This window comes from Actinomadura kijaniata NBRC 14229 (assembly GCF_001552175.1).
GTDB lineage: Bacteria > Actinomycetota > Actinomycetes > Streptosporangiales > Streptosporangiaceae > Spirillospora > Spirillospora kijaniata.
Map to the genome: position 1 here is coordinate 1 of NZ_BCQR01000010.1, position 105408 is coordinate 105408.

Sequence of the window (105408 nt, forward strand, 5' to 3'; positions counted from 1 at the left end):
CGCGGCGGCCGCGCGGGCCGCGCGGGCCGCGCGGACGGCGCGAACGCCAGGTCGGCGGGGGGCGAGTAGACGAGGGTCGCGCCGCGTTCCAGCGGATCGCCGTCCTGCGGGTCGCCAGGGTCCTGCGCGCCGACGGCGCCCAGCAGCCGGGTCAGCACATCCGCGCTGGAGGGGCGGCGGGCCGGGTCCTTGGCCAGGCACACGCCGACGATCTCGGCCAGCGGGCCGGGCAGCGGGCGCACGTCGGCCTCGGCGTTCAGCACCGCGTTCAGGACGGCGGGGATGGAGTCGCCGCCGAACGGCAGCCGCCCGGTCGCCGCGAACAGCATCGTCCCGCCCCAGGCGAACACGTCGGCGGCCGGGCCGACCCGCGCGCCCGCGATCTGCTCGGGGGCCATGTAGGCGGGCGTCCCGACGACCTGGCTGGTGACGGTGACGGCCTCGGAGTCCAGCGCCCGCGCGATCCCGAAGTCGATCACGCGCGGGCCGCCGGGGCCGACCAGCACGTTCGGCGGCTTGAAGTCGCGGTGCACGATCCCGGCGCGGTGGATGGCGGCCAGCGCGGTCGCGGTGCCGATCGCGAGCCGGGTCAGCGCCGCCGCGTCCAGCGGGCCGTCCCGCCGCACCAGGTCGGCCAGCGAGGGGCCGTCCACGAACTCGCTGACGATGTAGGGCCGGTCGCCGTCGATGTCGGCGTCCAGGACCCGCGCGGTGCAGAACCCGGAGACCCGTTCGGCGACCTCCAGCTCCCGCACGAACCGGGCCCGCGCCGCCGGGTCCCGGCCGAGCCGGGCGTGCAGCAGCTTGACGGCCACGGTCCGCCCGGCGGCGTCCCGGCCCAGGTAGACCGAGCCCTGTCCGCCGTCGCCGAGCCGTCCGGTCAGCTCGTACCCGCCGACGCGGGTGGGATCGTCAGGTGACAGCGGATCGGGCATCGGTCCTCCGGGGGGAGAGGGGGGACGGGACGATCTTCCCTGTTCCCCCTGTGGGACGCCACCGGAGGGCCGGTCGGTTCTCAGGTTCCGATCAGCCCTCGCCGGTAGGCCCGCGCGTACTTCCGCGGGACGCGGACCTCCACGCCGTTCACCACGATGGTCACCAGGTCGGGCGCGGCGGCCTTCCACCGCGCCCGGCGGTGCCGGGTGTTGCTGCGGGACTTCTTGCGTTTGGGCACGGCCATGGTCTCTCCTACCAGCTCGACTACCAGCTCGACTTGGTGACGCCGGGCAGCTCGCCCCGGTGGGCCAGTTCGCGGAACCGGACCCGCGACAGCCCGAACTTCCGCAGGTGGCCGCGGGGGCGCCCGTCCACGGCGTCGCGGTTGCGGACGCGGGTGGGGCTGGCGTCGCGGGGCTGCCGGGCCAGCTCCCGGACGGCGGCGGCCCGGATCCCGGGGTCGGTGCGCGGGGAGCGGATGACGCGCTTGAGCTCGGCCCGGCGCGCGGCGTGGCGGTCCACGACGGCGCGGCGGCGCTCGTTGGCCGCGATCTTGCTCTTCTTGGCCATCAGACCTTCTCCCCCCGCGCCCGGATCCGCGCCACGGCGGCCTCGATCCCGATCCTGTCCACGGTCCGGATCGCCCGGACCGACAGCCGCAGCCGCACGTACCGGCCCTCGGAGGGCAGCCAGTACCGCTTGGTCTGGAGGTTGGGGTCGAACCTGCGGGAGGTGCGCCGGTGCGAGTGCGAGACCCGCTTGCCGAACGCCGGTCCGGCCCCGGTGAGCTGGCAGCGCCGCGCCATCAGCGCTCCTCCCGGTACAGGACGTGCCTGCGCGCGACCGGGTCGTACTTGCGCAGGGTCAGGCGGTCGGGGTCGTTGCGGCGGTTCTTGCGGGTCACGTAGGTGTGCCCGGTGCCCGCGGTGGACCGCAGCTTGATCACCGGACGCAGCTCGTTGCGAGCCATGGGTTTCTCCTTTCGGCCGGGACGACACTATAGTGAAAACGGTTTTCATTTCCAACAAGGGAGGGTCCATGTCCGTTCCCGTGGCGCTGGTGGCCGGGCTGCACGCGTCCGCCCGGACCGCCGTCGTCGACCGGCTGCTGGCCGCCCACCCCGGCGCGGTGGCGGTCCACCACGACCTGCGGGCCATCGCGGACGGCCGCGTGGTCCGCACCGTGCGGGACGCCTGGGGCCTGCGCGACCGCACCGTGATCCGCCTCGAACACCCCTGCGTGACCTGCACCGTCCGCGAGGACCTGCTGCCGGAGCTGACCCGCCTCGCCGACACCTCCCGGCTGCTGGTCGCGGACCTGTGGGACTCGGTGGAGCCCCGCGCGGTCGCGGAGTTCCTGGAGCACGCCGAGACGCTGCGCCTGACCGCGGTGGTCACCGCCGTGGACGCGCGGCTGACCCCGGTGGACGTGTGCCGGGGCGAGACCCTGACCGAGTCGGGCCGGATCGGCACGGCCGGCGACGAGCGCTGCGTGGCCGAGGTCCTGGCCCGCCAGATCGAGTACGCCACCGCCCTGGCCGTCCCCGACCCCGACGACGACCTCGACCTGTGCCGCGAGCTGCTGTCCCACCTGGCCCCGACGACCCCGCAGCACCTCCCGGACGACCCGCCGCCGCCGGTCACCGGACCCGCCCTGCACCCGCGCGAGCTGGCCGCCCGCGTGGACCCCGCCACCGCCCGCCTCCCCCAGGAGGCGGCGACCGGCGAGGTGACCACCGTCGTGTGGCGGCGCACCGCGCCCCTGCATCCGGCGCGCTTCTTCGACGCGATGGACGCCCTGGCCTCCGAGTCGGTCCGCAGCCGGGGCCGCTTCTGGCTGGCCAACCGCCCCGACCGGATGCTGGCCTGGGACGCGACGGCCGGGGTGGTCACGGTGGAGGACGTGGGCCCGTGGCTGGCGTCCCTCCCGGAGGCGGCCTGGGAGATGGTCCCGCCGATCCGCCGGGCGGCCGCCGCCCTGGACTGGACCGCCGACCACGGCGACCGCGTCCAGCACCTGACGTTCACCGCCCCCGACCTGGACCGCGACCGGGTCCACGCCCTCCTGGACGGCTGCCTGCTGACCCCGGACGAGTCGCCGGAGAACGTGGAGGACCCGTTCGCCCCGTTCCTGCCGGGTCCCGCCTAGAGCGCCCCGGCGGACACCATGCCGAGCCAGGCCGCGCCCAGGCCCGCCGTCACCGAGACCGCCGCGTTCGCCACCGCCTGGGCGCGGGCCCGCTCCTCGAACAGGCGCAGCGTCTCGTAGCCGAACGTCGAGTACGTCGTCAGCGCGCCGCAGAAGCCCGTCCCGAGCAGCGCCATCGCGCCGGGGCCCGCCGGGAGGGCCGTCAGGAAGCCGAGGATCGCCGAGCCGGTGACGTTCACGGCGAGGGTGCCCCAGGGGAACGGCGTGGCGTGGCGGGCCTGGACCGTCCGGTCGGCCAGGTAGCGGAGCGGCGCGCCGACCGCCGCGCCCGCCGCGACCAGCAGGGCCGTGGGGACGCTCACCGGCGCGCCGCCCACCGGGTCGCGCGGACGCCCGCCAGCACCGCCGCCAGCGCGCAGGCCAGCGTCGCCGCCAGGTAGGCCAGGGCGACGTGCGGGGCCCCGTGCCGGACCGCCTGGTGGGCGTCGACCGTGTAGGTCGAGAACGTCGTGAACCCTCCCAGCACGCCCGTCCCCAGGAACGGCCGGACCAGGTGGTGCGGACGGCGCACCTCCGTGACCAGCACCATCAGCACGCCGATCAGCAGGCAGCCGACGGTGTTGATCGCCAACGTGGCCCAGGCGAACGCGCCGGGGGCGTGCGGGAACGCCGCGCCGACGCCGTACCGGGCCAGCGCCCCCAGCGCGCCGCCCGCCGACACCGCCGCCACGGTCGTCCGGGGATGGCGGCGCAGTTCCGCGCGCTGCTCCGGAACGCGCAGGTCCACGTCGGGATCGACGGGCCGGTCCGTGCTGTCGGGCATACCGACGTTCCTACCAGGCCGGCGCCGGATCTCCGGCCCCTTGGTCGGTCCGGGGGCGCTCCGCTGGTGCCCATTCTTTGGTCTTGACGGCGCCAATCGCCCGTGAGAACGTTCTCTCACTCGCAGCGAGAGAACGTTCTCACACGGTCCGACCAGCGGCTTCGATCCCCCATCCGCACTGACCGGTGCGCCGTGGACGCCTGCCGTCCAGCGCTTGCGCACACATTGGAGAAAGAGATGCGAAAGGTCCCCACGAGGCGTACGGCGCTCCTGGTGATCGCCCTGGCGGCGGCGTCGGCGGCCGGGTGCGGCTCGGGCGCCGAGGCGGGCGGCGGCCAGGCCACGGGCGTGGCCAGGGCGGGCGTGCTCAAGGTGGGCACGACCAACAACGTCCGCCCCTACGCCTACGCCGAGAACGGCAAGCTCACCGGGTTCGAGATCGAGCTGATGGACGCGGCCGCCCAGAGGATCGGGCTGCGCACCTCCTATGTGGCCCTCGACTTCTCGGCGCTGCTCCCGGCGGTCAACAACCGCCAGTTCGACGTGGTCAGCGCCGCCGTCGGGATCACCCCGCAGCGCCGGAAGGTGGTGGACTTCTCCGACGGCTACCTCGCCGGCTACCTCGGCGTGCTGGCCGCCCCGGGCAGCGGGATCACCTCCGACGCCGCCTCCGTGCGCGGCAAGCGCATCGCGGTGCTCCAGGGCTCGATCCAGGACGCCAACGCCGGGAAGTTCGTCCCCGGCGCCGAGATCGTGCGGTTCCCCGACAGCAACTCGGCCGACCTGGCGCTCAAGAACCGGCGGGTCGACGGCTTCTTCAACGACTTCGAGCCCAACCTGGCGATCGCCAGGAAGTACCCCGACCTGCGCCTGTCGCAGCCGTTCACCGTCCCCTCCACCGACCACCCGGCGGGCTGGGGCGTGCGCAAGGGCAACTCGGTGCTGGTCGGCAAGCTCAACGGGGCGCTCAAGCAGGTCGTCGCCGACGGCACCTGGCTGCGGCTGTACAAGAAGTACTTCCCCGAGAGCCCGGTGCCCGGCGCGGACCAGCTCCCGCCCTACACCGCCAAGGCGTGACCGTGAACGACCTGCTTCACAACTTCTTCGACTGGGAGCTGATCCGGCAGGTGCTGCCGGACCTGCTGACCTACGGGCTGGCCAACACCCTGATGCTGGCGGTGGCCTCGGCGCTGCTGGGCAGCGTGATCGGCATGGTGTTGGCGATCATGGGGCTGTCGCGGCGCCGGTGGGCGCGGCTGCCCGCCCGCGTCTACACCGACCTGTTCCGGGGGCTGCCCGCCGCGCTGACGATCCTGATGGTCGGCGAGGGCGTGTTCTCGGCGCAGGTGGGCTGGCTGGCCTCGCCGTACCCGGTGGCCGTCCTGGCGCTCAGCCTGATGTCGGGCGCCTACATCGGCGAGATCTTCCGGTCCGGCATCCAGAGCGTCGACAGGGGGCAGGGCGAGGCGTGCCGCGCGCTGGGCCTCACCCACGCCCAGTCGCTGCGCCTGGTCGTGGTGCCGCAGGGCGTCCGGCGGGTGCTGCCCGCGCTGGTCAACCAGTTCATCGCCATCATCAAGGACTCCAGCCTGGTGTACTTCCTCGGCCTGGTGACCAGCCAGCGCGAGCTGTTCCGCATCGGCCAGGACGAGGCGGTGGCGTCGGGCAACCTGTCGCCGCTGCTGGCCACGGGCCTGTGCTACCTGATCCTCACCGTCCCGCTGACCCACCTGGTGAACCACATCGACCGGCGGATGCGCGAGGGCTCCCGCCCCGCCCCGGCCGCCGACGACAGGCCGGTCGCCACGGCCACGGAAGGAGCGCCCGCATGACGACCGCGAGGGCGGCCGGGCAGCGCTATCGGGGCGCGTCGCTGCGGGCCCGCGACATCCGCATGCGGTTCGGGCCGGTGGAGGTGCTGCGCGGCGCCGACCTGGACGCGGCCGCCGGCGAGGTGGTGTGCGTGATCGGCCCGTCCGGGTCGGGCAAGTCGACGCTGCTGCGCTGCCTGAACGGCATGGAGACCCGCACCTCCGGCACGGTGCTGCTGGACGGGCGCGACACCGCCGACCTCGACGTCAACGTCCTGCGGCAGCGCGTAGGCATGGTGTTCCAGCACTTCAACCTGTTCCCCAACAAGACCGCGCTGCAGAACGTCGCGCTCGCGCTCACCCACGTCAAGAAGATGCCCAGGGAGCGGGCCGCCGAGATCGCGCTGCGCCGCCTGGGCGACGTCGGGCTGGCCGACCGCGCCGGGCACCGGCCCGCGCAGCTCTCGGGCGGCCAGCAGCAGCGCGTCGCGATCGCGCGGGCGCTGGCGATGGAGCCGGAGGTGATGCTGTTCGACGAGGTCACCAGCGCCCTCGACCCCGAGCTCGTCAAGGGCGTGCTGGAGTTGATGGCCGAACTGGCCCGCGGAGGCATGACAATGATCGTTGTGACGCACGAGATGGGCTTCGCGCGGCGGGTCGCCGACACGGTGGTGTTCATGGACGCCGGGGTGGTCGTCGAGGCGGGCCCGCCCGAGCAGATCTTCGAGGCCCCCGCGTCGCCGCGGCTGGCGAAGTTCCTGTCGCAGGTGCTGTGATGGGCGCCGGCACCGGTCCCCGGGGGAGCCGTCCCACCGTGGCCGACGTCGCCCGCGAGGCGGGGGTGTCGGTGGCCACGGCCGGGCGCGCGCTCGGCGGGTACGGCCGCGTCCGCGAGGACCTGCGCGCCCGCATCCGCGAGGCCGCCGACCGGCTGGGCTACTCGCCGAACGCCATCGCGCGCAGCATGCGCTCGGGCGGGACGCGCAGCATCGGCTTCATCGGCGCCGACATCGCCAACCCCTACTTCGCCGCCGCGATGCGCGGCGTGTGCGACGTGGCGCGGGCGGAGGGGTACGAGGCGATCCTGTTCAACGTCGACGACCGGCTCGACGTCGAGCGCAACGCCGTCCAGGTGCTGCTGGACAAGCAGATCGACGGGATCGTGGTGTCGCCCACCTCGGTCACCGACGTGGAGCACCTGCGGCGCGCGCAGGAACGCGGCGTCCCGGTCGTGCTGCTCGACCGCACCAGCCCGCTCGTGGACGCCGACAGCGTCGTGATAGACAACGTGGCCGCGGCGCGCGGCGCGACCGCGCACCTGCTGGACCGCGGGCACCGCCGGATCGGGCTGCTGGCGTCGATCGACCCCGCCGAGGGGCCGGAGCTGGTGGCCGCGCCGGGCGGCGCGGGGCTCGGCGTGCGGGGCGCGGCGCGTCCCTCGGTCGACCGTATCCGCGGGTTCCTGGCCGCGCTGGACGAACGCGCGGTGACCGCGGACCGGGAGCTGGTGCGCTTCGGCCCGTTCCTGGACGTCGCGACGGCCGAGCGGGAGGCGGTGGCGCTGCTGTCGCTGCCCGATCCGCCGACCGCGGTGTTCGCCGCCGAGAACGTCACCACCCAGGGCCTGTACACCGCGGCCCGCCGGTGCGGGCTGGCCGTGCCGCGGGAGCTGTCGCTGGTCGGCTTCGACGACCTGGACTGGACCGCGCTGGTCGACCCGCCGGTCACGGTGGTGGCCCAGTCGCCGATCGACATGGGCCGCGCCGCCGCCGAGCGGCTGTTCCGCCGGATCAAGGGCGACGACGCGCCCCGCGAGCGGATCGTCCTGCCGACGCGGCTGGTCGTCCGCTCCAGCACCGCCGAACTCTGACGCGCCCGAGCGTCCCTCTCCTCGACCTTCCTACGAAAGGCGATCTCTCCATGTCCGTTTCCCCTTCCCGCCCCCGCGTCGTCGTGGTGGGCGGCGGCGTCATCGGCGTGTCCACCGCCCGGGAGCTGGCCCGGCGCGGCGCCGACGTCGTGCTGGTCACCGAGGGCTCCCTCGCCGACCAGGCGACGGGCCGTTCGCTGGCGTGGCTGAACTCCTTCGGCGGCGCGCGCTCGCGGGAGTACCACCACCTGCGGCTGCTGGGCATCGACCGCTACCGCACGTTCGCCGCCCGGGTGCCCGGCTCGGCCGCCTACCTGCGTTTCGACGGCGGCCTCACCTGGGCGGCGCCCGGGGAGGCCGCCGGGCACCGCGAGGCGCTGGCCCACATGCGGCGCAACGGCTACGACGCGCACTGGCTGAGCCGCGAGGAGGTCGCCGGGTGGACGCCCGGCGTGGACCCCGGCGCGATCCCCGACGAGGGCGCGATCTTCAACCCGGGTGAGGGCTGGGTGGAGCTCGCGCCGCTGGTGCGGTGGCTCGCCGACGACCTGGCCGCCGCCGGCGGCCGGATCATCGAGGGCGCCGGGCCCGCCGAGCCGGTCGTGGAGAACGGCCGCGCCGTCGCCGTGCGCACCGGCGCGGGCGAGCGGATCGGGGCCGACGCGGTCCTGCTGGCCACGGGCGCCACCGTCCCGCGCATGGCCGCGCGGTTCGGCGCGCGGATCGCCGACGCGACCCCGCTGGCGCTGCTGGTGCGCGCCCGGCCCGCCGGGACCGCGCTGCGGGCCGTGCTCAACACCCCGCGCGTGGCGCTGCGTCCCGCGCCGGACGGCGCGCTGGTCATGGACTCCGACGCCGCCGCCGAGGAGGTGGTCGTCCACGGCGGGGGCGGCTACGAGGTCAAGGCCGACACGGTCGAGGGGCTGCTGCGCGAGGCGTCGGCGGTGCTCGCGGGCCACCCCGATCTCGTGCTGGACTCCTACGGTGTCGGCCCCAAGCCGATCCCCGGCGACGGCGAGCCGGTCCTCGGCGAGCTCGACGAGGTGCGCGGGCTGTTCGTGGCGTTCACCCACAGCGGCGCCACGCTCGGGTTGATCGCCGGTGAGCTGCTGGCCGAGGAGATCGTCACCGGCGGGCGCGGGCCGCTGCTGTCGGCGTTCCGGCCCGGCCGCTTCGCGCACGGGGAGGCCCGGTGACCGCGCCGGTGCGCATCGGCCTGGTCGGCTACGGCTTCGGCGGCCGCCACTTCCACGCGCCGCTGCTCGCCTCGGCGCCCGAGTGCGAGTTCATGGGCGTGGTGACCACCTTCCCCGAACGCCGCCGCCAGGTCGCCGACCGGTGGGACCTGCCGGCGTTCGACTCGCTGGAGGACCTGGCCGCCGCCGGGGCCGAGGCCGTCGCGATCTCCACGCCCGCCGACACGCACCTGCCGCTGACCCGGCGGGCGCTGCGGCTCGGTCTCGCGGTGGCGTGCGACAAGCCGTTCACGCTCGACGCGGACGGCGCGCGCGAGGCCGTCGAGCTGGCCGAACGCCTCGGGGTGCCGCTGACCGTCTACCAGAACCGGCGCTGGGACTCCGACTTCCTGACGGCGCGGCGCCTGGTCGGCTCCGGCGCGCTGGGCGGGCTGACGCTGCTGGAGTCGCGGTTCGAGCGGTTCGCGCCCGAGCCCGGCCCGCCCGCGGCCGGGGGCGGCACGCTGCTGGACTTCGGCAGCCACCTGGTCGACCAGGCCCTGGTGCTGTGCGGGCCGGTCGAGCGGGTGTACGCCGAGGCGCACCACCGCGACGGCCCGGACGGCGGTCCGGACGGCGGCCTGGACGACGACGTGTTCGTCGCGCTCACCCATCGCGGCGGCGTCCGGTCGCGCCTGTGGGGAAGCTGGCGGCAGGGCGCGCCGGGGCCGCGGTTCCGCGTCGGCGGCACCGCCGGGGCCTACGTGGTCGACGGCGTGGACGGGCAGGAGGCGCTGCTGGTCGGCGGCGCGTCCCCGGCGTCGGAGGGCGACGCCTGGGGCGTCGAGCCGCCCGAGCGGTGGGGACGGCTGATGCGCGGCGACGAGGGCGAGACCGTCCCGTCGGAGCGGGGCGCGTGGGACGCCTTCTATCCGGCGTTCGCGGCGGCGGTCCGCGGCGCCGGTCCGGTCCCGGTCGACCCGCGCGACGCGGTCGCGACCGCCGCCGTCCTGGACGCCGCCCGGCGCAGCGCGGCCACCGGCGAGGTGGTACGCCCGGCGGATCTCAGGGAGATCTAACGAAAAAGCGGGCTTCGCAACGGAATACCCCTCCCGCGCGTCATCTTCATACAGAAGATGATCAGCACTGTCGGGGGAACGGAACCGTGAACTACATGTGGGGGCTGTCGCGGGCCCTGTGGCGGGCGCTGCGCGACGGGAAGAAGGAGCCGCCGCCCCCGGGCGAGGGGAACGGCGGCTCCGGGCGGCGGCCCCCCGTCAGGCGGTGAGCTCGGCCCAGCGGGCGAACAGGGCCTCCTCACCGGCCGGGGTGAGGTCGCCGAGCAGGCGGAGGCGGGCCAGGCCGCCGTCGGGGTGGATGTCCACGCGCACGTGGGTGACCTCCGGCAGCCCCTCCAGCCGGAAGCGGTGGCGGCCGTCCGGCTGGACGCGGGTGCGCGGCATCAGCTCCACCCACGCCTCCTTGTCCTCGGGGTCCGCCGTGCGCTCGTCGATCCCCCACAGCGACACGGCGGCGGGCGCGTTGAACTTCAGGTTGACGGTGTCGAACTCGGCGAGCCTGATCACACCCGGCGCGGCCAGCCTGACCACCGCCCAGTCGTGGCCCGCGTCGCGGCGGCGCGCGGTCTCCCAGCCCTCGGCCTGGTTGCGGGCGGCGCCGGGGGCGAGCATGTTGTCCGGCGAGGAGTAGAACATGTTCGAGCACGCGGTGACGCGCGCCCCGTTCTCCAGCGCCGCCAGGTCCACGGTGAGGCCGGTGAGCAGGCGCGGGTCCGGGACGACGTCGCCGTGGACGCGCAGCCGGGCGATGCCGCCGTCGGGGAACATGTTCAGCCGGACGTGCGTGAACCGCCGCCGGACCGCCACCTCGAAGTGGTGCGCCCGGTCCCCCTCCAGCGGACTCCTCGGAACGATCTCCACCCACTCTGCGGCGGCCAGCTCGGCGGGCGAGGGGTGGCCCTCGACGGCGCACGCCTCGACCGAGGCGTGCGGCGGGAAGTTCCCCTTGAACCACGCCGTGTCGATCACCACGCCGTGGACCACCCCCGGCAGCCCCAGCCGCACGATCGCCCAGTCGTGGCCCAGCTCGCCGTCGGCGTCCGGGCGGCGGCGCGCGGTCTCCCAGCCGTCGTACTCCTGTCCCTTCGGGCCGAACGTCTCGGGGTGGAACGCCGGGGCCCACGGGTTGATCAGGTTCTCCTTCTCCTCGAACGACTCGTCGCTGGCGGCGATCACGGAGCCGCCGAGGGTGCGGACGGCCAGGTCCGGAAGGGAGAGGAAGTCGCTCACGAAATGCTCCTGTTCGGGTCGGGCTGGGGGGCGGGTCAGCGGTTGAGCAGCGCGCCCCGGGGGGTGTCGTCGACGATCTCGCCGCGCAGCCAGGTCGCCTGGACCACGCCGCGCAGCGAGCGGCCCGCGTAGGGGGTGACCGGGTTGCGGTGGTGGAGCGCGGCGGCGTCCACGACATGGGACGCGTCGGCGGCGAACGCCACCAGGTCGGCGTCGTACCCGAGCGCGATGCGGCCCTTGCGGCGCGCGCCGTCGCCGTTCAGCCCGACCAGCGCCGCCGGTCCCTCGGCCATCCAGCGGACCACCGACGACAGGCCGTGGCCCCGGGCGCGGGCGGCGGTCCAGACCGCCGACAGGCCGAGCTGGAGGGAGGAGACGCCGCCCCAGGCGGTCGCGAAGTCGCCCCGCTTGAGGTCGGGGGTGCACGGGGAGTGGTCGGTGACCACGCACGAGATCACGCCGTCGGCCAGCCCGTTCCACAGCTCCTCGCGGTTGCCGGCGTCGCGGATCGGCGGGCAGCACTTGAACGCGGTCGCGTCGGGCCCGGGAACGTCCTCGGCCGTCAGCGTCAGGTAGTGCGGGCACGTCTCGGCGGTCACCCGCAGGCCCCGCGACCGGGCCTTGGCGAGCGGTTCGAGGGCGTCGGCCGCCGCCAGGTGCACGATGTGCGCCCGCACGCCGGTCTGCTCGGCGACGCGGATGACCTGCTCCACGGCGCTCCGCTCGGCCGACGGCGGCCGCGACTCCAGGAACGAGGCGTAGTCCCCGGCGGCGGGCTCGCGCAGCGCCGCCGGGTCCTCGGCGTGCACGATGACCAGCCCGTCGAACGACGCGATCTCCCTGAACGCCTCGTACTGCCGCTCGGGCGACAGCGGCGGGAACTCCGGCACGCCCGAGTCGGAGATGAAGCACTTGAACCCGAACACCCCGGCCTCGTGCAGCGGCCGCAGGTCGGCGACGTTGCCGGGGATCGCCCCGCCCCAGAACCCGACGTCCACGTGCACGGCGCCGCGCGCCGCCGCCTGCTTCACGGCGAGGGACTCGACGTTCACCGTCGGGGGCAGCGAGTTCAGCGGCATGTCCACCACCGTCGTCACGCCCCCGGCGGCGGCCGCGCGGGTCGCGGTGGCGAAGCCCTCCCACTCGGTCCGGCCCGGCTCGTTGATGTGGACGTGGGTGTCCACCAGGCCCGGCAGCAGCGCGATGTCCCCGAGATCGACCTCGGCGGCGGCCGTCAGCGGCGCGTCCGCCTCCTCGATCGCGGCGATCCGGCCGTTCCGCACGGCGACCGCCGCGGGCCTCTCCCCGTAGGGCAGCACCGCCCGCCGGGACCGGATGACCAGGTCGTAGGTCTCTGTCACGCGACTCCTCCCATGGATGGGGACTCGACCAGCCACTCGCGGCCGATCTGTTCCGCCAGTCGTTCGAGCAGCGGGCCCGCTTCGGCCATGCACCGCTCCGGATCGGGTTCGAGGTCGGTGAGGGCGTAGGCGCTCTGCAGGCGGGCCTTGCGGAGCTGCTCGCCGGTGAGGGCGCGGCGCCCGGCGACGGCGATCGCGGGCACGCCCTCGCGGGCGGCGGCGCGGGCGACGCCGACCGGGGCCTTGCCGCGCAGCGACTGCCGGTCCAGGGAGCCCTCGCCGGTCACCACGAGCCGCGCCCCGGCCGCCTGCTCGGCGAAGCCCAGCAGGTCCAGCAGGTAGCCGATGCCGGGCCGGACGGTGGCGCCCAGGAACGTCATCGCGCCGAACCCCACTCCCCCGGCCGCGCCCGCGCCGGGCTGTTTGGCGTGCAGCGCCCCCAGGTCGCGGCGCGCGACCGCCTCCAGCCGGGCCAGGCCGTTCTCCAGGGTCCGCACCTGCGCCGGGGAGGCGCCCTTCTGCGGCGCGAAGACCGCGGCGGCCCCCTCCGGGCCGAGCAGCGGGTTGTCCACGTCGCTGGCGACGACGACCTGCACGCCCTCCAGGCGTTCGGCGAGCCGCCCGGTCTCGATCCGCGCCAGCGAGCGCAGCGCCGCCCCGCCCGGCGGGAGCTCCTCGCCCCGGTCGTCCAGGAGGCGGACGCCGAGCGCGGCGGCCATGCCCGCGCCGCCGTCGGTGCAGGCGCTGCCGCCGAGCCCGAGCACGATGCGGTTCACGCCCCCGCGCAGTGCCGCGTCGATGAGCTCGCCGGTGCCGCGGCTGGTGGCGGTGAGCGGCCGCGGCCCGCCGCCCGGCAGCAGCCGCAGGCCGGACGCCTCGGCCAGCTCGACGACGGCGGTGCGCCCGCGCACCGCGTAGGAGGCGACGACCTCCTCGCCGGCCGGGCCGGTGACGGTGGTCCGCAGCCGGGCGAACCCGGCGGCGACGGCGGCGTCGACCGTCCCGTCGCCGCCGTCGGCGACCGGCAGCAGCACCAGACGGGCGTCGGGGCGGGCGCGGCGCAGCCCGGCCGCGACGTGCTCGGCGACCTGGTTCGCGGTCAGCGAGCCCTTGAACTTGTCGGGCGCGATCACGACGTGCCCCGATCGCGGCTCTCTCATGACGGTCACCCTTCTACGACGTTCATCCCCAACTATCCCCGTCTGCGCACTTCAGCGGGGTGGCGGCGGGCCGTCCTGCACGTGTTCTCACCACGGGCGGCCCGCCGCCCCCTCGCCGCTACGGAACCGGCTCGTACTCCTTCACCTGGTCGATGCGGACGCCGTTGGCCGTGTCGGCCTCGCGCTCGATCATGATCTCGACCAGGACCGGGCGGGAGGTGCGGTCGGCCTCCTTGCGCGCCCACTCCAGCGCCGGGCGGATCTCCTCGGGCTCCACCACGCGGGTGCCCGAGCAGCCGTACGCCTCCATGATCTTGACGTTGTCGGAGCCGTACTGGTCGTAGTGGATGTCGACCTCGTACTTCATGTCGTAGCCGCCGTGGTCCTCGGCCATCCGGATCAGCCCGAGGTACTCGTTGTTGATCATGATGAGCACGAACGGCACGTTGTACTGCGCCGCGACCGCCAGCTCCTCCACCAGGAACTGGAAGCCGTAGTCGCCGACGATCCCGACGACCTCGGCGTCCGGCTCGGTGGCGGCCAGCGCCGTCTTGACGCCGATCGCGGCCGGGATCTCCCAGCCGAGCGGCCCGGCCTGGCCGCACACCTGGTAGTGGCGCGGCTTGGGGGCCTTCTGGTGCTGGCCGCCCCAGATCTGGTAGAGCCCGATGGCCGTGACGAAGTAGGTGTCGGGCCCGTAGAACTCGTTGATCTCCTTGTAGATGCGCGGCGCCTTGATCGGGACGTCGTCGAAGTCCTCGCGCCGCGTCAGGGTGGCCTTGAGCTCCCGGACCCGCTCCACCCACGCGCCGGGCGCGCCGGTCAGGCCGCGCTCCCGGGCCAGCCCGAGGATCGCCTGGAGGAACAGCTTCGTGTCGGACACGATGCCGAGGTCCGGGCCGAACACCTTGCCGATCTGGGTCGGCTCGATGTCCACGTGGATGAACTTCCGGTCGCCCCGGTACACGTCGAGCTGCCCGGTGTGCCGGTCGCCGAACCGCGCGCCCAGCGCCAGGACCAGGTCCGACTCCAGGAACGAGGCGTTGCCGTACCGCTGCGACGTCTGGATGCCGGTCATGCCCGCGTACAGCGGGTGGTTCTCGTCGATGCAGCCCTTGCCCATCAGCGTCGCCTGCACCGGCACCTGGAGCAGCTCGGCCAGCTCGACCAGCTCCTCGTGGGCGTCGGCGAGGATGACGCCGCCGCCCGCCAGGATCAGCGGGCGCTCGGCGGCCAGCAGCATGTCCAGCGCGCGTTCCACGCGCGGCCGGTGCGGCTCGATCCGGGCGATCGGCAGCGGCGCGTCGATCGAGGCGTCCCACTCGATCTCCTGCTTCTGCACGTCGATCGGCAGGTCGATCAGGACCGGGCCGGGCCGCCCCGACCTGGCGGTCCGGAACGCCTCGCGGAAGATCCACGGGGCCTGGGCGGCCTCCTTGACCTGCACGGCCCACTTGGTGACCGGCTTGGCGATCTCGACGATGTCGACCGCCTGGAACGCCTCCTGGTGCAGCTTGCTGGAGGCCGCCTGGCCGGTGATCACCAGGATCGGGATCGAGTCGGCGTGCGCGGTGTAGAGCCCGGTGATCATGTTGGTGCCGGCCGGGCCGGAGGTGCCGATCGCCACGCCGACCTTGCCGGTCGTGCGCGACCAGCCGTCGGCCATGTGGGTGGCGCCCTCCTCGTGCCGGACGATCAGGTGCGCGATGCCGCCGTCCTGCTCCATCGCCTTGTACAGCGGCAGGATCGCGGCGCCCGGGCACCCGTACGCGATGTCGACGCCCTCGGACTTGAGGACTTCGACCACCGCCTGCATGACGGGGATCTTCGCCATGATGAAATATCCCTTCTGGGGCGGACGGCCGGTCTCCTGTCTGGAGTTGGCGCTCGGTCGGGGACCGGCCGTCCGTTCTGTTGGGGGGAAGCTTGGGGAGGCCGCGTCAGGAGGAGCGGCCGGACAGGTCCTCGACGACCTTCAGCAGCGCGGAGTGGTCCAGCGAGCCGTAGCCCTTGGCGCGGGCGGCGGCGATGAGCTGCGCGACCTGGGCGGTCATCGGCAGCGAGACGTCGGCGGAGCGGGCCGCCGCGGTGGCGATGCCCATGTCCTTGTGGTGCAGGTCGATGCGGAAGCCCGGCTGGAACTCCCGCCTCAGCATGGTGTCGCGCTTGATGTCGAGGATCCGGGAGGCGGCCAGGCCGCCGGCGATCACGTCGAGGCCGGCCTTGGCGTCCACCCCGGCGGCCTCCATCAGCACGATCGCCTCGGCGGCCAGCGCGTAGGTGCCGCCGACGATGAGCTGGTTGGCGGCCTTGACGTACTGGCCCGCGCCGGAGCCGCCGACCCGCTCGAACGTCTTGCCGACCACCTCGAAGACCGGCCTGGCGGCCTCGAAGTCCTCCTCGGCGCCACCGACCATGATCGAAAGCACGGCGTCGACCGCGCCCTTCTCGCCGCCGGACACCGGGGCGTCCAGCACGCGCAGGCCGCGTTCCCGCCCGGCCTCGGCGACCCTGATCGACGTCTCCGGCTTGACGGTGGAGAAGTCGATGCAGAGGGTGCCGGGCTTGGCGTTGGCGAGCACGCCGCCGTCGCCGAAGTACACCGACTCCACGTGCTCGTCCTGCGGCAGCATCGTGACGACGATCTCCGCGCCCGACACCGCCTCGGCGGTGCCGGCCGCCGCCGTCCCGCCCGCCGCGACCAGCGCGTCCAGGCCCTTGGGGGCGACGTCGTAGCCGGTGACCTCGTGCCCGGCGCGGACCAGGTGGCCCGCCATGGGCGCGCCCATGATCCCGAGTCCGATGAAGGCGATCCTGCTCATGAGTGCTCCTTGATCCAGTCGAATTCGTCGGCCGTCGGGCCCTGCGGCTTGTACTCCAGCGAGGTCCAGCCGTCGTAGCCGATGGCGTCGAGCACCCCGAACAGCGCGCCGAAGTCGATCCCGCCGGTCCCGGGACGGCCGCGGCCGGGAACGTCGGCGATCTGCACGTGGCCGATGTCGGCGGCGTGCTCGCGCGCGACCTTCTCCAGGTCCTCGCCGTTGCTGACCAGGTGGAAGCTGTCGTAGAGGAACTTCACGTCGGCGGCGCCCTCGGCGCGGACCCGCTCCACGACGGCGACCGCGTCGGCGGCGGTCTCCAGGGGGTAGGCCCCGTTCAGGCCGCGGGCCAGCGGCTCGATGAGGATGGTCCCGCCGAACGCGCCCACCTGGCGGGCCGCGTACGCGAGGTTCTGGGTGGCGACCCGGTCCTGCTCGCCGTCGGCCACGCCGTCGAGGCGCTGCCCGTAGAGGGCGTTGAACGCCCGGACGCCGGTCCGCTCGGCGATCGCGACGGTGACCGCGACGCTGTCGCGGAACTCGGTGGCGCGGGCCGGGTCCGACAGCACCCCGCGCTCCCCGGCGGGCATGTCGCCCGCGTAGAGGTTGAGCCCGATGAGCCGGACGCCCGCCTCCTCGATCGCCTGGCAGAACGCGTCGACCTCGGCGCCCGAGGGCACCGCCCGGTCCGGCCAGGGCCACCAGAACTCCACGGCGGAGAAACCGGCGTCCCGGGCCGCCGCCGGGCGGTCCAGCAGCGGGAGCTCGGTGAACAGGATCGAGCAGTTGACGGCGTAACGGCGCGTCACGCTGCCTCCTTCCTGGATTGTCGGTAGGCGTCCCAACTACCGTGTTCGGTGATGTCGATCAGCCTGGTGTACGAGGTGTAGGGGCGCCGCAGCAGCATCGCCAGCGACGAGGACCCGTCAGCCAGCTCGATCACGCCGAGCTCCAGCTCCGGGGGCTCGGCGGGCAGCAGCTTGTCGCGCAGCACGTCCATCGGCACGTCGTAGACCTCGCCGTGGACCGGCGAGCCGCCGTGGGCGACCGGCGTCAGGGCCGGGCACTGGTCCCCGACGGAGTAGAAGCGGTACCGGGGCGCGGTCGTGGTCTCGGCGACCAGGGGCGAGCCGTCGAGCAGGTGATGCAGCGGTCCCCCGCGCATCGCCCCGCCGTTCAGAAAGATGAGCGGCATCGGACTGTCCTTTCCTCCAAGGTCAGGCCACCTCGGCCGAGGAGGCCTGGCTGTCATGGTGGATGGGCCCGTCGATCTGCCCCAGGGGCAGCGCGGTACCTCCGCGACGCGCGGCGACGAACTCCGCCGCGATGGCCACGGCCGTCTCCTCGGGCGTGCGTGCCCCGAGGTCCAACCCGATGGGAGAGCGCAGGCGCGCCAGCTCCGCATCGGACATCCCGGCGCGACGAAGCCGGGAGAGTCTGTCGTGGTGCGTGCGCCGCGAGCCCATCGCGCCGACGTAGGCGACGGGCAGCCGCAGCGCGACCTCCAGCAGGGGGACGTCGAACTTGGCGTCGTGGGTCAGCACGCAGACGACCGTGCGGCCGTCCACGGACCCGCGCTCGTGCTCGGCGGCCAGGTAGCGGTGCGGCCAGTCCACGACCACCTCGTCGGCCTCGGGGAACCGGGCCGGGGTCGCGAACACCGGCCGCGCGTCGCACACCGTCACCCGGTATCCCAGGAACCTGCCGACGCGCGCGACGGCCGCCGCGTAGTCGATCGCCCCGAACACCAGGAGGCGGGGCGCGGGCGCGTACGAGTGGACGAAGACGTCCAGGTGGTCCCGGCAGCGGACGGAGATCCGGCCGGTCTTCCCGGTGTCCAGCATGGCCCGGGCCTCGCCGACGACGACCGCGTCGGCGTCGGCCAGGCCGGTGGTGCCGTGGTGGCGGTCCGGCCACACGACCAGCAGCCCGGTGCCGGTAACGGGGCCGGGCGGCAGGACGTGGACGAACGCCACCTGCCCGTCGCGTGAGACCGCCTCCAGCGCCGCGTCCGGCACCGGCCCCGCCCGCACCAGGACCTCGATGGTCCCGCCGCAGGTCAGGCCGACCGCGAACGCGTCGTCGTCGCTGTAGCCGAAGCTCTGCCGCACCGGTTCCCCGGTCCGGATCACCTCCTGGCACAGCTCGTACACCGCGCCCTCGACGCAGCCGCCGGACACGCTGCCGACGGCCTCGCCGTCCGCGGCGACCGCCATGGCCGCGCCGGGCCGCCGGGGGGCGGAGCCCCCGACGGACACGACGGTGGCGACGGCGTACCGGGCGCCGGAGTCGTTCCAGGCGCGGAGCCGGTCGGCGATCTCACGCAACGTGGGCCTCCTACTTGATTCCGAGGGCGGACTCGATGGGATGCAGCGCGAAGTAGACGACGAAGATCAGCGACAGCGGGTAGAGCAGCCAGTGGATCTCGCGGACCTTGCCGCGGGCCAGCTTGATGACGGTGTAGGAGAGCACGCCGGCCGCGACGCCGACCGTGATCGAGTAGGTGAACGGCATCAGCACGACCGTCAGGAACGCCGGGACGGCGATCTCCAGGTCATCCCAGTCGATCTTGCGGACATGGGTCATCATCAACGCGCCGACCAGCACCAGCGCGGGCGCGGCGGCCCCCAGCGGCACGACCCCGGCCAGCGGCGTCAGGAAGATCAGCGCGGTGAGCATGCCGCCGGTGACCACGCTCGCCAGGCCGGTGCGCGCGCCCTCGGCGACCCCGGCCGCCGACTCCACGACGGCGGTGTTGGCCGAGCCGTTGACGCCGCCGCCGATGATGGCGCCGAAGCCGTCCACGGTGAGGATCTTCGACAGGCCGGGCAGCTTGCCGTTCTCGTCCAGCATCCGGGCCTCCTCGCAGACGCCCAGGATCGTGCCCATGGCGTCGAAGAAGCCCGACAGCACCAGCGTGAACAGCACCACCGACGCGGTGACGATCCCGGCCCGCCCGAAGCCGCCGATCAGGTCGAAGTCGAACAGCAGCCCGAAGTCGGGCGACGCGACGACCGAGCCGGGCAGCTTCGGCTCGACCGGGCCCCACGCCTTGGGGTCCACCTTCACCAGCGAGTTCACCACGACGGCGAAGACGGTGGCGGCGACGATGCCGATCAGCATCGCGCCGGGCACCCGCCGCACGAACAGCACCAGCATCAGGATCAGGCCGAAGCAGAACACCAGCACCGGCCAGCCCGCCAGCTTGCCGAACATCCCGAGGGTGACCGGGGTCGCGGAGCTCTCGTGGTGGCCGACGAACCCGGCGTCCACCAGGCCGATCAGCGCGATGAACGCGCCGATCCCGACCCCGATGGCCTGTTTGAGGGCCAGCGGGATGGCGTCCATGATCAGTTGCCGGATGCCGGTGAGCGCGAACAGGACGATGATCACGCCTTCCAGCACGACCAGGCCCATCGCCTGCGGCCAGGTCATGTGCGGCGCGGCCTGGAACACCACGATCGGGGTGACGCCGAGCCCGGCGGCCATCGCCAGCGGCGCGTTGCCGACCAGGCCCATCAGGATCGTGGTGAGGCCCGCCGACAGGGCGACCATGGTGGTGAGCTGCGCGGGGTTCAGGGTCGCGCCGGTGACATCCTTGGCGTCACCGATGATCAACGGGATGAGGATGACCAGGTAGGCCATCGCGAAGAAGGTGGTGACGCCGCCGCGCACCTCGCGGGCGACGGTCGTGCCCCTTCCGGACAGGTCGAAGAAGCGGTCCAGCGCGGACCTGGAGCCCGGCCCGGGGTCGGGGCGGGGTGACTTCGGGGGTGGGGCTTGGGTCTCGGTCACGGTTCGTGCCCTCCTTAGGGCGTGATCGACCCGCGGGCGGCCCGCGTGTGGGCCGTCCGGCCGTTTCGATCAGTGCGGTTGTGGGGTCCGCCCCGCCGTCCCCCAAGCACACGGCGGGTTGCCCCTGTTGATCAACTGCTGGGACCGGAGTCCGGACCGGCCGGGCGGTGCTCCTCGGTCACCGCCCCACCGGTCACGGTGCGTCACCTCGGGTCAGGAAACGATGTGCTCCGGGCGAACCGGCACTCGGGTGAGTGCTTTTCCGGTGGCGTCGCGGATGGCCGCGACGACCGCCGGGGTCGAGGAGAGCGTGGGTGGCTCTCCCGCTCCCCGCAGCCCGTATGGGGCCTTGGGGTCGGGGTTCTCGAGGATGTCGAGACGCATGGGGGGCATGTCGAGGATGGTCGGGATCAGGTAGTCGGTGAACGACGGGTTCCGCACCAGGCCGTTGGTGACGACGATCTCCTCCATCACGGCCAGGCCGAGGCCCTGGGCGGTGCCGCCGTGGATCTGGCCCTCCAGCGACAGCAGGTTCATGATCTTGCCGACGTCCTGCACGGCGGCCAGCTCGACCACCTTCACCAGGCCGAGCTCCACGTCCACGTCCACCACGGCGCGGTGCACGCACAGCCCGAGCTGGGTGTGGCTGTTGCCCTGCCCGGTGACCGGGTGCATCCTCTGCGTGGGGTGGTGGTGGAACTCGCGGGTCTCCTCGATGACCTTGTCGCCGAGGATCTCCTCGATGGAGGCGAGCACCCCCTCCGAGCGCGACACGACCTTGCCGCCGACCAGGCTCAGGTCGTCGAACTCGCGGCCGAGCCGCCAGCCCGCCAGCCGGAACAGCTCCGCGCGGACCGCCTCGCAGGCGGCCTTCACCGCGCCGCCGGTCATGTACGACTGGCGGGAGGCGCTGGAGGAGCCGGCGGAGCCGACCTGGTTGTCGGCGGGCGCGATCGTCACCTTCTGGACGCCCAGCTCGGTGCGGGCGATCTGCGCCTTGAGGGTGACCAGCCCCTGGCCGACCTCGGCGGCGGCGGTGTGCACCAGCGCGGTGGGCTCCCCGCCGATCACCTCCAGCCGGACCCGGGCGGTGGAGTAGTCGTCGAAGCCCTCGGAGAAGCAGATGTTCTTGAGGCCGACGCCGTAGCCGACGCCCCGGACGACGCCCTCGCCGTGGGTGGTCTGGGACGCGCCGCCGGGCAGGTTGCGGATGTCGCTCTGGTCGGCGGGCGGCGGCAGCGGCATGGCCTCGGCCCGCGCCAGCATCTCGGCCAGCGGGGCGGGGGCGTCCACGATCTGGCCGGTGGCGAGCTTGTCGCCCTGGCTGATGGCGTTGCGCTGCCGGACCTGGACGGGGGTGATCCCGCACGCCTCGGCGAGCTTGTCCATCATCGACTCGTAGGCGAAGCACGCCTGCACCGCGCCGAACCCGCGCATCGCGCCGCAGGGCGGGTTGTTGGTGTAGACGCCGTACGCGTCGATCCTGATGTTGGGGATCACGTAGGGGCCCACGCCCAGCGACGCGGCGTTGCCGGTCACGTTCAGCGTGGAGGAGGTGTACGCCCCGCCGTCGAGGATGATCTCCACGTCGGCGTAGACGATCCGGCCGTCCCGGGTCGCGCCGTACTCGTAGCGCATCTGCGCCGGGTGCCGGTGCACGTGCCCGAAGAACGACTCGTACCGGTTGTAGGACATCTTGACCGGCTTGCCGGTGTGCAGCGCGAGCATGCCCGCGTGGATCTGCATCGACAGGTCCTCGCGGCCGCCGAACGCGCCGCCGACCCCGGCCATCGTCATATGGATCCTGTCCTCGGGCAGGCCGAGGCACGGGGCGATCTGCTTGAGGTCCCAGTGCATCCACTGGGTGGACACGTACATGTCCAGCCCGCCGTCCTCCGACGGCGCCGCCAGCCCCGCCTCGGGCCCCAGGAACGCCTGGTCCTGGATGCCGACCTCGTACTCGCCGGAGACGACGACCTCGGCCCGCTCCCGCGCCGCGTCCACGTCGCCGACGCGGACGGGCTGGTGGCGGGTGATGCCGCCGAGCCGCTGGACCTTGTACTTCTCCGGGTCGGCGATCACCTTCCGCGGGTCGGTGACCGGCTCCAGCACCTCCCACTCGATGGCGATCTTCTCCATCGCGCGGCGGGCGGTCTCGGGGTGGTCGGCGGCGACCAGCGCGATCGGCTCGCCCTGGTGGCGGACCTCGCCGATGGCCAGCACCGGCTGGTCCTCGGTGAGGTCCAGGCCGTAGTGCTTCTTGCCCGGCACGTCCTCGTGGGTGAGGACGGCGTGCACGCCGGGGTGGGCGAGGGCCGCGCTGATGTCGATCGAGAGGATCCTGGCGCGGGCGTGCGGGGAGCGCAGGGTCGCGCCCCACAGCATCCCGTCCATCCACAGGTCGGAGGCGTAGGCGAACTCGCCGGCGACCTTCAGCGTTCCGTCGGGACGCAGCGGGCTGTCGCCCACGCCGCCCTTGCCTGGGGCCGCGACGTGCCCGGGGGCCTTCACTGGGGTGGCCATTACAGAACCTCCTCGGCGAGCTTCATGAGGCGGCGGTGGGCCTCGGCGCCGCGCCGGCCGACCTCGTCCTGCGGGACGGTGACCAGTTCGTCGTCCTCGACCACGGTCCGGCCGCCGACCAGGAGCCGGGCCAGCGGCGGGGTCTGGCCGTAGGCGAACGCGACCACCGGGTCGTCGACCGCCGCGTAGAACCCGTCGACCCGCCACAGGGCGATGTCGGCGAGCTTGCCGGGCTCCAGCGACCCGATCTCGTCCTGGCGGCCCAGCACCTTCGCGCCGCCCAGGGTGCCCAGTTCCAGGGCCTGGCGGGCGGTGAGGGCGGTGGGGCCGTAGCGGGCCCGCTGCATGTACATGGCCTGCTTGACCTCACCGGCCAGCGAGACCATCTCCGCCGACGCCGCCCCGTCCACGCCCAGGCCGACCGGGACCCCGGCGGCCATCATGTCCGCGACGCGGGCGATGCCCGCGCCCAGCCGGGCGTTGGAGCTGGGGCAGTGCGCCGCGCCGGTGCCGGTGTCGGCCATCTTCTTGATGTCGGCGTCCTGGAGGTGCACCGCGTGGGCGTACCAGACGTCGTCGCCGAGCCAGCCCAGGGTCTCCATGTAGTCGACCGGGGACATCCCGAACTGCTCCAGGCAGTGCTCTTCCTCGTCGAGCGTCTCGCACAGGTGGGTGTGCAGGCGCACACCCTTGGCGCGGGCCAGCTCGGCGCTCCTGACCAGCAGGTCCCGGCTGACCGAGAACGGCGAGCACGGCGCGACCGCGATCCGCAGCATCGAGGAGAACGAGTCGTCGTGGTACCGGTCGATCGCGGCCTCGGTCTCGGCCAGGATCGTGTCCAGGTCCTCCACGACCTCGTCCGGCGGCAGCCCGCCCTGGGACTGTCCGCGGTCCATGGAGCCCCGGCAGGGGTGGAACCGGACGCCCAGCTCCGCCGCCGCCTGGATCTCGGCGTCGAACAGGTCGCCGCGCCCCTTGGGGAACACGTAGTGCAGGTCGGAGGCGGTGGTGCAGCCGGTCTTGGCCAGCCAGCCCAGCCCGGCGCTCGCCGCCCCCGCGACGACCTCGGCGTCCATCTTCGACCAGGGCCGGTACAGGGTGACCAGCCACTCGAACAGGGTGTTGTCCTTGGCGAGCCCCTGGCTGGCCCACTGGTACAGGTGGTGGTGGGTGTTGACCAGGCCGGGGGTGGCCAGGCAGCCGGTGCCGTCGATGCGCTCGGCGCCGTCGGTCTCCGGTGCGGGACCGCTCCCGACCGACGTGATCCTGTCGCCCTCGATGACGATGTGGCCGCCGGGGTACTCCTCGCCGGTGACCGTCACCACGTGGGCGTTCTCGATGATCCGGGTGATCACTTGGCCGCCGCCGCCTTCCGGCTGGCCGCCAGCCGCACCGCGTCCAGGATCTTCTCGTAGCCGGTGCAGCGGCACAGGTTGCCGGCCAGCGCCTCGCGGATCTCGGCGTCGGAGGGGTCCGGCACCCGGTTGATCAGGTCGTGCGACTGGACGATCAGGCCGGGGGTGCAGAAGCCGCACTGGACGGCCCCGGCCTCCACGAACGCCTCCTGGACCGGGTCGAGCTCCTGGTCGGAGCCGGTGGAACCGGTGGCCAGGCCCTCCACGGTGCGGACCTCGCGGCCCTCGACCTGCCCGGCGGCGACCAGGCAGGAACACGCCGGAACGCCGTCCAGGTACACCGTGCAGGAGCCGCACTCGCCCTGCTCGCAGGCGTTCTTGGAGCCCGGGAGGCCCATCCGCTCGCGCAGCATGTACAGGAGGCTCTCGCCCTCCCAGACGTCGTCCACGGTCTCCTTCGAGCCGTTGACGGTGAAGTTCACGCGCATGTCAGGAGGCCTCCTTTCCTTCTCCGGTTCCCGGAACCGCGCCGCGGTAGTCGTTCCATGCCCAGGTGAGGGTGCGGCGGGCCATCACCGACAGGGCGTGCTTGCGGTAGTCGGCGGTGCCGCGCACGTCGTCGATCGGCGAGGCGGCCTCCTTGACCAGTTCGGCGAACCGCTGCGCCGCCGAGACCGACAGCGGGCCCCGGTTCTCCCAGTCCAGCTCGGCGCTGAGGAAGTCCTCGGCGGCCGTGGCGCGGCGCGGGGTGGGGGCGGCCGACCCGACGCCCGTCCCGACCCGCCGGGTCTCGGGGTTCAGCGCGATGGCGAACGAGCACACCGCGATGACCATGGCGTTCCGGGTCCCGATCTTGGAGAAGTACTGCGGGCCGGGCGCTGGATCGGTCCAGAAGGCGCGGATCAGCTCGTCCGGCTCCAGGGCGTTGCGCTTGACGCCGGTGTAGAACTCGGTCGCCGGGATCATGCGGGTGCCGCGCGCGGCGGACTCGACCTCGATCACCGCGTCCCCGGCGACCAGCGGCGGGTGGCTGTCCCCGGCGGGCGAGGCCGCGCCGAGGTTGCCGCCGACGGTGCCCCGGTTGCGGATCTGCGGGGAGCCCACGGTGCGGGACGCCTGGGCCAGGCCCGGCAGCCGGTCCCCCAGCTCCTCGATCAGCCGGACGTAGGGCACGCCCGCGCCGATCCGGAGGCGGCCGTCGACGCCGTCCCACTCGGTCAGCTCCCGGACGGGGTTCAGGTCCAGCAGCGCCGGCGGGCGGTGCACGTCGAAGTTCATCTCGACCATGACGTCGGTGCCGCCCTGAATCGGCACGGCGTCGGGATGCTCCGCCTTGGCGGCCAGAGCGTCCTCCCAGGTCAGCGGGCGCAGGAAGTCCATGTCTACAGAATCCCTCAGATCCAGGCGTTCGGAACTTGCGGGGCGTCGTCGTTGAGGACGGCGCCCTCGATGAGGCCGTAGGGGCGGTCGGCCGCGAAGAAGACCTCGTTGTCGTTGTCCATTCCGAACGGCGACAGGTCCACCACGAAGTGATGCTTGTTCGGCATGGCCATGCGGACCTCGACGATCTCGCGGCGCTCGTTCAGGACGCGGCGTCCCATCTGGTAGAGGGTCTGCTGGAGCGACAGCGAGTGGGTCTCGGCGAACGCCTCCAGCAGGCACCGGCGCGCGTCCCGGTAGGAGCGGCCCCAGCCGGAGTCGGTGCCCCGGTGCCGCCACCGCGCGGTGACCTCGGTGGCGAGGATGCGGTCGTGGGTGGGGGCGAGGGTGGTGTACTCGTCCTCGATGTAGCCGTAGAACTCACTGCCCGTGGAATTGAGCACGACGAGGTTCTTCAGGCCCGACACCACCGACTCGTCGCCGTCGCTGCCGTCGCTGTGGACCAGCGCCGTCCGCACCTCGGTGCCGCCCCGCACGAACGAGTGCTGCTTGTCGCGCAGCCCCAGGTGAGGGGCGTCCTCGACCGGGATGCGCTCCCAGGAGTACTCCTCGACCTCCACCCGGGCGTGGTGGATGGTCGGCTGGGAGTCCACGAAGTGCCGCGCCAGCAGCAGCGCGAACTCCTCGATCTCGCCGATGCCGTACTTCTTCGCGAACGCGAACACCGTGTTCTTCTGGGTGTCGGTCGGCAGCACCGCCGCGTTGTCTCCGGTCAGATGGACCTCGTCCATGTCGCCGGACAGCGAGACGCTGACGTTGCAGTCCTTGATGCGGTGCACCCCGCCGTCCTTGGTGACGCGCACGACGCGCGTCTCCGCCTTCCCGTAGCGGTTGGGGCCGAGAACGATGGCCATCTGGTCTTAGCTCCCTCGGTAGGTCGAGTAGGCGAACGGGCTGAGCAGCAGCGGCACGTGGTAGTGCTGCGCCGGGTCGGTGATGGTGAACGCGACGGCGACCTCGGGGTAGAAGTCCGAGAGCCCCCCGGTGTCGAAGGTCAGCCGGTAGGTCCCCGCGCCGGCCTCGGCCCCGCCCCACTCCCTGATCCGCCCGTCGGCGTCGGTCCTGGCCTCGGCCAGCGGTGTCCAGGCCGTGCCGTCGCGGCGTTCCAGCCGGACCGGCAGGCCCTCGGCGGGCCGGCCGCGCGCGGCGTCCAGCACATGGGTGGACAGGGACATCAGGCGTTCTCCTCGCTGAGAAGCTTGCTCAGCCGGATCTCGACGATCTTGGCGAGCTCGGTGCGGACGACGGCGCGTTCGGTGTCGGGGTCGTGGGTGAGGCGTTCGCGCAGGGAGGCGAGCATCCGGTCGGCGGACAGGCCGGTCGCGCAGATCAGGAACACGTGGCCGAAGCGCTCCTCGTAGGCGACATTGCCCTCGTACAGGGCCTGGCGGGTGGCGTCGGCGGCGGCGTCCATGCCGGACTGCTCGCCGCGCGACCACCGCGCCTCGCGGTCACCGCCCCCCACGCGGTCGCCGATCCGGGGGTGGGCCGCCAGGGCCTTGTCGATCTCGGTCCAGTCCAGCGCCGCCAGGTGCCGCGCCGCGGCGGCCCGCAGACCGGCCAGGTCGTCGTAGGGCCGGTCCGCGGCGACCGCGGCCGCCCAGACGCCGGAGGCGCAGCAGGTGAGCAGCTCGGCCTCCGCCTCGGACGCGGGGAGCGCGTTGAGCCGTTCGAGGGTCACCGCCACCTTCGCCTCCTGGTCTCTCGGTGAGTGGGGTGCTTGCAGTACACACACCGTTCCCCGGACCGGTCGAGAGACAGGAAGTCCGAACTGTGGACTGCTCGGCGCGCCCGATTTCGTGCGTTGCTCCAAGTACCCCTGGTGTTAACCTCCCCGGTCATGAGGCTGAGTGCGCTGCTGACCATGCCGGAGCTGCGGCTGGAGGCCGTCACCGGCCACGACGAGCTCGACCGGGTGATCCGCTGGGTGGTCACCACCGACCTGCTGGATCCGAGCCGCTATCTGTCCGGCGGGGAGCTGGTGCTGACCGGGCTCGTCTGGCGCCGGGACCCCTCCGACTCGGAGGTGTTCGTGCGGGCGCTCGCCAAGGCCGGGGTGGCGGGGCTGGCGGCGTGGGACCTGCACGCCGGCAACATCCCCGACGACCTGGTGGAGGCGTGCCGGCGGCACCGGATGCCGCTGCTGCGGGTGCCGGAGGAGGTGGCGTTCGCGACGGTCACCGAGACGGTGGTCCGCCACCTGTCCACGGCCCGCGCCGGCGACCTGGCGGCGGTGCTGGACCGGCACCGCCAGCTGGTCGAGGGGCTGACCGAGGGCGCGGGCCTGGATCCGGTCCTGGAGCTGGTCGGCCGCGACCTGGGCATGCGCTGCTGGGTGATCACCTCGACGGGCCGGGTGGTGGCGGGCTCCCACGACCTGCCCGCCGGCGTGGATCCGGCGTCCCTGGCCCGGGTCTTCCTGACCACGCCCCGGCTGCCGCACCGCCTGGCGGGCCCCGACGTCTCGCTGTTCCCGGTGGCGCCCGACACCACCTCCCGGGTGGCCGACTGGATGATCGCCTGTGAGGGCGACTGGGAGGAGTGGTCCGCCGAACGCCGCGCGCTGACGGCCGAGCTGGCGGCGATCGTGGCGCTGGAGCGGGCCCGGCTGGACGACCGGCTGAGCGTCGAGGGCCGGCTGGCGCAGGAGCTGATCCGTCTGATCGTCCAGGCCGCGGGGACCGACGAGATCCTGCCACGCCTGGAGCTGACGGGGCTGGACGTGCGGGCGACGTTCGTGGCGGTCGCCGCGGCGGCCCGGGGCGGCACCCTGCGCCCCGGCGAGCTGCGCACGCTGCTGCGCGAGATCCTGCCGGTCCGCCCCGTGGTCGGGCTGCTGGACGACGAGGCGATCGCCCTGCTGCCGGTGGACCGCGACCACGACATGGCGGGCGGCATCCACCAGACCCTCCAGTCCCTGAGCCCGGGCCTGTCCGACAGCGGCCTGGCGGTGGGCGTCAGCGACATCGTGGAGGCGGGCGAGCTGCGCGGCGCGGTCGAGGAGGCCCGCTACGCCCGCCGCCTGGCCGAGGGCCGGACCGACCCGGTCTGCGTGGTGGGCCACGACGAGCTGGCGACGCACGTCCTGCTGCTGGCCAGCGTCCCCGACGACGTCCGGCACATGTTCCGGGTGCGCCTGCTGGACCCGCTGCGCACCTACGACGAGGTCCACAAGGCGGACCTGATCAGGACGCTGGAGACGTTCCTCCAGAACAGCGGCTCCTGGACCCGCTGCGCCGAGCAGCTGCACCTGCACGTGAACTCGGTCCGCTACCGCATCCAGCGCATCGAGGAACTGACCGGCCGCAACCTGTCCCGCCTGGAGGACCGGGTGGACTTCTTCCTGGCCCTGCGCCTCGGGTGACGCCTGGTCAGCGTTCCCGCGCGAACCGGGCGACGGCGTCGCCCGGCAGCCGCCCGCCCCGGTTCTCCACCTTGGGTGACCCGTCACCGCGAAAAGATCGACAACCGGGACATGGAACGTTCCGATCACTACAGTGACCCGCACTGTCGATCTTCCCCCTAGGAGAGCCATGCGTGCTCTTGTACTGCTCGCCGCGACCGTGGGCGCGACCGCGCTGACGGGCGTTCCGGCCGCCCAGGCCGCGAGCTGGACCAACCAGAGCGGTGCCGCCTACCAGACCTGCACGGCCGGGCGGACCCACAACGGGGTCACCTACACCACCTGCATCCAGCACAACGCCGGCTTCGCCAAGGTGCGGGTCGTGGTGAAGGTGGCGACCACCGCCAGGCGGGGCGTGAAGGCCAGCCCCTACCTGCGGGTGCCCGGACGGTCCAACAACATCAGCGCCCCCAGCTGCTCGGCCACGCTGGCCGGCGGTGCGAAGAAGCAGTGCTCCACCGCGTGGCTGAACGCCAACCGCATCGTCCAGAACGGCAACGCCGCCGTGTGGATCTCCGGCAGCCGCCGCCCCGACATGGTCGTCCGGGGCATGAACCTGGACGCCAAAAAGCAGGAGAACTCCGTCAAGTACTGCGGGCCCGCGACCGTCCAGGCGGCGCTGCTGACCATGAAGGGCTCGGCCCCGTCCCAGGACACCCTGGCCAACAGCGACAACCTGCAGACCAACCGGTACGGCTTCACCTGGCCGTACCGGCTGGACGACGCCCTGAACCGGTACAAGCCGTCCTCGGTGGGCCGGTACGCGCTGTACGACATCGCCCCGGTCGGGCAGTCGTCGGAGATCGCCTTCCGCCTCATCCACCAGTCGATCAGCGCCGGCCAGCCGGTGGTCTACCTGGTGGACCCGTCCAAGCTGCCGTGGTCGAGCAACCCGACCGGCACCAGCGTGCGGCACTACATCCTGCTGCACGGCTACGCCGCGCAGAAGACCACCACCGACACCAACCTCAACGGCGGCCAGATCGTGCACCGGTTCTCGGCCTGGGACCCGGCCCGCGGCACCTCGCACACCATCACCGTGCCGCAGCTGATCCGCGCCTCCACCACCTCCCAGTACATCGACGACAACCTGGTGTTCGCCGCGCGGAAGTGACCGCGCGGAAACGACCCTCGGGGCGGGCCGGAAGGCCCCGCCCGCCCCGAACGGCCTGGCACTGTCACAGGCGGCTGGCATCATGCCCCGCCATGGACTGGAACACCGCCCTCAAGCAGACCCTCGCGCGGCACGGGACCCGTTCGGACGATCCTCCGGAAGGGGACTTCCGGCAGATCGGCACCCTGCACGTGCGCGGGGGCCGGGTCACGTTAGGGGCTCTCGGCGAGGACGATCACCCCGCCTTCCCGCTGCCCGACGGTCCGGCGCGGGTGTTCGCCGTCTACGAGGACGGCGGACGGGACGCACCGTGCCACCGGATCGTCACGGCGGTGGCGGTGGTCCCGGAGCACCTCGCCCCCGGCGAGATCGTCGCCGCCCCGGCGAGCGAGGCCGACGCCGCCGGTCCGGCGCCGGGCGTCGCGGTCCTGTTCACGCGGCGACCGCGAGCGGAGGCCGACGTCGTCGGGGCGATGGCGGCGGCGCTGAACTCCACCGTGGACCGCCACCGCGACGCCGCGCTGGCCGCCCTGGCGGCCCAGGAGGGCGACCCGGTGCTGGTGCTGGCCCCGTACGGGGAGGCGAACGTCTTCCTCCTGCCGACCAGCGCCGCGAACGCGACCGGCGTCCTGGTCGGCGACGGCGCCTACCTGATCTGGTCGGGCCTCGCCCCCGCCCGGCCACCGGCCTGACGGGGCCTCATTCCGCACCCTCGGATCGCCAGGGGCGCGCCGAAGCCGGGCGGCGACCGCGCGGGGCGTCGCGGTGAAGCGCCCTTTCTTCAGTGTCACGCTGCAGAACGTCACCGGGGGCGCGGTCCATCTGCGCGGCACGCGGGTGACCGGGCTGAGGTGCGGCCCGCCCCTGCGGGGGACCCGCGTCCAGAGCGGCGGAGGGGTCGACCCGCTGATGCCGCGCGCCGCTCGTCTTCCCCCGGATCCCGGAGCGCCGACTCTCCCGCGAGGGCAACGACGGGATCGACGAGAAGTCCGCCCGGCCCTTCAGCCATTCCCTTCCCCGGGAGGGGGGAGACCGATGGTGGCCGCACGGCGCGATCCGCCCAGGGCTGCGCGCCGCGCCCGTCACCAGGGCACCGGTCCGGCGTCCTCGAAGAAGCTTCCGGTCGGGCCGTCGTCGGGCAGGGTGGCGAGCCGGATCCCGATCGCCGCGCCCTGCTCGGGGGTGCGGACGCCGCGGAAGCCGTTGAGATCGGTCGCGCAGAAGCCGGGGCAGCCGGCGTTGATCAGGATTCCGGTGCCGTGCAGCTCCTTGGCGTACTGGACGGTGACGGCGTTGAGGAACGTCTTCGACGTCGTGTAGGCGGCGGAGATCGGGCCGGTCTCGGCCCCGGGGGTGGTCTGCCGGGTGAGCGAGCCGACACTGCTGGACATGTTGACGATCCGCGGCGACGCCGAGCGGCGCAGCAGCGGCAGCAGGGCGTTGGTGACGCGGATGACGCCGATCACGTTGGTCTCCACGACGGCCCGCACGGTGCCGGGGTCGACCCGGGTGGGCTCCTGCGGGACGCCGCCGGTGATGGCGGCGTTGTTGACGAGCACGTCGAGCCGGCCCGCGCGCTCCTCGATCAGCCTGGCCGCGGCGGCCACGCTCGCGTCGTCGGTCACGTCGAGCGGCACGCCGAACACGTCCGCCCCGGCCGCGCGCAGCTTCGCCACCGCGGTCTCCCGGCGCCGCTCGTCCCGGGCGCCGAGGCCGACGCTCCAGCCGAGCCCGCCCAGCCCGGCGGCGATCTCGTATCCGATTCCCTTGTTCGCGCCGGTGACCAGCGCGATCCTCTGTTCGCTCATGCCCACGATCCTGTCCGCCCGCCCGGCGCGACCTCCAACACCGTCTGGGTGGGCCGTGATACCCGCCGGGTATCGTGAGCCCGTGGAGACCCGGGAGCTGCGCTACTTCGTCGCCGTCGCCGAGGAGCTGCATTTCGGACGCGCGGCGCAGCGGCTCGGGATGGCCCAGCCGCCGCTGTCGCGGGCGATCCAGCGGCTCGAAAGGCGGCTCGGGGTGACGCTGTTCGACCGCACCAACCGCACCATCGCGCTGACCGAGGCCGGAACGGTGCTGCTGCGCGAGGGGCGGGCGGCCCTCGACGCCGTCGCCGCCGCCGAGCGCCGCACCCGCCGCGCCGTGTCGGGCCGCCCGGGCCTGGTCCTGGTCACCAAGGCCGGAGCCACCGGCGAACTGCTGTCGAAGCTGCTCGACGCCTACGCCGCCGAACCCGGCGCGGCGACCGTCGACGTGCTGCTGTGCCAGCCCGGTGAGCAGGAACGGCTGCTGCGCGACGGACGGGCCGACGTGGCGCTGCTGCACCGGCCGTTCGACTCCACGAGCGGGCTCGACGCCGAGGAGCTGTACACGGAAGGACAGGTGGCGGTGCTGCCGGCGGCGCACCCCCTCACGAACCGGCCGCACCTGCGCACGGCCGACGTCGCCGCGTTGCCCGGCCTTCCGCTGCCGCGCTGGCCGGGCCCCGGCGGCACGTACCCGCCCGGTCCCGGCCCCGAGGTCCGGGACCACGCGCAGTTGCTGCAGCTCATCGCGCTCGGCCGGGCCTCGGCGATCCTGCCGGACTCGTGCCTGCCCCACCTGGACCCGAGGCTGGCCGCCGTGCCGGTGCTGGACGCGGCACCCGTGACGACGGTCATCGCCTGGCCTCCCCACAGCCGCTCCCTGCCCCTGGCCGCCCTGATCCGGATCGCCCTCCGCCTGGGGTCCGAGCACGGGTCGGCCGCCCTCGTCCAGGGTGGCTGAGATCGTTCGAGGCGTTCAACGACGGCGATGACCGACCGAGAACGGCGGCGGTCCCGCCGTCGGCGGTGCAACGGCCCCGACGTCCTGATCGGCGCGGTGCTCACCATCGGCAACCCGGTCGGCGCCGCTTCGAGGGGTCAGTCCCCGTAGCCGAGCCCGGCCAGACGTTCCGCCATGGTCCGGGCATCCTGCTCCAACCGGTCGAGGGAGACGAGTTCCCGGCCGTTGTTGCGCATCGAGGCGAACACCGCGAGGGCCGCTCCCTGGCGCACCATCACCCCTTGCTGCCGCTGGGTGTTCGGATCTCCGGGCTCGCGGGTCCGCATGGCTCCGCGGAACGCCTCGCTGCCGAAGTCCAGCCGGGTGAACTCGTCCAGCCCGTCGTCCCCGCAGCCGGTGGCGGCGCTGCGCAGCGTCCGCATGGCGGCCTTGGCCTGGCCGGTGTCCGCGAACACGATCACGGTCTCGGACCGCGACGTGCTGGTCATCTCGTTGCCCTGTTCGCTGTTCCCGTCATAGGAGAGCACGATGGCCGAACGGATTTCCGGCCGGCTGTCGTCGAAGATCCCGTCCAGCCCGACGGTGGGGTTGCAGGAGGGGAAGTCCGAATCGTTCGCCACCGACCGGACCCAGCGGTTCGGGGAGCCGGTGTTGTCGATGGGCCGCACCTGACGCCCGTGGATCAGGTCGGTCAGCACCGGCAGCCGGGGCGACGGCGGCCGGGCCGACGGAGTGGTGAGCACCGGCGGCGGCCCGGCCCTGTCGTCGTTGCCGTTGACGGCGAACGCGGTGCCGCCGAGCACGATGGCCAACGTGGCGGCCGACGCGGCGATCCGGGTGCGGGTGCGGCGACGAGCCCGGCCGAGGATCGCGGCCGCGTCCGGGGCGACCAGGTCGTCGGTGACGGCGCGGCGGAGCTCGCCGAAGGCGGTGTCGAGGTCACGCATGCCAGGTCTCCTCCTTGTCATCCACGGTGGCGTCCAGCAGGGCGGCCAGGCGCTGCCGGCCGCGGGACAGGCGCGCCTTGATCGTTCCTTCGGCGACGCCCTCGACGTCGGCGATCTCGGCGATCGGCCAGCCCCCCATGTGGTGCATGACCAGCGCGCGGCGTTGGGCCTCGGGCAGCCGGGACAGTCCTGCCACCAGCGCCACCGAAGCCTCACCCGGCGGTGCGGCGGGTGCGGCGGCGGGCGGCGGGCCGTGCCTGCTCAGGCTCGCCACCAGACTGCGCGCCTTACGCCAGCGGCTCACCGCGAGCCGGTAGGCGACCCGCGCCACCCAGGCCCGCGGATGGTCGTAGCCTCCGACGCGCCGCCAGCGCGGCCACGCGCGGGTGAACGCCTCCTGGACGATCTCCTGCGCCTCGGCCATGCTGCCGGTGTAGGCGTACATCTCCGCCACGAGTCCCGGGTACATCACCCGGTAGAACTCGGCGAAGGCCGCTTCGTCCGCCACCTGGTCCCCCTTCTCTTCACGCGATACACGCGCGAGGACGGTCAGCGGTTGCAGAAGAAATCGGGGATCCACAAGCGGGCCCTTCGGGGCCGGCCCGCAGCGTCCTCAAGCTCGGCCGGGTTCTCCGGGGACCGGCGCCCGCCGCTTGGGCGCGATTCTTCCCGGGTGACCCCGCTGAGCTGGATGAACGAGTCGCGGGGCCGCGGACTCGGCAGGCGAGATCTACGGCGTGGTCACCTTGGTGAGCACCAGGGACGGCGGCCCGTCCGGATCACCGTGGAACTCCACCGACGCCCGACCGCGCGGGTAGAGCTGAACGCCGCCGATCCTGCCGAGTCCCCCGTCCTCGATCGCCAGGTAGACGAAGTCCCTGGACGAGGAACTGTCGACGAACTCCCACCGGCCGCGGAAGTCAGCGCGGCCGGAGACGATGCCCGTCGACACGCCGGTGGCGGAGAACGTCCCATCGGACCCGAGCCTGACCTCACCGCCGGTCGCCTCGCTGCGGTACACGCCGGGCAGCTCGTCGGCATCGACCGAGCCGACGCACCCCGAGGTGAGTACCGCGCAAGCGGCCAGGACGGCGACGAGCCGCCCTCCGCCCGTCCCCTTGCTCGTCACGGCGCCAGCGTAACGTTCGACCCGACGACCTGGATTTCGGGTGACCTCCCCGGGCCCGCCGACCACGATCTGCGCTACGACGGCCGGCAGGTCAGCCTGATCGGCACCGAGGTCGCGTCGACCGGTCAGGTGTCGGCTGCGCGGGCGAGTGCGGCCGCATGGGCGGTCCGCATTCGCGCTGTGATGGTGGGTCCGTCGGGGGCCGGGTGACGGCGGGCCTGGGGTCCCAGATGGGTTTCGCGGAGTTCGTCCATGAAGGCGTCCCAGGCCGGTGGGCCGCCGGCGGCCAGCACCTCCCCACGGGCGGCGTACTCCTCGGTCACCGCGAGGTGCCGGGTTCCCCAGGCGCCGAGCTGGACGAAGACGGGCACCAGCTGGATCGCCTGCTCGGTCAGGCTGTAGATGACCTTCTGCCTGTGGGTGGGATCGGCGGCCTTGGTGAGCAGCCCGTGCTCGACCAGCAGGGCGAGCCGGTCGGCGAGGATGTTGGAGGAGATCCGCTCGGGACCGGCGAGCAGCTCGCGGAAGTGCCGGGCGCCGCTGAAGATCACATCGCGCAGGACCAGCAGGGTCCAGCGGTCGCCGAAGATTTCCAGCGACAGGTTGATCGGGCATCCGGACCGCACGTCCTTCCGCACCGCACTCACCTCCGAACCGGTTGCGTTCTCGCATCATTGTCTGCGACGGTAGGACCAGTTGCAAAACGAGAGCAGTCTGGGAGGCGCAGATGTCGCTGGGGAACCCGCCCGAGGTGGTGTCACGCGAGGAGTGGCTCGCCGCCCGCAAGGAGCTGCTGGAGAAGGAGAAGGAACTCACCCGGGCGCGTGACCGGGTGAACGCCGAACGCCGCCGGCTGCCGATGGTCCGGATCGACAGGCCGTACACCTTCGAGGGCCCGGAAGGGAAGGTCGGCCTTCTCGACCTGTTCGAAGGTCGGCCGCAACTGGTGATGCACCACCTGATGTGGATCAACGACCTCGACGCCGGGGGAAACGAGCTCCCCCGCGACACCGGCTGCTCCAGTTGCTCCTCTGCCGCCGACGGCATCGGCAACCTGCGGCAGCTGCACGCCCGCAACACCACGCTGGTCGCGGTGACCCGCGCGCCGTACGAGAAGATCGCCGCGTTCCGCGAGCGGATGGGGTGGACCTTCCCCTGGTACTCCTCGTACGGCAGCGACTTCAACCACGACTTCCACGCCACCGTCGACGACCGGGTCGCGCCGGTGCGGATCTGGTACCGCTCCGAGGCCGAACTGGCCGAGGCCGGAATGCCCTGGACGCCGAGCATGCGCGGCGACTGGCCGGGCATCAGCGCCTTCCTCCAGGTGGACGGCGAGGTGTACCACACCTACTCCACCTTTGGCCGCGGCATCGAGGAGTTCCACAACGGCTACCCCTACCTCGACCTCACCGTGCTCGGCCGGCAGGAGCCGTGGGAGGAGCCGAAGGGCCGCGCGGCCCCTCTAGGCCTGCATGTCGGTGGCCCCGCCATGCGTCTGCCCGACGAATACGGCAAGGCTTAGATCATCTGCTCAGTGTCCGTTCATACGGCAGGACGCGAACGGCTGGATCCCGCCCGAAGCCACGCCATCCCCGCCAGAACGGCGATGATCACCCCGCCGACCAGGGCCGTGCGTCCTGGGCCCGTGGTGAAGGCCGCCACCGTCCACGCAGCGAAGGCGGTGATACGGGCGAGCATGGCGGGCAGGTCGCCCGACCACGCGCTCACCGGAGAAAGCATGGCCAGCAGCACGCCCAGGATGGCGGCAAGGACTGTGGTGACCGAGCCGGACCAGTCGTGGCCGGCGGTGACCAGGACGCCGTGCACAAGGAAGAGCGGAACGAACGAGAGCCGCCTCCACCAGGAGCCGAGCGGTGTCCCCTGCCCGGCCCGTCCGGCCAGCCGCCGAATGACCGGTTCGGCGGCGACAAAGGTGATCACGGTCAGCGGGATCGCCCAGGCGAGCGGCAGGACCGGGACCTTCGGCCTGTCGTCGGCGATGGCCGCGAGGACCGAGGACGGCCCGAACGCGATGCCGGCCAGCAGGATCCCCAGCCCCGTGCAGCCCACACATCCATCGGCGGAGCCGGGCTTCCTGCTCGCCGCTTCGCCACGGTCGGTCATCGCCATGCCGACGTCCCTTCAGCCGCCCCCGCACGATCGGTCAGGTCCGGGGGCGCGGCCCTTTCCTCGCGGGCGGCCAGTCTCGCACCACCACGGGCTGCCGGAAGCTGGAATCACCCGCGGGGTTGAAGGGCCTCCCCGATCGCCCGCGCCTCACCGCCCCCCTCCCCGCCCAGCCGGAACGCCGCCGCTTCCCACCTAGGCGGCCGCCGGTCAGCGGACGGAGAACATCTCCCCGGCCGGGCCCGGCGGACGGTCGGTGCTCTCAGGACGCGTCCGGGTCCCAGGCGGCGACCAGGTTCAGCAGGCCGGGGAAGCGGGACTCCAGGTCCTCGGTGCGCACGTGGCTGCGGCGTTCCAGGCCGTACTGGCGCTGCCTGATGATCCCGGCCTCGCGCAGCGCCCGGAAGTGGTGCGTGAGCGAGGACTTGGGACGGTCGAGGCCGAACCAGCCGCAGGGATGGTCGAACTCCTCGCGCTCCAGCAGCAGCGTGCGGACGATGCGCAGGCGCAGCGGGTCGCTCAGCGCGCCGAGCACCTTCTCCAGCCGCAGGTCCTCCGCCGCCGGTTCGGGCAGCGGTGCGGGCAGCCCGGCGGGCGCGGGCAGGTCCCGGAAGGCGGGCACGGTCGTCGGCACGGTGGCTCCTCGTCGCTCGATCCCCTTGTACGAGTTCGATCGTACTTGATGCTATGTTCGTCTGCACTCGTACAGGTTCGACAAAACTCGTACTGGAAGGACGGTCATGTCCCGCTCCCTCTCCCTCCCCCAGGCCCCGCCCCGCGCCGCCGCGCCGACCCGGTGGATCTGGTTCGCCGCCTGGCCGGTCACCGCCGTGTTCGTGCTGTCCAACGCCGCCACCCCGCTGTACGTGCTGTGGCAGCGCGAGCTCGGCTTCTCCCGGGGCACGCTCACCGTGATCTTCGCCTGCTACATCGCCGGGCTGCTCGGCTCGCTGCTGGTGTCCGGCGTGGCCGCCGACCGGCTCGGCCGCCGCCGGGTGCTGCTGCCCGCGCTCGGCCTGGCCCTGGCCGCCTGCGCCGTGTTCGCGACCGCCCCCTCGGTGCCCGCGCTGGTCGTGGCCCGGCTGTTCACCGGCGTGGCCGTCGGCGCGGTCGTGTCGGCCGGGATGGCGGCGGTCAGCGACGTGGCCGGGGCCCACCGCGCCCGGCTCGCCGCGCTGCTGGCCTCGTCGGCGATGGTCTTCGGCGCGGGGCTGGGGCCGCTGCTGGCGGGCGTGCTGTCGGAGACCCTGCCGGGCCCGACCGTGACCGTCTTCGCCGTCGAGGCCGTGCTGCTGGCCACCGCCGTCCTCGCCGTCCTGCGCATGCCCCTGCCCCGCCCGGCCGCGCCGCGCGCGGGGGCCTGGGTGCGCGTGCCCCGCGTCCCCCGCGACAGCCGGACGCGGCTCGCGCTGGGCCTGGCCGTCTTCGCGCCGGGCATCACCGCGACCTCGTTCGTGCTGTCGCTGGGCCCGTCGCTGCTGTCGGGCCTACTGGGGACCACCAGCCGGACCGTGGCGGGCGCGCTGGCGTTCGCGATGTTCCTCACCGCCACGGCCGTCCAGTTCGCGGTGCAGCGGCTGGCCCGCCCCACCATCCTGGCCTGGGGCGCGGCGGGCACCGTCGCGAGCATGGCCGCCCTGGTCACCGCCGTGCACGCCGCGTCCGTCCCGGCCCTGGTCGCCGCCGCGCTGCTGGCGGGCGCGGGCCAGGGCATGGGCCAGCTCGGCGGCCTGTCCCTGCTCAACGCCCATGTCCCGCCCGCGCGCCTCGCCGAGGCCAACGCGGCCTTCAACGTCGGCGGCTACCTGCCCGCCGGAATCCTCCCCGTCACCGCCGGTTACCTCAGTGACGCCACCGGCCTCGCCACCGGGGCCACGGTCTTCGGCGCGGTGCTGGCGTCCGTCGCGGCCGCTGGCGGCGTCGCGGTCCTCGCCGCCCGCCGCCGCACGGCCTGATCAGTTCACGCTCAGGGAGTCGAGCACGGTGTTGACGTCCGGCCAGAGATGCTTGTGCGTGTTGGGGATGTCGATCCACAGGAACGAGGGCCGGGGGCGGCCGGTGTCGACCACGGCGACCACCGACAGGTCCATCGTGGCGCGCATGTTCTTCTTCGGCTTGAACCGGACCTCCCGGACGATCACCCAGCCCCTGCGGCCGCCGACCGTGATCGGCTGGGAGGCGACGTCCCGGCCACGGGCGGACTCGTTGAAGCCCATGCTCTGGCGGTAGTCCTGCACGGCCCAGGCCAGGGTGCGCAGCCGGTTCCGCCCCTTGGCCTCCAGCACGAGCTCCTCCTTGACGAACCCCGAGGCGATGACCGCCTCCCACCCGACCTCGCTCTCGAACCCCTGACGGCGGTGGTAGCCGCTGATCTGCGGATCGACCTCGCGGCTGCGGCCCCACTCGCCTCCCAGCGCCAGGTACGACAGGCGGGGGTCGCCGTCGCTCACCCGTCCCACGACCGGGGAGCCCTTCCCCTTGTACCGCCTGACCGGGACCTTCCTGGTCAGGCGGACCTCGCCCGGCAGCATCCCGTTGCCCTGTGGGGGGACCGTCGCCCCGGCGATCGGCTTGCTGTCGGGCCTGGCGAGGCAGTGGGTGGTCGCCCTGTCGCCGAACTGCGAGTCCTGCTCCACCACCCGGTCGCCGATCAGCACGGTGCAGGTGATCTTTCCGGGGCCGGAGTACCAGGACGTCCGGGCGTTCACCGACAGATGGCCGCCCTCCGGGACCCGGACCGTCCGGCGCAGCGGGAGCCTGATGTTCTTGTCCGACTGATCCACGCTGCCGTCGGAGGTGTTGAAGTCGACCTCGGCGGTGCGGCGGTCCCCGGTGACCACGAGGGTCATCATGACGGGCCCCTCCCTCCGCGGCGACTCGACCACGCTCCGGGGGCGCGCTTTCGAACCGCCCCCACCGTCCAGCAGGCCGAACAGGAAGGCGAACACGATCGGCACGACCAGCAGGAAGCCGAAGACGACCTGGAGGACCAGCAGGATGCCGCCCGCCGCCTGCAGCACGGGCGGGAACCTGTCCAGCAGTCGCTGCATACCGGACGACGCGGTGTCGTTATGGGTGCTCACAGCCTGGTTCCTCACACCTGCTCAACGGCGGGTTCGGCGAGCGTCCGCCCGGCTTCCCGCGCCTTCTGGAGGCTGTCGCGCAGCGGCGCCAGCCCGGGCCGGTCGGCGGCGTCGTCGATCTCGGCGGCCGCCAGCTCGTCCCGTACGGCGCGGGCCAGCGACTCCCGCGTCCCCGCGTTGAGCTCCTCCAGCTCCCGCACCGTGCGCCACTCGCGGTACGCCTTGTCGGCGGCGCGGACCCGGGCGGCGTACTCCTCCAGCGCCCGCACCCGCCCGAGCACCTCCGCCGTCGCCTCCCGCGACGCCTTCCGCTGGGGTTCGGACTCCTTCCGGCCCCGCCGACCGGGCGGCACGGCGGCGTCCAGCTCCCGCGCGTTGCGGGTCAGCTCGGCCAGCGACCGCGCGATCTCCCACTCCCGCTGCGGCAGGACGACCGCGTTGGCGGTGTCGTCGAGCAGCCCGGCGGCCTCCACGTCCGACTCCAGGACGGTGGTGACGGCGCTCTGCGCCCGCCACATGAGCCCTCCCGGAACCGCGCCGAACCACGGGCGCAGGTCCCCCTGGTCGAAGTCGGCCTCCAGGTAGTACCGGCCGTGGTGGAGGCGGCCCAGCTCGGCGCGCTCGTCCTTCCCGCCGTGGAGCACCATCAGCACCACCCAGGCGGCGATCTGGAGGACCGTTCCAGCAAGCACGAACTGCTTGAACCCGCCGCTCCACAGGACCACCGCGAGCGCGGACTGAAGGACCGCCCCGACGGCCAGTCCCGGAAGTCCCCGCAGGTAGAACCCGGCCACGGCGGGCAGGAAACCGCACAGCGTCGCCACCGTGACGGCCCCCGGCATGTCGCCGCGCACCCGGTCGCCCCAGGACGACCCGGTCGGCGCCGGTGCGCTCGCGGGCGCCAGGCCCGTCGCGGACTTCAGCAGGAGCGCGCGCTCCTGCTGCGGCAGCGCCGGATCGACCACCGGCCGCAGCGCGTTTCCCATACCCCCGCCCCCCATCAAGATCCCCGGATTCTGGCAGAAAGCACCTCATTCCGGCCAGTACTCCCCAAGGCGCGGGGCGCGGGTCGGCGGTTTTGGAGGATCGTGCCGTCTTCCGAACGGCGTCACCACCCGCTTGCGGAGCTTCCTCCAGAGTTGCCCCGCTCGCCTTGACCACCCCCTGAGCACGGGACGTACCGTCGCCTCACCTTGGAGTCGGCATCCTCCCCGTTCGGCGAACGGGGATTTCAGCTCACGCGAAGGAACGGAGGTGCGCGAGATGAGGTTCGCGGTGCGTCGGCCCGGCATCCCAGAGCCCTTCCCGCGCGGACACGGCATGCCTTGCCGCGTTTCCCACGTTGAGCGCCGCGTTGACATCGGCGTTGCCGACGAACCCGCAGGGCCTGCAACGGAAGACGGCTTGGCTCTCGCGCGCCTTCCGGTCCAGATTCCCGCACGCCGAACAACGCGCGTGGAGCCTCGCGAGGGCGGCCTTGGTCCCGGCCCGTCGCTTCGACCCGGGTCTCGCCCTCGCCAACCGGCGCCGCAGCAGTCGCGGCCGACGGGCCTCGGTCTCGCGGAGGCCCGGGACGTGCAGCAGTTCGCCGGTCGAGAGCGCGGCCGACACCACGACGCCGCGGTCCACGCCGACGACCGAGCCCGTTCCCGGTCCCGCGAGCGGGGGTGGGGCCACGGCGAACGCCATGTGCCGCCGCCCGGCCCCGTCGCGCGTCACACGGTAGGACTTCGCCCTGGGAACCGCACGCGACCATCGGAAGCGGACCCAACCCACTTTGGGGATCCTCGACTGACCGACGTTCCGGGAAGTCCTCCGAACGTTTCCCGGCTTCATGGCCACGATGTGGAAACCCTCGTCCTTCCCGGCTTTACGCCATGTCGGACGCCGGTGCGTTCCCGCGAAGAAGTTCGCCATCGCCAGGGCGAAATCCTTGAGCGCCTGCTGCCGGGCGATGACCGATCCCGTCGCCAGCCACGGTTCGGCCGCGCGTGCCGCGGTCAGCTGACGGCACCGCTCTCCGAAACCAGGCGGGCGTTTCCTGCCCCGCCGCCATCCGGCCCACTGCTCAACAGCCAGATTCCACACGAACCTGGCATGTCGGCAATGCTCCAGCAATGCGGCCTCCTGGATGGGGGTCGGCTGGAGCCGATAACGGGACACGTTCCCACGTTGACCATTTCATCCATCGCTTTCCGCGGAACGTGGAATTCGGCCGATCCCGCCGACAGCGTCACCACCACCCGCCCCGCCGGGCGCGTCGCAGAGAAAAGGTGATCTCTTGACCAGCCGACCGATCTTGACGACCGAGTCCGGTGCACCCGTCGCCGACAACCAGAACAGCGCGTCCGCCGGGCCCGGGGGGCCGCTTCTCATCCAGGACCAGCAGCTGATCGAGAAGCTGGCCCGGTTCAACCGCGAGCGCATCCCCGAACGCGTGGTGCACGCGCGCGGCGCCGGGGCCTACGGGTACCTGGAGGTGACCGACGACGTCACCTCCTACACCCACGCGGCGTTCCTGTCGGAAGTGGGCAAACGGACCGAGGTCTTCCTGCGGTTCTCGACCGTCGCCGACAGCCTGGGCGGGGCCGACGCCGTGCGCGACCCGCGCGGCTTCGCGGTGAAGTTCTACACCGAGGAGGGCAACTACGACCTCGTCGGGAACAACACCCCGGTCTTCTTCATCAAGGACCCGCTGAAGTTCCCCGACTTCATCCACTCCCAGAAGCGGGACCCGTTCACCGGGGTCCAGGAGCCGGAGAACGTCTGGGACTTCTGGTCGCACTCGCCGGAGGCGACGCACCAGGTCACGTGGCTGATGGGCGACCGGGGCATCCCCGCGTCCTACCGGCACATGGACGGGTTCGGGTCGCACACCTACCTGTGGGTGAACGCCGAGGGCCGCGCGCACTGGGTGAAGTACCACTTCAAGACCGACCAGGGCATCCGCTGCCTCACCAGCGAGGAGGCGCAGGAACTGGCCGGCCGGGACGCCAACTCCCACCAGCAGGACCTGCACCGGGCCATCGAGCGCGGCATGTTCCCGTCGTGGACGATGTACGTGCAGCTCATGCCGGTAGAGGACGCGGCCGCCTACCGGTTCAACCCGTTCGACCTGACGAAGGTGTGGCCGCACGCCGACTACCCGCGCGTGCGGGTCGGGCGGCTCGTCCTGAACCGCAACCCGGAGAACATCTTCGCCGAGGTCGAGCAGGCGGCGTTCTCGCCGAACAACTTCGTCCCCGGCATCGGCCCCTCGCCGGACAAGATGCTCCAGGGCCGCCTGTTCGCGTACGGCGACGCGCACCGGTACCGGCTGGGCGTCAACCACACCCAGCTCCCGGTGAACGCCCCGCACGCCGCCGCGGACAACTACGGCCGGGACGGCGCGATGCGGTTCGACGGCAACCGGGGCCGCGCCAAGAACTACGAGCCCAACAGCTTCGGCGGCCCCGCCCAGACCGGCCGGCCCCTCGCCACCGGCTACGAGGTCGCCGGCCCGGTCGGCAACCACGAGCCGGTGGCGCACCGCGAGGACGACGACTTCGTCCAGGCGGGCAACCTGTACCGGCTGATGGACCCGGCCGCGCAGGCCCGGCTGGTCGCCAACATCGCGGGCGGCCTGGCGAAGGTCTCCGACGACGCGATCGTGGAACGCGCGATCGGTCACTTCCACGCCGCCGACCCGGCCTACGGCCACCAGGTCGAGACCGCGGTGAAGGAGCTGCGCGGCTAGCGAGGACCCGGGGCGGCCCGAACCCTGTCCTCGGTCCGGTCGCCCCGCTCCGCTCCGCGCGCCGTACGTACCACGACAGCCACGACGGGACGCGCGGAACCCGGCCGGTGTCGTCCCCTTCACCGGCCCGGCGGCGGCCCCACCCCCTTCCACCCGGGGTGGGGCCGCCGCCGCGTTCCCCGATCCGTTTTCCCCGGCCGGGAGGCTGATGACGTGCAGTTCCGCAGGGTCGTCGCGTTGACGGGGCCGTTCCTGCCGCTGGTGTCGTTCCTGGCCCGGCTGCCCGCGGCGATGGGCCCGATCGGGTCGCTGCTGCTGGTGAACGCGCACAGCGGCATCGCCACGGCCGGGCTGGTGTCGGGCGCGCTGGCGCTGGGCCAGGCGGGCGGCGGCCCGGTGATCGGACGGCTGGCCGACCGGCGGGGACAGCGGCGCGTGGTGCTCGCGGCGTCGGCCGTCAACGGGACGGCCCTCACCGCGCTGGTCCTGGCGGTCCAGGGCGGCTGGCCGCCGCTCGCGCAGGCGGCGCCGGCGCTGGCGGCGGGCCTGTCGGTGCCGCAGATCGGGCCGTTGACGCGCAGCCGCCTGGTACCGCTGGCCGAGGGCGACCCGAAGCTGACGGGGGCGGCGCTGTCGTTCGACGGCACGGTGGACGAGACGAGCTTCGTGACGGGCCCGGCGCTGGTGGGGCTGCTGGCGGTGCTCGACCCGGCGGCGGCGCTGCTGGTGGCGGCGGCGCTGGTCGTGGTGTTCGGGACGGCGTTCGCCCTGCATCCCACGGCCCCGCGCCCGGTCCGCGCCGCCGCGCCGGGGCCGAGGCCGCGTCTGGTCTCGGTCGCGCTGGCGCTGCTGTTCGCGGGGATGGCGTTGCAGGGGCTGGTCTTCGGCGCGATCCAGACGGGTGTGACCGAGCTGACCGAGAAGCTGGGCGCGCCGGAGGCGGCGGGACTGGTCTACGGGCTGATGGGCGTCCCGTCGGCGCTGGTCGGGCTGCTGATGACCGCGCTGCCGCCCCGCCTGGACACCCGCGCGCAGCTCCGCCTGGCCACGGCCGTGCAGTTCGCGCTGGCGCTGGCGCTGCTCGCGGTGGCGGGCCTGACGTCCCTGGCGGTGACGGTCGCGGCCCTGGGCCTGACCATCGCCCCCACCATCATCGCCATGTTCGCGCTGGTGGAGCGCACCGCGCCGGCGGCCCGGCTGGGCGAGGCGATGACGGTGCTGGGCAGCGCGATCATCCTGGGGACCTCCGGCGGGGCGATGCTGGCGGGCCGGCTGGCCGGGACGGCGGGCCACCGCGCGGCGTTCGCCACGGCGGTCGTCTGCGCCGGGGCCGCGGCGGCGCTGGCGCTGCTCACCGCGACCCGCGGCCGGTACCGCGCGCCCGCCCCGGCCCCCGGTGAGAAGATCATCGTGTGACCGACTTCTCCGGGGGCTGGGACAGCGCGGCCGTGCTCGTGGACGGCTGGGTCGAGCGCACCGCGCGCCGTCCCGACGTCGAGCCCCGCCTGCGGGCCGAGGCGCGGCTGCTGCCCTGGCTCGCTCCCCGGCTGCCGCTGCCCGTCCCGGTGCCCGCGATCGCCGGCGGGCCGCCGCTGGTCGTGCGGCACCGGCTGGTCCCCGGCGAGCCGCTGGAGCACCCGGACGCCGGGCACGGCCGCGCCCTCGGCCGTTTCCTGCGGGCCCTGCACGGCACCGACGTCGCGGCGGCGCGGGCGCACGGGCTGCGCGACGTCCGGGAGGAGTTCGCGCAGGATCTGGCGTTGTTCCGGGAACGCGTCGTCCCGCTGCTGCCCGCGTCCGCCCGCACGGCCGGGCTGGCGCTGCTGGAGGCCGCCGACACCGGCGTCACCGACACCGTCGTCCACGGCGACCTCGGCCCCGAACACGTCCTGGTCGAGGACGGGCGGCTGTCCGGCGTGATCGACTTCGGTGACGCGCACGCGGGCGACCCCGCGATCGACCTGGCCTGGACCCTGCACGGCACGCCGGGGGCGTTCGCCGACGCGCTGGCCGAGACCTACGGGGTGACGCCCGAGCTGCGCGAACGCGGCCTGGTGCGGCACCGGCTCGGCCCGTGGTATGAGGTCACGCGCGGGCTGGCCACCGGTGACGGCGCGATGCGCGACGCGGGGCTGGCGGGCGTCCTGGAGCGGCTCACCGCCGCACCCGGATGAGCTGGACCGCCAGCGTCAGCACCGCGAACACCAGGATCGCCACGACCCCGGCGCGCAGCTCCGCCAGCCGCGTCCCGGGCACGATCACCGCCGTCACCACCGCCAGCCCGAACGCCCCGCCGACCTGCAACGAGCTGGTCAGCAGCCCGGACGCCAGCCCCTGCTCCTCGTCCGCGATCCCGCTGGTCCCGGCCACCATCAGCGCCGAGATGCTGAGCGCGAAGCCCACCCCCCACAGCAGCGACGCGGGCACCAGCACCGTCCACAGGTCCGGCTCGGGCCCGACCCGCAGCATCAGCAGGTAGCTCGGGACGAACGCCACCAGCCCCGCCATCAGCACCCGCGTGACGCCGAACCGGTCCATCAGCGTCCCCATCACCGGCCCGACCACGACCACCATCAGCCCGGCGGGCAGCAGCACCAGCGCCATCTGCAACGGCGTCCACCCGTGGAGGTTCTGCAGGTACAGCGCCAGCAGGAACTGGAAGCCCATCGCGCCCCCGTACAGCAGCGCGGCGCTGAGGTTGGCGGTGACCAGGCCGCGGTCGCGCAGGACGCCCAGCCGGACCAGCGGCTGCCGCACGGTGCGTTCGATCATCGTGAACGCCGCGAGCAGCACCGCCGTCGCCGCGAACCCGCCGATCGTCCGCGCCGAGGCCCATCCGGCGTCGGCCGCCGAGCTCACCGTGAAGACCAGCAGCAGCATCCCGGCGACGAGGGTGACCGCGCCGCCGACGTCGAGCCGCACGCGCCCGGCGCGCGGCGGATCCGGCGGCAGCACCAGCAGCGCGCCGACCACCACCAGCACGGCGACCGGGATCGGCATCACGAACGTGGCCCGCCAGTCCAGCGCCGCCAGCAGCCCGCCGACCAGCAGCCCGCCCGAGTAGCCGGACGCCTCGAACACGTTGAAGATCCCGAACGCCCGGTTGCGCTGCGGGCCCTCGGGGAAGGTCGTGGTCAGCAGCGCCATGGCGGCCGGGGCGGTGAACGCCGCCGCCATGCCCTTGACGAACCGCGAGGCGATCAGCAGCCCGGGGTCGTCGACGACCACCCCCAGCAGCGACAGCGCCGCGAACACGCTCATCGCGGTCACCAGCACCCGCCGCCGCCCGAACAGGTCGGCGAACCGCCCGCCCAGCAGCAGGAAGCCGCCGAACGCCAGGATGTAGGCGCCCATCAGCCACTGCGCGGTGGCCGCGCCGATCCGCAGGTCGCGCTGGATCTCCGGGAGCGACACGGCGATCATCGAGTTCTCCAGGCCGTCCAGCATGATCACGCCGCTGGACACCAGCAGCGCGATCCACAGCCGGGCGGGCCAGCGCACGCGCTCCCGCCGCTCCGGGACGGCGTCGACAGCAGTACTCATCGGGGAACCTCCGTCGCGAGCGGCCCCCTCCGGGGCCGTGGTCGAGGCTTCCGCGCCGCCGCGGGGGCTGCCAGACCTCCGTTCCGCGGTCGAACGGCGTTCCTAGTACCAGCAGGGTCAGGATGATCCGCACCGGTTCCGGGTCCGGTCGCCGACAATGGCGTCATGGGTGAGCAACGGGTTGCGGACACGGCGGCGGAGACGGCGGAGGCCGTCGGCCGGGCGATCGATCCGCGCGCCGAGCTGGGCGAGTTCCTGCGCAGCCGCCGGGCGCGGCTGCGGCCGGCGGACGTCGGGCTGCCCGACTCGGGGCGGTACCGGCGGGTGCCGGGGCTGCGCCGGGAGGAGCTGGCGCAGCTCGCCGGGGTGTCGGTGGCGTACCTGACGCGGCTGGAGCAGGGCCGCAGCCCGAACGTGTCGGACGAGGTCCTCGACGCCATCGCCCGCGCCCTGCGGCTGACCGGCGCCGAGCGCGCGCACCTGGAGCACCTGGCCCGCCGCCAGCACCGTCCCCGTCCCGCGCCGCCGCCCCGGCAGCAGGTGCGGCCCGCGCTGCGCGAGCTGCTGGCGTCGCTGGACGGGGTGGTGCCCGCCTACGTGGCGGGGCGGCGTTCGGACATCCTGGCCTGGAACCCCCTGGTCTCGGCGGTGTTCGGCGACTGGGACCGGATGCCCCCCGAGGAGCGCAACTGCGCCCGGCTGATCTTCCTGAACCCCGACTACCGGGCGCTGTTCGTGGACTGGGAGGCGCAGGCGGCCGAGATCGTGGCGGCGTTGCGGCTGGACGCGGGCCGCCATCCCGACGACCCCCGGCTGGTGCGGCTGGTGGGCGAGCTGTCGGTGAAGAGCGCGGACTTCCGCCGGCTGTGGGCCCGGCACGACGTCAAGGAGAACGCCCACGGCCTCAAGCACCTGCGCCACCCGCTGGTCGGTGAGCTGAAGCTGTCGCTGGAGACGCTGCGGCTGCCCGCCGACCCCGACCAGGCGTTGATCCTCTACCACGCCGCGCCGGGCTCGCCCACCGCCGAGAACCTGCGGCTGCTGGCGAGCTGGGGCCCGGACGCGACGTCCGCCCCGCGCGCCTAGCCGAGCATCCCGCGCAGGAACTCGGTGACCGCCAGCCGCAGCTCCTCCGGCGCCGGGTCGTCCCCGGCCCCCGCCAGCGCGTCGAACATCACCCCCTCGGCGAAGGCGACCAGCATCCGCCCGTGCCGCACCGGGTCGGGCGATCCGGCCCCGGCGACCAGCATCACGGCCGCCCGCCGGAACGCCGCCCCGCTCGCGTCGTAGACGGCGCGCAGCTCGGGCCGCCGGTTGGCCTCCAGCGCCAGCTCGTACCGGGCGAGCGTGCGCCGCCGGTCCTCGGTGAGCTGGACGTGCAGCAGCCCCGCCACCACCTCGACGACCGTCTCCCGGTCCCCGCCCTCGGGCAGGTCCGCGGCGGCGAACAGGCGCAGCTCCAGCTCGGTGAGGCGGGCCATGACCAGTTCCAGCAGGGCGGCGCGGGTGCGGGCGAGGTTGGAGGTGGACCCGGCGGGCAGCCCGGCGGCCTCGTCGACCGCGCGGTGGGTGAGGCCGCGCAGCCCCCGTTCGACGATCAGCGTGATGGCGGTCTCGGCGACCAGTTCGGAGCGCGATGGGGAAGTCACCCTTGCAGACTACACCTGTAGTGGAGTAGGACTACAGGTGTAGTCTTCGAAAGGACGGAATGATGCCTCACGCGATCGTGGTCGGCGGCGGGGTGGGCGGGCTCACCGTGACGGCGGCCCTGCACCGCAAGGGCTGGACGGTCACCCTGTACGAACGCGCCGCCTCCCTCGAACCGGTCGGCTCCGGCCTGGCGCTCGGCCCGAACGCCCTGCGCGCCCTCGACACGATCGACGCGGGCGACGCCATGCGGAAACTGGCGGCGTTCCAGGGCGAGGGCGGGTTGCGTTCGTGGAGGGGCGGCTGGCTGAACCGCACGACGGCGGAGACGGCGGCGGCACGGTACGGAGATCCGACGGTGGTGTCGCTGCGCAGCGCGCTGGTCGACGTCCTGCTCGACCGCGTCCCGCCGGACTCCCTGCGCCTGGGCGCCGAGGTGGAGTCGGTGGACCCGGAGACCGGCGAGGTGGTGACGGCCGGCGGCACCGAACGCGCCGACCTGGTCGTCGCCGCCGACGGCATCAACTCCCGCGTCCGCGCCGCCCTGTTCCCCGGCCATCCGGCCCCGCGTTCGGTGGGCCTGACCGCCTGGCGCTTCCTGACCCCCACCATCCCCGACCCGCGCCCCACCGAGACCTGGGGCAGGGGCCGCGTCTTCGGCGTGATGCCGATCGCGGACGGGGAGATCTACTGCTACGCGACGGCCCCGGCCGCCCCCGGCACGACGGTCCCCGACGAGAAGGCCGAGCTGAACCGCCTGTTCGGCGACTGGCACGACCCGATCCCGACCCTCGTGGCGAACGCCGACCCGGCCCGCGTCCTGCGCAACGACATCCACGACATGGCCGAACCGCTCCCTTCCTACCACCACGGCCGCGTCGCGGTGCTGGGCGACGCGGCGCACCCGATGACGCCGAACCTGGGGCAGGGGGCGTGCCAGGCGATCGAGGACGCGGTCGTCCTGGCCCACGAGGTGACCGACGGCGGCGGCCTGCCCGCCTACACCGCGGCCCGCCTGCCGCGCACCACCGGGATCGTGCGCCGTTCCCACAACCTGGCCAGGCTGAGCGGCCTGTCGGCACCGCCGCTGGCCGCACTGCGCGACACGGCCGTCCGCGCCGCGAACCTCCTGGGCCCCGGCGCGCTGCTGAAGCAGGCGGACTCCCTCTTCATGTGGCAGCCTCCGCGGGCATGAGGCGCCACGTCTTCCTGGACGCGGACGGGACGATCGGAGAGGACGGCTGGTTCGGGGCGGTGATCGAGGCCCCGACCGGCGTCGTCTACGTCCAGCAGTACGGCGGAACGGCCTGCCTCCAAGGCCGGGCGGAGGGCTACTACGTTCCGCTGGGAGCCTGGGACCCGGCGACCGACCGCAACACCCTGCGCGAGCTACGCGAGATCTTCGAACGCGACCTGAAAGGCACCGGCCTCCCCGGAGCACCCACCGGGGACCTGCTGACCCGCATCGAATCCGCCGTGGAGGCCACGGTCTTCTGGCCGTCCACCCCGACCGCGAACGTCGACAACACCCGCACCCACCTGCGCCTGGACGAGTCCCGTCTCATCGACCTGGACGAGGCGTGGATCCCGATCGTCACCCCGGACGGCCCGGGCGTACTGCTCTGGTGCAACTCGGACTGAAAACCCGTTGCCGCCGCCACAGACGATCTTGAACAGTGCCCGCATGACCTATCCCGACCCGACCCTGGCGAAGCACATCCTGATCGAGCGCTCCACCACCCCGGCCCCCGTTCCTCCGGACGCCCTGGCCTACACCCATCTGGTGGGCGAACGGGACGGCACCGTCCTCCACTACTCGCAGTGGCCGGACGAGGGGTCCGCCGCCGCGTTCGCCAGGGCCCGTCCGGAGGCGAGGGCGTTCACCCTCTACCGGAGCTCGCAGATCTCCGCCACCACGACCCCGACCGGCTGCGCCGTCCTGGCCCGCGCGGTCTTCGACTCCCCCGACCCCGACCGCCAGCGAGCCTGGATGGACGCCCTGCTGTCCCTGGAGACCGACGACCCCATGCCCGGCCTGCTGGCGGCCCACTTCCACCTGAGCGAGGACGGCACGGAGATCATCAACTACGCCGCCTGGACCTCCCGCGAAGCCCACCGGGCGGTGATGGAGGCCCCCTCCACCGACGACGACCCCCTGGCCGCCGAATGGGAACGCCTCTACACCTGGCCAGGCCTGATCCAGGCCGAGGCCCAGCGCTTTCACCCGTTGTGAGGCGTGCCGGTGGTCAGCCAGCGGCGGACGTCGGTCATGGCCGTGCCGCCGCTGTCGGTGTCGATGGCGGCCGCCAGGTCGGCGATCGAGATCTCGGCCAGTGCCCGGGCCCAGGCGTCCTGGGCGGCCGCCATGGCCCGGGCGATCGCGCAGGGGCGGGTGCACTCCTCGGCGGGAACGCCCAGCGGTCCCTGCTGCCGGATCTCCGTGCACCGGTAGGCGGGCTCGGTGCCGTCGATGGCCCGCACCACCTCCAGTGCGGTGATCGCGGACGCGGGCCGGGTGAGGGTGTAGCCGCCGACCTGGCCCGGTGTGGAACGCACGATGCCCGCGCGGGAGAGCGCCTGCAACTGCTTGGCCATGTACGCGGGCGGCGTGCCGTGCAGTTCGGCGAGACGCGCCGCGGGCACCGGGGAGTCGCTCTGGCTGAGCGTGACACAGCCGTGCAGCGCCCACTCCACCCCGTTCGACAGCTTCATGGCCCCAGCCTACCGAACTCGGATAGCGAGTGTCCGCGTTGTGATATATCTCGGATAGTTTCTGTCCGAGATCATTGGGAGGGGTCATGGCGCACGGTGTGCGGGAGGTGCCGAAGGCGGCGTTCGGGGCGGCCGCGGTCGCGCTGTTCGTCGCGGCGGCCAACCTGCGGCCCGCGATCGCCGCGGTGTCGCCGCTGGTGGAGCGGGTCCAACGGGACCTGGAGCTGTCCGCGACGGCGGTGTCGCTGCTCACCACGGTCCCGACGCTGGCGATGGGGGTCTGCGCCCCGTTGGCCGCCGTCGCCGCGCGGCGGCTCGGGCTGCAGCGCGGGGTGCTGCTCGGCCTGGCGATCATCACGGTGGCCACCGCGGCCCGCGCGTTCGGCGGCGCGGCCTGGATCCAGCTGAGCTGCGCCGCCGTGGTCGGCGCCGGGATCGCCATCGCGCAGACGCTGCTGCCCGCCGTGGTCAAGGCGCGCTTCGCCGACCGCGCGGGCGTGGTCACCGGGCTCTACACCGCGGGCCTCGGGCTGGGCGGCGCGGTCGCGGCAGGGGTCAGCGCCCCGCTCGCCGACGCGCTCGGGTCCTGGCCGGGGGCGCTGGCCTCCTGGGCGGTGCTCGCGGCCGCGGGCATGGTGGTCTGGTCGGCCGCGCGCCGCTCGCTCGCGCTGGACGACGTCGCCGCCCCCGCCGGGCCCGCGACCGCCGGGCTGCCCTGGCGCAGCGCGGCCGCCTGGCGGATCACCGCGCTGGCGGCGGGCAACTCGGCGCTGTACTACTGCGAGCTGGCCTGGGTGGCGCCGCTGCTCCAGGACGACGGCGGACGCGGCGCGACCGCCGCCGGGGCGCTGCTGACCGTGATGATCGCGATCCAGGTCGCCGCCATGCTGGCCGTGCCCGCGCTGCTGGGCGAACGCGCCGACCCTCGGGCCGGCCTCGCCCTCACGACCGCGCTGACCGCCGTGGGCTTCGCCGGGCTGGCCGCCGTCCCCGCCGTCCCCTGGCCGTGGGTGCTCGCGCTGGGCGTCGGCCACGGCGGCCTGTTCACCCTCGTGCTGACCCTGCCGGTGGTGGTCGGCCGGGACCCGCGGGAGGCGGGCCGGATCAGCGCGATGGCGTTCTTCGTCGGGTACGCCGCCGCCGCGCTGGCGCCGGTCCTGGTCGGCGTCCTGCGCGACGCGACGGGAGGCTTCCGGCCCGCCTTCGGCGCCCTGGCCGCGCTGACCGCCCTGATGCTCGTCCCGATCACCCGCCTGCGCTGACCCTCCGGAAGCGAGAAGCTCCGGGCGCTCGAGATGGCCAGGAGAGAAACCACCATGTCACGCCCTCCCGTATCGCGGGCGCGGCGGCCTCGGTCCCGGCGGCGGGTCTGCTCGTGGAAGCCCCGGGCGTCGGCCACGGTGAAGGTCTCGCCCACGCAGGGCACCGTGACCACCGCCGCGAAGGCCAAATACCGAGCCGAGGTCACGTGCAAGGCCAAGTGACGCTGGGGCAAGGGCTACGTCAAGACCGACGGCAAGCCCGGCCCGAACGGCAAGACCCGCGTCCTGGGATGGGGCTACGCCGTCCAGCGAACCAGGAGCAATCACAAGAACACCCGCGTGGAGGCGTGGCGCATCTCCGGAGCGCCACCGGCGAGCATTGGTCAGGTGGTCCCTGCCACGTGACCAACGGCATCGAGGACAACAAGTGGCACCAGGGCAAGCTGTACTCCAACAGCACCCACATCGATAAGGGCACGCTCGGCCAGATGTACATCGCCTTCGTCTTCGAGTTCGACAAGGGCACCGGCGGCGGCTGCACCAAGCGCCTGTGCGTCAAGGACCTAAAGAAGATCCATTGAACGGAGCCCGGCTCCAGCCGCTGGGGCGAGCCCAGCACGCCCTGGCCGCTGGCTCCTCGCATGCAACCGCCCTCCCCGCTCCCGCATCTCATAGAGGACACCAACGCGGGAGCGACCATGCCCCACATGGACCTGACCCCAGCCGAACGAGCCCTCTGGAACGCGTTCCCTGAAGCCAGTCCAGTCGAATGCCCCAGCGCTCCAATCCGCGCCGAGGTAATCGTCCGTCTCCTCTTGGGAGCCCACACCCCTTCCCCTGGCAAGAACCCTGTCATCCGCCTCACGGGCGCGCACATCACCGGCCAACTCGACCTGTCCTACACCGAAACCAAGTACGCCCTGATCCTGAATTCCTGCTCTTTCGACGAGCCTCCACTATTGACCGGGGCACGCACAGGAATGATCCGCATGATCGCCTGTGACCTCCCTGGGCTGGAAGCCCAGGACGTACAGATCGAGGGCGTTCTCGGCTTGACGGCCAGTCGCTTCACTGCTCCCGTTCTCCTCAACGGTGCACACATCACTGCAAGTCTTTGCCTAAACGAGACCACCCTCCAAGGAGATCCAGCACTCCACTGCGCCAACGTAAGGATCGAGCAGGACCTGACCGTTCAGAACGCCGTGATCAACGGCGAAGTCACCCTGTGGAACACACAGGTCGGAGGGGTGCTGGTCCTCGCTCACACTCAAATAACCAACCCTGGAGGAGCAACCTTCAACGGCCCTGGCGTCGTCGTTGAGAACGGCCTCTTCGCCTCCTGCCTCAGGTCTGAAGGCGGAGTGCAACTCCAGGACGCCCGCATTGGCCGCCGTTGCACGTTCCGTAGCGCCCATCTCACCAACCCGAGTGGTATCGCACTTCGCGCCGAACGCCTCACCGTCGAAGGCATCCTCGCCCTGAACGGTGGTTTCACCGCTGAAGGAGAAGTCCTACTCCAAGCCGCCACGGTCCATGGACCGCTCTACCTGAACAACGCCAGACTGATCAACCCTGATGGCCTCGCATTCAACGCCAATACCGCCACGTTCGACGGCGGCATCCACGCGTTCCGGAGCTTCACTGCAAACGGCATGTTCTCACTCGTCGCTGCCCAGGTCAGAGACGCCCTCAACTTGACTGACGCCCGATTGAGCAACCCCGGCGGTATCTCGCTTGCCGCGCACCGCATGGAACTCAACGGCGCGCTCCTCTGCCGAAATCTTCATTCCAGAGGTAAGATCGCGCTGGACAACGCCAAGGTCAGCTCCAACATCGACCTTTCAAGTGCACGCCTCGTCAACCCAGGCGACACGCATTTCAGTGGTGACGGACTACAGGCAGAAGGCGGCTTTCTCGCACGTGAGCTCACAGCTGAAGGCGAGATGCGTCTGCAAGATGCTCGTGTCGGCCGCCGCTGCACGCTGAGTGGTGCCCGCCTCTCCAACCCGAATGGCGCCGCGCTGAACGCCGAACGCCTCACAGTCGAAGGCATCCTCGCGCTGAATGAGACGTTCACGGCCGAAGGCGAGGTCATGCTGCGGACTGCCGCCATCAACGGATCGCTCTTCCTCAGTGAGGCGAGACTCCAGAATCCGGGTGGCACCGCGCTCAACGCCGGGCTCGCCACCATCGAGAACGGAATCCGCGCGTCGCGCGGGCTCACGGCGTTCGGCATGGTTTCTCTCGTGGGCGCCGTCATCCGGGGGTCGGTGTCGCTCGACAACGCTCGTCTCACCAACCCCCAGGGCACCACGCTCTGGGCCTCTCGCGCCGATATAGGCGGAACCCTCTTCTGCCGCCAGGGGTTCCATTCCGAAGGTACGATCATGCTCGATGACACCCGAATCGGTGCCGGCCTGGAGTTTCCGAACGCACAGCTCGTCAATCCTCACGGTCCGGCTCTCGTCGCCTGGCGGTTGAATGTGGGTGGCACCCTGAACCTGTGCTCCGGTTTCAACGCAAAGGGACGTGTGTCCTTCGCCGCGGCCCAGGTCGGCGACCTGTTCTGTATCCAGGCGGCGACCTTCTACGACGAGCTCGACCTGCGCAAACTCCGAGCTATGTCGATGCGCACGGATGATCGCACAGTATTCCGCAGTACCGTGGACCTCCGCCACGCGGTCATCACCATGTTGAGTGACGAACCGTCGCGTTGGCCGTCCGGTACCCGGCTGGACGGCCTCGTCTACGAGATCCTGGAAACTTCCCCTCTGATCCGCGACCGGCTCGCATGGCTGGCCAGGAGCGCGGAAGCCCATCACCCCCAGCCGTACGAGCACCTCGCCGCGCTCTACCGTCGCCAGGGACACGAGACCGAGGCACGAGACGTCCTCCTCGCCGCGCAACGTCGTCAGCGGGCGGGCTTGTCGCCGCTTCTCCGTGTCTGGGGGTTGGTACAGGACTGGACGGTCGGTTACGGATATCGGCCGTTCCGGGCGGCGATCTGGTTCTTGACATTGCTGGCCATCGCCACCACCGCATTCGCGCTTCGGCACCCACCGCCTGCCAAACCCGCTGAGGCTCCTCCCTTCAACGCTTTCCTCTACTCGCTCGACCTGCTCATTCCTGTGGTCGGATTCGGGCAGGAAGGGGCGTTCCACCCTCGTGGATGGCAGCAGTGGCTGGCGGCCACGATGATCGTCGCAGGATGGGTGCTCGCGACCACAATCGTCACCGGGATCACGCGCACCCTCGCTCGGCAGTGAGAGACGCCAGCCGATCATGATCGCGTTATGTGGGCGACGCCGCCCGCCTGCGCTGATCCGGGTCCGGCGGTCGTCGGCGGGTTGAATGGGCGGATGCTTCGGACTCGTCCTGACTCCCGGCCGGTCGTGGTCGTCCTGTCGCTGGTGTTCGGTGGCGCGGTCGCCACCGGCGCCATGGCCGTGACGACGGTGGCGCGGATGTACACGTCGGACTTCCTGCGCGAGTTCCGCGACTCGCTGGGGTTCGTCGTCCTGCAGTGCCTTCTCGTGGGGCTGCTCGTCGGCGTGGCCCTGCTGGTGGTGCGGTCGCGGAGCTTGGTGCTTCCAGCTGTGGCCGCCGTCGTGGCGCTGGTCGCGCTCTACGTGGGCGCCTCTTTCGGGTTCCTGCTCGCGCCGCTGGTCACGGGCCACGGCCCGAGCCTGAGGTTCGCGGCCCCCTGGCGGCCCGCCTTCTCCCTCACCCTGCTCGTCGCCCCCGGCGTGGCGGCGCTGCTGTCCGGGCTGCGCGTCCTGATCACGCGGAGCCCGGCGTCGCGGGCGGGCGGAGCCGGTGATGCCCGTCCTTGACGGGATGCGCCGCCCGCCGCCGGGCCCGACAATGCCCCGGTGAGCGAACTCGACTTCTTCGCCGATCTGCTGGCCACCGGGACGGTGCTGGGGCTCGACCACACCAGTTCCCTGGACGAGGTCGAGGCGGTCCTCGGGAGGGTGGAGGATCCCTGGACCCCGCCCGGCGGCATGCTCCTTGATTTCGGGCTGGTCGAGTTCGGCTGGCATCGGGACGATCGCGGTTCTCCCTGGTCGGTGACCTACTTCGGGGCGCAGGCCCATCGGCTGGCGTGGCTCGTGGAGGACGGCGGGGTCGAGCCGCGGCTCGTCGAGCGCTACGGGCCGTTCCGCTCGCGGCCCGATGCCGGGGAGCTTCTGGGGGCCCTGCGGGAACGCGGCTTCCCGCTGGAGGAACGCCCCTCCCTCAACGACGGCTGCGCCGAGTACTGGGAGCCGACCTCCCGCATGGGCCTCATCGCCGAATCCTCTGGGGACGTGGTGAAGGTGCTCGGGCCACAGCCTTCTCCGGCCTGGCTGCGGTTCCGAGGGCGGAAGCAGACGTTCGAGTCCTACGCCGGGCACCTGGTCCCGCTTTCCGAGCCGGAGCTCTCGGCCTGGCTGGACGAGCGGGAGCCCGCCGGGCCCGAACGCGCCGACTGGTGGCACTGCCTGCGCGGCGCCGCCGGTGGCCCCGCCCGGTGGCGGCTGGCCAAGGCGTTGGACCGCCAGGCCGCCGAACGGGGCGTCGATCCGCCGGACGAGGCCGCCGTCACCCTCGTCCGGAATCTGGTCAGGGACGGCGCCGATCCGAGCGAGGCGGTCGAACGCTGGCTCGCCGCCGTTCCGCCCCTCGCCGAGGCCGAGCGCCTGGCCGCTGTGCGCTCGCTCGCCCCGGACGAGATCCGCCTGTCCCGCCGCCTCCGCGACCAGATCCACGACCTCCGGACCGTCCTGCCGTCCACGCACTCCCCCGAGCTGCGCGCCTGGTTCGCCCTCCGGTCCGCCCTGCTCGGCGGCGGAACGCGGGAGAGCTGATGGACAGCGTCAGCGTCGTCCATGTCGAGACGTGCCGTTCCTGCGGCGGGCGGACGCGTTGCCACGGTGGGCAGAGCCTGGTCGGCGACGTCCTGCACTGGGGCATCGAGCGGTCCTGCCCCGCGTGCGGCGGCGCCGAAGCCGTGTGGGCAAGGGCGACCTCCCCGACGACCTGCGGCGGCGTCTCCTCGCCGCGTGCCCTCCCGCCCGGCTCCGTCTGACGATCCCGGACCCCGACCGCGTGCGGGGCATGAAGGTCCTGCGTTCTGTGCTGGGTCTTGACCTCGCTTCGGCCGGGGCCGTGTTCGAGCAGGTCAGGGCGGGCGGCTACACCGGAACGCCGCCGGAGATCGCGCTGCTGGCGCGGGTCCTGGCGCGTTCCGGTGTCCCCGCCGAGGTCCGCTAGGGAACGGCGAGCCGCGCCATCTCCTCGGCGGAGAGCTCCAGTGTTCCGGCCGCGATGTTCTCCTCCAGGTGGGAGGGGTCGCCGGTGCCCGGGATGGCCAGGACGTGCGGTCCCTGCCTCAGCGTCCACGCCAGGCGGACCTGCGCGGGGGTCGCGTCGTGGGCACGGGCGATCTCCTCCAGCGCCGCGTGGCCGAGGTCCACGGATCCGGCGTCCCTCCCGGACCCCGCGATCGCGTAGAACGGCACGTACGCCACCCCCTGCTCCCCGCAGGAGCGCAGCAACGCCTGCTCCTCCGGCGGCGCGCCGATCCCGTAGGGGTTCTGCACGCACACGACCGGCGCGATCGCCTGCGCCTCGGCGAGCTGGGCGGCGGTCACGTTGGAGACGCCGAGGTGGCGGACCAGACCGGCGTCGCGCAGCGCGGCCAGCGCGCCGAAGTGCTCGGCCAGCGACCCGTTCCGGCGGCTGCGGGGGAGCCGCAGGTTGGCCAGGTCGAGGTGGTCGCGGCCGAGCTGGCGCAGGTTCTCCTCCACCTGGCCGCGCAACCGGGCGGGCTCGGCCCACCACCAGTCCCCCGACGGGTCGCGGGCGGGCCAGACCTTGGTGGCGATGACGAGGCCGTCGGGGTAGGGGGCGAGGGCCCGGTTGATCAGTTCGTTCGCCGAGCGCAGCGGCGAGAAGTAGAACGCGGCGGTGTCGATGTGGTCGACGCCCAGGTCGACCGCGCGCCGCAGCAGGGCGACGGCGCGGTCCCGGTCGGTCGCGGTGAGCCGCATCGCCCCGAACCCGATGCGGTTGACCGTCAGGTCGCCCAGCGTCCAGGTCCCGGCAGCGGCGGCGGAAAGGGTGTTCTCGCTCATGAACGCAGAATGCGCCCCGTCGGAGGAGGCGCCGGGAACACGTTACCGGGTCCGGAGCGCGATCAGCGCAGCAGGGAACGCCCGGTCGGCGACAGGCGCAGCGCCCCCGGCACGTCCTCGCGCGTGAACGTCACCCGCACCCGGTCCGTGCGGACCGGCAGCCGGGGGAAGTCGTTCTCCGCGTCCAGCGTCTCCAGGACCGCCAGCGCCCCCGGGCGTCGCGGGGCCGACGGCGGCTCCACCACCGCCGTCAGCGTCGTGCCCGGCGGCTCGGCCCCATGACCCGGACGCGACCCGGGCACCGTGAAGTCCCGCACCGGGCTCAGCAGGCGCGCGTCGGACACGTCGAGCATGGTCGCGTTCGCCCGCTCGCGGTGCGCCGCCCACACCGGGCCCCCGTAGAACGCCGTCAACGCCTTCAGCCGCGTCTCCAGGTCCGCGAACGACCGCACCCACACGAACCGGTCCGGGTCGTCCAGGTCGCGGAACGTCCCCACGATCCGCATCCCGCACTCTTCCTGGGCCTCGACGAACTCCCTCTCGAACAGGTCGATGAGCTCGTCGCGGCGGCCCGGCCGCAACGTGTACTGGCGCAGCTCGATCACGGTCATCCGGTCACCTTCGCGTGGAACGGTCCGGGGCCGCAAGGGGCGGGGGCGCCATGCGGCCCACGGATCGCGCCATGGAGGGGTCAGCCGCCCGAGGCCGCGGCGCTCGCCGCGACCGTCACCGCGATCAGCACCGCGCCCTGGATCTCCTGGATCGCCCTGCGGACCGCCTCGCCGCCCCAGTCCCGTTCGCCGATCTCCTTGCCGCGCCGCTTGAGCGCCCTGCGGTCGGCCTCGGGGAACAGCTTCGGCAGCAGGCCCACCGTGTGCACGAGCGCGACCAGCGCGGCCGTGCGCGGGTCCGGGTCGGCCCCGGCCACGACGGTGGCGCGGACGCGTTCCAGGACCTCGGCCTCGACGCCCGGGTCGGCGGGCTTCCACGCCTTGCTGGGGAACAGTCCGAGGACCTTCCCCTGCTCCTCGCGCAGCGCGCCCGCCTCGGCGAGGTCCGCCAGCAGCGCGTCGCGCAGGTCGCGGCCCCGGTCGCCGCGCCAGCCGTTGAACCCGGCGGCCCGGGACACCGCGTCCTTGGGCTTGCGGCCGGCGACCAGTTCGACGAGCCCGGCGAAGCGTTCGTGGGCGACGGGCCCGCCGGTCGCCGCCAGGCGGCCCGGCTCGCGGCCCGGCTCGTCCGGCCCGGTCAGGCGGAGCGCGCCGTCGAGGGCGAGCTCGACGATCGCCGCTCCGGCCAGCGCCGCCTTGAGCCTCGTGCCGTCCACCATGGGCTTGCCGGTGTCGTCGCGCAGCGCCAGCAGCAGGAACTCTTCAGCCAGGGTCAGTGCCATGCCCCTATGACTACCGGTGGTGCCGCAACGGTTCCACGGCGGGGTCACCAGTCGGCGGCGCCCGCGAACGACGTCTCCTCCGGCTCGTAGCCGAGGACCTCCCGGGCGGCCGTGATGTCCAAGGTGCGTTCCACCGCCAGATGGCTGATGGCGTACCGCGTCAGGCGCGGCGGCGAGGCGCTCCCGGCCAGCAGGAACGCCCCCTCCACCGCCGCCGCCAGCGGGCGCGCGGCGCGGTGGGGCAGGTAGACCGGCCGGGCCCGGATGCCGCGTTCGGCCAGGATCGCGCGGAACGCGTCGTCCAGCACGACCGGTTCGGCGTCGGTGACGTTGAAGACGCCGGAGGCGACCGGGCCGGTGGCGGCGAGCAGGCACGCCGCCACCAGGTTGGTGACCGAGGTGAGGCTGACCGGCTGGCGGCCGGTGCCGACGGCGACCAGCAGCGGGCCGCGCACCGCCGCCAGCACGCGCGGCAGCAGCGTCGTGTCGCCCGGCCCGTACACCGCGTGCGGGCGCAGGACGACCGTGTCGCGGCGGGCGGCGAGGACCGCGCGTTCGGCGGCGGCCTTGGACGCGCCGTAGGCGTTCAGGTACCGCGCGACCGGGGCCTCGTCCTCGGCCGCCCGCACCGTCGGCCGGAACGGGTCGTACACGCTGGCGGTGCTGACGTGCACGAACCGCGCGCCGGGGAACGACGCCAGCGCGTTGCGTGTCCCGGTCACGTTGGTCGTGAACAGGTCGGCCGCCGGTCCCCAGTCGGTGACCGAGCCCGCGCAGTGGATCACGGCGTCCACCGGCGGCACGTCGGCGAGCGGCCCGCGGGTGAGGTCCCAGGAGCGGTAGGGCGCGCCCGCCAGGTGCCCCGGCGCGACCGTCGCGCGCCGCCCGAACGCCAGCGTCTCGATCCCCCGCCCCACCAGCGCCCGGCACACCGCCCCGCCGACGAAGCCGGAGGCCCCCGTCACCGCGATCCTCATCGCTCCCCCCGCCGCACGAGTTCCCTCAGCCGTTCCCGGTCGAGCTTGCGGCCGCGTCCCGAACGCGGCAGCTCGGGCACGGGCACGATGCGGTCCGGCAGCGCGTCGTGGTCGATGACGTCGCGCAGGCGGCGGTCCAGCCCGGCGGTCGCGCCGACGACGGCCAGCACGACCTCCTCGTCGCCGGTCCCGGGGTCGGGCAGCCCCACGTAGGCGGCCTCGACGACGCCGGGCAGCGCGGCGACGGCGGGTTCGTACAGGCCGGGGTACAGGTTGAACTTGCCCCGGATGAGCATGTCCTTCTTGCGGCCGGTGAGGACCAGGCGGCCGTCGTCGATCCGCGCCAGGTCACCGGTCGGGAGCCGGTCCAGCGGCGGTTCGCCCAGGTAGCCGCGGCACAGGTTCGGGCCGGACAGCAGCAGCTCGCCGTCGTCCGCGACGACCGCGTCCACCAGCGGCTCGCCCAGCAGGTCGCCGTCGGCCCCCGACGCGGTGTGGGCGATCTTGTCCTCGGCGGACGCGAGGGCGACCGGCAGGATCTCCGTCATCGCGTACACCGACAGCACCTTCGCCGAGGGGGCCGCCGCGACGGCCCGCCGCAGGACGCCCGCCGGGGCCGGGGCCGCGCCCAGCAGCACGTACCGCAGGTGGCCGGGCAGCCGGGGCGCGGCGTCCAGGACCTCGGCGAGGTGGACCGGCACGCAGAACGTGTGCGTCGCGCCGCGCTCGGCCAGCAGCCTCGCGAAGTCGGCCGGGGGGCAGGACAGCGGCGGCATCGACCACCGCGCCCCCGAGATCAGGGTCGGCAGCCCCAGCATCAGCTGGTCGGTGTGCACGACGTCGCCCGGGCCGAGCGGCAGCCGCTCCCGGAACAGGTCGAGCGCCGCCGCCAGCGAGCCCTGCGTGTGCACGACCGCGCGCGGGTTCGCCGTGGTGCCGGACGTGAAGATCACGGCGGCGGGCGCGTCCGGATCGCCGGTGAACGGCTCCTCCGGCGCGTCCCCGGCGGCCAGCGACGCGAAGGACAGCGCCCCGCGCGGCACCCCCGGCAGCCGCCGCCCGGTGAAGACGTGGCGCATCGGCCGTTCGTCACCGGGGATCCGCAGGTCGGCGAGGTTGGGCAGCAGCAGCCCCCGGCGCCGCGCGTACGCCCGCACCGGGCGCAGGCGGCTGCCCGCGTACAGCAGCGACTCGGCCGCCGACCAGCGCGGGCGCGCCAGCCCCAGCCGCGCCGTGAACATCTCCGGTCCGGCGCCGGGGTCGGCGAACACCACGACCCCGCCCGCCGCGACGACGCCCAGCGCCAGCACCAGCGACTCCGGCGACGGCCGCACGGAGAACAGCACGCCGTCGCCGGGTTCCATCCCGGCGGCCAGCAGCCCGTGCCGCACGGCCAGCACGCGGCGGCGCAGGTCGCCGTAGGTGAGCTCCGCGCCGTCCCCCGCGACGAGCGCGACCTCCGCGGGGGTGCGCGCCGCCTGCTCCAGCAGCCTCGCGACCAGCGTCACGCCCTCGCCTCCTTCCGGATCACCAACCGCTTGTAGGTGGGCAGCAGCACCCCGCGCGCCGCCGCCCGGCGCGTGATCCTGACGGGGGCGGCGGCCAGGACGGTCCGCGCGACCGCCCGCGTCTCGGCCATCGCCAGCGGGTACCCGATGCAGAACCGGGGCCCGGCCCCGAACCACAGCCGCCGCAGCTCCGGCGGGTGCGGCCGGTCCAGGTCGAACGGCCCGTGGGCGGCGCAGCAGTTGTGCGTGGCGATCAGCACCCGGTCGCCGGGCCGCACCGCGACCCCGCCGATCTCCGCCCGCGCGTGCACGCCGCGCAGCATCACCGGCGTCGGCGTCACCACCCGCATCGCCTCGTCGATCGCCCGGTCCAGCAGCCCGTCCGGGTCGGCGGCGACGCGGTCCAGCGTCCCGGTGTCGCACAGCAGCGCGATCATCCGGGGCACCAGCGTCGCGACCGTCTCGGTCCCGGTGAGGAAGAACGCCCCGGCCGCGCCGCGCGCCTCCTCCTCCGACAGCCCGAGCGAGCGCATCCGGCCCATGACCGTGCGGTCGTCCCCGGCCGCGTACGCTTTCGCGGCGATGTCGCCGAGCGGGTCCAGGACCTCGCGGGCCACGGCGATCTGCTCGTCCGACAGCCGCCGGGTGCGCAGCGACACCATCGCGGTGATCCGCTCGCCGCCCTCGAACAGCGCCCGGTAGTCCCCCTCCTCCGCCTCCAGCCCGATGACCCGCCCGATCACCGTTCCGGCCATGGTGCGCATGGTGTCCACCAGGTCCACGACCGCGCCGCGTTCCAGCCGGTCGGCGAGCCGGGCCAGCGGACCGGCCAGCACCTCCGCGCACAGGGCCTCGGTATAGGCGGGCGTGAACAGCTCGGTCAGCCGCGCCCGCATCGCCCGGTGCTCCTCGCCCTCCATGTTGAGCAGCACCGACGGCCCCAGCACCGGCGTCCACAGGTCGCCGGGCGAGCCCGGCCCGTCCTTGCGGAACGTCTCCCGGTCCATCAGCACCTCGCGGGCCGTCGCGGCGTCGTTCACCACCACGCCGACCCCCGGCACCCGCACGACCGGCCCGCGCCGCGCCAGCCCCCGCAGCAGCGGGTAGGCCAGCGGATGCGCCGCCAGGTACAGCCGCCTCTCCCAGCCGGTCATGGCGCCGCCTGGTCTGGACTGAGGAGTATCGAGATCGGGAGCTTGCGAGCGATCGTGTGAGCGACGAGGGAAGACCTGGCGTCAAAGCGCCAGGACCCGTCGTGCCGGAGGCGCGACAATGAGCCCGTCACCGGATGTCCACCACTTCCGGGCGGTACCGGTGGTCGGCGTACCAGCCCAACGTCCTGACCAGCCCGAACGCCCGCAGCCGCCGCACCGAGCCGTACACGACCACATCGTCGCGCAGCCCGTAGTCGGCGGTGAGGCGGCGGACCCGGTTCACCAGCGCGCGGTCCTCGTGCACGTCCTCGATGCGGGTGCGCGGGAAGCCTCCGGCGCGTTCGTACAGGTCGGCGGTGATGGCGACGTTGCAGCCCGGCATCATCACGTACGGCCCCAGGTACAGCGGATCCTGGTTGCCGGGCCGGAACCGCCCGAACAGCGCCGCCGTCCGCACGACCGCCGGCAGCAGCCGCCGCTCCCACCACTTCAGCGGGAACTCGTCGGTGCGGGGCAGCAGCGGCCCGCTCACCATCAGCAGCCCGTCGTCGAACGCCCGCTTCACCGCCGCCACCCACTCCGGGTGCGGCAGGCAGTCGGCGTCGGTGCGCGCGACGTGCGTGGCGCCGCCCGCGACGGCGTGCCGGACGCCGGTGTCGGCGGCGGCCCCGGTGCCCTTCTCGGCCTCGTGGACGATCCGCACGTCCAGCTTCGGGTTCTCCTCGGCGAACGCCCGCACGATCTCGGCGGTCCGGTCGGTGCTGGCGTTGTCCACCACGACCAGGGTGAAGTCGGTGTCGGTCTGCTCGCCCAGCCGCCGCAGCGTCGCGCCGATCGACCTCTCCTCGTCGTAGGCGGGGATGACGATCCACAGCTCCATGGGCGCCCCTCCTCTCACAGCTCGGCGAAGGTGACGCCGAGGCTGACGCCGCCCGCCAGCCCCACCATCGCGACCCTGTCGCCGGGGCGGCAGCGGCCCTCCCGGATCGCCGTGGCCAGCTGCACCGGCAGCGACGCCGACGCCATGTTGCCGTGCTCGGGCAGCGTCACCACCAGCTTCTCCGCCGGGATCCCCAGGATCGACCGCAGGATCTCCAGATACGGCAGCGTCACCTGGTGGACGGCGATCACCGCGAAGTCGTCCCAGGTCAGGCCGGTCTTCGTCAGCGCGTTCACGAAGATCTCCGGGCCGTGGCCGACGAACGCGTCCTTGAGCCGGCGCCCGTCCCCGCTGAAGTAGGTGTACTCGGGGTCGCGCGGGTGCATCGACCCGCCGCCCGGCAGCGTCCCCACCCGCCAGGCCGCCGACACCGCCGCGAAGTCCCGGTAGAAGATCCCGCCGTCGGAGGCGGCCTCCACGACCACCGCCGCGCCCGCGTCCGACAGGGTGTAGCCCGCGAACGCGTCCACGAACTGCGCCCGGTCGCGCACCGACCAGCGGATCGCCCGCGACGGGGCCTCGCCGGTGCACACCAGGACCCGTTCGGCCTGGCCGGTGCGGATCAGCGCGTCGGCGGTCTGGAGGCCGTTGAGGAAGCTGTTGCAGGCGTTCTTGACGTCGAAGACCGGGCAGGTCGCGCCGAGCTTGGCGGCGACGATGTGCGCGGTGGCCGGCTCGACCAGGTCCTGCGAGGCGGACCCGAACACCAGCAGGTCGAGCCGGTCGGCGGGCAGCCCCCGGTCGGCCAGCGCGGTCCGGGCGGCGGCCACCGCCAGGTCCGACGCCTGCTGGTCGTCGTCCATCACGTGCCGGGACCGGATGCCGGTCATCCGCTCCACGATGGTCGGGTGGGGCCGGAACGCCGGGCTCGCCGCGTCGACGCGCGCCTCGACCTCGGCGCTGGTCAGCGTGCGTTCGGGCAGATGGGCCGCGACGGCGGCGATGCGTGCTCGCATGGCTGGTGACTCCCCCGGATGTCCAGTTCGGTGCGTGGTAGGGGCGTCAGGGAGGGCGCCCGGAACCAGACTCGCCGGGTCTCGGCGGCGCGGACAGAGAGACCTTACGGAAATGTACGTGAGTACCACTACTCATCCGAATTGAGCCCTCCCCCCGTTTCCGCACGTGGAGGGCGATCGGGAGACTGTGTCCCGTGACCGAGAGCGACGTGACCCCCACCGTGACCCGGGCGCCGCGCGGCGCCGCCGAACGCGCGGAGCGGCGGCTGCTGTGGCACGGCAACCCCGGCCTGTTCGCGCTGCTGGAGGCCGCCCGGGGGCTCGGCCCGATCACCCGCGTGCCGCGCCTCGGCTGGGTGGTGACCGATCCGGTGCTGGCCCGCCGCGTGCTCAACGACCACGCCGCGTTCGGCATGAACGGCGAGGGCGGCGTCGGCCACCTGTGGACACAGTTGTTCGGGGAGGAGATGGGGAGGTTCTTCGATGGGGCGCGGCACACCGAGGTCCGCACCCGCGCCCGGGACCTGTTCACCGAGGATGCCGCCCGCGCACTGGTGGAGCGTTCCCAGGGCCCCTTCCACGAGATCATCGCCGGTCGGCTGGCGGCCGGGGAGACCGTGGACGTGGCCGACGCCACCCGCGTGCTGGCCGGGCGGATGGTCGCCGACCTGCTCGGCCTCCCGGCCGGCGGGCCCGACGACGGGTACCGCCGGATCTTCGCCGCCGGGGAGCGCCTGGCCGCCCTGGCGATGGGCACCATGGGCTCCACCGAGCTGGCCCCGGGGGTGGTGGCCCGCGCCCGCGCGATCGTCGAGGAGATCACCGTGGGGGTCGAGGACGGCTACCGCACCGGCGGTCCCGGAACGCTGCTGGGCCGCTGCCGGGAGATGGACCTCGGCCTGCCGCTGACGCGCGGGCTGGCGACGCTGCTGGTCATCGCGGGCACCGAGACCGGCGCGTCCGGCACCGCCCGCACCGTCGCGCTCCTGCACGACACCGGCCAGCAGGACCTGCTGCTGGCGGCCCGGCGGCGGGACCCGGCCGGTGAGCCCCACCGGCGGCTGCTGGCCAACGCCGTCCGGGAGGGGCTGCGGGTCGCGACGCCCGCGCCGGTGATCGGGCGGCACGTCGCGCGCGACGCGACCGTGGCGGGGCGTCGGCTGCGGGCGGGCGAGCGCGTCCTGCTGCTCACCTACCGGGCCAACAACGACGTGGGGGCGTTCGACGTCACCCGCGACTACGTGCCCGAGAACCGCCAGCTGTGGTTCGGCGGCGGGCGGCACCTGTGCCTGGGCGCGGCGGTCGCGCGCACCCAGGTCGCCCGGATGCTGGAGACGCTGCACGCGGCGGGCCGCCCCTACGAGGTGGTGTCACGCCGCGCCGCCCGCCGCGTCCTGGTCCCGAACTACGCGACCCTGAACGTCAGGCCGGCCTGACCCGCCGCCCGCGTGGGCACCGGCTCCGGGGCCTCGTCCGACGGCTGGCCCGGCGGCTGACCCGGCGGCTGGCCCGGGGGCGGCTGCTGCTGCTCGTTCTTCGGGACCTGCGGGACGACGGGCACGACCGGCGCGGGCTCGGGCCGGTTGACCCACCACAGCCCGGTGGAGATCGCCAGCAGCGCCAGCACGACCAGGACCAGCTTGAGGACGTCCGCGCGGCTCGCGCCGCCGGGCCGTTCGGCGGCGCGCCGCTCCCGGGCCGACGCCCGCTTGCGCCGCCGCCACTCGCGCCGCATCCGCCAGCGCTCGACGCGGCCGGGCGTGCGGACGCGTTCGTGCGCGGCCGGCTCCCTGATCGTCGCGCCCCGGACGAAGTCCTCGTCGAACACCGGTCCCGGCTCGTCGTGATCGGTGGTCATCGCCACCCCTTCCTCGGCGGGGAACGCCTGCTGCGCACGCTACCCGAGCCGGGCGCCGATCCCCACGCCCCGTTCCCGCCGTCCGCCGGAACACTGAATGGAACTCGTTCTAGATAAACCGTCCCTTGCGGGTGACGATCCTCACTTCCCCCACCCTTGCCTCTGACATGCTCTCTGCAATCACACCCGAGGGGGTCGCATTTCGCCAGGCGGAACGCATGTACATGCACACTTACTTTGCCGGACGGTCGACGAGACTCGTGACGAGACTCATGTCTCATTCGCTCTTGTCCCGGCTCAGGAACGGGTTCTACGGTGGGCGTGATCCCACCCCCGCGTGAGCGTGAGGAGCCCGGATGACCACCACCCCCGTGCCCGTCGCCCCCGTCCCCGGAGTCCCCGAGGGGTTCGACTTCAGCAGTCCCGACCTGATGGCCGAGCGGGTGCCGCTGCGGGAGTTCGCGGCGCTGCGCCGTACGGCCCGGCCCTGGTGGAACCCGCAGCCGCGCGGCGCGACCGGGTTCGACGACGAGGGCTTCTGGGTGGTCAGCAGGCACGCGCACATCAAGGAGATCTCCCGCGACCACGAGCGGTTCTCGGCCGCCGCCAACGGCGCGGTGATCCGCTTCAACGAGTCGTTCGGCGCCGACGAGCTGACCGTGCAGCGCGAGAACCTGCTGCTGCACATGGACCCGCCGCAGCACGCCGCGCTCCGCCGGATCGTGTCGCGCGGGTTCACGCCGCGCGTCGTCGACGGCCTGCACGACGCCCTCCAGGAGCGCGCCGGGCGCATCGTCGCGGAGGCGCGCCGGCGGGGCGGCGAGGGCGACTTCGTCAGCGAGATCGCCGCCGAGCTGCCGTTGCAGGCGATCGCCGAGCTGATGGGGGTCCCGCAGCGGGACCGCCGCCGCCTGTTCGAGTGGTCCAACCAGATGCTCGGCTACGACGACCCCGAGTACGACGCGGACCCGGCGTGCGCCGCCGCCGAGATCATCGGGTACTCGATGGACCTGGCCGAGCGGCGGCGCGGCTGCCCCGCCCACGACATCGTCACCCGGCTGGTCCAGGCCGACGTGGACGGGCGCGGGCTGAGCGACGACGAGTTCGGCTACTTCATGATCCTGCTGGCGGTCGCCGGGAACGAGACCACCCGCAACGCCATCACGCACGGGATGATGGCGTTCCTCGACCACCCCGAGCAGTGGGAGCTGTACAAGGCCGAACGTCCCGCGACCGCCGCCGACGAGGTGGTGCGGTGGGCGACGCCGGTCACCGCGTTCCAGCGCACCGCCACCCGGGACACCGAGGTGGGCGGCGTGGAGATCCGCGCGGGCGAGCGGCTGGCCATGTACTACAGCTCGGCCAACTTCGACGAGGACGTGTTCGACCGCCCCGAGCGGTTCGACGTCACCCGCGACCCCAACCCGCACCTGGGCTTCGGCGGCACCGGGGCGCACTACTGCATCGGCGCGAACCTGGCCCGGCTGGAGATCCGGCTGATCTTCCAGGCGATCGCCGACCAGATGCCGGGCATCCGCCGCGCCGGGGAGCCGCGGCGGCTCCGGTCGGCCTGGCTGAACGGGATCAAGGAGTTCCGGGTCCGGTACGCGTGACCCTTCCACCCAAAACTAGAACACGTTACAGTCAACGGGCAGGAGGCGAACTCCGTTCTAGTCGTGTTCCGTAAGGAGGCCGGATGGGCACCCCGGTGATCGTCGAGGCGGTACGCACGCCGCTCGGCAAGCGCAACGGTTGGCTGGCGGGCCTGAAGGCGCAGGCCGTGCTGGCCCACGCGCTGACGGCCGTGCTCGACCGCGCCACCCTCGATCCCGCCCAGGTGGAACAGGTTTTCGCCGGGTGCGTGACGCAGGCGGGCGAGCAGGGCGGGCACGTGGGCCGCTACGCGTGGCTGTACGCCGGTCTCCCCTGGCAGACCGGCGTGACCACGATCGACGCGCAGTGCGGGTCGGCGCAGCAGGCCGTCCACCTGGCGGCCGCGCAGGTCGCCGCCGGGGTCGTGGACGTGGCGATCGGCTGCGGCGTGGAGGTGATGAGCCGCGCCCCGCTCGGCAGCAACGTCCTGCCCGCCAGGCCGCGCCCCGACGACTGGTCGATCGACATGCCCAACCAGTTCGAGGCGGCCGAGCGCATCGCGAAGCGGCGCGGGCTGACCCGGGAGGACCTGGACGCGTTCGGGGCGCGCTCCCAGCAGCGGGCCGCCAAGGCGTGGGCCGACGGCCGCTTCGACCGGGAGATCGCCCCGATCGACGCCCCGCAGGTCGACAAGGAGAGCGCCCCGACCGGCGAGACCCTGCGCGTCACCCGCGACCAGGGGCTGCGCGAGACCACCGTCGAGGGGCTCGCCGGGCTGAAGCCCGTCCTCGGCGAGGGCGCGCTGCACACCGCCGGGACGTCCTCGCAGATCTCCGACGGCGCGGCGGCCGTGCTCGTCATGTCCGAGGACAGGGCCCGGGAGCTCGGGCTGCGTCCGCGCGCCCGCATCCGGGCGCAGGCGCTGGTCGGCTCCGAGCCGTACTACCACCTGGACGGCCCGGTCCAGTCGACCGAGAGGGTCCTGGCCCGCGCCGGGATGACGATGCGCGACATCGACATCACCGAGATCAACGAGGCGTTCGCGTCGGTGGTGCTGTCGTGGGCGAGCGTCCACCGGCCCGACCTGGACCGGGTCAACGTCAACGGCGGCGCGATCGCCCTCGGCCACCCGGTCGGCGCGACCGGCGCCCGCCTGGTCACCACGGCCCTGCACGAGCTGGAGCGCCGCGACGCCGCCACCGCGCTGGTCACCATGTGCTGCGGCGGGGCCCTGTCCACCGCGACGGTCCTGGAACGGATCCGGTGAGGCCGGAGGACCTGGGCGGTGGGGTGTGGAGCGTGCCGGTGCCGATCCCCGGCAACCCGCTCGCCCACACCCTCGTCTACGCGCTGGAGTCGCCGCGCGGGCCCGTGCTGGTCGACGCGGGCTGGGAGCACCCCGACTCCTGGGGCGCGCTGAGGGACGGGCTGGCGGCGTTCGGGATGGACGTCGCCGACGTCCACGGGGTCGTCGTCACGCACTACCACCCCGACCACGCGGGGCTCGCCGGGCGCGTGCGGGAGGCGTCGGGGGCCTGGATCGCCATGCACCGGGACGACTCGGCGGTCGTCCGGCTGTTCCGGGAGGCGGTCGCGGCCGACGACGAGCGGACCTGGGAGCTGGCGTCGCTGCGCCGCGCGGGGGCCGACGACGGCGAGATCCTCGGGACCGCCGGGCGGCGGCGCGAGCGGATCGACCCGCCCGCGCAGCCCGACCGCGAGCTGGAGGACCGGGAACTGGTGGACCTGCCGGGGCGGCGGCTGCGGGCGGTGTGGACGCCGGGGCACTCCCCCGGCCACCTCTGCCTGCACCTGGAGGACGGCGACCGCATGTTCACCGGCGACCACGTCCTGCCGAAGATCACGCCGCACATCGGGCTGTACCCCTACGACCTGCCGGACGTCGATCCGCTCGGGGACTTCCTGCGGTCGCTGGACCGGGTCGCCGCCATCCCCGTCGGCGAGGTGCTGCCCGCCCACCAGCACCGCTTCCACGACCTCGCCGGGCGCGCCGGGGAGATCGCCCGGCACCACGAGGAGCGCCTGGCCGAGCTGACCGGGCTGCTGTCGCGCGAGCCGGTGACGCTGTGGCAGGTCGCGGCGGGGCTGCGGTGGCGCGAGCCGTGGGCGGACATGTCGTCCCGGTCCCGGCGCATGGCGGCGGGCGAGGCGGCGGCGCACCTGCGCGTCCTGGAACGCCGGGGGATCGCCCGCCGGGAGGGCGACAGCGACCCGCTGCGGTTCGTCCTGCGCTGATCGTCCCGTCCCCTGGCGGCGGGGTGTCAGACACGTCACCCTCCCGACGAGACTCTTGATGAGACTGGAGTCTCATGCTAGAACTCGTTCTAGATCCAAAAACCGAGCAAGCGCTCGATCACATCGGGTCCCGTGTGGCGCGACGCGGTACCGCCCCTTTCTCCAGCGGTTCACCACCGAAGGGACGGCAGTGACGCACAAGACACGGCAGGACGTGGGCCTGGCCGGGCGGGTGGCGGTCGTCACCGGCGCCGGGCGCGGGCTCGGCCGGGCCGAGGCCCTCGCGCTCGCGGGCGCCGGGGCGCACCTGGTCCTCAACGACCTCCCCGGCGACGACGTCCACGAGACCGCCGAGCGCGTCCGCGCCGGCGGCGGCCGGGCGGCCGTGGTGCCCGGCGACGTCGCCGACGCCGCCACCGCCGACGCCCTGGTCAAGACGGCGCTGGCCGAGTTCGGCGCGCTGGACGCGGTGGTCAACAACGCCGGGTTCACCCGCGACCGCATGCTGTTCAACATGGCCGACGACGAGTGGGACGCGGTCGTCCGCGTCCACCTGCGCGGCCACTTCGTCGTCTCCCGCGCCGCCGCCGCGCACTGGCGCTCCCGGTCCAAGGAGACCGGCGGCCCCGTCTACGGCCGGATCGTCAACACCGCCTCCGAGGCGTTCCTGCTGGGCGCGCCCGGCCAGCCCAACTACGCCGCCGCCAAGGGCGGCGTCGCGGCCCTGACCCTGTCCACGGCGCAGGCGTGCGGCCGTTACGGGGTGCGCGCCAACGCCATCTGCCCGCGCGCCCGCACCGCCATGACGGCGGACGTGTTCGGCCCCGCGCCCGAGGGCGGGCCCGACCCGCTGGGCGCCGAGCACGTCGCGCCGCTGGTCGCCTACCTCGTCTCGCCCGCCGCCGACCGGGTCACCGGGCAGGTGTTCGTCGTCTACGGCGGCCGGGTCGCGGTGATGGCCCCGCCGACCGTCGCCCACCTGGTCCGCACCGACGGCGTGTGGACCGCCGACGCCCTGGCCGACGCGCTCGGCCCCCATGTCGCCACCGGGAGCGCGGGCTTCAGCGCCGCCGCCTCCCTCGCGTTCGACTGACCCGCCAGCGGTCACCCGGACCGGGCGCCGCCCGGCCCGTCCCCGGCACGCCCCACCCCGGCGGAAGGATTCCCCGTGCCCACCGAGCTCGAAGTCACCGACGTGATCGACCCCGGCGTCTACGAGGAGATCGGCGTCCCGCACGAGCGGTTCGCCTGGCTGCGCGAGCACGACCCCGTCCACTGGCACCCCGATCCCAACGACGGCGTCCCCGGCTTCTGGGCGGTGACGCGGCACGAGGACGTCGTGCACGTCTCCCGGCACCCCGAGCTGTTCTCCTCCCACACCCGCACCGCGATGTTCGAGGAGTTCAGCCCGGACGACCTGGCCCTGTACGGGGTGATGATGCTGTTCCAGGACCCGCCGGACCACACCCGGCTGCGGTCCATGGTGAACAAGGGCTTCACGCCCCGGATGATCGGACGGCTGGAGCAGCACGTCCGGGAGATCTGCGCCGGGCTGATCGACGAGGCCGCGCCGCTCGGCGAGTGCGACTTCGTGGAGCGGTTCGCCGCCCCGCTGCCGCTCTACACGATCTGCGAGCTGCTGGGCGCGCCGCTGGAGGACCGGGAGAAGATCTTCTACTGGTCGAACAAGCTGGTGGCGTTCAACGACCCCGACTACATCGGCGACCGCAGCGAGTCCACGGCGGTGGCGGCCGAGTTCATGGAGTGGGCCTCCGCCCTGGCCAAGGACCGGCGCGACACCCCGCGCGACGACATCGTCACCAAGCTGCTGTCGGCGGACGCCGACGGCACGCGGCTCAGCGAGGAGGAGTTCCAGCTCTTCGTGCTGATGCTGTCGATCGCCGGGAACGAGACCACCCGCACCGCCACGGCCGGGGGGATGCGGACGTTCTTCGAACGGCCCGACCAGTGGGAACGGCTGCGCGCCGACCGCTCGCTGCTGCCGACGGCCGTCGAGGAGATCGTGCGGTGGGTCAGCCCGATCAACCAGTTCCGGCGCACCGCCACGGCCGACACCGAGCTCGGCGGCAAGCGGATCCGGGCCGGGGACAAGGTGGTGCTGTTCTACGCGTCGGCCAACCGGGACGAGCGGGTGTTCGAGGACCCGTTCGCGTTCGACGTCGGGCGCGACCCCAACCCCCACCTGGGGTTCGGCGGCGGCGGGCCGCACTACTGCCTGGGCACCCACCTCGCCCGCCTCAACCTGAAGATCATCTTCGACACGATCCTGGACCGGATGCCCGACATCGCGCCCGCCGGGCCGGCGCGGCGGCTGCGCTCCAACTTCGTCAACGGCCTCAAGGAACTCCCCGTCCGCTTCACGCCACCCCGGCGGTGACCGAACCCGGGCGGCGGGCCTGCCGGGAGGGCCGTTCGCCCAGCGCAGACCCGCTGCCCGGCCGGGACCGATGTGCTCTTCGAAACACTTTTGGACGTCATGCCCAATATTGAACTGTCGGGTAACGTGCGCAAGCTAAGGTCTCTCTCAACAAGGGCATCAAGGTGAGGCGGCGCCGTGCACGCCCGCCCCACCGTGACGGACAGGAGTGGCGCGTGGGCTGGGGCAGGCGTGGCTGAGGCGGTGGAGCCGGACGCGTTGGAGCCGGGCGACGGGCCCCTGCGCGTGGCCCTGCTCTCGTACCGGAGCAAGCCGCACTGTGGCGGGCAGGGCGTCTACCTGCGGCACCTGAGCCGCGAACTGGTCGACCTCGGGCACTCGGTGGAGGTGTTCTCCGGGCAGCCGTACCCGGAGCTGGACCGCGACGAGATCGTGCTGACCAAGGTCCCGAGCCTGGACCTGTACCGGGACGAGGACCCGTTCCGCACGCCGGGGCGCGAGGAGTTCCGGGACTGGATCGACGTGCTGGAGTTCGCGCACATGCGGACCGGCGGCTTCCCCGAGCCCCTGACGTTCAGCCTGCGGGCGCTGCGCGAGCTGAGGCGCCGCCGCCGCGACTTCGACGTCGTGCACGACAACCAGGTGCTCGGCCTGGGCAATCTCGGCATCACGCGGCTGGGCCTGCCGCTGGTCACCAGCATCCACCACCCGATCAGCGTGGACCGCCGCATCGAGATCGAGGCCGCGCCCGACCTCAAGGCCAAGCTCGGCAAGCGCCGCTGGTACGGGTTCGTGACGATGCAGTCGCAGGTCGCGCGGCGCATCGGCCCGGTGCTGACGGTGTCGGGCTCCTCCAAGGTCGACATCGTCAAGGACTTCAAGGTCGACCCGCACGACATCCACATCCTTCCGCTGGGCGTGGACACCCGGATCTTCCACCCGCGCGGCGAGCGCGTCCCCGGCCGGATCGTCGCGATGGCCAGCGCCGACGCGCCGATCAAGGGCGTGGACGTGCTGCTGCGCGCCGTCGCCAAGGTCGCCACCGAACGCGACGTGCACGTGGTCGTCGTCAGCCGCCCCAAGGAGGACGGCCCCACCGAACGCCTCGTGCGGGAGCTCGCGCTGGGGGACCGCGTGCGGTTCGTCAGCGGGATCTCCGACGAGGAGCTGGGCGAGCTGCTGGCCTCCGCCGAGGTCGCCGTCGTGCCGTCCCGGTACGAGGGGTTCTCGCTGCCCGCCGTCGAGCACATGGCGTCGGGCACCCCGCTGGTCGCCAGCCGCGCCGGGGCGCTGCCGGAGGTCGTCGGCGACGCCGCGATCCTGGTCGAGCCCGGCGACGTCGAGGAACTGGCCGGTGTGCTGCGCCGCCTGCACGACTCCCCCGAGGAGCGCGGCAAGGTCGGCGCGGCGGGCCTGGCCCGGGTGCAGGAGCGGTACGCGTGGCGGGCCGTGGCGCAGGCCACCGTCGGCCACTACCGCGACGCCATCACCCAGCGCCGGTATCTGCGGATGGCCGCGGGCCGGTAGGCACCACGCCGAACAACCGGGGCCTCCTCCCCCGAGGCTCCCGTACGGAAGGAGCACGACCCTGCTGACCGTGGATTTCCAGCGGTTCCGCGTCACCCCCGGAGAGCGCGTTCTCGACATGGGATGCGGCGCCGGACGGCATGCCTTCGAGCTGTACCGCCGGGGTGCGCACGTCGTGGCCTTCGACCTGGACGCCGAGGAACTGGCCGGGGTCGAGAAGATGTTCGGCGCGATGCGCCTGGAGGGCGAGGTCCCCGAGCAGGCGCACGCCGAGACGGTGCGGGGCGACGCGCTCGACCTGCCGTTCCCCGACGACCACTTCGACAAGATCGTCGCCTCGGAGGTGCTGGAGCACATCCCCGACGACATGCGCGCGATGCGCGAGCTGCTGCGCGTGCTGAAGCCGGGCGGGCAGCTCGCGGTGACCGTCCCGGCCTGGCTGCCCGAACGGGTCTGCTGGGCGCTGTCGGAGGACTACCACACCGCGCCCGGCGGCCACGTGCGGATCTACACCCGCGCCGAGCTGGAGGCCAAGCTCAAGGCCACCGGGTTCCGCGTGGACGGGCACCACCACGCGCACGGCCTGCACACGCCCTACTGGTGGATCAAGTGCGCGGTCGGCGTGAACAACGACGGCAACCCGCTCGCCAAGGCCTACCACCAGGTCCTGGTGTGGGACATCATGAAGCGGCCCCTGGCCACCCGCCTGGCGGAGAAGGCGCTGAACCCGGTCCTCGGCAAGAGCGTGGTCGTGTACTTCACCAAGCCCGCGCGGCGCGACGCTCCCTCCACCAAGGAGAAAGTGGATGCGGTCTGAGGTCGCGCCCCCCGCCGTCGAAGGCATCCTGACCTCCGCCGACATCGTCGCCACCGCGCAGAGCATCGTCCGCCAGCAGGAGGGGTCCGGGGCGATCCCCTGGTTCTCCCCCATCGACGACGTCCCCGGCCACGTCGACGCCTGGAACCACGTCGAGGCCGCGATGGCGCTCACCGTCGCGGGCCTCGGCGACCACGCCCGCCGCGCCTACGAGTGGCTGGCGGGCGTCCAGCGCCCCGACGGGTCCTGGCCCGCCAAGTGGGTGCTCGGCGAGGTCACCGAGCCGGGCGGCGAGTCCAACCACGCCGCCTACGTCGCCGTCGGCGTCTGGCACGAACTGCTGATGACCGGCGACGAGGACTTCGCGCGCCGCATGTGGCCGGTGGTCCACAAGGCCGTCGAGTTCACCCTCGGCCTCCAGACCCGGCGCGGCGAGATCCTGTGGATCCGGCACGAGAACGGCGAGGCCGCCGACCACGCCCTGCTGACCGGCTGCTCCTCGATCTACCAGTCGCTGCGCTGCGCGGTGGCCCTCGCCGACCGGCTGGGCCACCCCCAGCCGGACTGGGAGCTGGCGGCCGACCAGCTCGGCCACGTGGTGGCCGAGCACCCGGAGGCGTTCGCCGACAAGAGCCGCTGGTCGATGGACTGGTACTACCCGATCCTCGCGGGCCCGGTCCGCGGCGGGGCGGCCGAGCGGCGGTTCGCCGCGCAGTGGGACACCTTCGTGGTGGACGGCCTGGGCTGCCGCTGCGTCTCGGACCAGCCTTGGGTCACCGCCGCCGAGAGCTGCGAGCTCGTCATGGCCCTGGACGCGGCGGGCCGCCGCGACCGCGCCCTGGAGCTGTTCCGCACGATCCAGCACCTGCGCCACGAGGACGGCTCGTACTGGACGGGGTGGCAGTTCGAGCACGGCAGGCACTTCCCCGGCGACCGTTCCACGTACACGGCGGCGGCGGTGATCCTGGCCGCGGACGTGCTGGAGGGCGCCTCCCCGGGCGCGAAGATCTTCAAGGAGATCGCCGACCACCCGCTGGGCCCGTCGAAGGCGGCCGACCCGACGGCGTGCGGCTGCGCCCTGGTGAGCGTGGCCAACCCGGTCCGCACCCGCCTCTGAACGACACGAGGCTCTGAACGACGACGGCCCCGCCCACCCGGGCGGGGCCTCCCCTCCGCGTCAGCTCAGGGGGTCGCCGTCGTTGACGCGTTCCAGGACGCGGAGGGAGCCGACGACGCGGCGTTCCTCGAAGGCGCCGCTGTCCACCGCGCGCAGGTAGATCTGCTCGTAGGGGGCCTGGCCGCCGTCGGCCGGGTCGGGGAAGACGTCGTGGACGACCAGGGCGCCGCCCACGGCCACCCAACGCGCCCAGCCCTCGTAGTCGGCGCGGGCGTGTTCCGCCGCGTGGCCGCCGTCGATGAACAGCAGGGACAGGGACGTGTTCCAGAAGCGCGCCACCGTGCGGGACGCGCCCACGATCGCCACCACGTGGTCCTCCAGGCCCGCCGCGGCGATGTTCCTCCGGAACACCGGCAGGGTGTCCATGCGGCCCGTCAGCGGGTCCACCAGGGACGGGTCGTGGTGCTCCCAGCCCGCCTGGTTCTCCTCCGAGCCGTGGTGGTGGTCCACGGTCACCACGGTCGCGCCGGTGTGGCGGGCGGCGGTGCCGAGGTAGATGGCCGACTTGCCGCAGTAGGTGCCCACCTCCAGCAGCGGGCCGAGGTCGCGGGCGGCGTACTCCAGGGCCGTGTCGTACAGCGCCAGGCCCTCGTCCTCGGGCATGAAGCCCTTGGCGGCGCGGGCGGCGCGCAGCATGTCGGCGGGCATCGGGAGCTTCGCCGCGCCGTCCGTCAGGGTGTCAGTCATCTCTCGCCTCCGCCGCGCACTTTATCCGGATCTTCGAACGGGATTCGACTCTTGCCGCCCAATACTGGAACGTGTTCTACTTTCGGGGTGGGCGCACGCGCCGGGCCCGCCGCACGGGTCGAACCGAACCTGGTTCGGTAGGTTGGTCCGCACCGCACGCCCATCGGGAAGTGAACGGAGAAGGCGATGAAGGTAAGCGTCGACCCCCTGGTCTGCGAGGCCAACGCCGTGTGCGTCGGCATCGCCCCCGAGGTCTTCGACCTCACCGACGACGACGAGTTGGAGATCCTCCTGCCGGAGGTGCCCGCCGACCAGGCGGACAAGGTCCGGCACGCCGTGCGGTCCTGTCCCAAGGCCGCGCTGACGCTGGAGGAGTAGCGCCCGCCTCGCCCCCCGTCAGGTCACACCCACCCCCCAGGGGCGCCGCGTCCGGCGCCCGTCCCTCGATGTGGAGGCAGCCATGGCACGTGCCGCGGTCCTGCATGCGGTCGGCGACACCGAACTCGACCTGCGCGACGACGTCACCGCCGTCGATCCGGGTCCCGACCAGGTCAAGGTGAAGATCAAGGCGACCGGGGTCTGCCATTCGGACCTGTCGACCATGTCCGGGGTCCTGCCCTCGGTGCCCCCGGCGGTGATCGGCCACGAGGGCGCCGGCGTGGTGGCGGAGGTCGGCGACCGCGTCCCCAACGTCCAGGTGGGCGACCACGTGGTCATCAACTGGACACCCGACTGCGGGACCTGCCCCGAGTGCCTGCGCGGCGAGCCGTACCTGTGCATGGGGTTCATCGGGGCGGCGTTCAGCGACCCGAGGTTCCGGATCGGCGGCGACACCCCGGCGTTCGGGATGGCCGGGGTCGGCACGTGGGCCGAGGAGGTCACGCTGCCGTACCAGGGCGTCATCAAGGTCGCCGAGGACGTGCCGTTCGAGTACGCGGCGCTGCTGGGCTGCGGCATCCCGACCGGCGTCGGCGCGGCCGTCAACACCGCGAAGGTGCGGCCGGGCTCGAAGGTCGCGGTGGTCGGCGCGGGCGGCGTGGGCCTGTCGGTCATCCAGGGGGCCCGCATCGCCGGCGCGGCCACGATCCTGGCCGTCGACCCGAACGAGGCCAAGCACCCCCTCGCCAAGCAGTTCGGCGCCACCCACACCGCGACGCTGGACGACCTGGAGGAGACCAAGGGGCTGCTCACCCTCGGCCAGGGCTTCGACCACGTCTTCGAGGTCGTCGGGAAGTCCGCGGCGATCACCACCGCCTGGGGCATCACCCGGCGCGGCGGCGACGTGATCGTGGTGGGGGCGGGCGCGGCCGACGACAACTGGGAGATGAGCGCGTTCTCGCTGCTGTTCGAGGGCAAGAACGTCAAGGCCTCGCTGTACGGCGGCTGCGACCTCAAGCGGGACGTGCCGATGTTCGTGGACCTGTGGCGGGCCGGACGGCTGGACATCGACGGCCTGATCAGCCGCCGGATCCGGTTCGAGGACCTCAACGACGCCGTGCGGGCCCTGCACCAGGGCGACGTGATCCGGCAGGTCGTGCTGTTCGACTGACGAGAAAAGCGCACGTCGGAACGGGTTCCGGGGCATGACCGGAACCCGTTTTCCGTGCGGTCGAGCTGAGATTCTCCGGACGGGGCGCACCAAATGATCGCCGCGCGTGTCATCCTTCTGCTGTCGAGACCCAGGTGAAGCCAGCGAAGCCAGCATGGAGGGTGGGTGGCACACACCGGCGAGGCGGGACGGCTCCCGCTGACGGCCCGCGCGATCGCCGCGGCGTTCGCGCTCTGCGCGCCGCTGGCCGTCGTCCCCGCGGCGGCGGCGGACACCACCGCCCCGGCGCGCCTGATCCGCGACGTCCAGGGCCGGGGCCACCTGTCCCCGGTGAACGGGCGGACGGTCGCGCGCGTCCCCGGCGTCGTCACCGCCGTCACCGGCAACGGCTTCTGGATGCAGGACCCGCGCCCCGACCGCGACGACGCCACCTCCGAGGGCGTCTTCGTCTTCACCCGCACCCGCCCGACCGCCGCGGTCGGCGACGCGGTCCGGGTGGACGGCCGGGTCAGCGAGTTCCGGTCCGGCGGCCCCGCCTCGCCGCACCTCGGCCGCACCGAGATCGACGCCACGGCCACGCTGGTCGAGGCGCGCGGCGTCCCCGTCCCGCCGCCGGTCGTGCTCGGCCCCGCCGGGCGCCGCGCCCCGTCCGCCGTCGTGGACGCCGACCACGCCGGTCCCGGCCAGATCGACGTCGAGACCAGGGGCCGGTTCGTCCCCGGGCGCGACGCCATCGACTTCTACGAGTCCCTGGAGGGGATGCGCGTCCGCGTCGAGGACGCCGTCGCGGTGGGACCGTCCCGGGCCGGCGAGGTCCCGGTGCTGCCCGCCGACGGCCGGGGCGCGGGCGAGCGCACCGGGCGCGGCGGCCTGCTGCTGCGCGCCGACGACCCCAACCCCGAGCGCGTCGTCCTCGACGACGCGCTGGCCCCGCTGCCCGCCATGAACGTCGGCGACCGGCTGCCCGGCGCCAACGACGGCGTGCTCGACTACGGCTACGGCGCCTTCAAGCTGCTGCTCACCGCCACCCCGCGCCGCCGCGACGGCGGCCTGCCGCGCGAGACGACCCGCCCGCAGCGCGACGGGGAGCTGGCGGTGGCGACCGTCGACATGAACGGGCTGAGCCCCGACGCCCCCGCCGCCCGGTTCCGGGCGCTGGCCGCGGACGTCGTGGACGGCCTGCGCAACCCCGACCTGATCGCCGTGACCGGCCTCCAGGACAACAGCGGCGCCGCCGACGACGGCACCGTCGCCGCCGACCAGACCGTCGCCGAGCTCGTCACCGCGATCAGCGCGGCGGGCGGCCCCGCCTACGACTGGCGGTCGGTCTCCCCGCGCGACAACGCCGACGGCGGCGTGCGCGGCGGCAACGTCCGGGCCGGGTTCCTGTTCCGCACCGACCGGGGCCTGGGCTTCGTGGACCGCTCCGCCACCGGCGCGCCCGCCGACCCCACCGTGGGCGTGTCCGCCGGAACGGACCCCGCGCTGACGCCCGTCCGCGCCGTCCCCGGCCCGGCGGACGGCGGGGGCCCCGGGAAGGTCGCCCTGTCGTCGAGCCCCGGCCGGGTCGCGCCCGCCGACCCCGCCTGGAGCGCCGCCCGCAAGCCGGTCGCGGGCGAGGTGACCTGGCGGGGCCGCCGCATCGTCGTCATCGCCAACCACTGGTTCGCCAGCGGAGACGACCAGCCGCTGTTCGGCCGCCACCAGCCGCCGCTGCGGCCCAGCGAGTGGCGGCGCGACGCGCAGGCCCGCGTGGTCGCGGGGTTCGTGCGGTCGCTGCGCGCCGTGGACCGCGACGCCGACGTCATCGTCGCCGGGGACCTCAACGAGCGCGAGTTCGCCGCCCCGCTCCGGACCCTCACCGACGGCACCGGCCTGCGCGGGCTCCCGTCCCGGACGCCCGCGAAGGACCGCTACACCACCGTCGTCGACGGCAACTCCCAGATGTCGGAGCACATCCTGCTCAGCCCGTCGCTGGGCGAGCGCCGCCACGAGTACGAGATCGTGCACCGCAACGCCGAGTTCGCCGACCGCGCGGGCGACCACGACCCCACGATCGTGCGGATCGACCTGTCGCCGGAGAAGCCGCGCGAGAAGACGGCGAAGAAGAGGTGAGAACCGCGATGGCCGGCGAGCGCTGCCCAGTGCCGCCGGCCATCGCGCGATGTCTCATTATCGTGCCAACCGCCGGATTCGCTACACCTATCCGACCGATCGGTCCGGGCCGCCCACGACGAGCCTGGTCGGAAGGGCCGCGGCGCGCGGCGACCCGCCGTCGATCCGCGCCTCCGGCGGCCCGACCGGCCCCGGCTGAACCGCTCCCACGGCTGGCGGCCCGCGGTCGACCGCGGGCCGGTGGTGGCCGCCGGAGAGACGAACACCGCGATCCGGAGGGTCGGCCGGCAGCCGATCCGAGCCGCCGGAGGCGTCCAGCGGCCCGGTGACCGTGGCGGTCCCGCGGCGGCCCGGTGGGTGGCGGGTCATCCGCCTCGCGGCTCGTCGACCAGCGGCATGGGAAAGTCAGGGCCCTCGAACGGGCGCTCCCACGGCCCGGCGAGGACGGACGCGACCGGCTGGGGCCGGGTCCCGGTGCGGAGGACGGTGTTCTCTCCGCTGGTCGTGCGGGGGTACACACCGCGGCGGGCCTCCGACAGACTCGGGGGGCCGGTCTCCCGTGAGAACGGCAGGGGTGCTTTCATCGACGACGGTCTGCCCGCGCGTGCCGCCGGGCGTCTCAGGGAGGTCATGTGAACGAGGCGGTCGTGGCGTTCCGGGAGGCGTACGGGACGGAGCCGGAGGGGGTGTGGGCCGCTCCGGGACGGGTCAACCTGATCGGCGAGCACACCGACTACAACGACGGGTTCGTGCTGCCGTTCGCGCTGGAGCAGACGGTGACGGTGGCCGCCGCGCCCTGGGCGGGGGCGCCGGACGGGGCGCTGGAGGTCTCCTCGCTGCGCGCGCCCGGGGAGCGGATCGGCGTTCCGCCGGACGCGGAGCCGGGCTCGGTGCCGGGCTGGGCCGCCTACCCGGCGGGGATGCTGTGGGCGCTGCGGGACGCCGGGCACAAGGTCGGCGCGGCGCGGCTGGTGGTCGGCTCCGACCTGCCCGACGGCGCGGGGCTGTCGTCGTCGGCGGCGCTGGAGTGCGCGACCGCGCTGGCGCTGACCGGGCTGGCCGGGATCGCGCTGCCGGGCGCGGAGCTGGCCCGGCTCGCCCAGCGCGCCGAGAACGTCTTCGTCGGCATGCCGTGCGGCATCCTCGACCAGAGCGCGTCGCTGCTGAGCACCGCCGGGCACCTGCTGCTGCTGGACACCCGCGACCTGGGGGTGCGGCAGGTGCCGTTCGCGGCCGACGGCCTGGAACTGCTGCTGGTCGACACCCGCGTCAAGCACAGCCTCGTGGACGGCGAGTACGCCGCGCGCCGCGCCTCCTGCGAGGAGGCCGCGCGGCGGCTCGGGGTGCGGGCGCTGCGGGACGCCGGCGACCTGTCGGCCCTCACCGACCCGGTGCTGCTGCGCCGGGCCCGGCACGTGGTCGGCGAGAACGCCCGCGTCGAGCGGGTCGTCGCGCTGCTGGAGGAGGGCCGCGCCGCCGAGATCGGCCCGCTGCTGACCGCCTCGCACGTCTCGCTGCGCGACGACTTCGAGGTGAGCTGCCCCGAGCTGGACGCGGCCGTGGCGGCGGCGCTGGCGGCGGGCGCGCTGGGCGCGCGGATGACCGGCGGCGGCTTCGGCGGCTCGGTCATCGCGCTGGTCCCGGCGGACGCGGTCGCCGAGGTGGCCGCCGCGGTCGCGCTGGCGTTCGCCGAACGCGGCTGGGCCGAGCCGCACTGCCGCACCGTCACCCCGTCGGCGGGGGCGCGGCGGGTGCGGTGACGCCCCTGGCCGCCGGTCCGCATCTGACGGCGGCGACAGGGGCACCTCGCGGTCCGGTGATAGACCGAGCGCCATCGCGGAGGTACGTTCCGCTCATGACCAAAGGTGGATGCAGTTGCGGACACGGCGGCGGTTGCTCTTGCCCGAAGGGCTGCTCCTGCGGGTGCAACGGGTGACCCGACCCGCCCCGCCGTCCGTCAGGACGGCTCGGTGAACACCTCCGGATAGACGAACAGGCCGGGCGAGCCGCCGGTGTGCCAGAACACGACGGTCTCGTCCGCGCCGATCTCCCCGGCACGGACCATGCCCACCAGCCCGGCGGCGGCCTTGCCCGAGTAGACCGGGTCCAGCAGCAGGCCCTCGGTGCGCGCGAACAGCCGGACGGCCTCGGTCATCGCGGCGGTCGGCAGCCCGTACCCGGCCCCGAACCAGTCGTCGCGCACCCGGTGGTCCCCGGTCGGCCGGGCCATGCCGACCAGGTCGGCGGTCTCCTCCACCAGCGCCTCCAGCGTCGCGGAGGTGACGTCGGCGGGCTCGTACACGCAGATCGCCTCGACCCGCGCCGGCAGCCCGGCGTGGGCCAGCCCGACCACGAGCCCGGCGGAGGTCCCGGCGGTGCTGGTGGCCGCGACGACCCGGTCCACGCGGCCGGGGCCGCCCGGGGCCGCGAGCTGGCCGGCCAGCTCCAGGGCGGCGCCCACGTAGCCGAGGGCGCCGGTCGCGTTGGAGCCGCCCGGCGGGATGACGCAGGCGGGGCCGATCTCCTCCAGGGCCTTCACGGTCTCGTCGATGCCGTCGACGATCCGGACGTTCGCGCCGAGCAGGTGGTCGAGCAGGACGTTGCCGGAGGTCTCGTACAGGGCGTCGTCGCGGGGGACCGACCGTGACAGCAGCAGCTCGCAGCGCAGGCCGAGACGGGCGCAGGCGGCGGCGGTCTGCCGGGCGTGGTTGGACTGCACCGCCCCGAACGTGACGACCGTCCCGTGCCCCTCGGCGAGCGCCCGCCCGAGCAGGAACTCCAGCTTGCGGGTCTTGTTGCCGCCGATGGCCAGCCCCGTGCAGTCGTCCCGCTTGATCCAGATCTCGGGTCCGCCGAGCGCCGCCGAGAGCCGCTCGGCCCGTTCCAGCGGGGTGGGCCAGTGCCCGAGCACGGCCCGGGGAAAGCGCGCGAGAAGGTCGGTCATGGCCCCCATTGTGCCCGCGTGGCCCGCCGCCGCCTCAGGCCGGGCGGTCCGTGACCTCGGCCGCGCCCCGGTGGACCAGGCTCCTGACCCGCACCGTCACGCCGTCCCACGCCGGGGCCCCGGTCACGGACGTGGACACCCCGGCCCCGCCCGCCTCGACCCGCGTCCCCGGCGGGACGACGATCCGCACCGTGGACCGGTGGGCCAGCACCCACACCGTGACGCGGGCGGGCAGGTCGGCGTCGCGCAGGTCCAGCAGGCAGCCGCCCTTGTGGGCCATGACGGCGAGGGTCTCCGGGCAGCGCCACCGCCCGGTGCGGCGGACCTCGCTCCGGTAGGCGACCTGGAGGCGTCCGGACACGCCCGGCTCCGGCGTCCAGACGGTGCGGCGCGCGGGCAGGTCGGCGGCGATGCGGTCCAGGTCGTCGTGGGTGCGGGCGGACAGCGCCCGCCCGATGCGCTCGTCCAGCTCGGGCTCGTCGAGGCGGCCTTCGGCGTAGGCCCGGTGCAGCCGTACCAGCAGCGCGTCCCGGTCGAGGTCGGAGGCGCGCGGGGCGGGGCGCTGGTCGACGCTCATCGGCATCCTCTCCTTCGGTCGCCCCTCCAGCTTCGACCCTTCCGTTACTGGAAGGTCAAGCGCGGCCCGCGCGGGATCCGGTTCGACGCGGCGTTCGAGGGCGTCCCCGGAGCGCCTGCGCGCCGCGCCCGGGATGATCCATTACTCTCGCGGCAACGGTGATCTTCTGGGGGAGGAGGCCGCCGATGCATGCCGTCGCAGGCCACGAGCACGGCCCGTACACGCTGTACGACCTGGACGCGCTGCCCGACGAGGGCGACCGGTACGAGCTGGCCGACGGCTGGCTGACCGAGCTGCCCGGCGACCTGTGGCACGACAACGCCGCCGAGCAGCTGCGCAGGATCCTCAAGGAGGCGGCCCGGCAGGCCGACGCCGACGTCCATGTGGCGGGCGCGCCGCAGCACGTCACGACCCCGGCCGGGATCCGGCGGCCCGACGTGTTCGTGGTGCCGCGCGACATGGCGCGGATGGCGCTGGAGCGCCGCACCCACACCTACTACGGCCCGGACCTGATGCTGGTCGCCGAGGTGGTGACGCCGCGCACCGACAACGAGCGCACCGACCGCGTCCACAAGGTCGCCGAGTACGCCGCCCTCGGCATCCCGCACTACTGGATCGTCGACCTGGAGCCGCGCCCGCTGGTGACCATGCTGGAACTGGACGGCGCGGCCTACCGGACTGTCCGCCGCGCGAAGTCGGGCGAGCCGGTCGAGACGCCCGCGCCGTTCCCGATCGTCTTCGACCCGTCGCGGCTGTCGGAGATGGAGTGAATGGCCGGATCCTTGCGGACCTTGGCGATCAGGCCACTCGTCGCCCGGGTCGCGCGGCGGCACGCTGGGGGCCATGACGACGATGCGAGCCATCAGCCAGGACGTCCTCGGCGGACCCGAGGTCCTGAGGGAGATCGAACTGCCCCGCCCGGAACCGGGACCGGCCGAGGTCCTGGTCCGTGTCCACGCGGCCGGGGTGAACCCGACCGACTGGAAGCACCGCGCGACCGGCGGGCTGCTGGGCGAACCGCCGTTCGTGCTGGGCTGGGACGTGTCCGGCGTGGTGGAGGCGGTCGGTCTCGGCGTGACCCTCCACAAGCCGGGCGACGAGGTGTTCGGGATGCTGCCCTACCCCGGCGGGCACGGCGCGTACGCCGAGTACGTGACCGCCCCGTCGCGGTGCTTCGCGCCCAAGCCCGCGAACCTCGACCACGTGCGGGCCGCCGCGCTGCCGCTGGCGGCGCTGACGGCGTGGCAGACGCTGGTCGACACCGCGGACGTCCAGCCGGGCCAGCGCGTCCTGGTCCACGCCGCCGCCGGTGGCGTCGGCCATCTGGCGGTCCAGATCGCCAAGGCACGCGGCGCGTACGTGCTGGGCACCGCGCGCGCCGCCAAGCACGACTTCCTGCGCTCGCTCGGCGTGGACGAGCCGATCGACTACACGACGACCGACTTCGCCGAGACGGTGCGGGACGTGGACGTCGTGGTGGAGGCGATCGGCGGCGACTACGGCCCGCGCTCCCTGCGGACGCTGCGCGAGGGCGGCGTGCTGGTGTCGCTGGCGCTCAGCAGGCTCGCCGACTTCGACCCCGGTGACGCGCGCGCCGAGACGCTCCTCGTCGAGGCCGACCACCACGCCCTCACCCGGATCGCGAAGCTGGCGGAGGAGGGACGCCTGCGCGCCGAGATCGACACGGTCCTGCCCCTGGCGGAGGCGGCGAAGGCCCACGAGAGGGGCGAGTCCGACCGAAGCCGGGGAAAGATCGTCCTGACCGCATAACCCGGCCCCGCACGCGAGCGCGTCCGGAGGCTGAGGCAGGGGGCTGAAGCCGAAGGCGAGACCCCCTGCGGAAGATCGCGAAGCGATGCAGCGCTCGCCCGCGTAGTGGTCAGTCCCGGAGCCCCCAGGGCGGAGGGACTGGGCCGTGGAGCCGTTGAGCACTGAGATGCAGCGCTCGCCCGCGTAGTGGTCAGTCCCGGAGCCCCCAGGGCGGAGGGACTGGGCCGTGGAGCCGATGAACACAGCCGAGAATCCGCCTACGACGCGACGGCCGACCCGTTTTCCGGTGAGGAGGAAGGGTCGGCCGTCACGCCGCCGTATGCCCGGTGGCGGGCGCGCGATCCCCCGATGCGCCACCCGCCCGTTCCAGGCCGCCCGGTCCGCGGTCGGCGCGGATCCCCGTGGAGGCATCCCCGCGACACCTCCGTCACCGCGCCCGTGAGCCCACCCGTGGGCACGCCGGACCGGGCGACAGGAACTCTGCCGTACGCCGATCAGCATCCGATCAACAATCGATCAACGCGCCGGTAGGCTCGCTCCCGTGCTGTTGCTGACGACGCTTGACGCCTGGCGGGCCCAGGAAGGTCCGAGGTTCGTCCTCGGGGAGGCCGGGGCGGTGTGGGCCGGCGGGGACGACGCCGACGTGCTGGCGCTGGCCGACGCCGAGTTCCCCGAGGGGCAGGTCCTCGCGGTGGACCCCGGGCCGGACGCGGGGCTGCGCGGGGTGGTGGACCGGACGGGGGCGGAGGTCCGTTACCTGCGGCGCGCCCCGCACGGCGGGCACGTGGCGGTGCTGGAGCAGCCCGCGACGGCGCGGGCCCTGGACATGCTCCCCCACCCCGAGGGCGGCTGGTTCCGCGAGACGTGGCGGACGGGCCGGACGTTCACCCCCGACGGCTATCCCGGCGAGCGCAGCAGCGCCACCGGCATCTACTTCCTGCTGCCGCCCGGCGAGGAGTCGATCTGGCACGTGGTGCGCTCGGACGAGGTGTGGCTGTGGCACCGGGGCGGGCCGCTGTCGCTGGTCCTCGGCGGCGACGGCGAGCGGCCCGGCGGGGCGACGACGGTCACGGTGGGGCCGGACGTGGAGCACGGCCAGGTCCCCCAGGCCCTCGTCCCGGCGGGCGTCTGGCAGTCCGCCCGGCCCGCCGGGGACCGGGAGGTCCTGGTGAGCTGCGTGGTCTCCCCCGGTTTCGACTTCGCCGACTTCCGGGCGCTCTAGGGGCCCGGTCAGGACGCGGCGAGCGCCTCGGTCGGGGCCAGCCGCGCCGCCCGCACCGCCGGGTACAGGCCCGCGAGCGCGCCCACCAGCAGCGTCGCGCCCAGCGCCCCGGCCAGCGCCGGGAGCGGCAGCGCGAACGGCCAGCCGCGCGCCAGCGCGTACCCGGCGGTGGCCAGGGCGCCCAGCAGCAGGCCCGCGACGCCGCCGAGGGTTGACAGCAGCAGCGACTCGGTGAGGAACTGGGCGCGGACCAGCCCCCGGGTCGCGCCCAGGGCGCGGCGCAGGCCGATCTCGCGGCGGCGTTCCAGCACCGACACCACCATGGTGTTGGCGATGCCGACACCGCCGACCAGCAACGCGACCGCGCCGAGCCCCAGCAGCAGGCCGTCCAGGGTGCCCGCGGCGGCGGCGCGGGCGGCCAGCGCGTCGGAGGGGCGCGACACCGCGACGTCGCTCGGGCGCTCGGGGTTCAGCGCGCGGGGCAGCAGGGCCCGCACGGCCGGGACCGCCGTGTCGGGGGCCTGCCCGTAGACGGTGGTCGGGCGGCCGTCGTACCCCAGGTGGGCGCGCGCGGCCGGAACGCCGACGAGCGCCGCGCGGTCGATCTCGGGGGCCAGCGGCAGCGGCGCGAGGACGCCGACCACGGTGAACCAGCGGTCCCCCACGTGGACGCGGACGCCGGGGCCGGTGATCCCGAGACGGTCGGCGGCCACCGCGCCCAGGACGACGGCCGGGTGGCGGGCGGTGGCGTCGTTCAGCCAGGCCCCGGCGCGCACCCCGCCCCGCAGGGTGCGCAGCAGTCCCAGGTCGGCGGCCTGCACGGTGAGGCCGCCGGTCTCGACGCGGGGGATGCGGTCGGTGCGGCGGACCGTGGCGTCCAGCTCGCCGGTCGCGCTCGCCGACGCCACCCCGTCCACGCGGGCGGTCAGGGCGACGGCGCGTTCGGGCAGCCGCGGTTCGCCGCCGCCGATGCTCTCCCCCGGCTGCACGCGCAGCAGCCCGGTGCCCAGGGCGTCCAGGCGGCGCAGCAGGTCGGCCTGCCCGGACGCGGCGATGCCCAGCATCGCGACCATGGTGGCGATCCCGATCGCGACACCGAGCGCCGACAACGCGGCCCGCGCGGGCCGGGCCCGCAACCCGGCCGCCCCCAGCCGGGCCATGTCAGCCGAACGCAGGCGCATCACAACCCCCTCCCGCCAATGACGGCCACGCCGTCGCGGACGTGGGCGCGGCGCGGACCGGCCGTCCGGCCGCAGGCCCGATCGGTCGGGCGCGAGCTCAACGCGACCCCCTCGCCGGCGGCGATCACGCTGTCGAAGGCGTGGACGCGACGTGGTTCGGTCGTGCGGTGGTGGGGCCGATCGGTCGGGTGCGGGGTCAACGTGTTCCCCTCTCGTCCTTGACTATTGCGCCGTCGCGGACGTGGACGCGGCGGGGGCAGCGGGCGGCGACCGCGCGGTCGTGGGTGATGACGACGACGGTGGTGCCGGCCGCGTTCAGGTCGCCGAGCAGGGACAGCACCTCCTCGCCGGAGGCCGAGTCGAGGTTGCCGGTGGGCTCGTCGGCCAGCAGCAGCGGCGGGTCGCCGACGACGGCGCGGGCGACCGCGACGCGCTGGCGTTCGCCGCCCGACAGTCGCCCGGGGCGGTGGCCCAGGCGGTGGCCGAGGCCGACGCGTTCCAGGGCGGCGGCGGCGCGGGCGCGGCGCTCGCGGCGGGGACGCCCGGCGTACAGCAGGCCGTCGGCGACGTTGTCGAGGGCCGAGGCGCGCGGGTCCAGGTGGAACTGCTGGAACACGAACCCGATGCCGGTCGCGCGCAGCCGCGCCAGCCGCTGGTCCGGCAGCCGCCCCACGTCGTGCCCGGCCACGCGGACCGTGCCGGACGAGGGCCGGTCCAGTGTGCCGACCAGGTGCAGCAGCGTGGACTTGCCCGAGCCGGACGGGCCGACGACGCCGACCAGCTCGCCGGGCGCGACGGTCAGGTCCACGCCGCGCAGGGCGTGCACGCCGCCGGGGTGGTGCTTGGTGACGCCGAGGAGTTCGATCACTGGGCGGGCACCCCCACCCGGGTGCCCTCGGTCAGGCCGGTGCCGGAGACCTCCACGCGGTCGCCGCCGTAGGCCCCGGTCCGCACGGGGATCCGGCGGCGGGAGCCGTCCGCCGCGACGACCTCCACGCCGTAGCCGCCGCCCCGCAGGGCTAGCAGCGCCTCGACCGGGACGGTGAGCACGTCGCGGCGGCGTTCCCGTTCCAGGGTGACGGTGACCGGCGCCTGGTCGAGCCCGCCGGTGTCCTTTCCCCCGGTCAGCTCGATCTCGACGTCCACCGTCGGCTCCTGCTGCCCGTCGCCGCGCGCCTTCTCGGCGGTGCCGCCCACCCGGACGACCCGGCCGGGCCTCGTCCCGCCGCCCGGCAGTTCGACGGTCACCCTGGTGTTCGCGCGGGCCAGGGCCCGGTCCGACACCTTCAGGTCCACGTGGACGACCGGCCGGGTGCCGGTCAGCGTGAGCAGGGGGCGGCCCGCCGCGACCCGGTCGCCCACGGCCGCCCCGACGGCGGTGACCCGGACCGGGGACGGCAGGAACACCGCCTGCGCGGCGTCCACCGTCCCGGTCTCCGGCAGTCCCGCGTCGTCCTGCCAGTCCCGCACGGCGCGGGCCGTCGCCGGGGTGAAGCGCCGGTCCACGGTCAGCGCGGAGCCGTGGCCGAGGGCGCGCAGCGCGCGTTCGAGCTGGGTCACGTCGGGCCCGTCGGCTCCCTCGGCGAGCGTGCGGTACAGCGGCAGCGTCCCGTGCAGGAGCACCACCGGCCGCCGGTCCACCCGGTACAGGACGTCGCCCTGGCGCAGCACCCGGCCCGCCCGGGGCACGGCGGTGACGACGCCGGACGTCCCGGCGGCGACCTTCCGCTCCCCGGCGAACGTCAGCGTCCCGTCCACCGCCTTGGTGTCCACCAGATCGCCGCGCGTGACCGGGGCCGTCGCACCGGACGGCCGGGCGGGGCCGCGCTCGGGTCCGTCGCCGGTGGCGGCGACGGCCGCGGCCCCGGCCGCCGCGAGCGCCGCCACGGCGACCCCGGCGACCAGGAGGCGGTTCACTTCCGCCCCTCCCCCAGGATGTTGTCGCACTTCGCGTACGCCTGCTCCCATTTGCGCGGGTTGCGCAGGTGGATGTCCGGCGGCGCGTTGTCGGGCATGTCGTAGCCGTTGGACCGCATGCACCTGGCGAACCGCGCGAACCGGTCCTTGGTCGCGGGGTCGTTCATGTCGATCGTCTTGCCCGGCGGTTCGAGGCCCGCGCACGCCCTGCGCGCCCTCTCCGGGATCTCCAGCCCGCCCGCCGGGATCTTCTTCGGGTCGTCGGGCATGTTCACGCCGTGCTCGCGCAGGCAGCGGGCGTGCTTCAGCTGGGCCGCGTCGGACGGCGTGGACGGCGTGGCGGCGGGCTCGGAACCTCCGCCGCAGGCCGCCGCCGCGAGCAGCGGCACGGCGAGCAGGAACGACAGTCGTCTCACGGGAACTCCTTCTGGGCATGGTGAGGACACCGCACGGCGGAGGAGGGCCGGGCGGGAACGGATCAGCGGATCAGGGGCAGCCGACCAGCGGCGGGACGCGGGGCGGCGGGGCCGGGTCCGCCACCAGCAGGGCCTTTCCGGGCTCGGTCAGCCAGCCGTCGTGGACGCGCCAGGTTCCCGGCACGCTCGGGCGCGAGCCCTTCTCCGGCACGGCGAACACCCCGACGGTCACGCCGCGCTTCCGCAGCATCGCGGTGACCTGGTCCACCGTGCGGCCGATGAACGCCCGGCACGCCAGCGGCTCGCCCGGCGTGCTCAGCCGCGCGAAGCCCCGGTGCCGCTCGCCCGGCCGCGCCCGGCGGCCCAGCGAGATCATGGCGGGCCCCTGGTACTCCGGCCCCTTGTAGGCGCGGTAGTCCACCGGGATCCGCACGCCGATCACGCAGCGGTCGGCGGTGGCGCAGGCTCCCGGGCGCGCGATGGGGACGATCGCGTCGGGGCGGCGGGACCGCTCCTGGTCGGGCACGCCGTTCAGCCGGGGGTCGTACGGGGTGAAGATCATCCCTTCCATGCTCGGGGAGACCGGCTGGACGCTCAGGCCGATGTCCAGGCCCCGGGCGCGCAGTTGCGCGGCGTAGCGCTCGGGCGCGGCGAAGGCGTCCTTCACCGTCACGATGTAGAAGCCGCCCTCCCGGCGGATGTCGAGCGCGGCGGCCGGGCGGGGGCCGAGGGCGGGGCCGAGCGGCAGCAGCCAGCCCGCCAGCACGGCGGCGGCGGCGAGCGCGACGGTCAGCGGGACGGTGAGCCGCCACCGGTCCCGGCGCGGGCGGGCGGCCGGGCGGGGCCGCGCGGTGATCTCGTCGAGCAGCTCCCGCGACCCGTCCCCCGCCGGCGGCACCGCGTGCGCGGGCTCGGCGCACCTGACGATCTCTTCCAGGCTCATCGGAGCGCTCCCTCCGCCAGGGCGACCGCGCGGGCGCCGTACCGTTCCACGTCCACGCCCTCGTCGGCGAGCGCGCGGGCGAACCGTTTGCGGGCGCGGTGCAGCCGGACCCGGACGGTCGCGGCGCGGCGGCCCAGCACCGTCGCGGCCTGCTCGGGGGTCAGGCCCTCCCAGCCGGTCAGCGACAGCAGTTCCCGATCCTCGTCCGACAGCCGGGCGAACGCGGCGCGGATCTCGGTGGCGGCGCCGTGCCGTTCGGGCGCGGCCTCGGCGAACTCGGCGCGCAGCCGCGTCAGCAGCAGCTCGCGGCGGGCCGCGCCGCGCCGGTGGTTGGCCAGCACGCGCCGCGCGACGCCGTACAGCCACAGCCTCGCCTCGTCACCGTCCGGCACGTCGTCCAGCCGCCGCCAGGCGACCAGGAAGGTCTCGCCGAGGACGTCCACGGCGTCGTCGGACGACGTGGTGCGACGCAGCGCGTATCGCGCGACCGCCTCATGATGGGCCGCGTACAGGGCCTCGAAGCGCGCGCGGTCCCCCGACGCCTGGTCCACGCCGTCTCCCTTCGTCCGGTCATCACAGCAGATGTCCGGACGAAGGGAGGCGTTACAGGGGGGCGCGGAGGTTTCTCAGTCGCCGCCGAACGCGGCGTCGAACGCGCCCTCCGGCGGGGTGATCGCGTTGAGGCCGCGCACATACTCCAGGGCCTGGGGCGCGCCCTGGAGGCGGTCCATGCCCGCGTCCTCCCACTCCACGGAGATCGGGCCGTCGTAGCCGATGGCGTTCAGCGCGCGGAAGCAGTCCTCCCAGGGCACGTCGCCGCGCCCGGTGGACACGAAGTCCCAGGACCGCCGCAGGTCGCCCCACGGCAGGTGGGACGACAGCCGTCCCCGGCGGCCGTCGCGGGCGCGCAGCCGGGTGTCCTTGCAGTCCACGTGGTAGATCCGGTCGCGGAAGTCGTACAGGAAGTTCACCGGGTCCACGTCCTGCCACATCATGTGGGAGGGGTCCCAGTTCAGGCCGAACGCGGGCCGGTGCCCGACCGCCTCCAGCGCGCGGACCGTCGTCCAGTGGTCGTAGGCGATCTCGCTGGGGTGCACCTCGTGCGCGAAGCGGACGCCGACCTCGTCGAACACGTCGAGGATCGGGTTCCAGCGGTCGGCGAAGTCGGCGTAGCCGCGCTCGACCATCGCGGCCGGGACCGGCGGGAACATCGCCACCAGATGCCAGATCGCCGAGCCGGTGAACCCGACGACGGTGTCCACGCCGAGCCGGGCGGCGGCGCGGGCGGTGGCCTTCATCTCCTCGGCCGCGCGCCGGCGGACGCCCTCGGGCTCCCCGTCGCCCCAGACGCGGGCGGGCAGGATCGCCTGGTGGCGCTCGTCGATCGGGTCGTCGCAGACGGCCTGCCCGACGAGGTGGTTGGAGATCGTCCAGACCTTCAGGTCGTGCTTGGCCAGGGTCTCCAGCCTGCGCGGGACGTAGGAGTCGTCCTCCACCGCCGCCCGCACGTCGAAGTGGTCGCCCCAGCAGGCGATCTCCAGCCCGTCGTAGCCCCAGCCGGAGGCCAGCCGGCAGACCTCCTCGAACGGCAGGTCCGCCCACTGCCCGGTGAACAGGGTGATCGGTCGGGTCATCGGCCGTCTCCTCCAGATCCCTCGACGGTCGTCCACGCGCCGCTGTCCGCGCTGGTCTCGACGGCCGCCAGCACCCGCTGCACCTGGAGGCCGTCGGCGAACGACGGCGCGGGGTCGGTGCCCCCGGCGATGGCGGTGAGCAGGTCGGCGGCCTGGTGGGTGAAGGTGTGCTCGTAGCCGAGCAGATGGCCGGGCGGCCACCACGCCCCCGCGTAGGGGTGGTCCGGCTCGGTCACCAGGACGCGGCGGAACCCGGCGGTGGCCGGGTCCTCGGCCGCGTCGTGGAAGGAGAGCTCGTTCAGCGACTCCAGGTCGAACGCCAGGCTCCCCCTCGACCCGTTGACCTCCAGCCGCAGCGCGTTCTTGCGGCCGGTCGCGAAGCGGGTCGCCTCGAACGACGCCAGCGCTCCCCCGTCGGTGCGGGCCAGGAACAGCGCCGCGTCGTCCACGGTCACCCGCGCCGTCCCGCCCTCCGGCAGCGGACGTTCGGGCACGAAGGTGCCCGTCACCGCCGAGACGCCGACGAGCCGCTGCCCGGTGACGTACTGCGCGAGGTCCACGATGTGCGCGCCGAGGTCGCCGAGCGCGCCCGACCCGGCGCGTTCGCGGTCGCTGCGCCAGGTGAACGGCGCGTCCGGGTCGGCCAGCCAGTCCTGGAGGTACTGGGCGCGCACGTGCCGGATCTCGCCGATCCGGCCCTCGGCGACCAGCCGCCGGGCCAGCGCCGCGGCGGGCACGCGCCGGTAGTTGAACCCGACCATCGCCCGCACGCCGTGCTCGCGCGCGCGGTCGGCCGCCGCCGCCATCGCGGCGGCCTCGGCGACGGAGTTGGCGAGGGGCTTCTCGCACAGCACGTGCTTGCCCGCCTCCAGCGCCGCCACGGCGATCTCGGCGTGGGTGTCGCCGGGGGTGCAGACGTCGATGAGCTGGACGTCGTCGCGTTCCAGCAGGCGCTTCCAGTCCGACTCGGCCGACGCCCAGCCGAGCGTGCGGGCCGCCGCCGCGGCGCGTTCGGCGGAACGGCCCGCCACGGCGGCCATCACGGGCGTCAGCGGCGGTGCGAAGAACGCCCCGACGCTGCGCCACGCCTGCGAGTGCGCACGCCCCATGAAGGCGTGGCCGACCATTCCGACCCCGATGGCACCGCTCACGACTCGAACCCGATCGGCAGGTAGCTGTCCACGTTCTGGCGGGTGACCGTCTCGGACGCCAGCGTGATCGACTGCGGGGCCTGGAGCTCCACCAGGTCGGTCATGCCGCGCCCCTGCGCCACCAGCCGGGCGACCTTGACGGCGGAGGCGGCCATGGAGGGGCTGTAGGTGACGGTGGCCTCCAGCAGGCCGCCCGCCTTGATCTCGCGCATGGCGTTGGCGGATCCGGCGCCGCCGACCATGAAGAACTCCTTGCGGCCCGCCTGCTTGATCGCGGCGAGCACGCCCACGCCCTGGTCGTCGTCGTGGTTCCACAGGGCGTCGATCTTCTTGTGGGCCTGGAGCAGGTTGGCGGCGACCTGGTTGCCGGTCTCGACGGTGAACTTGGCGTCCTGCTTGGCCGTCACCGAGAACCCGTGGGTCTTCAGCGCGTCGGCGAAGCCCTTGCTGCGCTCCTGGGTGAGCGGCAGCGTCGCGATGCCCTGGATCTCGACGATGACGGGCTTGGCGACGCCCTTCTCCTTCAGGCGGCGGCCGACGTAGTGCCCGGCGGCCACGCCCATGCCGTAGTTGTCGCCGCCGATCCAGGTCCGGTAGGAGAGCTTGTCGGGGAAGATGCGGTCGAGGTTGACCACGGGGATGCCCGCGTCCATGGCCTTGCGGGCGACCTGGTTGAGCTGCTGGCCGTCGTTGGGCAGCAGCACCAGCGCGTTGACCTTCGCCGAGATCAGCGACTCGACGGCCGAGATCTGCTGGTTGATGTCGTTGGTGGGCTCGACGGCCCGGAACGTGACGTCGGAGTAGCGCTTGGCCTGGGCCTGGGCGTTCTTGGTGATGGCGGCGATCCAGCCGTGGTCGGCGGCGGGCGCCGAGAACCCGATGGTGACGGGGCGGCCCGGCTTCTCGTTGTCGCCGCCCCCGGCCGCGGACTGGGCGGCCGGGGCGTCGTCGGCGGGGTCGTTGCCGGTACAGGCGGTGGCGAGGGCTCCGGCGGCGACGGCCGCGCCGCCGAACAGCACGCCTCTTCTCGATGGGATGGGCATGGTGGTCCTCCTGCGGGGGTGGGTCAGGTGGGGGTGCGCAGGCCGCGGCGCTGCAGCAGGACGGCGGCCACGATGATCGCGCCCTTGGCGATCAGCTGGTCGCTGGTCTGCAGGCCGTTGAGGATGAACAGGTTGGTGATGAGCGTGAACACGAGCACGCCGAGGATCGAGCCGACCAGCGAGCCGCGCCCGCCGGTCAGCAGCGTGCCGCCGATGATGACGGCCGCGATCGCGTCCAGCTCGTACAGGTCGCCGTGGGTGCTGGAGCCGGTGGTGGTGCGGGCCATGATGATGATCGCGGCGATGCCGCAGCACAGCCCGGACAGCGCGTACAGCAGCAGGGTGTGGCGGCGCACGTCGATCCCGGCCAGCCGCGCCGCCTCGGGGTTGCCGCCGACGGCGAACGTGCGCCGCCCGAACGTGGTGCGGTTCAGCAGCACCCATCCGGCGGCGGCGACGGCCGCGAAGACGAACACCACCGGCGGCAGCCCGAGGATCCGGCCGGTGGACAGCGCCTCGATGGCGTCGTTCTCGGGCCGGACGAGCTGGGTCCTGCGGTCGGACATGCGCTGGGCGAGGCCGCGCGCGGCCACCAGCATGGCCAGGGTGGCGATGAACGGCACCAGGCGCCCGTAGGAGATGAGCAGGCCGTTGACGAGCCCCGCGCCGGTGCCGACGAGGATCGCGCACAGCACCATCACCGCCGGGCCGTAGGACTGCGTCGCCAGCGTCGTCGCCCACACCGAGGCCAGCGCCATCAGCGCGCCCACCGACAGGTCGATGCCGCCCCCGATGATCACGAAGGTCATGCCGACGGTGATGACGCCGATGGTGGAGGCCAGCGCGAGCACGCCGACCAGGTTGGCGGAGGTGGCGAAGTTGTCGGGCCGGGTCACCAGGCCGACCAGTGCCAGCAGCACCAGCGCGGCGACCAGCCCGGCGTGCCGCACCTCGCGCCGCAGCCGCGGCGGGGCGGGCGCGGCGGGGCGGGAATCGGTGATCACAGGGCGCTCCCTTCCATGATCATTTCAAGTACGGCGGCCTCGTCCAGCCCCCGGGCGTCGCCCTGGTGGACGACGCGGCCCTCACGGATCACCAGCACCCGGTCGGCCAGGCCCAGCACCTCGGGCACCTCGCTGGACACCAGCAGCACCCCGATCCCCCGGTCGGCCAGCCCCCGGATCAGCGCGTACAGCTCGGCGCGCGCCCCGACGTCCACGCCGCGCGTCGGCTCGTCCAGCACCAGCAGCCGCCGGTCGCCGACCAGCCAGCGGGCCAGCACGACCTTCTGCTGGTTGCCGCCCGACAGCGTCCCGACCGCGCGGCCCGGGTCGCCGGGGCGGATGTCGAGGGCCCGGACCAGGGTGGAGACCTCGTCGCGTTCGCGCCGCCGGTCCAGCCAGCCGAGCTTCGAGAAGCGGGGCAGCGAGGCGACGCCGACGTTGGCGGTGACGCTCTGGTCCAGCAGCAGCGCCTGGCTCTTGCGCTCCTCGGGCGCCAGACCCATGCCGCGCCGCACGGCCGCGCCGGTGGAGCCGGGGCGGACCGGCCGCCCGTCGACCAGGATCCGCCCGGCGCCGGGGCGGCGGGCGCCGTAGACGGTCTCCAGGATCTCCGAGCGGCCGGAGCCCACCAGCCCCGCCAGGCCGACGATCTCGCCCGCGCGCACGGTGAACGACACGTCCGCGAACACCCCCGGCAGCGTCAGCCCCTCCACCCGCAGCACCTCGGGACGGTCGTCCAGGGTGGCGGCGGGGGGCCGGTCGGGGAACGCGGAGCTGGTCTCGCGGCCGGTCATCAGCGCCACGATCCGGTCGGTGGGGGTGTCGTCGGCGGCCAGGCCGCGCGCCACCGTCCGCCCGTCCTTCAGGACCGTGATCCGGTCGCCGATCTCGCGGATCTCCGCCAGCCGGTGCGAGATGTAGACGACGGCCACCCCGGCGGCGGTCAGCTCCCGGATGATCCGGAACAGGTTGTCGACCTCGTCGTGGGCCAGCGCCGCCGACGGCTCGTCCATCACGATCAGCCGGGCGTCGTGCGACAGCGCCCGCGCCATGCTGACGACCTGCTTGCCCGCCGCCGGGAGCCGCCCGACCTCCCGGCCCGGCGGGATCTCGCCGTGGCCGAGGCGGCTCAGCAGCCCGTGCGCGCGGCGCTCGGCCTCGCGCCGCCGGGTGAAGCCGAGGCGGGCGCGCTCGTGGCCGAGGAAGACGTTGTCGGCGACCGACAGCCCGTCCACCAGGTCGAGCTCCTGGTAGATGGTGGCGATCCCGGCGCGCATCGCGGCGGTGGGGTGGACCGGGCGGAACGGCCGGCCGTCCAGCTCGATCTCCCCGGCGTCGGGCCGGTACGCCCCGGCCAGGATCTTGATGAGGGTGGACTTGCCCGCGCCGTTCTGGCCGAGCAGGCAGTGCACCTCGCCCGCCCGGACGTCGAGGTCGACGCCGTCGAGGGCGCGCACGCCGGGGAACTCCTTGACGATGCCGCGCATCGTCAGCAGCGTCTGCTGCTCGCCCATCGGGGCCTCCGCGGGTTAGACGGCGAACACGTGGTCGCTGATGAGCCGGACCCCGCCGATCACTCCGGCGGACCCGGCCAGTTCGGACAGCACGATCGGGAGGTTGCCGGTCGCCAGCGGCAGCGACCGGCGGTAGACGACACTGCGGATCTCGGCGAGCAGCGCGTGGCCGAGCCCGGCGACGCCGCCCGCGATGATGACCAGTCCGGGGTTGAAGAAGCTGACCAGGCCGGCGAGCACCTGCCCCACGTGCCGCCCGCCCTCGCGCACCAGCCCGACCGCCACCGGGTCGCCGCCCGCGGCGGCGGTGGCGACGTCCTCGGCGGTGAGCGCCGGGCGGTCCCCGAGCAGGCTCGCCAGGCGTTCGGACCGGCCCGACCGGGCGGCCTCGGTGGCGTCGCGGGCCAGCGCCGCGCCGCCGAAGTAGGCCTCCAGGCAGCCGGTGTTCCCGCAGGCGCACACCGGGCCGTCGTCGTCGACGCGGATGTGCCCGATGTCCCCGGCGCTTCCCGACACGCCCCGGTAGATCGCGCCGTCCACGACGATCCCGCACCCGATGCCGGTGCCGATCTTCACCAGCAGGAAGTCGTCGACGGCCTTGGCCAGGCCCGCGTGCAGCTCGCCGAGGGCCATGAGGTTCACGTCGTTGTCGACCAGCACCGGGCAGCCGAGCTCCTGCCCGATCGCCGCCCGCACCGGGAACCGGTCCCAGCCCGGCATGATCGGCGGCGCGACCGGGATGCCCTCGCGGAACGACACCGGGCCCGGCACCCCGATCCCGGTGCCGTGCACCGCGCCGGGGATGAGGTCCTGCTCGCGCAGCTTGCCGAGCAGGTCCAGGGCGCGTTCCAGGACCACGGTCGCGCCCTGCCGCACGTCGCACTCCTCGCTCAGATGGCCGAGGACGTTCAGCTCCCCGTCGGTGACCGCGACGTCCACGGAGGTGGCCCCGATGTCGAACGCCACGAACCGCAGCCCCGGCGCCAGCCGCACGATCTCCGACCGCCGCCCGCCGCGCGAGGCCGCCAGCCCGGCGGTCTCCACCAGCCCGAGCGCGACCAGCCGGTCCAGCTCCACCGCCAGCTTGGACCGCGACAGCCGGACGACGTCCCCGAGCTCGGCCCGCGACCGGGGACCCTCGTCCCGCAACAGCCGCAGCAGCCGCGCCTGGTGCGCGTTCTGGGGCCGCGCCGTCATCCGCATCACGCCGTCCCTTCGGGGTCGGGAGCAGTGTGACGAAGGTAACTCCCTTTCGCCTCAAGGAGAAGACTCTTTCACCTGAAAATCCCGAACTTTCTCCTTTGACAGGACAAAGTCAGGCGGGCAGTCGTGGCTTCCGTGTCCGGATGTGACAGAACGCCGTCATTGCGGTCATCCGCGATCACGGTGACCATGGAGGCATGTCCACCACCCGCCGCGTCGTCATCGCGGTCTTCACCGACGTCGACCTCCTCGACGTCACCGGCCCGGCCGAGGTGTTCGCCCTGGCCAACCGGGAGACCGGTGGCCGGGCGGGCTACCGGGTGCAGCTCGCGGGCCGGGAGCCCGGCACGGTCACCACGTCGGCGGGGGTGCGGCTGGTCGCCGACCTCTCGTTCGCCGAGGTCGACGGCGTGGTCGACACCCTGCTGATCCCCGGCGCGGTGGACATGCGCCCCGGCGGGCCGGTCGCCCGGATCGACCGGGACGTGGTGGCCTGGCTGCGGACGGCCGCGCCGTCGGCCCGGCGGGTGGCGTCGGTGTGCGTGGGCGCGCACCTGCTGGCGGCGGCCGGTCTGCTGGACGGCAGGACGGCCACCACCCACTGGTCGACCGCCGCGCAACTGGCGGCCGACCACCCCGAGGTGACGGTCGACCCCGACCCGATCTTCGTACGGAGCGGCAACGTGTGGACCGGGGCGGGCATCAGCGCCTGCATGGACCTGGCGCTGGCGCTGGTCGCCGAGGACCTGGGCGAGGAGGTCGCCCTGGCGGTGGCCCGGCAACTGGTCATGTACCTCAAGCGCCAGGGCGGGCAGAGCCAGTTCTCGGTCCCGCTGAGCAGGCCCCCCGCCTCCCGCCGGGACATCGACGAGCTGCGGGTCTTCATCGCCGAGAACCTGGACGGCGACCTGTCCGCGGCCGCCCTCGCCGAGCGGATGTGCCTGAGCGAACGCCACTTCGCCCGGGTCTTCCGCCAGGAGACCGGCACCACGCCGGCCGCCTACGTCGAGGCCGCCCGGGTGGAGGCGGCCCGCCGCCTGCTGGAGGGCACCGACCAGCCGCTGGACCGGGTCGCCGCCGCCTGCGGGCTCGGCTCGGTGGAGACGCTCCACCGCGCGCTGCGCAAGCAGATCGGCACCACCCCGGCGGCCTACCGCCGTCGCTTCCGCACCACCGCCTGACCCTTTCCCGGACACGGCGCGACCGCGCCGCGTCCCTCAATTCCCTCTTTTCCGACAAGGAGTGTCTACTATGACCGTTTCCCCGAGCCTCCGCGACGTGGTCGGCCTCGACAACCGGCTGCCCCGGCTCGCCGACGCCGCCCTCGTCATGATCGACTTCCAGAACACCTACCGCACCGGTGTCATGGCCCTGGAGGGCGCCGAACCGGCCCTCGCGGCCGGGGCCCGCCTGCTGTCCGCCGCCCGCGCCGCGGGCGCCCCGGTCGTGCACGTCGTCAACGACGGTGGCGAGGGCTCCCCCTACGACATCCGCGCCGAGATCGGGGCCATCAGCGCCGAGGTCGCCCCCGCCGACGGCGAGCCCGTCGTGGTCAAGCGGACCCCCAACGCCTTCCACGACACCGAGCTGGACAGGACCCTGCGCGACCTCGGCGTGGGCGAGGACCTGGTGCTGGCCGGCTTCATGACCCACATGTGCGTCGCCTTCACCGCCCAGGGCGCGTTCGCCCTCGGCTACCGTCCCACCGTCGTCGCCGAGGCCACCGCCACCCGGCCGCTGACCGCGCCCGACGGCTCCGTGGTGCCCGCCGCCGCCCTCCAGACGGCCGCCCTGACCACGATCGGCGACCTGTTCGGCGTCGTCGCCCCCACCGTCGACGACCTCCCCGCCTAGGGGGCCGCCGCACCAGGGGTCCCGGCCACCGCGCGAGGCGCGTGATCCGTCCGGGGAGGCGAGGCCGGAGGCGGGCCTCACCGGACGGAGCGCCGGGCGGGCGTCATGAGCCGCCCCTTGGGAACACCGCCTAACCGGACGCCGGCGGTTCCGCGCCTACCGCAGGACGGGCGCGAAACGTGTCGCGGTACGGCTGTGTTCACTGGCTGGCGGCCCAATCCCCTCGCCTGGGGGCTCGGGGATTGACCACCAGGCTGGCGAGCGCCGCATCGCTTCGCGATCTTCCGCAAGGGACCTCGCCTCCGGCGTCGGTCCCTTGCCTCAGACCTCCGGACGCGCTCGCGGTGCGAAGTCGAGCTGGGCGACATGGTTGATCGCGGTGTTGAGGGTCGGCACGAACAGCACCGCCGAGTCCGCTCACACCCACGGGTACACAGTGATCAGCTCGAACGCGAACCGCCGTCCGCCGCGTGATCGAGGCCGCCACCGCGATCATCGAACTCGGCGGCCTGCGGCTGCTCACCGACCCGGCCTTCGACTCCCCCCGCGACCACCCGGTCGCCCCCGGCCGGGTGCTGACCCGCACCGCGCCCCCGCCGCTGCGGCCCGAGGAGGTCGGGCCCGTGGACGCCGTGCTGCTCTCCCACGACCAGCACCCCGACAACCTGGACGAGTCCGGCCGCGCGTTCCTCGACCGCGTGCCGCTCGTGCTCACCACGGTCGCCGGGGCCGGGCGTCTCGGCGGCGCGGCCCGCGCGCTGCCGCCGTGGGAGCACCACGACCTGGCCCGTCCGGACGGCGGCGCGCTGCGGGTGACCCGCGTTCCCGCCCTGCACGGTCCCGAGGGCTGCGAGCCGGTGGTCGGCGAGGTCGCCGGGTTCGTCCTCACCGGTGACGGGCTGCCCACCGTCTACGTCAGCGGCGACAACGCCTCCCTGGACGCGGTGCGGGAGGTCGCCGGCCGGTTCGCCCCGGTGGACGTCGCCGTGCTGTTCGCCGGGGCCGCCCGCACCGCCGTGCTCGGCGGGGCGCTGCTCACCCTGGACAGCGCGGGCGCCGCCGAGGCCGCCCGGATCCTGGGCGCGCGGCACGTCGTCCCGGTGCACTTCGACGGCTGGAAGCACTTCACCGAGGGGGCCGACGCGCTGGACGAGGCGTTCGGGCGTGCCGGGCTCCGCGACCGGCTCACCCTGCTCGCTCCGGGCGCGTCGGTCGCGCTGCCCCGGTAGCCCGGTGGCGCGCCGTCCCGCCGCACGGTGTCGTGTGCGGCGGGACGCGGCGCGGCCGGGTCAGTGGGTGAGGGCGTTCGGGTCGCGGCGGCTCATCGTGCGCATGATGTGCTCCACCAGCGTGATGAGCACCTTCTTCGCCGACTCGCGGTCCCGGACGTCGCAGTTGATGACCGGGATGTCCGGCGACAGGTCCAGCGCGTCGCGCACCTGCTCCGGCGTGTGCCGGCCGGAGCCCTCGAAGTTGTTGACGCCGATGATGAACGGCACGTTGCGGCGTTCGAAGTAGTCCACCGAGGGGAAGCAGTCGGCCAGCCGGCGGGTGTCGACCAGCACGACCGCGCCGAGCGCGCCCTTGGCCAGCTCGTCCCACATGAACCAGAAGCGGTCCTGGCCCGGGGTGCCGAACACGAACAGCACCAGGCCGTTGGGCAGGGTGATCCGGCCGAAGTCCATCGCCACCGTCGTGGTGGTCTTCTGCGAGACGGCGGAGGTGTCGTCGATCCCGATGCTCTTCTCGGTCAACGCCTCCTCGGTGCGCAGCGGCCGGATCTCGCTGACCGCGCTCACCAGGGTCGTCTTCCCGACGCCGAACCCGCCCGCCACCAGGATCTTGACGGTCAGCGCCGAGTCGCCCTGCGGGGCGGTCGCGTCAGAGCGCACGGATTCCATCGATCACATCCTTGAGTACGCGCTCGCCGGGGAACAGGGCGACCGGCGCGGGGCGCCGGACCTCGATCCGCGAGCGGTCGAGCAGGTCGCCGAGCAGGACCCGGACGACTCCGAGGGGGAGTTCCAGTTCCGACGCTATCTCGACAACCGACAACGGGGTGCGGCAAAGCTCCAAGATCATCTCATGTTCCGGGTCCGGAACCCATGGCCGAGTGGCCGCCGCCCCGTCCTCACCCGCCGGATCACGGGTGAGGATCAGGGCGACGAGGTCGAACTCGCCCTCGTGGCGCGTGCGGCCGCCGGTGAGCGCGTAGGGGCGCACCACCGGACCGGCCTCGTCGTCCAGCCAGGCCGCGCCCGGCGGCCCCGGCTCACCACCGGTCCGCGACATGTCAGACGCCGCCCGGGTTGCCCGCACCCGCCGACGCGGCCGTCCGCGGGTCGACCGACAGGTGCTGTCCCACGCGGGTCACGAGCATCGCCATCTCGTAGGCGATGATGCCGAGGTCGGCGTCGGCGTCGGCGAGCACCGCCAGGCACGCGCCGCGCCCGGCGGCGGTGACGAACAGGAACGCGTGCTCCATCTCCACGATGGTCTGCCGTACCGCGCCGCCCCGGAACGACTCGCCCGCGCCGCGCGCCAGGCTCTGGAAGCTGGCGGCCACGGCCGACAGGTGCTCGGACTCCTCGCGGGTGAGGCCCTGGGAGGCGGCCATCAGCAGACCGTCGCCGGACAGCACCACCGCGTTCTGCACCTGGGCGACGCGCTGGACGAGGCTGTCCAGCAGCCAGTTCAGCTCGCCGTTCGCCGGGTCGCCGGCATGCTGGGGAAGGGTCATCGGGTGTCGTCCTCCTCGGGGGCTGCTTGCTCGGAAGCTTGCTCGGAAGCCTGCTCGTGCGGACGCCCGGCGGCCCGCGCCTCGTCGCGGCCGCGCTGCCAGCCGCTCTGCATGGCCGACAGCATGGACCGCATCGCCTCGGGCGAGCGTTCGGGACCGGGTTCGGGAACGGGCGCCGCCAGCGGTGCCGCGGGCTCCGCGGCGGGCCGTCCGGCCTGCGCGGGGGGCCGTTCGGCCTGCGCGGGGGGCCGTTCGGCCTGCGCGGGCGGCG

General features: G+C 73.7%; 109 protein-coding genes and 1 pseudogene. 46 read left to right on the forward strand and 64 right to left on the reverse strand.

From position 1 onward, the window contains the following. The 5 genes from AKI01S_RS04065 to rpmG all read right to left on the reverse strand — a co-directional run. Positions 1–935, reverse strand: a 935-nt coding sequence (locus tag AKI01S_RS04065) for a serine/threonine-protein kinase (protein WP_157419652.1), incomplete at its 3' end; no start/stop codon positions are given. Between the two features lie 80 nt (positions 936–1015). After that, positions 1016–1180, reverse strand: a complete 165-nt coding sequence (gene rpmF / locus AKI01S_RS04070) for a 50S ribosomal protein L32 (RefSeq protein ID WP_067812383.1) — start codon at positions 1178–1180, stop codon at positions 1016–1018. Positions 1181–1200: 20 nt separating this feature from the next. Further along, positions 1201–1506 (reverse strand): 30S ribosomal protein S14, encoded by a 306-nt coding sequence (rpsN, locus tag AKI01S_RS04075; protein ID WP_067812384.1) that lies wholly within the window; start codon positions 1504–1506, stop codon positions 1201–1203. Then, the gene (gene rpmB / locus AKI01S_RS04080) at positions 1506–1742 is read right to left on the reverse strand and encodes a 50S ribosomal protein L28 (protein ID WP_067812385.1); all 237 of its coding nucleotides are present in this window, start codon (positions 1740–1742) and stop codon (positions 1506–1508) included. Before rpmB ends, rpsN begins: the two co-directional genes overlap by 1 nt. Then, on the reverse strand, positions 1742–1906 hold the full coding sequence (rpmG, locus tag AKI01S_RS04085) for a 50S ribosomal protein L33 (RefSeq protein ID WP_067812386.1): 165 nt from the start codon (positions 1904–1906) through the stop codon (positions 1742–1744). Before rpmG ends, rpmB begins: the two co-directional genes overlap by 1 nt. Positions 1907–1974: 68 nt before the next feature. On the opposite strand from rpmG, the gene AKI01S_RS04090 reads away from it, so the two are divergent. Continuing rightward, on the forward strand, positions 1975–3084 hold the full coding sequence (locus AKI01S_RS04090) for a CobW family GTP-binding protein (RefSeq protein WP_067812387.1): 1110 nt from the start codon (positions 1975–1977) through the stop codon (positions 3082–3084). On the opposite strand, the gene crcB is transcribed toward AKI01S_RS04090, so the two are convergent. Both crcB and AKI01S_RS04100 read right to left on the reverse strand, forming a co-directional pair. Next, on the reverse strand, positions 3081–3446 hold the full coding sequence (gene crcB, locus AKI01S_RS04095) for a fluoride efflux transporter CrcB (protein WP_067812470.1): 366 nt from the start codon (positions 3444–3446) through the stop codon (positions 3081–3083). The genes AKI01S_RS04090 and crcB overlap by 4 nt on opposite strands. After that, positions 3443–3907, reverse strand: coding sequence for a fluoride efflux transporter FluC (locus AKI01S_RS04100; protein ID WP_067812388.1), 465 nt, complete (start codon positions 3905–3907; stop codon positions 3443–3445). Before AKI01S_RS04100 ends, crcB begins: the two co-directional genes overlap by 4 nt. A 237-nt stretch (positions 3908–4144) precedes the next feature. Between AKI01S_RS04100 and AKI01S_RS04105 the strand changes: the two genes are divergently transcribed. The 7 genes from AKI01S_RS04105 (at position 4145) to AKI01S_RS54155 (ending at position 10051) form a co-directional block, all read left to right on the forward strand. Continuing rightward, positions 4145–4984, forward strand: a complete 840-nt coding sequence (locus tag AKI01S_RS04105; protein ID WP_083998871.1) for an ABC transporter substrate-binding protein — start codon at positions 4145–4147, stop codon at positions 4982–4984. 2 nt (positions 4985–4986) lie between these two features. Next, the gene (locus tag AKI01S_RS04110) at positions 4987–5739 is read left to right on the forward strand and encodes an amino acid ABC transporter permease (protein WP_067812471.1); all 753 of its coding nucleotides are present in this window, start codon (positions 4987–4989) and stop codon (positions 5737–5739) included. Next, positions 5736–6494 carry an amino acid ABC transporter ATP-binding protein gene (locus AKI01S_RS04115; RefSeq protein ID WP_067812389.1) on the forward strand — a complete coding sequence of 253 codons (759 nt, stop codon included), beginning with the start codon at positions 5736–5738 and terminating at the stop codon, positions 6492–6494. Before AKI01S_RS04110 ends, AKI01S_RS04115 begins: the two co-directional genes overlap by 4 nt. Next, positions 6494–7588 (forward strand): LacI family DNA-binding transcriptional regulator, encoded by a 1095-nt coding sequence (locus AKI01S_RS04120; RefSeq protein ID WP_218009543.1) that lies wholly within the window; start codon positions 6494–6496, stop codon positions 7586–7588. The genes AKI01S_RS04115 and AKI01S_RS04120 overlap by 1 nt, the downstream gene beginning before the upstream one ends. A 50-nt stretch (positions 7589–7638) precedes the next feature. Further along, positions 7639–8784 (forward strand): NAD(P)/FAD-dependent oxidoreductase, encoded by a 1146-nt coding sequence (locus tag AKI01S_RS04125; protein ID WP_067812390.1) that lies wholly within the window; start codon positions 7639–7641, stop codon positions 8782–8784. Then, the gene (locus AKI01S_RS04130; protein ID WP_067812391.1) at positions 8781–9842 is read left to right on the forward strand and encodes a Gfo/Idh/MocA family protein; all 1062 of its coding nucleotides are present in this window, start codon (positions 8781–8783) and stop codon (positions 9840–9842) included. Before AKI01S_RS04125 ends, AKI01S_RS04130 begins: the two co-directional genes overlap by 4 nt. Positions 9843–9928: 86 nt before the next feature. Next, positions 9929–10051 (forward strand): hypothetical protein, encoded by a 123-nt coding sequence (locus AKI01S_RS54155; RefSeq protein ID WP_281185812.1) that lies wholly within the window; start codon positions 9929–9931, stop codon positions 10049–10051. Here the strand turns inward: AKI01S_RS54155 and alc are convergent. From alc to uraD, 16 genes are all read right to left on the reverse strand, one after another. After that, positions 10041–11072, reverse strand: coding sequence for an allantoicase (gene alc / locus AKI01S_RS04135; RefSeq protein ID WP_067812392.1), 1032 nt, complete (start codon positions 11070–11072; stop codon positions 10041–10043). The two genes, AKI01S_RS54155 and alc, sit on opposite strands and share 11 nt — an antisense overlap. A 35-nt stretch (positions 11073–11107) precedes the next feature. Then, a complete protein-coding gene (gene allB / locus AKI01S_RS04140) occupies positions 11108–12433 on the reverse strand; it encodes an allantoinase AllB (protein ID WP_067812393.1) in 1326 nt (441 codons plus the stop codon). Next, positions 12430–13593, reverse strand: coding sequence for a glycerate kinase (locus tag AKI01S_RS04145; RefSeq protein WP_067812474.1), 1164 nt, complete (start codon positions 13591–13593; stop codon positions 12430–12432). Before AKI01S_RS04145 ends, allB begins: the two co-directional genes overlap by 4 nt. Positions 13594–13711: 118 nt before the next feature. After that, positions 13712–15427, reverse strand: coding sequence for a glyoxylate carboligase (gene gcl, locus AKI01S_RS04150; protein ID WP_067812394.1), 1716 nt, complete (start codon positions 15425–15427; stop codon positions 13712–13714). Between the two features lie 106 nt (positions 15428–15533). Continuing rightward, positions 15534–16415: a 2-hydroxy-3-oxopropionate reductase gene (locus AKI01S_RS04155; protein ID WP_067812395.1), complete on the reverse strand. Its 882-nt coding sequence runs from the start codon at positions 16413–16415 to the stop codon at positions 15534–15536. Further along, a complete protein-coding gene (locus AKI01S_RS04160; RefSeq protein ID WP_157419653.1) occupies positions 16412–17221 on the reverse strand; it encodes a hydroxypyruvate isomerase family protein in 810 nt (269 codons plus the stop codon). Before AKI01S_RS04160 ends, AKI01S_RS04155 begins: the two co-directional genes overlap by 4 nt. After that, complete coding sequence (locus tag AKI01S_RS04165) at positions 17218–17607, reverse strand: allophanate hydrolase-related protein (protein WP_067812396.1); 390 nt, start codon at positions 17605–17607, stop codon at positions 17218–17220. Before AKI01S_RS04165 ends, AKI01S_RS04160 begins: the two co-directional genes overlap by 4 nt. Before the next feature lie 22 nt (positions 17608–17629). Beyond that, positions 17630–18739, reverse strand: coding sequence for an XdhC family protein (locus AKI01S_RS04170; RefSeq protein ID WP_067812397.1), 1110 nt, complete (start codon positions 18737–18739; stop codon positions 17630–17632). A gap of 10 nt (positions 18740–18749) precedes the next feature. Next, entirely contained in the window at positions 18750–20207 is a 1458-nt protein-coding gene (locus AKI01S_RS04175; RefSeq protein WP_067812398.1) for an NCS2 family permease, read from the reverse strand. A 213-nt stretch (positions 20208–20420) separates the two neighbouring features. Continuing rightward, positions 20421–22730, reverse strand: a complete 2310-nt coding sequence (locus tag AKI01S_RS04180) for a xanthine dehydrogenase family protein molybdopterin-binding subunit (protein ID WP_174567348.1) — start codon at positions 22728–22730, stop codon at positions 20421–20423. Next, the gene (locus AKI01S_RS04185) at positions 22730–24085 is read right to left on the reverse strand and encodes an 8-oxoguanine deaminase (protein ID WP_218009544.1); all 1356 of its coding nucleotides are present in this window, start codon (positions 24083–24085) and stop codon (positions 22730–22732) included. Before AKI01S_RS04185 ends, AKI01S_RS04180 begins: the two co-directional genes overlap by 1 nt. Then, positions 24082–24573, reverse strand: coding sequence for a (2Fe-2S)-binding protein (locus AKI01S_RS04190; RefSeq protein WP_067812399.1), 492 nt, complete (start codon positions 24571–24573; stop codon positions 24082–24084). The genes AKI01S_RS04185 and AKI01S_RS04190 overlap by 4 nt, the downstream gene beginning before the upstream one ends. A gap of 1 nt (position 24574) precedes the next feature. Next, the gene (locus tag AKI01S_RS04195; protein ID WP_067812400.1) at positions 24575–25465 is read right to left on the reverse strand and encodes an FAD binding domain-containing protein; all 891 of its coding nucleotides are present in this window, start codon (positions 25463–25465) and stop codon (positions 24575–24577) included. 14 nt (positions 25466–25479) lie between these two features. After that, complete coding sequence (pucL, locus tag AKI01S_RS04200) at positions 25480–26379, reverse strand: factor-independent urate hydroxylase (protein ID WP_067812401.1); 900 nt, start codon at positions 26377–26379, stop codon at positions 25480–25482. A gap of 6 nt (positions 26380–26385) precedes the next feature. Beyond that, positions 26386–26700 (reverse strand): hydroxyisourate hydrolase, encoded by a 315-nt coding sequence (gene uraH, locus AKI01S_RS04205; protein ID WP_067812402.1) that lies wholly within the window; start codon positions 26698–26700, stop codon positions 26386–26388. Then, positions 26700–27212: a 2-oxo-4-hydroxy-4-carboxy-5-ureidoimidazoline decarboxylase gene (gene uraD, locus AKI01S_RS04210; protein WP_245681466.1), complete on the reverse strand. Its 513-nt coding sequence runs from the start codon at positions 27210–27212 to the stop codon at positions 26700–26702. The genes uraH and uraD overlap by 1 nt, the downstream gene beginning before the upstream one ends. 153 nt (positions 27213–27365) lie before the next feature. Here uraD and AKI01S_RS04215 point away from each other — a divergent pair, with 153 nt between their 5' ends. The 3 genes from AKI01S_RS04215 to AKI01S_RS04225 all read left to right on the forward strand — a co-directional run bounded on the left by AKI01S_RS04215 (position 27366) and on the right by AKI01S_RS04225 (position 30734). Next, positions 27366–28889: a PucR family transcriptional regulator gene (locus AKI01S_RS04215; protein ID WP_067812403.1), complete on the forward strand. Its 1524-nt coding sequence runs from the start codon at positions 27366–27368 to the stop codon at positions 28887–28889. 169 nt (positions 28890–29058) lie between these two features. Then, a complete protein-coding gene (locus tag AKI01S_RS04220) occupies positions 29059–30042 on the forward strand; it encodes a C39 family peptidase (protein WP_083998873.1) in 984 nt (327 codons plus the stop codon). A 92-nt stretch (positions 30043–30134) separates the two neighbouring features. After that, complete coding sequence (locus AKI01S_RS04225) at positions 30135–30734, forward strand: hypothetical protein (protein ID WP_067812405.1); 600 nt, start codon at positions 30135–30137, stop codon at positions 30732–30734. A 390-nt stretch (positions 30735–31124) separates the two neighbouring features. Here the strand turns inward: AKI01S_RS04225 and AKI01S_RS04230 are convergent, their stop codons facing one another. Next, positions 31125–31850: an SDR family oxidoreductase gene (locus AKI01S_RS04230; protein ID WP_067812406.1), complete on the reverse strand. Its 726-nt coding sequence runs from the start codon at positions 31848–31850 to the stop codon at positions 31125–31127. 82 nt (positions 31851–31932) lie between these two features. Here AKI01S_RS04230 and AKI01S_RS04235 point away from each other — a divergent pair, with 82 nt between their 5' ends. Further along, positions 31933–32811, forward strand: coding sequence for a LysR family transcriptional regulator (locus AKI01S_RS04235; RefSeq protein WP_067812407.1), 879 nt, complete (start codon positions 31933–31935; stop codon positions 32809–32811). Between the two features lie 137 nt (positions 32812–32948). On the opposite strand, the gene AKI01S_RS04240 is transcribed toward AKI01S_RS04235, so the two are convergent. From AKI01S_RS04240 to AKI01S_RS04255, 4 genes are all read right to left on the reverse strand, one after another. Next, positions 32949–33758, reverse strand: a complete 810-nt coding sequence (locus AKI01S_RS04240; RefSeq protein ID WP_067812408.1) for a hypothetical protein — start codon at positions 33756–33758, stop codon at positions 32949–32951. Beyond that, positions 33751–34266 carry an RNA polymerase sigma factor gene (locus AKI01S_RS04245; protein ID WP_218009545.1) on the reverse strand — a complete coding sequence of 172 codons (516 nt, stop codon included), beginning with the start codon at positions 34264–34266 and terminating at the stop codon, positions 33751–33753. Before AKI01S_RS04245 ends, AKI01S_RS04240 begins: the two co-directional genes overlap by 8 nt. 222 nt (positions 34267–34488) lie before the next feature. Beyond that, positions 34489–34887: a hypothetical protein gene (locus AKI01S_RS04250; protein WP_067812409.1), complete on the reverse strand. Its 399-nt coding sequence runs from the start codon at positions 34885–34887 to the stop codon at positions 34489–34491. A 125-nt stretch (positions 34888–35012) separates the two neighbouring features. Continuing rightward, the gene (locus AKI01S_RS04255; protein ID WP_067812410.1) at positions 35013–35525 is read right to left on the reverse strand and encodes a winged helix-turn-helix transcriptional regulator; all 513 of its coding nucleotides are present in this window, start codon (positions 35523–35525) and stop codon (positions 35013–35015) included. Between the two features lie 89 nt (positions 35526–35614). On the opposite strand from AKI01S_RS04255, the gene AKI01S_RS04260 reads away from it, so the two are divergent. Then, positions 35615–36412: a DUF899 domain-containing protein gene (locus AKI01S_RS04260; RefSeq protein ID WP_067812411.1), complete on the forward strand. Its 798-nt coding sequence runs from the start codon at positions 35615–35617 to the stop codon at positions 36410–36412. Positions 36413–36432: 20 nt separating this feature from the next. Here the strand turns inward: AKI01S_RS04260 and AKI01S_RS04265 are convergent, their stop codons facing one another. Both AKI01S_RS04265 and AKI01S_RS04270 read right to left on the reverse strand, forming a co-directional pair. Continuing rightward, positions 36433–37020, reverse strand: coding sequence for a hypothetical protein (locus AKI01S_RS04265; protein WP_067812412.1), 588 nt, complete (start codon positions 37018–37020; stop codon positions 36433–36435). Positions 37021–37279: 259 nt separating this feature from the next. Next, the gene (locus tag AKI01S_RS04270) at positions 37280–37651 is read right to left on the reverse strand and encodes an ArsR/SmtB family transcription factor (RefSeq protein ID WP_067812413.1); all 372 of its coding nucleotides are present in this window, start codon (positions 37649–37651) and stop codon (positions 37280–37282) included. A gap of 106 nt (positions 37652–37757) precedes the next feature. Between AKI01S_RS04270 and AKI01S_RS04275 the strand changes: the two genes are divergently transcribed. After that, the gene (locus AKI01S_RS04275) at positions 37758–38972 is read left to right on the forward strand and encodes an MFS transporter (RefSeq protein WP_067812414.1); all 1215 of its coding nucleotides are present in this window, start codon (positions 37758–37760) and stop codon (positions 38970–38972) included. On the opposite strand, the gene AKI01S_RS04280 is transcribed toward AKI01S_RS04275, so the two are convergent. From AKI01S_RS04280 to AKI01S_RS48770, 3 genes are all read right to left on the reverse strand, one after another. After that, the gene (locus AKI01S_RS04280) at positions 38973–40100 is read right to left on the reverse strand and encodes a hypothetical protein (RefSeq protein ID WP_157419654.1); all 1128 of its coding nucleotides are present in this window, start codon (positions 40098–40100) and stop codon (positions 38973–38975) included. 11 nt (positions 40101–40111) lie between these two features. Beyond that, positions 40112–41086: a hypothetical protein gene (locus AKI01S_RS04285; protein ID WP_067812416.1), complete on the reverse strand. Its 975-nt coding sequence runs from the start codon at positions 41084–41086 to the stop codon at positions 40112–40114. 250 nt (positions 41087–41336) lie between these two features. Further along, a complete protein-coding gene (locus tag AKI01S_RS48770) occupies positions 41337–42263 on the reverse strand; it encodes an RNA-guided endonuclease InsQ/TnpB family protein (RefSeq protein ID WP_083998875.1) in 927 nt (308 codons plus the stop codon). A gap of 118 nt (positions 42264–42381) precedes the next feature. Here AKI01S_RS48770 and AKI01S_RS04290 point away from each other — a divergent pair, with 118 nt between their 5' ends. The 3 genes from AKI01S_RS04290 (at position 42382) to AKI01S_RS04300 (ending at position 46010) form a co-directional block, all read left to right on the forward strand. Beyond that, positions 42382–43836, forward strand: coding sequence for a catalase (locus AKI01S_RS04290; protein WP_067812417.1), 1455 nt, complete (start codon positions 42382–42384; stop codon positions 43834–43836). A gap of 213 nt (positions 43837–44049) precedes the next feature. After that, on the forward strand, positions 44050–45252 hold the full coding sequence (locus AKI01S_RS04295; RefSeq protein WP_067812418.1) for an MFS transporter: 1203 nt from the start codon (positions 44050–44052) through the stop codon (positions 45250–45252). After that, positions 45249–46010 (forward strand): phosphotransferase, encoded by a 762-nt coding sequence (locus AKI01S_RS04300; protein ID WP_067812419.1) that lies wholly within the window; start codon positions 45249–45251, stop codon positions 46008–46010. Before AKI01S_RS04295 ends, AKI01S_RS04300 begins: the two co-directional genes overlap by 4 nt. On the opposite strand, the gene AKI01S_RS04305 is transcribed toward AKI01S_RS04300, so the two are convergent. Next, complete coding sequence (locus AKI01S_RS04305) at positions 45991–47379, reverse strand: MFS transporter (protein ID WP_067812420.1); 1389 nt, start codon at positions 47377–47379, stop codon at positions 45991–45993. The two genes, AKI01S_RS04300 and AKI01S_RS04305, sit on opposite strands and share 20 nt — an antisense overlap. Before the next feature lie 165 nt (positions 47380–47544). Between AKI01S_RS04305 and AKI01S_RS04310 the strand changes: the two genes are divergently transcribed. Further along, complete coding sequence (locus AKI01S_RS04310; RefSeq protein WP_067812421.1) at positions 47545–48465, forward strand: helix-turn-helix transcriptional regulator; 921 nt, start codon at positions 47545–47547, stop codon at positions 48463–48465. Here the strand turns inward: AKI01S_RS04310 and AKI01S_RS04315 are convergent. Then, entirely contained in the window at positions 48462–49028 is a 567-nt protein-coding gene (locus tag AKI01S_RS04315; RefSeq protein ID WP_067812422.1) for a TetR/AcrR family transcriptional regulator, read from the reverse strand. The genes AKI01S_RS04310 and AKI01S_RS04315 overlap by 4 nt on opposite strands. Positions 49029–49090: 62 nt before the next feature. Here AKI01S_RS04315 and AKI01S_RS04320 point away from each other — a divergent pair, with 62 nt between their 5' ends. Genes AKI01S_RS04320 through AKI01S_RS04330 form a run of 3 tightly spaced genes read left to right on the forward strand, consistent with a single transcriptional unit; the run spans position 49091 to position 51259 of the window. Continuing rightward, the gene (locus tag AKI01S_RS04320) at positions 49091–50221 is read left to right on the forward strand and encodes an FAD-dependent monooxygenase (RefSeq protein ID WP_067812480.1); all 1131 of its coding nucleotides are present in this window, start codon (positions 49091–49093) and stop codon (positions 50219–50221) included. Next, positions 50218–50667: a DUF6210 family protein gene (locus AKI01S_RS04325; RefSeq protein WP_067812423.1), complete on the forward strand. Its 450-nt coding sequence runs from the start codon at positions 50218–50220 to the stop codon at positions 50665–50667. Before AKI01S_RS04320 ends, AKI01S_RS04325 begins: the two co-directional genes overlap by 4 nt. A 43-nt stretch (positions 50668–50710) precedes the next feature. Next, on the forward strand, positions 50711–51259 hold the full coding sequence (locus AKI01S_RS04330) for an antibiotic biosynthesis monooxygenase (protein WP_067812424.1): 549 nt from the start codon (positions 50711–50713) through the stop codon (positions 51257–51259). Here the strand turns inward: AKI01S_RS04330 and AKI01S_RS04335 are convergent. Further along, on the reverse strand, positions 51247–51738 hold the full coding sequence (locus AKI01S_RS04335) for an RrF2 family transcriptional regulator (RefSeq protein ID WP_067812425.1): 492 nt from the start codon (positions 51736–51738) through the stop codon (positions 51247–51249). The genes AKI01S_RS04330 and AKI01S_RS04335 overlap by 13 nt on opposite strands. 86 nt (positions 51739–51824) lie before the next feature. On the opposite strand from AKI01S_RS04335, the gene AKI01S_RS04340 reads away from it, so the two are divergent. The 6 genes from AKI01S_RS04340 to AKI01S_RS04365 all read left to right on the forward strand — a co-directional run bounded on the left by AKI01S_RS04340 (position 51825) and on the right by AKI01S_RS04365 (position 58256). After that, entirely contained in the window at positions 51825–53000 is a 1176-nt protein-coding gene (locus AKI01S_RS04340) for an MFS transporter (RefSeq protein ID WP_067812426.1), read from the forward strand. 401 nt (positions 53001–53401) lie between these two features. Beyond that, complete coding sequence (locus AKI01S_RS04345) at positions 53402–53581, forward strand: hypothetical protein (RefSeq protein ID WP_067812427.1); 180 nt, start codon at positions 53402–53404, stop codon at positions 53579–53581. Between the two features lie 126 nt (positions 53582–53707). Then, on the forward strand, positions 53708–56266 hold the full coding sequence (locus tag AKI01S_RS04350; RefSeq protein WP_157419655.1) for a translocation/assembly module TamB domain-containing protein: 2559 nt from the start codon (positions 53708–53710) through the stop codon (positions 56264–56266). 93 nt (positions 56267–56359) lie between these two features. Then, positions 56360–56833 (forward strand): hypothetical protein, encoded by a 474-nt coding sequence (locus AKI01S_RS04355; RefSeq protein WP_157419656.1) that lies wholly within the window; start codon positions 56360–56362, stop codon positions 56831–56833. Positions 56834–56872: 39 nt separating this feature from the next. Further along, entirely contained in the window at positions 56873–57850 is a 978-nt protein-coding gene (locus tag AKI01S_RS04360; protein ID WP_067812430.1) for a hypothetical protein, read from the forward strand. Positions 57851–57974: 124 nt separating this feature from the next. Further along, positions 57975–58256, forward strand: a complete 282-nt coding sequence (locus AKI01S_RS04365; protein ID WP_169813898.1) for a hypothetical protein — start codon at positions 57975–57977, stop codon at positions 58254–58256. Here the strand turns inward: AKI01S_RS04365 and AKI01S_RS04370 are convergent. The 8 genes from AKI01S_RS04370 to AKI01S_RS04405 all read right to left on the reverse strand — a co-directional run bounded on the left by AKI01S_RS04370 (position 58253) and on the right by AKI01S_RS04405 (position 66047). Further along, positions 58253–59119 (reverse strand): aldo/keto reductase, encoded by an 867-nt coding sequence (locus tag AKI01S_RS04370; protein ID WP_067812432.1) that lies wholly within the window; start codon positions 59117–59119, stop codon positions 58253–58255. The two genes, AKI01S_RS04365 and AKI01S_RS04370, sit on opposite strands and share 4 nt — an antisense overlap. A 62-nt stretch (positions 59120–59181) precedes the next feature. Continuing rightward, positions 59182–59730, reverse strand: coding sequence for an NIPSNAP family protein (locus AKI01S_RS54160; RefSeq protein WP_067812433.1), 549 nt, complete (start codon positions 59728–59730; stop codon positions 59182–59184). An 80-nt stretch (positions 59731–59810) separates the two neighbouring features. Then, positions 59811–60512: a GOLPH3/VPS74 family protein gene (locus AKI01S_RS04380; protein WP_067812434.1), complete on the reverse strand. Its 702-nt coding sequence runs from the start codon at positions 60510–60512 to the stop codon at positions 59811–59813. A gap of 44 nt (positions 60513–60556) precedes the next feature. Further along, the gene (locus tag AKI01S_RS04385) at positions 60557–61489 is read right to left on the reverse strand and encodes an NAD-dependent epimerase/dehydratase family protein (protein ID WP_067812435.1); all 933 of its coding nucleotides are present in this window, start codon (positions 61487–61489) and stop codon (positions 60557–60559) included. Then, complete coding sequence (locus AKI01S_RS04390; protein WP_067812436.1) at positions 61486–62997, reverse strand: class I adenylate-forming enzyme family protein; 1512 nt, start codon at positions 62995–62997, stop codon at positions 61486–61488. Before AKI01S_RS04390 ends, AKI01S_RS04385 begins: the two co-directional genes overlap by 4 nt. Beyond that, complete coding sequence (locus tag AKI01S_RS04395; RefSeq protein ID WP_067812437.1) at positions 62994–64151, reverse strand: cytochrome P450; 1158 nt, start codon at positions 64149–64151, stop codon at positions 62994–62996. The genes AKI01S_RS04390 and AKI01S_RS04395 overlap by 4 nt, the downstream gene beginning before the upstream one ends. A 127-nt stretch (positions 64152–64278) precedes the next feature. Then, on the reverse strand, positions 64279–65031 hold the full coding sequence (locus tag AKI01S_RS04400; protein ID WP_067812438.1) for a glycosyltransferase family 2 protein: 753 nt from the start codon (positions 65029–65031) through the stop codon (positions 64279–64281). A 14-nt stretch (positions 65032–65045) separates the two neighbouring features. Further along, the gene (locus tag AKI01S_RS04405; RefSeq protein ID WP_067812439.1) at positions 65046–66047 is read right to left on the reverse strand and encodes a 3-oxoacyl-ACP synthase III family protein; all 1002 of its coding nucleotides are present in this window, start codon (positions 66045–66047) and stop codon (positions 65046–65048) included. 194 nt (positions 66048–66241) lie between these two features. Here AKI01S_RS04405 and AKI01S_RS50185 point away from each other — a divergent pair, with 194 nt between their 5' ends. Beyond that, complete coding sequence (locus AKI01S_RS50185; protein WP_245681467.1) at positions 66242–67483, forward strand: cytochrome P450; 1242 nt, start codon at positions 66242–66244, stop codon at positions 67481–67483. Here the strand turns inward: AKI01S_RS50185 and AKI01S_RS04415 are convergent. Continuing rightward, on the reverse strand, positions 67453–67905 hold the full coding sequence (locus AKI01S_RS04415) for an SCO2583/SCO2584 N-terminal domain-containing protein (RefSeq protein ID WP_067812440.1): 453 nt from the start codon (positions 67903–67905) through the stop codon (positions 67453–67455). The genes AKI01S_RS50185 and AKI01S_RS04415 overlap by 31 nt on opposite strands. A 356-nt stretch (positions 67906–68261) precedes the next feature. On the opposite strand from AKI01S_RS04415, the gene AKI01S_RS04420 reads away from it, so the two are divergent. From AKI01S_RS04420 to AKI01S_RS04455, 8 genes are all read left to right on the forward strand, one after another. Continuing rightward, complete coding sequence (locus tag AKI01S_RS04420) at positions 68262–69518, forward strand: cytochrome P450 (protein WP_067812441.1); 1257 nt, start codon at positions 68262–68264, stop codon at positions 69516–69518. A gap of 83 nt (positions 69519–69601) precedes the next feature. After that, complete coding sequence (locus AKI01S_RS04425; protein ID WP_067812442.1) at positions 69602–70765, forward strand: steroid 3-ketoacyl-CoA thiolase; 1164 nt, start codon at positions 69602–69604, stop codon at positions 70763–70765. 32 nt (positions 70766–70797) lie between these two features. After that, complete coding sequence (locus AKI01S_RS04430; RefSeq protein ID WP_245681468.1) at positions 70798–71754, forward strand: MBL fold metallo-hydrolase; 957 nt, start codon at positions 70798–70800, stop codon at positions 71752–71754. A gap of 190 nt (positions 71755–71944) precedes the next feature. After that, the gene (locus AKI01S_RS04435; protein WP_245681469.1) at positions 71945–72847 is read left to right on the forward strand and encodes an SDR family NAD(P)-dependent oxidoreductase; all 903 of its coding nucleotides are present in this window, start codon (positions 71945–71947) and stop codon (positions 72845–72847) included. A gap of 75 nt (positions 72848–72922) precedes the next feature. Continuing rightward, positions 72923–74152, forward strand: coding sequence for a cytochrome P450 (locus tag AKI01S_RS04440; protein WP_067812444.1), 1230 nt, complete (start codon positions 72923–72925; stop codon positions 74150–74152). A 231-nt stretch (positions 74153–74383) separates the two neighbouring features. Next, positions 74384–75679 carry a glycosyltransferase family 4 protein gene (locus tag AKI01S_RS04445; protein WP_245681470.1) on the forward strand — a complete coding sequence of 432 codons (1296 nt, stop codon included), beginning with the start codon at positions 74384–74386 and terminating at the stop codon, positions 75677–75679. Positions 75680–75740: 61 nt separating this feature from the next. Continuing rightward, positions 75741–76496, forward strand: coding sequence for a class I SAM-dependent methyltransferase (locus tag AKI01S_RS04450; protein WP_174567349.1), 756 nt, complete (start codon positions 75741–75743; stop codon positions 76494–76496). After that, positions 76486–77613, forward strand: coding sequence for a prenyltransferase/squalene oxidase repeat-containing protein (locus tag AKI01S_RS04455; RefSeq protein ID WP_067812446.1), 1128 nt, complete (start codon positions 76486–76488; stop codon positions 77611–77613). The genes AKI01S_RS04450 and AKI01S_RS04455 overlap by 11 nt, the downstream gene beginning before the upstream one ends. Positions 77614–77673: 60 nt before the next feature. Here AKI01S_RS04455 and AKI01S_RS04460 read toward each other — a convergent pair whose 3' ends face one another. After that, positions 77674–78360 (reverse strand): class I SAM-dependent methyltransferase, encoded by a 687-nt coding sequence (locus tag AKI01S_RS04460; protein WP_067812447.1) that lies wholly within the window; start codon positions 78358–78360, stop codon positions 77674–77676. 186 nt (positions 78361–78546) lie between these two features. Here AKI01S_RS04460 and AKI01S_RS04465 point away from each other — a divergent pair, with 186 nt between their 5' ends. The 4 genes from AKI01S_RS04465 (at position 78547) to galK (ending at position 83784) form a co-directional block, all read left to right on the forward strand. Continuing rightward, entirely contained in the window at positions 78547–78738 is a 192-nt protein-coding gene (locus AKI01S_RS04465) for a ferredoxin (RefSeq protein ID WP_067812448.1), read from the forward strand. A gap of 82 nt (positions 78739–78820) precedes the next feature. Further along, positions 78821–79909: an alcohol dehydrogenase catalytic domain-containing protein gene (locus AKI01S_RS04470; protein WP_067812449.1), complete on the forward strand. Its 1089-nt coding sequence runs from the start codon at positions 78821–78823 to the stop codon at positions 79907–79909. 165 nt (positions 79910–80074) lie between these two features. Next, on the forward strand, positions 80075–82024 hold the full coding sequence (locus tag AKI01S_RS04475; RefSeq protein WP_245681473.1) for a DUF8508 domain-containing protein: 1950 nt from the start codon (positions 80075–80077) through the stop codon (positions 82022–82024). A gap of 632 nt (positions 82025–82656) precedes the next feature. After that, positions 82657–83784 carry a galactokinase gene (gene galK / locus AKI01S_RS04485; RefSeq protein WP_067812451.1) on the forward strand — a complete coding sequence of 376 codons (1128 nt, stop codon included), beginning with the start codon at positions 82657–82659 and terminating at the stop codon, positions 83782–83784. Between the two features lie 197 nt (positions 83785–83981). Here galK and AKI01S_RS04490 read toward each other — a convergent pair whose 3' ends face one another. Further along, positions 83982–84968, reverse strand: a complete 987-nt coding sequence (locus AKI01S_RS04490) for a D-cysteine desulfhydrase family protein (RefSeq protein WP_157419657.1) — start codon at positions 84966–84968, stop codon at positions 83982–83984. A gap of 34 nt (positions 84969–85002) precedes the next feature. Further along, a complete protein-coding gene (locus AKI01S_RS04495) occupies positions 85003–85545 on the reverse strand; it encodes a DUF1707 SHOCT-like domain-containing protein (protein ID WP_067812485.1) in 543 nt (180 codons plus the stop codon). Between the two features lie 185 nt (positions 85546–85730). Between AKI01S_RS04495 and AKI01S_RS04500 the strand changes: the two genes are divergently transcribed. From AKI01S_RS04500 to AKI01S_RS04510, 3 genes are all read left to right on the forward strand, one after another. Continuing rightward, positions 85731–86315, forward strand: coding sequence for a Uma2 family endonuclease (locus AKI01S_RS04500; RefSeq protein WP_067812453.1), 585 nt, complete (start codon positions 85731–85733; stop codon positions 86313–86315). A gap of 82 nt (positions 86316–86397) precedes the next feature. Next, the gene (locus AKI01S_RS04505) at positions 86398–87315 is read left to right on the forward strand and encodes an NADP-dependent oxidoreductase (protein ID WP_157419660.1); all 918 of its coding nucleotides are present in this window, start codon (positions 86398–86400) and stop codon (positions 87313–87315) included. A gap of 541 nt (positions 87316–87856) precedes the next feature. After that, entirely contained in the window at positions 87857–88537 is a 681-nt protein-coding gene (locus tag AKI01S_RS04510) for a cupin domain-containing protein (protein WP_369688701.1), read from the forward strand. An 8-nt stretch (positions 88538–88545) separates the two neighbouring features. On the opposite strand, the gene AKI01S_RS04515 is transcribed toward AKI01S_RS04510, so the two are convergent. From AKI01S_RS04515 to AKI01S_RS04570, 12 genes are all read right to left on the reverse strand, one after another. Next, positions 88546–89718, reverse strand: a complete 1173-nt coding sequence (locus tag AKI01S_RS04515; protein ID WP_067812455.1) for an ABC transporter permease — start codon at positions 89716–89718, stop codon at positions 88546–88548. Positions 89719–89914: 196 nt separating this feature from the next. Next, complete coding sequence (locus AKI01S_RS52475; protein ID WP_067812456.1) at positions 89915–90586, reverse strand: ABC transporter ATP-binding protein; 672 nt, start codon at positions 90584–90586, stop codon at positions 89915–89917. Beyond that, on the reverse strand, positions 90583–91635 hold the full coding sequence (locus tag AKI01S_RS52480) for an efflux RND transporter periplasmic adaptor subunit (RefSeq protein WP_245681471.1): 1053 nt from the start codon (positions 91633–91635) through the stop codon (positions 90583–90585). Before AKI01S_RS52480 ends, AKI01S_RS52475 begins: the two co-directional genes overlap by 4 nt. Further along, positions 91632–92051: a hypothetical protein gene (locus AKI01S_RS04530; protein ID WP_067812458.1), complete on the reverse strand. Its 420-nt coding sequence runs from the start codon at positions 92049–92051 to the stop codon at positions 91632–91634. Before AKI01S_RS04530 ends, AKI01S_RS52480 begins: the two co-directional genes overlap by 4 nt. A gap of 70 nt (positions 92052–92121) precedes the next feature. Then, positions 92122–92994 (reverse strand): hypothetical protein, encoded by an 873-nt coding sequence (locus AKI01S_RS04535; RefSeq protein WP_067812459.1) that lies wholly within the window; start codon positions 92992–92994, stop codon positions 92122–92124. Continuing rightward, complete coding sequence (locus AKI01S_RS04540; protein ID WP_067812460.1) at positions 92991–93545, reverse strand: RNA polymerase sigma factor; 555 nt, start codon at positions 93543–93545, stop codon at positions 92991–92993. The genes AKI01S_RS04535 and AKI01S_RS04540 overlap by 4 nt, the downstream gene beginning before the upstream one ends. A 75-nt stretch (positions 93546–93620) precedes the next feature. Continuing rightward, positions 93621–94628 (reverse strand): sugar phosphate isomerase/epimerase family protein, encoded by a 1008-nt coding sequence (locus AKI01S_RS04545; protein ID WP_067812461.1) that lies wholly within the window; start codon positions 94626–94628, stop codon positions 93621–93623. Further along, positions 94625–95779: a Gfo/Idh/MocA family protein gene (locus tag AKI01S_RS04550; RefSeq protein WP_067812462.1), complete on the reverse strand. Its 1155-nt coding sequence runs from the start codon at positions 95777–95779 to the stop codon at positions 94625–94627. Before AKI01S_RS04550 ends, AKI01S_RS04545 begins: the two co-directional genes overlap by 4 nt. Beyond that, positions 95776–96822 (reverse strand): ABC transporter substrate-binding protein, encoded by a 1047-nt coding sequence (locus tag AKI01S_RS04555; RefSeq protein WP_067812463.1) that lies wholly within the window; start codon positions 96820–96822, stop codon positions 95776–95778. Before AKI01S_RS04555 ends, AKI01S_RS04550 begins: the two co-directional genes overlap by 4 nt. 23 nt (positions 96823–96845) lie before the next feature. Next, entirely contained in the window at positions 96846–97826 is a 981-nt protein-coding gene (locus AKI01S_RS04560; protein WP_218009546.1) for an ABC transporter permease, read from the reverse strand. Next, positions 97823–99340 carry a sugar ABC transporter ATP-binding protein gene (locus tag AKI01S_RS04565; protein WP_067812464.1) on the reverse strand — a complete coding sequence of 506 codons (1518 nt, stop codon included), beginning with the start codon at positions 99338–99340 and terminating at the stop codon, positions 97823–97825. The genes AKI01S_RS04560 and AKI01S_RS04565 overlap by 4 nt, the downstream gene beginning before the upstream one ends. 15 nt (positions 99341–99355) lie before the next feature. Continuing rightward, on the reverse strand, positions 99356–100543 hold the full coding sequence (locus tag AKI01S_RS04570; protein ID WP_218009547.1) for an ROK family transcriptional regulator: 1188 nt from the start codon (positions 100541–100543) through the stop codon (positions 99356–99358). Positions 100544–100740: 197 nt separating this feature from the next. Between AKI01S_RS04570 and AKI01S_RS04575 the strand changes: the two genes are divergently transcribed. The 3 genes from AKI01S_RS04575 to AKI01S_RS04585 all read left to right on the forward strand — a co-directional run bounded on the left by AKI01S_RS04575 (position 100741) and on the right by AKI01S_RS04585 (position 103626). Beyond that, positions 100741–101724 carry a GlxA family transcriptional regulator gene (locus AKI01S_RS04575; RefSeq protein ID WP_067812465.1) on the forward strand — a complete coding sequence of 328 codons (984 nt, stop codon included), beginning with the start codon at positions 100741–100743 and terminating at the stop codon, positions 101722–101724. 70 nt (positions 101725–101794) lie between these two features. Further along, a complete protein-coding gene (locus tag AKI01S_RS04580) occupies positions 101795–102397 on the forward strand; it encodes an isochorismatase family protein (RefSeq protein ID WP_067812466.1) in 603 nt (200 codons plus the stop codon). 470 nt (positions 102398–102867) lie between these two features. Beyond that, positions 102868–103626: an MBL fold metallo-hydrolase gene (locus AKI01S_RS04585; RefSeq protein WP_067812467.1), complete on the forward strand. Its 759-nt coding sequence runs from the start codon at positions 102868–102870 to the stop codon at positions 103624–103626. Positions 103627–103686: 60 nt separating this feature from the next. On the opposite strand, the gene AKI01S_RS04590 is transcribed toward AKI01S_RS04585, so the two are convergent. From AKI01S_RS04590 to AKI01S_RS51580, 4 genes and pseudogenes are all read right to left on the reverse strand, one after another. Then, entirely contained in the window at positions 103687–104298 is a 612-nt protein-coding gene (locus AKI01S_RS04590) for a GTP-binding protein (protein WP_067812468.1), read from the reverse strand. Further along, positions 104279–104689: a DUF742 domain-containing protein gene (locus AKI01S_RS04595; RefSeq protein ID WP_067812489.1), complete on the reverse strand. Its 411-nt coding sequence runs from the start codon at positions 104687–104689 to the stop codon at positions 104279–104281. Before AKI01S_RS04595 ends, AKI01S_RS04590 begins: the two co-directional genes overlap by 20 nt. A gap of 1 nt (position 104690) precedes the next feature. After that, entirely contained in the window at positions 104691–105137 is a 447-nt protein-coding gene (locus AKI01S_RS04600) for a roadblock/LC7 domain-containing protein (RefSeq protein WP_067812469.1), read from the reverse strand. Further along, positions 105134–105408, reverse strand: a pseudogene (locus AKI01S_RS51580) (hypothetical protein); the annotation flags it as partial. The pseudogene AKI01S_RS51580 and the gene AKI01S_RS04600, both read right to left, overlap by 4 nt.

Coding starts and splice junctions, on each gene's coding strand:
- AKI01S_RS04155 (WP_067812395.1), bottom strand. CDS start 16,415: ATGAGCAGGATCGCCTTCATCGGACTCGGGATCATGGGCGCGCCCATG.
- AKI01S_RS04265 (WP_067812412.1), bottom strand. CDS start 37,020: ATGGCGATGACCGACCGTGGCGAAGCGGCGAGCAGGAAGCCCGGCTCC.
- AKI01S_RS04470 (WP_067812449.1), top strand. CDS start 78,821: ATGGCACGTGCCGCGGTCCTGCATGCGGTCGGCGACACCGAACTCGAC.
- AKI01S_RS04425 (WP_067812442.1), top strand. CDS start 69,602: ATGGGCACCCCGGTGATCGTCGAGGCGGTACGCACGCCGCTCGGCAAG.
- AKI01S_RS04355 (WP_157419656.1), top strand. CDS start 56,360: ATGCTTCGGACTCGTCCTGACTCCCGGCCGGTCGTGGTCGTCCTGTCG.
- AKI01S_RS04455 (WP_067812446.1), top strand. CDS start 76,486: ATGCGGTCTGAGGTCGCGCCCCCCGCCGTCGAAGGCATCCTGACCTCC.
- AKI01S_RS04590 (WP_067812468.1), bottom strand. CDS start 104,298: ATGGAATCCGTGCGCTCTGACGCGACCGCCCCGCAGGGCGACTCGGCG.
- AKI01S_RS04505 (WP_157419660.1), top strand. CDS start 86,398: ATGCGAGCCATCAGCCAGGACGTCCTCGGCGGACCCGAGGTCCTGAGG.
- AKI01S_RS04260 (WP_067812411.1), top strand. CDS start 35,615: ATGTCGCTGGGGAACCCGCCCGAGGTGGTGTCACGCGAGGAGTGGCTC.
- AKI01S_RS04090 (WP_067812387.1), top strand. CDS start 1,975: ATGTCCGTTCCCGTGGCGCTGGTGGCCGGGCTGCACGCGTCCGCCCGG.
- AKI01S_RS04230 (WP_067812406.1), bottom strand. CDS start 31,850: ATGAGCGAACAGAGGATCGCGCTGGTCACCGGCGCGAACAAGGGAATC.
- AKI01S_RS04310 (WP_067812421.1), top strand. CDS start 47,545: ATGGGTGAGCAACGGGTTGCGGACACGGCGGCGGAGACGGCGGAGGCC.
- AKI01S_RS04350 (WP_157419655.1), top strand. CDS start 53,708: ATGGACCTGACCCCAGCCGAACGAGCCCTCTGGAACGCGTTCCCTGAA.
- rpmG (WP_067812386.1), bottom strand. CDS start 1,906: ATGGCTCGCAACGAGCTGCGTCCGGTGATCAAGCTGCGGTCCACCGCG.
- AKI01S_RS04555 (WP_067812463.1), bottom strand. CDS start 96,822: ATGCCCATCCCATCGAGAAGAGGCGTGCTGTTCGGCGGCGCGGCCGTC.
- AKI01S_RS04275 (WP_067812414.1), top strand. CDS start 37,758: ATGTCCCGCTCCCTCTCCCTCCCCCAGGCCCCGCCCCGCGCCGCCGCG.
- AKI01S_RS04535 (WP_067812459.1), bottom strand. CDS start 92,994: ATGAGCCTGGAAGAGATCGTCAGGTGCGCCGAGCCCGCGCACGCGGTG.
- gcl (WP_067812394.1), bottom strand. CDS start 15,427: ATGGCGAAGATCCCCGTCATGCAGGCGGTGGTCGAAGTCCTCAAGTCC.
- AKI01S_RS04220 (WP_083998873.1), top strand. CDS start 29,059: ATGCGTGCTCTTGTACTGCTCGCCGCGACCGTGGGCGCGACCGCGCTG.
- AKI01S_RS04285 (WP_067812416.1), bottom strand. CDS start 41,086: ATGGGAAACGCGCTGCGGCCGGTGGTCGATCCGGCGCTGCCGCAGCAG.
- AKI01S_RS04240 (WP_067812408.1), bottom strand. CDS start 33,758: ATGCGTGACCTCGACACCGCCTTCGGCGAGCTCCGCCGCGCCGTCACC.
- AKI01S_RS04595 (WP_067812489.1), bottom strand. CDS start 104,689: ATGTCGCGGACCGGTGGTGAGCCGGGGCCGCCGGGCGCGGCCTGGCTG.
- rpsN (WP_067812384.1), bottom strand. CDS start 1,506: ATGGCCAAGAAGAGCAAGATCGCGGCCAACGAGCGCCGCCGCGCCGTC.
- AKI01S_RS04165 (WP_067812396.1), bottom strand. CDS start 17,607: ATGCCGCTCATCTTTCTGAACGGCGGGGCGATGCGCGGGGGACCGCTG.
- AKI01S_RS04190 (WP_067812399.1), bottom strand. CDS start 24,573: ATGCGCGTGAACTTCACCGTCAACGGCTCGAAGGAGACCGTGGACGAC.
- uraH (WP_067812402.1), bottom strand. CDS start 26,700: ATGTCCCTGTCCACCCATGTGCTGGACGCCGCGCGCGGCCGGCCCGCC.
- AKI01S_RS04515 (WP_067812455.1), bottom strand. CDS start 89,718: ATGCGCCTGCGTTCGGCTGACATGGCCCGGCTGGGGGCGGCCGGGTTG.
- AKI01S_RS04500 (WP_067812453.1), top strand. CDS start 85,731: ATGCATGCCGTCGCAGGCCACGAGCACGGCCCGTACACGCTGTACGAC.
- AKI01S_RS04215 (WP_067812403.1), top strand. CDS start 27,366: ATGAGGCTGAGTGCGCTGCTGACCATGCCGGAGCTGCGGCTGGAGGCC.
- AKI01S_RS04460 (WP_067812447.1), bottom strand. CDS start 78,360: ATGACTGACACCCTGACGGACGGCGCGGCGAAGCTCCCGATGCCCGCC.
- AKI01S_RS04370 (WP_067812432.1), bottom strand. CDS start 59,119: ATGAGCGAGAACACCCTTTCCGCCGCCGCTGCCGGGACCTGGACGCTG.
- AKI01S_RS04145 (WP_067812474.1), bottom strand. CDS start 13,593: ATGAGAGAGCCGCGATCGGGGCACGTCGTGATCGCGCCCGACAAGTTC.
- AKI01S_RS04330 (WP_067812424.1), top strand. CDS start 50,711: ATGACCTATCCCGACCCGACCCTGGCGAAGCACATCCTGATCGAGCGC.
- AKI01S_RS04565 (WP_067812464.1), bottom strand. CDS start 99,340: ATGGGCGAGCAGCAGACGCTGCTGACGATGCGCGGCATCGTCAAGGAG.
- AKI01S_RS04545 (WP_067812461.1), bottom strand. CDS start 94,628: ATGACCCGACCGATCACCCTGTTCACCGGGCAGTGGGCGGACCTGCCG.
- rpmB (WP_067812385.1), bottom strand. CDS start 1,742: ATGGCGCGGCGCTGCCAGCTCACCGGGGCCGGACCGGCGTTCGGCAAG.
- AKI01S_RS04305 (WP_067812420.1), bottom strand. CDS start 47,379: ATGAGTACTGCTGTCGACGCCGTCCCGGAGCGGCGGGAGCGCGTGCGC.
- AKI01S_RS04420 (WP_067812441.1), top strand. CDS start 68,262: ATGACCACCACCCCCGTGCCCGTCGCCCCCGTCCCCGGAGTCCCCGAG.
- AKI01S_RS04385 (WP_067812435.1), bottom strand. CDS start 61,489: ATGAGGATCGCGGTGACGGGGGCCTCCGGCTTCGTCGGCGGGGCGGTG.
- pucL (WP_067812401.1), bottom strand. CDS start 26,379: ATGGCCATCGTTCTCGGCCCCAACCGCTACGGGAAGGCGGAGACGCGC.
- AKI01S_RS04580 (WP_067812466.1), top strand. CDS start 101,795: ATGACCGTTTCCCCGAGCCTCCGCGACGTGGTCGGCCTCGACAACCGG.
- AKI01S_RS04115 (WP_067812389.1), top strand. CDS start 5,736: ATGACGACCGCGAGGGCGGCCGGGCAGCGCTATCGGGGCGCGTCGCTG.
- AKI01S_RS04400 (WP_067812438.1), bottom strand. CDS start 65,031: ATGGAGCTGTGGATCGTCATCCCCGCCTACGACGAGGAGAGGTCGATC.
- AKI01S_RS04120 (WP_218009543.1), top strand. CDS start 6,494: ATGGGCGCCGGCACCGGTCCCCGGGGGAGCCGTCCCACCGTGGCCGAC.
- AKI01S_RS04320 (WP_067812480.1), top strand. CDS start 49,091: ATGCCTCACGCGATCGTGGTCGGCGGCGGGGTGGGCGGGCTCACCGTG.
- AKI01S_RS04405 (WP_067812439.1), bottom strand. CDS start 66,047: ATGCGAGCACGCATCGCCGCCGTCGCGGCCCATCTGCCCGAACGCACG.
- AKI01S_RS04490 (WP_157419657.1), bottom strand. CDS start 84,968: ATGACCGACCTTCTCGCGCGCTTTCCCCGGGCCGTGCTCGGGCACTGG.
- AKI01S_RS04465 (WP_067812448.1), top strand. CDS start 78,547: ATGAAGGTAAGCGTCGACCCCCTGGTCTGCGAGGCCAACGCCGTGTGC.
- AKI01S_RS04125 (WP_067812390.1), top strand. CDS start 7,639: ATGTCCGTTTCCCCTTCCCGCCCCCGCGTCGTCGTGGTGGGCGGCGGC.
- AKI01S_RS04325 (WP_067812423.1), top strand. CDS start 50,218: ATGAGGCGCCACGTCTTCCTGGACGCGGACGGGACGATCGGAGAGGAC.
- AKI01S_RS54160 (WP_067812433.1), bottom strand. CDS start 59,730: ATGACCGTGATCGAGCTGCGCCAGTACACGTTGCGGCCGGGCCGCCGC.
- AKI01S_RS04105 (WP_083998871.1), top strand. CDS start 4,145: ATGCGAAAGGTCCCCACGAGGCGTACGGCGCTCCTGGTGATCGCCCTG.
- AKI01S_RS04570 (WP_218009547.1), bottom strand. CDS start 100,543: ATGCGGATGACGGCGCGGCCCCAGAACGCGCACCAGGCGCGGCTGCTG.
- rpmF (WP_067812383.1), bottom strand. CDS start 1,180: ATGGCCGTGCCCAAACGCAAGAAGTCCCGCAGCAACACCCGGCACCGC.
- AKI01S_RS04495 (WP_067812485.1), bottom strand. CDS start 85,545: ATGAGCGTCGACCAGCGCCCCGCCCCGCGCGCCTCCGACCTCGACCGG.
- AKI01S_RS04100 (WP_067812388.1), bottom strand. CDS start 3,907: ATGCCCGACAGCACGGACCGGCCCGTCGATCCCGACGTGGACCTGCGC.
- AKI01S_RS04340 (WP_067812426.1), top strand. CDS start 51,825: ATGGCGCACGGTGTGCGGGAGGTGCCGAAGGCGGCGTTCGGGGCGGCC.
- AKI01S_RS04225 (WP_067812405.1), top strand. CDS start 30,135: ATGGACTGGAACACCGCCCTCAAGCAGACCCTCGCGCGGCACGGGACC.
- AKI01S_RS04415 (WP_067812440.1), bottom strand. CDS start 67,905: ATGACCACCGATCACGACGAGCCGGGACCGGTGTTCGACGAGGACTTC.
- AKI01S_RS04195 (WP_067812400.1), bottom strand. CDS start 25,465: ATGGACTTCCTGCGCCCGCTGACCTGGGAGGACGCTCTGGCCGCCAAG.
- AKI01S_RS04380 (WP_067812434.1), bottom strand. CDS start 60,512: ATGGCACTGACCCTGGCTGAAGAGTTCCTGCTGCTGGCGCTGCGCGAC.
- AKI01S_RS04395 (WP_067812437.1), bottom strand. CDS start 64,151: ATGACCGGCTGGGAGAGGCGGCTGTACCTGGCGGCGCATCCGCTGGCC.
- AKI01S_RS04180 (WP_174567348.1), bottom strand. CDS start 22,730: ATGGCCACCCCAGTGAAGGCCCCCGGGCACGTCGCGGCCCCAGGCAAG.
- AKI01S_RS04600 (WP_067812469.1), bottom strand. CDS start 105,137: ATGACCCTTCCCCAGCATGCCGGCGACCCGGCGAACGGCGAGCTGAAC.
- AKI01S_RS04575 (WP_067812465.1), top strand. CDS start 100,741: ATGTCCACCACCCGCCGCGTCGTCATCGCGGTCTTCACCGACGTCGAC.
- AKI01S_RS04335 (WP_067812425.1), bottom strand. CDS start 51,738: ATGAAGCTGTCGAACGGGGTGGAGTGGGCGCTGCACGGCTGTGTCACG.